A 112,247-nucleotide genomic window follows, 5' to 3' on the forward strand; every position below is an offset into this window, starting at 1 on the left:
CCTTCAGAACTCGCATCTGTTCCCTGGCGTCGTTCGCCGCCAACTCCTTGGTGGAGGCCGTCAGGCTCGAGTCCAGCGCGGCGAAAAGCGCGATGGAGGCCAGGCAGAGCGCCGCCGCCACCGCGGCGGTGGCCGTCAGCGTCGTGCGTAGACGTACTCCCATGTCAGCCCTCCAGCCGGTAGCCCACGCCCCGCACGGTCTTCAGCGTCGTCCGTCCGAACGGTTTGTCGATCTTGCGGCGCAGCGCGCTGATGTAGACCTCGACGACGTTCGAATCGCCGTCGTACGCGAAGTCCCAGGCCTGGGCGAGCAGTTCGGCCTTGGTCACCACCTCGCCCGCGTGCCGCGTCAGGCAGTGCAGGATCGCGAACTCCTTGGGTGTCAACGCGATCTGTACGTTCCCCGCGACTGCACTTCAGCCCCGCGGGATCGACCCGGAGATCCCCGGCGGTCAGCACCGTCGGCCGCTCCCGCACCTTGCGCCGGGCCAGTGCCCTGAGTCGCGCCAGCAGTACGACGTACGAAAACGGCTTGGTCAGATAATCGTCCGCGCCGGTGTCCAGCGCCTCCGCCTCGTCGTACTCGCCGTCCTTCGCGGTCAGCATGAGGATCGGCGTCCAGTTCCCGGCCTCGCGCAGCTTCGCGCAGACCCCATAGCCGTGCAGCAACGGCAGCATCACATCCAGCACGATCACGTCGTACGAATGCTCGGTCGCCATCCACAGGCCCTCGCACCCGTCGTGGGCGAGATCGACCGCGAAGCCCTCTTTGGTCAGGCCGTCTTTGAGCAGCTCGGTCAGCCTGCGTTCGTCTTCCACCAGAAGTAGGCGCACGTCGACAGGGTGGAGGTGCGTACCTAAGGCGAACATGAAGATCATCGTTTTCCTCTTCAGGATCGCTTCAGGTGTAGGGGCCCAAACTGCTGAGCGTTCCGTCACCGATCACGGGCAGCCCGCACGGGCAGCCGATCTAGGGAGTGTCCAGAGCATGAAGAAGAGGAGCAGGATCCTCACGGCGGTCGTCATGACGGTGGGCCTCGGCGTCGGCGTCGGCGGCGCCACGGCCGCGTCGGCGACCTCCACCGGCGCCCCGAAGCCGGTGTTCGGCTGCGCCGTGAAGGGCGGGCCGGCGGCCATGGGGGAGGGCAAGACCACCGTCAGGGTCGACCAGGACGGCAAGGTCTTCGTGGACGGCGAGGAGGTCCCGAAGAGCAAGCTGCGCGCCCTCTGCAAGCTGCCTCCGCTGCCCGGCAAGGGCGTCGTCTGCATCATGAAGAAGGCCGACAAGGGCGGCAAGTTCAGGGGGGAGAAGTTCAGGGGGGAGACGTTCAGAACGGACACGTTCAGGGACGGCAAGGTCTTCGTGGACGGCAAGGAGGCCCCGAAGGGCAAGCTGCGTATCCTCTGCAAGGAGCCCCCGCTGCCCGGCAAGGGCGCCGACTGCATCGTGCACGTCAAGGGCGACGAGAGCGGCGAGTTCGGCACGAGCGCCGAGAAGAGCTACGTCGACGGCAAGCGGGCGCACGCCAAGTGCCCCCCGCCCGGGAAGCCCGGTGAGGGCATGGACGACGTGCACGCCGGGGACGACGACGCCCCGGTGACCGTCACGCCGAACTGACACACGACTCGCCGCAGGCGCTGACCACTCCATGCGAACGTCCCGCCGGCCACCTCGCCGACGGGACGTCTCCGCCGGTCAGCCGCGTGCGAGCAGCCGCCTGTACCGCACTGGGCTACATCGAAGGCCTACGCGTGAACCCGGTGATCGTTTCCAGTCACAGCACTAGCGGCCGGGGACGGTGGCGGGGTGGCCCGCGTCGAGGCGCTCACGCTGGGGGACGACGGTGTACCTGGGGTCCCTGGCCGAGACGCGGCCCGCCTCCAGCACGCCGAACCGGGTGCACAGGGCCCCGGCGGTGATCGCGAGCCCGGACAGCGCGGTCAGGGTCCGGCTGCGCCCGGCGACCGTGGCGAGCAGGCCGCCGCCGAGGGTGAGCGCGCGTGAGGCCCGCATGAGCCTGCCCGCCCTGCCCGTCCGGTACGGCTCGCCGAGCAGGCCCAGACGACGCTCCATCAACTCGCCGGCCACGACCTCGGTCACAGCGCCGGCGACCGCCGCGGCGCGGGCGGGCCCCGCCTGCGCCCTGGGGGTGGTCAGCATCAGGGCCGCGCCCGCGGAGGCGAGCGCACTCCCCGAGAACAGGAACGGAAGCTCCCGCATCCCCTCGTGCCACGACGGCACGGCGGTGTCGGCGAGGAGGACGGCCGTGTACGTCGCCATCGCCAGGCCGCTCAGGCCGCTCGCCACCGACGCGGCGTCGCCCACCGGGGTCAGCAGGCCGGTCACCGCCGATCCGGCCGCGACGCCGGTGAGCCCGCTGTGGGCGGCCAGCGTCCAGGAGCCGACGCTCATCGGCGAGGTGAGCTTGAAGACCCGCAGCATGTTCAGGAAGCGCGCGGGCCTGCCCAGTTCGGCGACGAGGAAGACCGTGCCGGCGCTCGCCGCGGTGAAGGCGGTGGCCCGGGCGGCCAGCCCGAGCCGGTCGTGCCCGGCCAGGCGGGCGGCCGCCGCCATCGCGCCCGCCGCACCGGACAGTCCGCCCAGATACAGGTACGTCGGCATGTGGGGTTCGTGCCAGATGGGCTGCTTGACGACCGGCTGGCCGTAGTACGACCGGAACGGCGCCTCCGGCACCACCTCGCCCTGGCCTTTCGGCATCAGATCCTCCCCACCGAGACGATCACGGCTTTCTCCCGGCGAAGCACACCGCCACGCCGGCGGCGAGGGCGAGTGCGGCGCCGCTGGCCCAGCGCCACATCGCGGGCAGGTCGCGGGTGGTCACCACCGGGTCCGGCGGCAGGCCGTACGTCTCCGGCTCGTCCAGCAGGAGGAAGAACGCGCCCGTGCCGCCGACGCCGTCGTCCGGGCTCTCGCCGTACAGCCGGGCGTCGGTTACGCCCTCGGCGTGCAGCCGTTCGACGCGTTCCTGGGCCCGCTCCCGCAGTTCGTCGAGCGGCCCGAACTGGATGGACTTGGTCGGGCACGCCTTGGCGCAGGCCGGTTCCATGCCGCCGCGCAGCCGGTCGTAGCAGAGCGTGCACTTCCAGGCCCGGCCGTCGTCCTCCCGGCGGTCGATCACCCCGTATGGGCAGGCGGGCACGCAGTAGCCGCAGCCGTTGCACACGTCGGACTGGACGACGACGGTGTCGAACTCGGTGCGGAACAACGCGCCGGTGGGGCAGACGTCGAGGCAGGCGGCGTGGGTGCAGTGCTTGCACACGTCCGACATCATCAGCCAGCGGCCGTCCTGCTCGACGAACGCGACGTGCCGCCAGGTGCTCGCGCCGAGCGAACCGGTGTTGTCGTAGGAGGTGGCGCGGAACACGAACCCGTCGTCGGGCACGTCGTTCCACTCCTTGCAGGCCACCTCGCACGCCTTACAGCCGATGCAGACGGTCGTGTCCGTGAAAAAGCCCATCCGCTCAGCCATGGCGGTACCTCTCGACCAGGTCGAGCAGCGCCTGGCCGCGCGGGCGCCGTCCCGGCAGGACGTCGCAGGTGCCGGCCTTGCTCTCCTGGATGTAGACGTTCGGGTCGAGCACGACCGACGCCAGGTCGTTGACGACGTCCCCGGTGATCACGCCGCCTCCGCCGTAGCCCCAGTGGTAGGGCATGATCACCTGGTGGACGGTCCTGCGGTTGATCCGCAGCGGCCGTACCCGTCCGGTCACCAGCACGCGCAGCTCGATCGCGGTGCGGGCGGTGACGATCGTCGCCCAGCCGCCGTTCTCCAGGCCGAGCTCCTCGGCCATCTCCCGGGACACCTCGCAGAACGCCTCGGGCTGGAGCTCGGCCAGGTACGGCAGGGGCCGGCTCATCGCGCCGGTTGTGTGGTGCTCGGTCAACCGGCTGGTGGTGAAGACGTACGGGAACCGGGGCGACAGCGCCGGGTTGTACGGGTTCTCCGGCCGATCGATGGTCCGGCGGGCCGGGTTGGACTGCTGCCCGTACAACGTGTTGCGCACCGCCGACTCGTGCGGCTCGTAGTGGGTGGGCAGGGGACCGTCCGACAGGCCCGACGGCACGTACAGCCAGCCCTTGCCGTCGGACTGCATGATGAACGGATCGGTGCCGGCCAGCGCGTGCTGCGCCTTGGCCCCCTCCGGCGGCACGTAGCCGGGCGCCTTGTCCTCCTCGAAGTCCGGCACGTCGGGGCCGACCCACCGGCCCTGCCCGGCGTCCCAGTAGACGTACTTCTTCCGCTCGCTCCACGGGCGGCCCTCGGGGTCGGCCGAGGCCCGGTTGTAGAGGATGCGCCGGTTGGCCGGCCACGCCCAGCCCCATTCGAGCGCGACGGGACCCTGCTCGGTGTGCGGCTTGCGCCGGGCCGCCTGGTTGACCCCGTCGGCGTACACCCCGCAGTAGATCCAGCAGCCGCAGCTCGTCGAGCCGTCCGGCTTCAGCTCGCGCAGCGACGCCAGCGGACGGCCGTCGGCGTCCGCGCCGTTGATCTCCCGCAGCACGGCCTCGGCGGACGGGTCGCGCTGCTCGCCGATCTCGGGATAGTCCCAGGTCAGCTCCGTCACCGGCCGGTCGATGTCGTCGTCGCCGAGCAGCCGCCTGATCCGCTTGCCGAGGTGGTGGTAGAACCACAGGTCGCTGCGGCAGTCCTCCGGCGGGTCGAGCGCCTTCTCCCGCCACTGCAGCAGCCGCTGGGTGTTGGTGAACGTGCCTTCCTTCTCCACGTGGGTCGCGGCCGGCATGAAGAAGACCTCGGTGCCGATCTCCTCCGTCCGCAGCTCCCCGGTCTCGATCTCGGGCGCGTCCTTCCAGAACGTCGCGGTCTCGACCGTCACGAGGTCGCGGACCACCAGCCAGTCGAGGTTGGCCAGGCCGAGCCGCTGCGCCTTGCCGTTGGCGGACCCGACCGCGGGGTTCTCCCCCACGACGAAGTAGCCCTTGACCTTCCCGTCGATCTGGCCCATGACCGTCGAGTAGTGGCCGTGGTCGCCGGTGAGCCGCGGCAGGTAGTCGAAGCGGTAGTCGTTCTCCTCGGTCGCCGCGTCGCCCCACCACGCCTTGAGCAGGCTGACGACGTACGCCCGCCGGTTGCCCCACCAGCCGGTGTCGGAGCCCTCCCGTTCCAGGTAGTCGTCGAGGCCGTCGTGGCGGTGGGCGTGCGGCATCGCGATGTATCCCGGCAGCAGGTTGAACAGCGTCGGGATGTCCGTCGAGCCCTGGATGCTGGCGTGGCCGCGCAGCGCCATGATCCCGCCGCCCGGACGGCCCATGTTGCCGAGCAGCAACTGCAGGATCGAGGCGGCCCTGATGTACTGCACGCCCACCGAGTGCTGCGTCCAGCCCACGGAGTAGACCCAGGCGGTGGTCCGCTCGCGGCCCGAGTTGGCGGTGACCGCCTCGGCCAGCTCGCGGAACCGCTCCGGCGGGATGCCGCACAGCTCCTCGACCATCTCCGGCGTGTAGCGGGAGTAGTGCCTCTTCAGGATCTGGTACACGCAGCGCGGGTCGGTCAGCGTCGGGTCGGACGGCGGCGTCGCGCTCGATCCCGCGCCGCGCGCGCCGTAGGAGTCGGACCCCGCCGCCTCGGCGTGGTGCAGGCCGCCCTCGGTGAGCTCCTCCTCCTCCTCGGGCCTGTCGCCCTCGTACGCCCAGGTGGACGGGTCGTACCTGCCGGTCTCCTCGTCATAACCGGAGAACAGGCCGTCGAGGTCCTCGGTGTCGCGGAACTCCCGGTTCACCAGGGTCGCCGCGTTCGTGTACGCGAGGACGTACTCGCGGAAGTCGAGCCCGTTCGACAGCACATAGTTGATCAGCGCCCCGAGCAGCACGATGTCGCTTCCGGCGCGGATCGGCAGATACCGGTCCACCGACGCGCTGGTCCGGCTGAACCGAGGGTCGATGTGGAAGACCTTCGTGCCGCGCTGACGCGCCTCCATCACCCACTGGAACCCCACCGGATGGCATTCGGCCATGTTGGAGCCCTGGATGACGATGCAGTCGGCGTTCGCGAGGTCCTGCTGGGACTGGGTCGCGCCGCCACGCCCGAAGCTGGTCCCCAGACCGGGGACGGTGGAGGAGTGTCAAATGCGCGCCTGGTTCTCCACCTGGATCGCGCCGAGGGCGGTGTACAGCTTCTTCATCAGGTAGTTCTCTTCGTTGTCGAGCGTCGCCCCGCCCAGGCTGGCGATGCCCAGAGTCCTCCTGACCTCTTCCCCCTCGTGCGTCTGCTGCCAGGTCTCGCGCCGGGTCCGCACGACCCGGTCGGCGATCATGTCCATCGCGGTCTCGAGGTCGAGCGGCTCCCACTCGGTGCCGTACGGCCTGCGGTAGAGGACCTTCGTCTGACGGCCGGGGTGGGTGACGAGCTGCTTGCTGGCCGACCCCTTCGGGCACAGCCGCCCGCGCGAGATCGGCGAGGCCGGGTCGCCCTCGATCTGGGTGACCTTCCCGTCCTTCACGTAGACGAGCTGGCCGCAGCCCACGGCGCAGTAGGGGCAGACGGAGCGCGCCACCGTGTCGGCGTCCTCCACCCTGGGGCGAAGGGCCTCCGTACGCGGCGAGCGCGCCGCCCGCCCCCTGCCGTCCTCTCCCTTGAGCTGCCGGATCACCGGCCATCGGGAGAGCCATCCAGCACCCATGACGCCTCTACTGCCCCAGTTGCTCCAGGTTCAATCACGAAGAACTCCCAAAGGTTCCGGGGTGATCGGGTGTAGAGCGCGTACGGAGGGCATTAGGCCCTGATCCGGCGCACTCCGGGGGCGAGTCGTGCCTACGGGAAGACCGCACGGGAAGACCTCCACGCAGAGGACGGCGATGAGCGACCAACCGCCCGAGTGGGCGAGAAACATCGAGAAAGTGGCCGTCGAGGCGGCGCGGGAGTTCGGCGCCGCCGTCGAGCGGGCCGGCCGGGCTCTCGGCCGGGCGGTCGATCAGGCGGGGCGGACCGCCAGGGCGCAGGCGGCGATGGCGGCGGCCTACCAGGCCGACCTGGAAGCCCTGGAGAAGGTGCTGCGCGCCCTGCCTCCCGAGCAGGTCAGGGAGATCTCCGCGGCGGCGGCCGTGGTGGCGGCCACCGCCGACCAGGTCCTGGCCCAGACGCCGAAAGATCCCGACTGAGGATCGCCCGCCGGTGTCGCGGCGAAGCGGAGGGGCGAGGGAGGGCGTCGGGTCCCGGCGTGCGAGGTCAGGAGCGGGCGTCCGGGGAGAGTCGTTCGGTGAGCCATCCCGTCACGATGGCCTTCACCTGCGCGTCGACCGGCTCCCGCGCCTCACGGCGGTAGGCGCGCAGCGACGGCGGACCGGGCTGCCTGCGCAGGATGTGATCGAGGTCGGGGATCACGTGGGTCTCCACCGGTCCCGGGACCGAATCGGCGACCCGGGCCAGGTCGGCGGGGTCCACCTGGAGGTCCTTCTCCCCGGTGACGGCCAGGACCGGAGCGTGGATCCCGCCGAGGTCGGCGACGGGGTCGTGATCGAGGAACTCCCGGGTCCAGCGCGCGTTGATCCGCACCCCGCCGATCCGGGCGACGTCCGTGGTCGTACGGCGGATCCGCTCGTGGTTCTTCAGCACCTTCGTGACCAGATCGGTGCGGGTCAGCCGCAGCAGCCACCGGACGGCCGCCGGCATCGAGGGCGCCAGGCGCTCCGCCTGCCACCGCAGTGTCTCCGCACCCGGCTTCGCGGACGGGGACAGCAACACCACCGCCGCCACGACCGGCCGGGCGCCGGGCCCGTCGCCCGACCCGGCCCCGGATCCGCTGCCGGGCTCGCGGGGCGGCTCGACGGTCGCGGCCAGGTTCGCCGCGATCAGGGCGCCCTCGCTGTGCCCGGTCACCGCGACCCGGGAAGGATCGATCTCAGGGCGCGAGCGCAGCGCGGCGAGCGCCGCGGCGGCGTCGGTCATGCCCTCCAGGAAACCGGTCGCGAGGAACTCGCCCGTGCTGGCGCCGACTCCCCGCTTGTCGTAGCGGTACGTCGCGATCCCGGCGGCGGCCAGCGCCTCGGCCAGTTCGCGGGTCACCTTCAGCGGAAGCCGCCGGTGGTCGGAGTCGCGGTCGACCGGCCCGGAGCCCGGCAGGAGCAGGGCGGCCGGGAAGGGGCCGTCCCCCTCGGGCAGCGTCAGCGTGCCCGCGAACCGGTGGCCCGCCGAGTCGAAGGTGAGATCGATGTCGTGCATGTCCTGACCGCGTCTTTCCGTGTCTCGGGTGCGGCTCTCGGAGGTCCTCACGCTTCGGACGGCGTGGGGGCCAGCGCGGCGACCACGGCCCGGGGGTCGTCCACGCCGAGCAGCAGCGAGTCGTACCTCTGCCCCTCCAGGTGGATGCGCACCGCCGCCTGACCGCCGCGCACGTCCACGAACTCCCTGGTGCCGGACCGGTGCCAGGTGCCGAGCTTACGCGCGCCCGGGATGGCGAGACCCGTGCGCAGTCCGCGGGGGGCCCGCAGCGGGCTGCCCTCGACGACCTCGACGGACCGGACCGCCGAGCGGGGCACGCGGAGGTCGCCGCGCAACGCGCCGGCCTTCTCCGCGGCGCTCAGGCGGACGGCTACGGCGTCGGCGGTGATGGTCACGGTGCTCATGGGGCGGCTCCTTCGTCGCTTCTGTCGGGTACGAGTCCATTGTTATCAACTATGAGAATGATGTCAATCGTGAGAACATAGGGCCATGGCCACAGCGGAACTGCTCCTCCACCCCGTCCGGCTGCGCATCGTCCAGGCCCTTCTGGGCGACCGGACCCTGACGACGGGAGAGCTGCGATCGGAACTGCCCGATGTGCCCACGGCCACGCTGTATCGGCAGGTCGCGGCGCTCGTGGAGGGCGAGATCATCGAGATCGTGGCGGAGCGCAAGGTCAGGGGCACGTTCGAGCGGTCCTACCGGCTGCGTGCGGCGAACGCGATCGTGACCGCGGAGGACGCGGCCGGGCTCGGTGCGGACGACCACCGGCAGGCGTTCATGACGTTCGTCGCGTCGCTGCTCGCCGACTTCGACCGGTATCTCGACCACGGCGACATCGATCTCGGCCGGGACGGGGTGGGCTACCGGCAGACGGCGATGTATCTGAGCGACGAGGAGTTCCGGGAGTTCCTCGGGGAACTGGCCGCGGTCCTGCGTCCCCGGCTGGCCAACCGGCCCGCCCCCGGGCGCGTCCGCAGGCTCCTCTCCACCGTCGTCATGCCCGCCCGGCCCCCCGCGTGATCGCGTACATGCGCATTCCCTGTCACATCGATGGAAGAAGGCCTGGTCAGAGGGATGATGATGGTGGTGTCGAATTCGCCCGCGTCCGCGCGACGTGTAGGTGAAGCAGGGCGGACCGGCGATCGGCCCGCACAGTGAACGTCGCACAGTGAACGCAAGGAGACACCACGATGCGGTTCCTCATGACCACCAAGGGCACCTCCCCCGCTCCCGACGAGGCGATGCTGGCCGAGATGGGCGCCTTCATCGAGGAGATGACCAGGTCCGGCGTGCTGCTGGCCACGGGCGGGCTCGAGCCGGGCGGCGTACGGATGACCTCCCGAGGGGGCGAGGTAACCGTGACCGACGGGCCGTTCGCCGAGTCGAAGGAGGCCATCGTCAGCTTCGCGCTGGTCGAGGCCCGGTCCCGTGAGGAGGCGATCGAGCTGGCCCGCCGCTTCTGGAAGATCGTCGGTGACGGCGAGGGCGCCGTCCAGCAGGTGTTCGGCCCGGAGGACGCGCCCCGCTGACGCCGGGCCCGGGTTGCGCGGTGAGCGGCGCGGATGCTCTGATCGATCGGGTGACGTCCCGCGACGCCCCCCTGCGCGACCAAGGCGCTCTGATCGACGCGGTGTGGAAGCTCGAGTCCGCGAGGATCGTCGCCGGTCTCGTACGGATGGTCGGCGACGTCGGCCTGGCCGAGGAACTGGCGCAGGAGGCGGTCCTCGCCGCGCTGGAACAGTGGCCGGAGTCGGGCGCCCCGGACAACCCGGGCGCCTGGCTCATGGCCGTGGCGAAGCGACGTGCCGTCGACCACCTGCGCGGGGAGGACCGGCACGACCGCGGGCAGGAGCGGCTCGCCCACGATCTCGCCACCCGTCCCGACGGCGATGCCCGTGAGATGGACGACGTGCTGGGCGCGGTCGACGGAGAGGTGGGCGACGACGTCCTCCGGCTGATGTTCGTCTCCTGCCATCCTGTGCTGCCGGCCGAGTCGCGGGTGGCGCTCACCCTGCGGCTCGTCGGCGGCCTGCGCACCGACGAGATCGCCCGCGCCTTCCTCGTCACCGAGGCCGCCGTGGCCCAGCGGATCGTCCGGGCCAAACGCGCGCTCGCCGACGCGGGGGTGCCCTTCGAGGTGCCGTCGGGGCCGGATCGGACGGCCCGGCTGGCGTCGGTGCTGGAGGTCGTCTACCTCGTGTTCAACGAGGGATACTCGGCCACGGCCGGCGACGACCTGACGCGGCCGTCCCTCTGCCTGGAGGCCCTGCGTCTCGGCCGCCTCCTTGCCGGGCTCGTGCCCGGCGAGGCCGAGGCGCACGGCCTGGTCGCGTTGATGGAACTCCAGCAGTCACGCTCGGCCGCGCGCACCGGGCCGTCCGGAGAACCCGTCGTGCTGCACGAGCAGAACCGGGGACGCTGGGACCGGCTGCTCATCCGGCGCGGCTTCGCCGCGTTGCTGCGGGCGCGGCAGGCCGGCGGACCGCTCGGCCCGTACGTGCTGCAGGCGGCCATCGCGGCCTGCCACGCGGGAGCGGCCACGCCGGAGGAGACGGACTGGCCGCGGATCGCCGCCCTCTACGACGCGCTGGTCCAGGTGCTGCCCACACCGGTCGTCCAGCTCAACCGCGCGGTCGCGCTGGCCATGGCGCACGGGCCGGGCGCCGGTCTCGCGCTGGCCGACACGCTGACCGGCGAACCGGCCCTGGCGAGATACCACCTCCTGCCCGCCGTACGCGGCGACCTGCTGGCCCGGCTCGGCCGGCGCGACGAGGCCCGCGCGGAGTTCGAGCGCGCGGCGTCCCTCACCCGCAACGCCCCGGAACGCGAGGTTCTGCTCCGCCGCGCCGCGAACTGCGCCGGGGACGCTGAGGACGCCGCAGCCGGCGTGCTCGGCGAGGGTGTCGTGCGCAGCGGAGGCGCCGGGGAGGCCGGAGCCGGCGCCGGCGTGCTCGGCGGAGGTGTCGGAGGCGTCGTGCTCGGTGCGGCCGTGCGGGCCTTCCTCGCCCGCCCCGGCCTGACGGCCGGCACCCTGCGGTCGTACGACCAGACGCTCTCACGGCTGTGCCTGCGCCTCGGCGCGGACCTTCCGCTGGCGGACGTGACCCCCCAGCGGGTGGCCGCGGTCTTCACGGCGGAGTGGGGCACTGCGGCGGGCGCGACCTGGAACCGGCACCGAGCCGCGCTGCGGTCGTTCGCGGCCTGGGCCGTCGGGCAGGGACGGACGTCCGCTGACCTGGCCGCTGACCTGGCCGCTGATCTGGCCGCCGCGCTCGACCGGCGGCCCGAGCCCCGGGGGCGCGTCCGTCCCATCGCCCGGTCGCACCTGGAGGACCTGTGGGCGCGGCCGGACGTCGCACCGCGCGAGCGCGCCCTGTGGATGCTGCTCTACGAGAGCGCGACCCCGGCGGATTGGGCGCTCTCGCTCGACGTGCAGGACCTCGACCTGCGCGGCATGAGCGCCGTGGTGCGCGGCAGGCGGCATCGGATCCGCTGGGAGGCGGGAACGGCCGCGCTGCTGCCCCTGCTGGTGCGGGACCGCCGCCGCGGCCCGCTCTTCCTCACCGACCGGCAGCCGGGCCCGGGCCGCGTACCGGCGGCGGCCGACCTGTGCCCGCACACCGGCCGGAGCCGCCTGTCGTACGAGCGGGCGGAGCACCTGTTCAAGCGGGCCACCGGAGATCTCGACCCCGAGGGCGAGGGGTACACGCTGCACCGCCTGCGGCACTCGCGCCTGGCCCACCTCGCGGAGGACGGCTGGACGGCGCCGATGCTGATGTCCCTGTCCGGTCACGCCGGCGCGCGCACCCTGCGCGAGTTCGTCCGGGCCGGGCAGCCGGCGGACGGCGGGAGGTCGTGAGCCCCCCGCCGCGTCCCGCTCGGCCGGTGATCAGGGGTAGCTGACCACGTTGACCGGCACGGTGGCCGTGCCCTGGGCCGCGCCGCCCGTGTTATTGATCACGTGGGCGATCGTCCCGACGCCGCCCAGCGACACGGTGAGCAGGTCGTGGAACTTCACGGTGGACCGGGTCGGGGCCTCGAAGCCGCGCTCGGCCACGACCGAGGGATCGGTGCTGAAGTTGCAGTAGCTGCCCATGCCCCAGGCCTCGTGGGTGGTCACCGAGTCGGCCACCTTGTAGGCGGCGTAGCCACGGGTCGAACCGTTCATCCAGGACGCCTGGTTCGGCGGGTCGTACGGCAGTTCGTTCTGGAAGAAGATGGTCCGGCCGCCCTGGCCGTTCCAGATCACCTCGTACTTCTTGTAGTGCTCGACGAACAGGCCGTACGCCGTGACGTTGTCTCCGTTGACGATCAACCCGGTGTCGGCCGGGTTGGTGTTCCAGCCCACGCCCGCGCCGTGGTCGGCCCGCCACGCCCAGATGTGGTCGATGATCGTGTTGTCGCTGTTCACGACGAGGCTGGTCGTGGCCGAGCCGGGGCCCGCGCCGCCGATGCGGAAGAACACGTCCTGAATCGAGATGGGGTTGCCCGCGTGACTCGCCGTGGCGCCGTCGGGCCCGACCCGCAGCAGCACCGGCGAGTTGACCGTGCCGGCGTCGAACAGCAGCCCGGCGAGCTTCACGCCGTCGACGTCCGCGACGTTCATCGCGACGACGCCGCCGTCCGGGATCAGGGTCGCGTAGCCGAGCCCGAGCACCACCGTGTCCGGCCGGGTCACGTTGAGCATCTGGCTGAGGTGGTAGACGCCGGGCGTGAACAGCAGGTTGAGGCCCTGGGCCAGCGCCTGGTTGAGCGTGGCCGCGCCGTCGGACGGCTTGGCGACGTAGAACTGCGTGAGCGGGATCGACGTGCCGGGGGTCGCGCCGTTCGCCCAGCTCGCGCCGCTGGAGTTGGTGCGCAGGGACGGGACGAACACCCGGTAGGCGCCGCCCTGGTCGACGTACAGGTAGGGCTTCTCGCGCGTGACGGGGCTCTGCGCCAGGGTGGTGTACGGCGGGTTCGGGAAGCTCTGCGCGGGAGCGCCGACGACGCCGGAGAACACCATGTTCCAGACCCCGTTGGTCCAGCCGCCGATGCTGCTGTCACGGGTGAACCACTGCTGCTGGGAGTACGGCCCGACCGTCCCGTCGATCTTGCTGTCGGCGATGTAGCCGCCGCTGGCCCAGCCGTACCCGTTGGGCGCGAGGTTCAGCCCGCCGCGGACGTGGATCCGCCGGAACGGCGCGGCCTGGGCCACCGCCCAGCGGTCGGTGCCGTTCACCGGCACGACGGCGAGGTTCTCGGCCGAGCGCCAGAAGTTCTGGGTGGCGTTGCCGTTGAACCAGCCCGCGTCGACGGTGATGTCCCCGTTGATCGTGACGTTGTCGGGCGACTGGCCGAGACCGGAGATGGAGGTGTAGAAGCCGATCTGGGCGTTGAGGCCGCTGTAGGTGCCGGGCTTGAACAGCAAGGCGTACCGCTGGCTGCCGAACTGGTTCGACTCCTGCTGCCTGAAGATCGTGTCGAGCGTGCTCTGGATGCTCGCGGCGGACATCGACGGGTCGAAGACCCGCACGTTCGGCCCGAGGTCACCGCCCCCGGGAAGGGTGCCGCCGTCGGTGACGACGTTGACCCCGAACTCCCAGAGCGAGTAGCCGTACTGGGTGGCGCGGGTGAGGCCGTACATCCGCACGTAGCGGCCGGTGGCCGCGAGGTCGAGCGTCTGCGTGCCGGCCGCGCCGGTCACGGTCGCGGTGGCGTCCGTCCAGGTCGAGCCGTCGGCCGAGACCTGGATCTTGAACGTCTGGGCGCGGGCGGTCTCCCAGTTCAGGGCCACCCGGCAGATCTGCCGGGAGTCGCCGAGGTCGACCTGGATCCACTGGGGGTCGCTGAACGCGCTCGACCAGCGGGTGCCCGTGGCGCCGTCGAAGGCGGCCGAGGCCGGCGTGCCCGCGTTCTCCGTCGAGGAGGCCGAGGACGGCCGGCCCTGGGCCGCGTTCGCCGTGCCGCACACGGCCGCCGCGGCGCCGTAGGAGGCGGGGAGGACACCGGTCACCGCGGCGAACGTGGACAGCGCGGCGAGACCGGCGGTGACGAGACCGGCGCGCCGGCGCCGGATGCGCGGCCGAAGGCGGGAGGAGGAGGGAGGCATGCGGTCTCCTTGGGGAGCCCCCCGGCGGGGGACCTGGGGGATGGAGAGGTTCGGCGGCCTGAGCGTCCGTCCGCGCGCGGCTTATGTCAAGACTTATTTCACAGCTAGAAATATCCGCCGTTGCTCCATCAGCGGTCACTCTCCACAGGGAGTCAGCCCGCGGCGGTGATCCTGGCCACCTGGGGCGCGTTGAGGAACTCCTCCAGCACGAGCGTGGCGGCGCCCAGCGCGACGGCGTCAGGGCCGAGACGGCCCAGGACGATCGACGTCGCGGCGTACGGCTCGGCCAGCGAGTTGGCGGCCGTGGCGCGGCGGATGCCGGGCAGCAGGCGCTCGCCGAGGCGGGCGCCGACCCAGCCGCCGATCACGATCTTCTCGGGGTTGATCAGGTTGACCAGGTTGGCCAGGCCCACGCCGAGATAGGAGACGGTCTCCTGGATGACCGGGGACTCCGAGGCGAGCAGGCGGTCGAGGTCCTCCTCCCAGTCGCCCTGGGAGGCGACACCCGCCCGGTCGAGGATCGCCTCGATCCCGACGTACGCCTCAAGGCACCCGCGCCCGCCGCAGCGGCAGGGCCGGCCGTCGGCCACGATCTTGGTGTGGCCCCACTCCCCCGCGCTGCTGCTCACCCCTCTGAAGGTGGTGCCGTCGGCCACGATCGTCGCGCCCACGCCCACCCCGAGCAGCACGATCACCGCTTCGGAGGCCCCCCGGCCGGAGCCGAACCACAGCTCGGCCTGGCCCAGCGTCTTGGCGCCGTTGTCCACGTACAGCGGGAGCGAGGTGCCGCGGCGCAGCAGCGCACCGAGGGGTACGCCGTCCCAGCCGAAGGTCTTGGCGTGGATGACCCCGTCGGGACCCGGCTCCACGATGCCGGGGACGCCCACGCCGATTCCGAGCACCTGCTCGGGGGAGACGCCCGCGTCGGAGAGCACGACCTCGACCCCCGACAGGATGTGCCGGGCGACCAGTTCGGGGTCGTGCCGGGCCGGCCGCAGCACGTAGTCGACCTTGGCCCGCTCGGTCATCTCCAGGTCGAACAGCCCGACCCTGACGTGCGTCTCGGCCATGTCGACGCCCACGGCGAAGCCGTACTCGGGGTTGACCCGCAGCAGGACCCGGGGACGGCCGCCGTCGGACTCCACCTGTCCCGCCTCGACCACGATGTTCTCGGCCAGGAGGCCGGCGGTCATCGTGCTGACCGTCGCGGCGCTCAGACCCGTGCGCGCGGTGAGGTCGTTGCGGCTGGTCGGCCCGGAGAAGTAGAGCGTGTGCAGCAGCACGGCCCGGTTGCCTCTGCGGATGTCCCGCACCGTCCTGCGCTCGGGCCTCGCCATGACCGACCTCCCCGTCGTCAGGGGTCATCTTAGTTCAGGAGCGAAAACAAGCGGCCGCGCCCTCTTACGCCCTTCACTGTCGCAGCCGCCGGTTGCCCCGCCGTTACGACGGCGTGTCGCCAATCGCCTTCCTTCACGGCCTGAACGAAGAAGACCGAAACGGCTCCCGGCGGCCCGCCGGGAGCCGCCGTGGAACCGTCCGGAGCCCGTTGCCGAGCCTGGGGGCCGGGTCAGTCGAACTGCGGCTTGGTGGTGCGGCTGCGCTTCAGCTCGTAGAAGTACGGGAACCGCGCCATGTCGTAGGCGCCGTCGAAGACGCGCACGGCCTCCTCGCCGCGCGGGATGCGGGTCATCACCGGGCCGAAGAACGCCACGCCGTCGATGTGGATCGTGGGCGTGCCCACCTCGTCGCCGACCGGGTCCATGCCCTCGTGGTGGCTGCGCCGCAGGGCCTCGTCGTACTCGTCGGAGCCGGCGGCCTCGGCCAGCTCGGCGGGAAGCCCGAGCTCGGCGAGCGCCTCCTTGACGACGAGCTCGTAGTCGTCGTTGCCCTGGTTGTGGATGCGGGTGCCCAACGCGGTGTAGAGGTCGCGCAGCACGCCCTCGCCGTGCCGCTCGGCGGCGGCGATGCACACCCGCACCGGGCCCCACCCGCGGCCGAGCAGCTCGCGGTAGGTCTCGGGCAGCTCGTCCCTGCCCTCGTTCAGCACGGAGAGGCTCATCACCCGGAACCGCAGGTCGATGTCCCGGTGCTTCTCGACCTCGAGGATCCACCGTGACGTGATCCACGCGAAGGGGCAGATGGGGTCGAAGTAGAAATCCACCTTGGGACGGCTGTCGGTGCCTGCCTGGCCGGTTGCACTCATGGACGGACTCCCCTGAAGAGGTTGACGGAGGATCGGGGGGCTTCGCGAGCGTATCCACAGGTGGGACGGACACGGACACGCGCCCCGACCCCTGAAACCTCCGGGCGTCCGCCCTCATTCCCGGCAGGCATTGCCGAGATCCGGCGGATCCGGCGCGGACGTCCGGGGGGCCGCCGGGAAATGTCGGCCGGGGTCTCTAAGGTGTCCTCATGGCTCACGACAGCGTGGCGACCAACCGCAAGGCGGCGGCGCTGCGGGCGCTCCACGTGCCCGGCGACCCCGTCGTACTGCCCAACGCCTGGGACGCCGCGTCGGCGCGGGCCGTCGTGGCGGCCGGGTTCCCCGCCGTCGCCACCGGCAGCGCGGCGGTCGCCGCGGCCCTGGGCTACGAGGACGGGCAGGACACCCCGGTCGACGAGATGCTCGCCGCCGTGGCCCGCATCACCCGGGTCGTGTCCGTCCCCGTCACCGCCGACGTCGAGCGCGGTTACGGCCTCGATCCGGCGCCGCTGGTCCGGCGGCTGGCCGCGGCGGGCGCCGTGGGCTGCAACCTGGAGGACTCCGACCCCGCGACCGGGTCCCTGATCGGCGCGGCCGAGCAGGCCCGGTTCCTGGCCGCCGTACGCGCGGCGGCGGCCGAGGCCGGTGTCGACCTGGTGATCAACGCTCGGGTCGACACCTTCCTCCACGGTTCCGGGTCGCCGGAGGAGAGGCTGGCCGAGGCGATCGACCGCGGCCGCCGCTACCTGGAGGCCGGCGCCGACTGCGTCTACCCGATCCTCGCGGGCGACCCCGAGGTGATCCGCGCGCTGGTGCGGGAGATCGGGGGGCCCGTCAACGTGCTCTTCCGGCCGGGCATGCCCGCCATCCGTGATCTCGCGGCCCTCGGCGTGGCCCGGATCAGCTTCGGGTCGGGCGTCCACAGCGCGGCCCAGGAGTTCGCGGCCCGCATGCTCGGCGCGATCGCGCGGGGCGACGACCCCTTCCCGTCCGGCTGATCTCACCCGGCGGTCCCGCTCACCCGGTGTACGACCAGCCCGACCAGCGGTCGATCTCGACGAGGATCGCGGGCCCGGCCGGAGGACGTTCGCGATACTGGGCATACTTCGCGGCGAGCCACGCCGCCGCCTGGTCGCGTTCGGGTCCGTCCTCGACGACGCGAGCCCGCCCGTCGGCCCGCACCCACCACAGCCGCTCCCAGTCCTCCTCGTAGTGGTCGGCGAGCAGGCAGACGCGGGGCTCGTCACGGATGTCGCGCAGGCGCCGCAGGTCCGTGGTGCTCTTCGGCTTGTGGTCCACGGCCGTCACCACCAGGTCCCGGGAACCGGTCGCCCCGGGGTCGTGCCCGCCGTCGTATGCCAACGTCACCGGGACGAGGCGCGGCGCCCCCTCCGCCCCGGCGGTCGCGAGGCGGGCCACCCTTGCCGCCGCGAACAACTCGCGGGCCCGGCTCTCGGGCATCCTCACCCGTCCAGGCTACGGCGTCGCTCCGCCGGCGCGGTTGATCGTCTCCAGGAGGCGGCTTATGGTGTGCGCCATGGAGGCATCTGAGTTACTCGAGCGGGCCCGCTCGCGCGCAACCGACCCCGAAGATCCCCTGGAAGTGCTGTCCGCCGCGATCGTGCTGTGCGGCGAACCGGGCGGCGAGGCCGACGCCCTGCTCGACCTCGCCGTACGCCGTGCCCGGGAGGCCGGCGCGTCCTGGACCGCCATCGGCGAGCGGCTGGGCTACGTCCGCCGGTCCGCGCGCAGGCGCTTCACCCCCGCCTTCGCCCACCGGCACCTGGTCAACCGCCGCAAGAAGCGCGAGGCCGCCTGCTCCTTCTGCCGGAGGCCGCCGGGGCCACGGGTCCACATGGTGCACGGCGAGGGCGGGCGCATCTGCGACAAGTGCGTGGCGCTGGCGGGCGACATCGTCGCCGGGCTGGCTCGCCGCCGCTGACGACGCCGCCCGGCGACCCCGCCTTACGCGCCGGTGCACGTACGCGTGACCACGCGAGCGCGGCCCGGCGGCCCCACCGCCGGGCTGTTCCGTCAGGTGACGGTGAGCCGCCGGGCGTAGCGCTCGTCCCGCCACCGTTCCTCGCCGAGCACCTCGGCCAGCGCGGTCGCGGCGTCGTACACGTCCACGTGGCGCAGGTACAGCGGCGCGAAGCCGAAGCGGACGAAGTCGGGCTCGCGGTAGTCGCCGATCACACCCCGGTCAGCGAGCGCCCGCACCACCGGATAGCCGTGGGGATGGCGGTAGCTGACCTGGCTGCCCCGCCGCTCCGGGTCGCGGGGAGTGGCCAGGGCGAGCCCGAGCCCCGGGGCGACCAGATCGTCGAGCAGGTCGATGAACAGCGAGGTGAGGGCCAGGCTCTTGGCCCTCACCTCCGACAGGTCCACCCGCTCCCAGATGTCGAGCGACGCGTTCAGCGCGGCGTACGAGAGGATCGGCGGGCTGCCGGTGGCGAATCTGCGCACGCCGGGGGCGGGACGGTAGTGTGATTCGAAGTCGAACGGCGCGGCGTGGCCGTGCCAGCCCGACAGCGGGTTGCGGACATCGTCCTGGTGGCGCGGCGCGACGTACAGGTAGGCGGGCGCGCCCGGACCGCCGTTGAGGTACTTGTAGGTGCAGCCGACCGCGAAGTCCGCCTCGCCCACCCGCACCGGCATCGCCCCGGCGCTGTGGCACAGGTCCCAGACCATCAGCGCGCCGGCCGCCTGGACCTGTTCCGTCACCGCCGCCATGTCCCGGGCCGCGCCGGTCCGGTAGTCGACCTGCGAGAGCAGCACGAGCGCGACGCCGTCGTCGAGGGCGTCCGCGAGCGACCGGCCCCGCTCCCCGATGTCACGGATCTCGTACGAGCCGAGCGCCCGGGCGGCGCCCTCCACGACGTACCGGTCGGTGGGGAAGTTGTCGAGATCGGAGACGATCACGCGGCGCTCCGGGCGCAGCGGCAGGGCGGCCGTGACCACCTTGAAGATGTTCACCGAGGTGGAGTCGCCCGCCAGCACCTCGCCGGGACCCGCGCCGATCAGGGGCGCGATCCGGTCGCCGGTGCTCTGCGGCATGTCCCACCAGCCGGCCGTGTTCCAGCTGGCCCCGAGATGCCTGCCCCACTCGGTCTCGACGGTGCGGGCCACCCGCTCCGGCGTGTGCCGGGGCAGCGCGCCGAGCGAGTTGCCCAGCAGGTAGACGACCCCGGGAGGAAGCGAGAACTCCTCCCGGAAACCTCTCAGCGGGTCCTTGGCGTCGAGATCCTGGCATTCGGCACGACTGACACCCATCGGCATCTCCTCCTTCTCCGCATTATGTCCCGAAATATCCGATCTTGTAGAGCATGTGATGACACAGCGTGGACAGCGGAGCCATACCGGAGAGGACCGTTCCACCGAATGCGGACGGCTATAAACCCCATAGATCACCACAGCGGCACTATCAGCGCAAAGTAAGCACAAGACGCACCCAAGACTCTGTGCGATCGTGGACAAGACGGGGCAAGTTCTCTGGAGACGCCAATCCCCCGTTGGTGACAGAGGGTGATCAAACGTGACGGAATCCCCGGTGCATCATGAGTCCCCGATCTATCGACGCATCGCCGGCAGGCTGCGCGATCAGATCCTGTCCGGCGCGCTCGGTGATGGGGACCGGCTACCGGGCGAAAACGCGCTCATGAACGAGTACGGCATCGCACGGGCCACGGCGCGGCAGGCGCTGGCCGTACTGATCAACGAAGGACTCGCCGTGCCGAAACGAGGATCGGGCGTATACGTGCGCCTGTTCCGTCCGATCCGCCGCCATGGGTCCCGGCGGCTCTCGCGCGAGCAGTGGGCCCAGGGCCTGGCCATCTGGGACTCCGACACCCGTGGCCGTTCGTACACGGTGGACGAGTTGCGGATCGTGCGCGAGACCGCGAGCGAGCAGGTCGCCCGCGTGCTCGGCGTCGAAGAGGTGTGGGTGCGCCGCCGCCGTTACTCGGTGGACGGCCGGCCGGTGCAGCTCGCGGCGTCCTGTTTTCCCGCCGATCTCGTGGAGGGCACGGCGGTCGTCCTGCCCGACACCGGGCCCGGAGGGGTGTACGCCCGCCTGGGTGACCTCGGCCACGCCCCGGTCCACTTCAGTGAGGAGGTGCGGGCGCGGATGCCGCTGCCCGGGGAGACCGAACTGCTGAACCTCCCGGCCGGCACGCCGGTCATCTCCGTCACCCGCGTCGCCTTCGCGGAAGGAGGGGTGGCGGTGGAGGTCAACGAGATGACGCTCGACGCGGCGTCTTATGTACTCCAGTACGACTTCGACGCATAGGTCAAGCGGACAAGTCCGCAGATAGGTTGACCTGTCCATCCCGATCATTGATTTCTCTAGAGAAGTCCCGCACCTTGAAGAAAGAGACGTCAAGAACACCGGGCCTACGGCGAGGGAAGGTGGACGGGTGTCCTTTGACCGACGCCTTGCCGAGATCGCTCGGGAGTTCCCGGAGTGGACGATCTGGCGGAGTGACGCCGGCCGGTGGTGGGCCACCCGGCACCGGCCGCTCACTTCGGCCCAGCGGGCGGCCGGATGCGCGATGACCGTCGACGCCGACGAACCCGACGGGCTGCGCGAGCAGTTGCGGGAGCAGGAGGAGTGCGACGCCGCCGCCGATCCATGAGCGCGGAAGCCCCCGACCCGATCGGGGGCGGGGGCTTCCGCTACCAAAGATCAGCGCGCGTTCCGCGGCTCACTTGCCGGCGACCGGCTCCTCGTCGGGGGTGGTGCGGCGGACCCGGCCGAGGTCGACGTCGGTGTCCTCCGGCGACGCCGCGAGGTCGTGTCCCAGCTCCGCGTGACCGGTTTCGGCGTGCCCGTGGTCGGCGTGGTCCTGCTGCTCGGCGCGTCCGGCGTCCACGACCAGGACGGCCTCCTCCTCGTCGCCCTCGGCCGCGTGGATCCCGGCCCCGGACGCGGCGGGCGGCTCCGCACCGGCCGGCGCGGCGATCTCCCGGGGCTGCGACGTGAGGTCGCCCGAGCCGAGAGCCTGGGCCTGCGGCCCGGGCGGCAGCACGGTGGCCTCGTCCACCAGCGGGCCGGCCATCGACTCGCGGTGCATCAGGTCGCCGAGCACCGAGCCGATCTCGTTGAGCCGGCGGACGACCTCCGTGTGGGTGTCGGTCAGGTAGGCCACCCGGCGGCCGGTGTGCTCGTCCAGCGCGTTCACCCGCTGCTGCGCCGCCGCCAGCATGGCCTCGGCCTGCCCGCGCGCCTCGACCAGCAGCCGCTCCGACTCCGTCCGGGCGGCCGTGAGCTGGGCCTCCGACTCGGCGCGGGCGGAGCGCAGGGTCTCCTCGGCCTCGGCGCGGGCCGTGGTCAGCGTCTCGTCGGCGTCCGCGCCCGCCTGCGCCAGCAGCCGCTCCGACGTGGCGGTGGCGTCGGCGACCCGGCGCTCGGCCTCGTCCTGGGCGGCGGACCTGATCGCGTCGGCCTGCTCACGCGCGGACGTCACCAGCCGCTCGGCCTCCGCCGCCGCGCCGTCCCGCAGCCTCCTGGCCTCCGCCTCGGAGGCCTCCTTGTTGGCCGCCGCCTCCTCCTGCGCCAGCTTGAGGATCTGGCTCAGCCGCTCGCCCAGCTCGTCGGGGTTCTGCGGCGACTCGGTCATCTTGCGCCGCGCCTCGGCCAGTTCGAGGCGGCTCTGCTCGGCCTGGTCGATCGTACGCGCGAGCCGTTCCTCCAGGTCCCGGATCTGGTTGCGGGTTCGGACCATGTAGTCGTGGACCTGCCTGCGGCTGTATCCACGCATCACGACTTCGAACGAGTCGTCGCTCATCAGGTCGGGGAAGTTGTCGGTCTGGTTCGTCATAAGAAGCCCTGGGGTCGGAGACAACGACGGTAACGCACGCCAGGACACGACTTTCCTGCTATCCGCCGCACATCGCAACCTGAACGCGGCAGCCGGACGGGGAAAAGCGCGGAGCGCCCCGTCGAGCCCGCCGGAGAGCCCATGCGATCATCGTGGCATGCCGTACATAGCCGAGCTGGACGACGACGCGACGCCGATCATCCATCCCGAGGCGTGGGTGGCCCCGGGGGCGGTGGTCGTCGGGAGGGTGCGGCTCGGACGCGGCGCGAACGTCTGGTACGGCTCGGTGCTGCGCGGCGACGACGAGCGGATCGACGTCGGTGACGAGGTCAACGTCCAGGACCTGTGCTGCCTGCACGCCGATCCCGGCGAGCCGGTGATCCTGGACGACCGGGTGAGCCTCGGCCATCGGGCGATGGTGCACGGCGCGCACGTGGAGGCGGGCGCGCTGGTGGGCATCGGCGCGGTCGTGCTCGGCGGAGCGGTCGTCGGGGCCGGGTCCCTCGTCGCGGCGGGGACCGTGGTGCCGCCCGGACGGCGGTTCCCGGCCGGCGTGCTGGTCGCGGGCGTGCCGGGGCGGGTGGTCCGCGAGCTCACCGACGACGACCGCGCCTCCTTCGCGCGGACGCCGGACAACTACCTCGCCAAGGCCCGCCGTCACGCCGCGGCCTCGGTTCGGTCCCGATGAGCGTGCCGGCCAGCGCCAGGTGGTCCGAGAGCTCGGGGTCGGTCCTGACGACCTCGGCGCCGCCCGGGCGGTAGTCGGCCTCGCTGGCGAAGATGTAGTCGATCTTCCGGCCGCCGCGGGTCGTGGGGTCGCCGCCCCGGCGTACGGACCCGCAGGCCGGGGCGTCCGCCTCGGTGTAGCCGCCGGCGCCCAGGCCCATGCCGTACACGCCGGTGAGCTGGGGGTCGCCGGGCTCGCGGTTGAAGTCACCGGTGAGGATCACCGGGGCGCCGCCGGCGTACCCCGCCACCAGCCCGGTGACCTGCCGCGGCGTCTCGGTGCCCGAGATGTGGGTCACGCAGCAGACCGAACGGCGCGGGCCGACGTCACCCCTGGCGCACAGCAGGCCGCGTGGGTGGACCGTCTCGCCGGGGGTGGCCGGAGCGTGGTCGGCGCGCAGCAGCCGCCGCAGCGGCGGGCCCTGCGTGCCGTTCTTCAGCGCCAGCGCCACGCCGAAGGTCCTGCCGTCGGGCGGGGCCGTGTGCGGGGTGAGGTCGCGCCAGAGCGTCCGGCACCGGTCCTCGCGGCCCGGCCCGCCGCCCCTGGCGTAGCCGTACCAGACGAGGTGGTATCCGGGCAGCTCACGACGCAGGAGACCGACCTGGGCGTAGCACATCTCGGTGAAGGAGGCGACGTCCACGTCTCGCGAACGGATCAGTGCGGAGACCTGTCCGGCCCAGGTCCGGCGGTGCCGCGGCGTCAGGTCGCGTACGCAGGTGCCGGCCCGGTTGCCGGCCGCGCAGACGTTGTAGGTGAGGACGTTCACCCGGTAGGTGTCGGCGGGCGCCGGAAGACCGGCCACCACAACCCCGGCAAGCGCCACTCCTGCCACAAACGCCCCCATACGGGAGGAAGCTACTTAGCGCCGATCAACCCGTCCACGCACCTGTGGTGAAATTTCCGACATTGATTGCCATGACTGGCGCGGCGACCGCCAGGTAGGCCATCATCACCCACGGCTTCCTGCTCCCTGCGACGCCCACCGTGACGTAGAGCGGCCACCACAGCAGCGAGGCGCGCCCGATCGACATGTAGAACGACGACATGGCGAGCAGCGCCACCGCCTGTGGCGCCAGATAGGCGACGTCGGCCCAGTTCCGCCGGACCAGCATCCAGAGGATCAGGACGACCAGCACGAGCCCGGCGATGATGTCCTCGCGGTACGCCGTGGTGAGGATGGGCTCGTCGATCGACCTGTTCCAGGTGTTGATGAACGCGGTCCAGGGCGCCTCGGGGTAACGCCCCCAGTACTGCGCCTCCGCCGCCTTCCAGGCCATCAGGTCGCCGGTGCGGTGCCACAGATAGAGCATGTACGCCAGCACCGGCAGGCCCGGGACGACCATCCAGGGAGCAGTCCGCCACCCGGTCGAGCGCAGGCCGTTCGCGGAGAAGAGGAACATCACCGCGAGGCCCGCGGCCAGGAAGAGACCGGAGATGCGCACCGACGCGGCGAAGGCGGCGCACAGGGCCGCCGACTCCCACCTGCCGTTGCGGGCCAGCAGCCAGGCCGGGACGGCCAGCGCGAGGAAGGGCGCCTCGGAGTATCCGGCCAGCAGGAACGTGGCGAACGGGCTGAGGAAGAAGGCCAGCACCACCCAGGTGCCGCTGCCCTCGCGGTACGACTCGCCCAGCCGGTGCAGGGCCACCGCGACGACGGCGCTCGCGACGAACGACACCAGCACGATCGCCAGGTCCCAGTTCGGGATGACCAGGTGCAGCGACCGCAGGAACATCGGCAGGCCGGGGAAGAACGCCACCAGCTTCGGCGCGTCCGGCATGCCCGGCGTGCCGTCGTAGCCGTACTGCGCGATGGCGATGAAGTTCTCGGCGTCCCAGGGCGTGAGCCGGTCGAGCATCGGCGCCTCGGTGCGTCCCGGGGCCGCGAGGACCATGTAGATGTAGGTCCCGATGTGCCAGAAGAACCAGATCAGCAGAGCCGTGGCGTCACCGGGGCGGCCCGGCCACCGCCATCCGCGGCTCTCCCGCTCCGAGCGCGGTCCCTCCGTCTGCTCACCGGTCGCGGTGCCATCCGGAACGTCCACGGGCGTCCCCTTCGCCGATTCCTCGACAACGCCCTGTTCCCGGTCGGCCCCGGCCTGCTGGATCTCAGTCACGAGCACCTATGCAATACGTCATGGACAGTCCCTGCCAAGGTAAGCATGCCGGGTTTTGTCGGCAGACGGTCAAAAAAGTCGTCGGACCCGGTCCGACCGGCCGCGGCCGGTGAAACTTTCACCGGCGGGCCCTCCGGCCACCTGCCACCGGCACGCGCCCTTACCGGCGATTTACCATGACTGGGTGTACTGGGACGGGTTCACGGCGATGGAGCAGGACGTGCGCGCCGTCGTCGGCGATCCCCGCTGGACGCTTCTTCCCCCGCTCACGCGGGCGCACACGCTCGCCCAGCGCGCGCTGCTGACCCCGGACGGATCCCGGTGGCTCTTCGGCGCGCATGCCCGCTGGTACCGGCTCGACCGGGTGGACGGCCGCTGGCACCTCTCGGCTCCCCCGCTGCACCCCGCGATCCGGTCCGACGCCCGGCCGCACCCGCCGGGCGTGGCAATCCCGCCCGCCCTGGTCCCGGCCGGGCCCGACTTCGCCTACGACCGCGGGTCCACCCAGGCGTTCGTCGGCCCGGACGTGCCGCACGAGATCACCGAACGGCTCCGGGCGCTGCTGCTCGCCCACCGGGGGCTGCGCCGGGAGGACTTCCCGCTGAGCGGCGCCTACCGGGAGATCTTCGCCCGCGACGTCGCGAGCACGGTGGCCGCCGTGTGGGGCACGATCATGTGGTGCGCGTACGCCCCGGCGTTCGACGGCAACGAGGTCATGCTCTCGATGTTCGGCGAGTTCCTGGCCCGCCCGCTGCCGGGGGACGACTGGGTGCGCTGGCTGCCCCTGGGCTCGCTCGACGCGCTCGTGGCCCTCTACGCGGAGCGGATGCGCTCCGGCGCGCAGCAGGCGGGCCTGCGACTGGCCGGGCTGATGGCCGAGACCGCCACCGTGCTGCGCGCCGACGCCCGGTTCCGCCCGCGCGCCGAGGCGCTGATCGCGATGGCCGAGCCACTGCTCGCCAGCCCCTGGCTGGACCACCACGCCCTCCCCGGCGGCGCCGTACGGCAGGCCTGGCTGGCACGCTGCCCGCCGCACCTCGTCTCCGCGACGCTCCCCGAGTGGGCGCCCGGCGAGCACTTCCGGCACACGTTGTACGACCTGGTCGAGGCGCTCGCCTACACCGCCTCGCGCGGGATGGACCCGCGGGCCGTGGCGGCCGCGCTGCTCGCCGCGGACGTCGCGGGCGTCTGCGGCGTCTCGGAGCCCGCCTGGGCCCCCGGGGCCTCCGGCACCGCGCGGGTGGTCACCGCCCTGTATCCGTGGATGGACGACGAACAGCGGCAGGCTCTCTATCTCGCGCTCGCCGATCCCGCCCACCCGCTGCGGGGGTGCTGGCCGGCGGGCGGAGTGCTGCCGGCCGCGCTGCTGCCGCCCGACCGGACGACGGCCGCCGCCCTGCTCGGGTCCGCGTACGCGGCGGGGCTGGCGTGGTGCGCGCTGACCGCCACGCCCGCGCCGCCCGAGGGCTTCGCGGTGCCCGCCGCCGTGGTCCAGTGCCTGATCCACCAGCGGGACGACCCGCGCCCGCAGGAGCCGCGGGCGGAGCACAGGGCTGACCTGGAGGAGTCCGGGGCCTGGCTGTTCGAAACGTCAAATTCGGATATTTCATCCTTACCTCCGCTTTAGCAATCCCTTCCCTCCATCACCGTCCTTTTCATCGAATCGTGATCTCGGAATCGGGGAAATGGTCACCGAGGGACACGAGGTACGGGTCGGGAATGGTCACGATGGGCCATGTCGCGGTGGAGTACCCGGACGTAACCTCGTGATGGGTGTGGGCTGCGGAAGGAAGGACGACGCGGTGGGGCACGACGATCTGGACTCCCGGGTCCACGACCGTGTCGCGTTGGACGAGATCGCGCTCTACGCCGAGGTACTGGAGGCCGTGAACATCACGGAGAACCGGCTGACCTTGGAAGAGCTCGACAACGCGCTCGGCTTGCGGACTTCGGCGAGCCACTGAAGAACTGAGAGCATGGTCCGTCCCGGGCGTCCTGATGCGCCCGGGGCGGCTTGCTCCGTCGACCCGTGCCGGCCCGCCGAGGAGCGGTTGATCCCGCCGGGTCCGTTCAGGACCGCACGAGGCGGGCGATGGCGGCCGAGGCCTCCCTGATCTTCTCGTCGGCCTCCGGACCGCCGCTCTTGACGGCGTCGGCCACACAGTGGCCGATGTGATCCTCCAGCAGGCCGAGGGCCACCGCCTGAAGGGCGCGGGTGGCCGCCGAGACCTGGGTGAGGATGTCGATGCAGTAGGCCTCTTCGTCCACCATCCGCTGCAGCCCCCGGATCTGTCCCTCGATCCGGCGCAGGCGGGTGAGGTAGGCCTGTTTGTCCCCGCTGTACCCGTGCATCCTTCAACGATACCCGGCGCGGGTATGAACCGGTGTGCTCCGCCGCGAGCGCCCAGAGCTGCACGATCGCCTGTCCGGGGCATCGTTTGTCATGTGCAATCATTGACGGACGGGTTCCGGCGGCTCCCGGATCCGCCAGGACGGGACGAGGCGAGGCGAACAGAGGCGAGCGCGAGTGGAACTGGGACGGTACGGAGAGCCCGAGACCTTCTCGATGCTCACCGTCCTCCAGGACCACGTCGTCGTCATCCACATGTACGGCGAGCTCGATCTGATCGCGGCTCCCGCCCTGCGCGCCTGCCTCGCCGAGGCGGTCGGGCTGCGCAACCCGCCCCGCATCGTGGTCGACGCGGAGGCCCTCACCTTCTGCGACTCCACCGGGCTGAGCGTCCTCATGGGGGCGCTGCCCGCCGTCCGGTCGGTCGGCGGGGACCTGGCGCTCAGCAACGCGCACGGACGCTTCGCGCGGATGCTCAGGATCACCGGCCTCGACTCGGAACTCCCGGTCCACGACTCCGTCGCCTCCGCCGCCGCCTTCCTCGCCGGCCCCGAAGCCTAGTTCGGACCCCGTGCCCGTCAGTCGCGGGAGCGGAGGCCGTACATGAGGTCCTCCCAGCGGGCGGCGACGCCGGACGCGGCGTGGCCCGAGGCGCTCTCCAGCGCGCCCGCCGCGAGGGCCATCCGGCGGCGCTCGTCGTCGACGAGGGTGAGCAGCGCGCCGGCGAGCGACTCGACGTCGTCCTCCCCCTCGGCGACCAGCACGCTGTCGAGCCCGGGGCGGAGGAACTCGGCCGGGCCGCGCGGCCCGGCGTAGCCGACGACCGGCACCCCGCAGCTCAGCGCCTCGATCACGGCCATGCCCTGGGCCTCCTGCCGGGACGGCGCCACCACGACCGACGCCTTGGCGAACTCTCCGGGCAGGTCGGGGGTCGCGCCCATGAAGTACACGTGGTTGTGCAGGGCGAGATCGCGGACGAGGGCACGCAGCCGCCGCTCCTCCGGACCTCCGCCGTACAGCCGCAGCCGCCAGTCGGGCCGTTTGTCCGCGACGATCGCGAAGGCGCGCACCAACTGGTCGTACGACTTGCCGGGCACGAGCCTGCCGCCCGCGCTGACGATCCGGTTGTCCATGCGCGACCGCGGCCAGGGCCCCTGCGGGAGGGCGTCCGGGATGACGTGAACCGACAGGTCGTCGTCGAGCAGGCGCGCCCACTCGTCCCGGCGGCCGGGGGTGGTGGTGACCACCGCGTCCAGACGGGGATAGAAGCGGCGGATCGGACCGGGAACCGAGGGCCTGTTCCACTCCCGGGCGATGCGGACGACTCCGCGCGGCGCGTGCCTGGCGGCCTGCACGCCCAGCGACGGCCGGGTGGTGACAAGGACGTCGGCGCGCAGCCCGCGCAGCGTCCGCCACAGCGCCACCTCGGTGCGCACCTGGCCCCGCGGCAGCAGGTGGTGAACGCCGGGCCGGGCGTCCACGAGCCAGCGCAGCGCCACCCGGCGGTCCACCGGGAAGAACGGCGTCTCCCTGGTGCGCCGGATGCTCACCACCTCCACCTCGTGCCGTGCGGCCAGCCCTCCCGCGAGGTTCAGGACGGCCCGCACGTCGCCGCGCATGCCGTACGCCGACGGGAGCACGAAGGCGACTCTCACACCCCCACCTCCAGGAGCAGGTCGTCGCCGGAGGTGAAGCTGGGCCTGACCGGCACGCCGTCCACGAGGGCGCGCGGATAGTGGACGCGGCGGCGCTTGCCCTCGACGTCGTCCAGGCGGGCGCTCAGCGGCAGCACGCGCTCCAGGCCGTCCACCTCCAGGTACGGCTGCCATGTGCCCTGCGAGCCGGGCGTGGCGGCCAGCACGTCGCACAGCGAGAGCGCGGCGTGGAAGCGGACGCCCTGGACGGTGGCGGAGGACCGCAGGGTCGCGGCCGGGTCGCCGTGCCGCAGCGTGAGCGTGGCCCGCCGTTGCTGGTCGTCGTCGTCGAAGCCCGTGTAGGCCAGCAGGCCCGTCACCTCGAACCGCCCCTCGCGGAACCACACCGCCCGGATGTCCGCGGCCGGCTCCGCCTGGTCTATCTTCAGCGCCAGATATCCGTTACGCGTGCGATAGGCGCGGTACGCGAGGGTGCGCCGCCCGAGCGCGTACGCGTCGAGGCGGTCGAGCGAGAAACCGGGATCGACGCTCTGGATCCGGGTGCGGGGCCCGTCCTGTTCGAGGTAGGCGTCCCAGCGGCCCGGTTCGAGATCCAGTGGCGCGAGCGAGATCGCGACGCTGGCGTCCCTCGTCTTCCTGCCAGAGGCACCCAGCGTGACGTGCCGTTCCTCGCCGGTGCCCCGCTGCCGCAGGACGAGCCGGGTGCCGTCCACGAGCGGCTGTTCTATGGCCAGCCGCAGGGAGAGGACGTCGGCCAGGGTGACCTCCGCGTCGCTGACGACAACACCCACTGTGCCGCCCCCTCCCCGTCGATTGAGCCAACGTTGAGGTTACCGTGATTCTCCTGTTATGTGGAGAAAGCGTTTGCCGGCTCTTCACTGAAACATGTATGAATCACTCGTTCTGACGGAGAAAATCCACAAAATGTGCGGTCCGTCAGCAAAGAATTCGTTAACCCTGCTTGACGGATTTGATGAGGAGCTGGGCGACGTCGACGACCTCGATCGACTCCTTGGCCTGACCGGCGTTCTTCTTCTCGTTGATCGCGTCGCCGAGCATGACGAGGCAGAACGGGCATGCGGTGGAGACGGTGTCGGGATCGGTGGTCAGCGCCTCGTCCACCCGTTCGGTGTTGATTCGCTTGCCGATGCGCTCTTCCATCCACATACGCGCGCCCCCGGCGCCGCAGCAGAAACCACGTTCCCCGCAGCGGTGCATCTCCTGGGTCGTGACCCCCGGCACCTTGGCCATGATGTCGCGCGGCTGGGCGTACACCTTGTTGTGCCGGCCGAGGAAACACGGGTCGTGGTAAGTGATCTTCTCCTCGATCGGGGTGATCGGCGTGAGCCGGCCCTCCTCGACCAGGCGCGCCAGCAACTGCGTGTGGTGCACCACCTCGTAGTGCCCGCCGAGCTGCGGGTATTCGTTGGCCAGCGTGTTGAAGCAGTGCGGGCAGGTCGCGACGATCTTCTTGACGCCGGCCTCGTTCAGCGTCTCGACGTTCTGCTGCGCCAGCATGCTGAACAGGAACTCCATGCCCAGGCGCCGCGCGGGGTCTCCCGAGCACGCCTCCATCGGCCCGAGCACGCCGAACTTCACACCCGCGATGTGCAGCAGCTCCGCGACGGCCTTGGTGGTCTTCTTCGCCCGGTCCTCCAGGGCCCCGGCGCAGCCGACCCAGAACAGGTACTCCACGTCCTCGGGCATCTTCTCGTCGACGAGGGTGACCTCGAAGTCGAGCTCCTCGATCCAGTCGGCGCGCTTCATCTCGGACATGCCCCACGGGTTGCCCTTGTTCTCCAGGTTCTTGAGCATCACCCCCGCCTCGGACGGGAACGACGACTCGATCATCACCTGGTAGCGGCGCATGTCGAGGATGTGGTCGATGTGCTCGATGTCCACCGGGCACTGCTCGACGCAGGCGCCGCAGTTCGTGCAGGACCACAGCACGTCGGGATGGATGACCCCGTCCTCGCCGACCAGCGGCTTGTCGAGCAGGGCCAGCACGTCCTGCGACAGGCTCTCCTTCTCCTTCTCCCCCGCCAGCAGGTAGGGCGCGACCGCGAAGGCGTGGTCACGCTGGTCGAGGATGAGCATCTTGGGCGACAGCGGCTTGCCGGTGTTCCACGCCGGGCACTGGGACTGGCAGCGCCCGCACTCGGTGCAGGTGTAGAAGTCCAGGAACCCCTTCCAGGACGTGTCGGCGATCTTCCCGCGGCCGAACACGTCCGTCTCGGGGTCGGCCTCCTCGAAGTCCAGCACCTTGCCGTCGCTGCGCATCGGCTGGGCCGGGCCGAGGCCGTCCGGGCGGCGGGAGAACAGCACGTTCAACGGCGCGGTGAAGATGTGCAGGTGCTTGGAGTTCACCACGATGACGAGGAACACCAGCATGACGCCGATGTGCAGCAGCAGGCCCGTGGCCTCCAGCCCCTCGCTGTCGGGCAGGATCTTCGCCACCGCCTGTGAGGCGAAGGCCCCCGACCGGTAGGGGAAGTTGCCGGTGTTGACGGCCGCCCCCCGGAACAGGAACATCGTCCAGATCACATTGAAGATCATGAACAGGATGAGCCAGGCGCCGCCCAGATGCGACCCGGAGAACCGGGAGCCGCGGCCCAGCTTCTTCGGCGAGTTCTTCACGCGGATGACCGCGAAGGCGATCAGCCCGATCAGCGCGGCGACCGCGATGAAGTCCTGCAGGAAGCCCAGCACGGGCCAGGTCCCGATCAACGGGATGTGGAAGTCCGGCGTGCCGGTGACCGCGCCCTGGACGAGCGCGCCGTACGCCTCCAGATAGACCGAGGCGAGGATGAAGAACGCCCACATCACGAAGAAGTGCGCGGTGCCCGACGGCGTCCACTTGAGCAGCTTGCGCTGGCCGAACACCTCCACAAGCTGCGCTCTGACCTCCGCGCCGGCGTGCTGCCGGGCGTACTCGATCCGCTCCGGGGCCGGCTGACCACTGGTCGCGAGCCGGTAGAGGAACAGCACACGCCGGCCCGCCAGCGCGACCGCGGCGGCGGTCGCGACGAGGCCGGCTATCGCTATCGCTACCCAGAGCACGAGCCCTCCCGCTTTCAACGTCGGCTGCCACCATAAGCACGCGGCGCCTTCACCGGGACGGCCGGGGCCGGCCCTGTGGAAAACCCGCTTCCCGCATGGTACCGACGAGTAACATATGCCTGTCACGCCATCGGTGTGGCGCGCGTCACAGCGTTCCCGCGGCACCAGACTAGAACGAAGCTCTACCCGAACGCATGCGGGGCCCCACCTGACCTGCCGGCACCGGTGACGCCCGTCCTGGTGCTCATCCGTCCAGGTAACGCTGCACCACCGGGGCCAGCAGCGCGACGAGTTCCTCGATGTCCGCCGACGCCATCGGCTCCATCCCGAGGATGTACCTGATCATCACCACGCCGAACATCTGGGCGAAGGCGGCCTCGGCCCGCAGCGGCGGGACGCCGAGCGCCTCGGCCACCCGGCCCAGGATCGCGGTGCCGAAGAACTCCCGGATCATGCCGACGGCCTGCTCGTTCACCATCGCCGTCCGCATCACCCCGAGCACCCGCTCCCGCGCCGCGGGGTCCGCCGTCATCGTGAGGATGAAGCGGACGATCCGCTCCCCGATCTCCTCGCGCGGCCCCGCGAGAAGCATGGGGACGACCGTCGAGGGGTCCGCGGGGAGCTCCATGGCCGCGACGAACATGCCCTCCTTGTTGTCGAAATAGTGGTGGAGGAGGGCGGGGTCGACGCCGGCCTCGCGGGCGATGCCCCGGATCGTGGCCTTGTCGAACCCCTTCTCCGCGAAGACCCTGCGCGCCGCGGCCAGGATCTCCCCACGTGTGTCCGCCGAGCCGGGACGCCGGCCCGGCCGCCGCGGCCGCCGGCCGCCTCCCGACACCTCCGGGACCTCGGTGGTCACGGTCAGCCCCTGCGTCCCACCGCGAGGTACACGCGCATGGGCACGGTGAGCCTGCCGCCGGGGAACACGCGGCCGAGTTCGGCGCGCTCCCGGGCGATCAGGTCCGCCACCACGTCGCCGTCCATGCTGGCCATGTAGGAGTGCGTACGCAGGTCGGTGAGGAAGTCCTCCAGCAGCACCGACCTGGTCCAGGTGACCCAGGTCTCGGCCACGTCGAGGCCGGCGCCCGCACCGTCGAGACCGTCGCCGAGACCGCCGTCGAGACCGCCGTCGAGACCGCCGCGCGACATGGCCGCGGCGAGGGGCGGCATGCTCCACCCGGGCAGCACCGGCCCGATGTACCCGGGGCAGGACTCGGCGAGCCGCACCTGGTTGGCCGCCAGCCAGTCGGCCTTGCCGGGGTCCACGCTGTTCCACCATCCCGCGACCGCGCCGCCCGCCCTGGTCACCCGTACGGCCTCGGCGACCGACAGCGCGGGGTCGAGCCAGTGCCACGACTGGGCGTAGGTCACGAGGTCGGCGACACCCGCGCGAAAGGGCAGGTCGTCACCGTTCGCCAGGATCGCCGGGCAGGTCGTGCGGGCCCGGAGACGGGCCAGCATCCGCTCCCCCCGGTCGACGGCGACGACCCGGGCGCCGCGGTCGAGCAGCCCCCGGGTCGAGATGCCGGTGCCCGCCCCCACGTCGATCACCGTCGCGCCGTCGAGCCGGATGCCCGACAGTTCCTCCAGAGCGAGGTAGAGGGCCTCCGGATAGTGCGGCCTGGCCGCGTCGTACTCCTCCGAGACGCGGTCGAACACCCGGTGGCTGCCGGTCAGCCGTTCGTTCATGAGGCCGTCGTTCATGAGGCGGTCGAGGAGGCGGCGAAGTGGTGCCTGGCGAACGCGAGCGCCTCGGTGAGGTCCTCGATCCGCTCGGTGCGGCTGGCCGCCCTGCGCGTGTTGATCTCCAGGACGATCAGCCCGCGATATCCGCTCCCGGCCAGGCGCTCCAGCATCGGGGCGCACGGCTGCGTCCCCCGGCCCGGGACCAGGTGCTCGTCCTTGTTGGTGGTGCCCAGTCCGTCGGCCAGATGCAGGTGGGCCAGCCGGTCGCCGAGCTTGGTGGCCATCTCCATCGCGTCCGTGCCGGACACCGCCGTGTGGGACAGGTCGAGCGTCACGTCGGGGAAGTCGTAGTCGACCGGGTTCCAGTCCGGCGCGTACGGCACGACCTCGTTGCCCCTCGCCCGCAGCGGGAACATGTTCTCCACCGCGAAGACGACGTCGGTCTCGTCGCGCATCCTCGCCAGGCCCTTCTCGAACTCCTTGGCGTAGTCGCGCTGCCAGCGGAAGGGCGGGTGGACGACGACCGTCCGCGCGCCCAGCCGTTCGGCCGCCTCGCGGGCCCTGCGCAGCTTCGCCCAGGGGTCGCGCCCCCACACCCGCTGGGTCACCAGCAGACAGGGCGCATGTATGGCCAGGACCGGGATCTGGTAGTGGTCGCGCAGCCGCTGGAGGACCTCGACGTCCTGACTGACCGGGTCCTGTCCCACCATGATCTCTACGCCGTCGTACCCGAGCCTGGCGGCCAGTTCGAAGGCGTCCGGGGTACGTTCCGGGTACACCGACGCGGTCGACAACGCCACCTCGCCGCTGGGCACGCGGATGTCACTCATGAGGCCAGCCTCCCCTGGCGGCCCCCGGGCACGATCCAGTCCCGTGGCCGTGGCCGTCCGTTCGCTCCCTGCGCCCGTTCACGGATCCAGCCTAAGCCGCACCCGCGCCGCGCGCCGCTTCGCCACAATCAACTACCCAAGGTCGCGAACTAATGTGGGGCGCATGGCACGGATCGTGAGCGGGGCCGTACCCAGCCCGAACATCTGGAACACCCCCCAGGTCTACGAGCTGGAGAACCGCGCCGTCGGGCCGGCGGGCGCCGTCGAGGCCGCGATGCGGGCCGTACGGCCGTGGGACGGCGCGACGGTGCTCGACATCGGCTGCGGCACGGGCTTCCACCTGCCGTCGCTCGCCGCGTCCGCGGCGAGGGTGCTGGGCGTGGAGCCGCACGGCGGCCTCGCCGCCAGGGCGGCCGCCCGCTGCGCGTCGCTGCCCAACGTCGCGGTGCGCACCGGCACCGCGCAGGCGCTGCCGGTGCCCGACTCGTCGGCGGACGTCGCGATGGCGCGCTGGGCGTACTTCTTCGGCCCGGGGTGCGAGCCCGGGCTGCGCGAGCTGGGACGGGTGCTGCGCCGGGGCGGCGTGGCGTTCGTCGTGGACGTGGACGCCTCCCGCGATGCCTTCGGCCGCTGGTTCCGCCGTTCGCTCCCGTCGTACTCCCCCGAGGCCGTGGAGCGCTTCTGGTCGCGGCAGGGCTGGCGGCGCGAGCCGCTGGACCTGCGCATGACCTTCGAGTCGCGGGCCGATCTGGAGGCGGTCCTGCGCATCGAGTTCACCCCCGAGGTGGCCGAGGCCGCGCTGCGGGAGAGCGAGGGCCTGGAGATCGCCTACCCGAACGTCCTCAGGTGGCGGGAATTCTGAGCTCCGCCCTTGACCTTGTCACCGGCGTCAACCTTTACCGTCGTGCCCGGAGGCGGGCGGGCCGAGGAGGAGACCGATGCGGATCGGCGAGCTGGCCCGGCGCGCGGGTGTGAGCACCCGGGCGCTGCGCTACTACGAGCAGCAGGGCCTCATCCGGTCGCGCCGCTCGGCGAACGGCTATCGGGAGTACGACGAGTCGGACGTCCGGCTCGTCACCGAGATCCGCGCCCTGATGGCGGTCGGCTTCACCCTGGAGGACGCCCGGCCGTTCGTGGACTGCCTCAGGTCGGGGCATCCGTCGGGAGGCTCCTGCCCGGAGTCGGTCGCGGTGTACCGGCGCAAGCTGGCCGAGATCGACGACCGGATCCGGGACCTGCTGGCCCGCCGCGCCGAGGTGGCCGCCCAGCTCACCGACGCCTGCCCCGGCTGCCTGGTGACACGACGAGGAGAATCATGATCACGTTGACCGCGGAGAACTTCGACGAGCAGGTGCTGCGCAGCGGCACACCGGTACTGGTGGACTTCTGGACCGACTGGTGCCCGCCCTGCAAGATGATCGCCCCGATCCTGGAGGAGATCGACGCCGAGCTCGGCGACCGGCTCACGGTGGCCAAGCTCAACGCCGACGACCACCCCGAGATCGCGCGGCGGTACAACGTCCTCGGCTTTCCCACCCTGAACCTCTACCGGGACGGCGAGGTCGTGCAGCAGATCGTAGGTGCCAAGCCCAAGCGCCTGCTGCTCGCCGACCTCGCGGACCATCTGTAGCCCCGAGGGCGGCTTATATAAGCGTTGACTTTTATAAGCCACCCTCGGCATAGTGGGCCCGTGCACGCATTCGACGCGCTGGGGGATCCGGTGCGGCGCCGGATCCTGGAGCTGCTCAGCGATGGGGAGCAGACGTCGGGCGCCGTCACCGCCGCCGTCCGCGCCGAGTTCGGGATCTCGCAGCCCGCGGTCTCCCAGCATCTGCGGGTGCTCCGCGAGTCGGGGCTGACGTCCGTACGGGCGGAGGGCACGCGGCGGCTGTACGCCGTCGAGACGGCGCCGCTGCGGGAGATCGACGCGTGGCTCGACCGGTTCCGCGGCTTCTGGCAGCAGCGGCTCGACGCGCTCGACACGGAACTGGCGCGGGGGAAACGGGAGCGGCGGCTCCGGCAGGAGCCCGGCGGCGCCGATGGCCGGCACATGTCCCAGCACGAGGCCCACGACGTAGAGGAAGAGCGGCAATGAGCGACTTCATCGACGAGATCAACGAGGTTCACCGCGCGGTCGGCACGCGCGACCTGGCGGAGGGCGAGGCCCGTACGGTGCTGCTGCGGCGCACCTACGACGCCGCGGTGGAGGACGTGTGGGACGCCTGCACCGACCCCGAGCGGATCGGCCGCTGGTTCCTTCCGGTGACCGGCGAGCTGAAGCTCGGCGGTCACTACCAGCTCCAGGGCAACGCGGGCGGGGAGATCCTGCGGTGCGAGCCGCCGCGGCTGCTGCGGGTGAGCTGGCTGTTCGGCGAGAACCCCGGCTTCAGCGAGGTCGAGGTGCGGCTCACCCCGGAGGGCGGCGAGCGCACCGTGTTCGAGCTGGAGCACGTCGCCGTGGTGCCGGCGGAGTTCTGGGACCGGTTCGGCCCGGGGGCCACCGGAGTGGGCTGGGACCTGGCGCTGCTCGGGCTCGGGCTGCACCTGCGGGGCAACATGATCGACGACCCCTCGGCGTGGGAGCAGTCGGACGAGGCGCGCGCGCTCATGACGCACAGCAGCACGGCGTGGGGCGAGGCGTACCTGGCCTCCGGCGCGCCGGAGGACGTGGTGAACGCCGCGGTCGCCGGCACCACCGCCTTCTACGTACCGGAGAAGCCGGAGGGCTGAGTCGTGTCCTCCGGGCCGGCTTCGGGGGCGTCTCCGGATCGGCTTCGGGCGGCTTCGGGGGCGGACTGTCGGCGGCGACCGGTAGCCTCCCGCACGTGAGCAGGGCAGCGAAACCGGCGTACCGGTGCGGCGAGTGCGGCTGGACCACGGTCAAGTGGGTCGGCAGATGCGGGGAGTGCCAGGCGTGGGGCACGGTCGAGGAGGCCGGGGCCCGGCAGGGCGTCCACGTGGTCAAGCCGGGTGCGGTCACCGCGCCGGCGGTGCCCATCGGCCAGGTCAAGGCCGAGGTGGTGAGCGCGCGGACGACGGGCGTGCCCGAACTCGACCGCGTGCTCGGCGGCGGCATGGTCCCCGGTGCGGTCGTGCTTCTCGCCGGGGAGCCCGGCATCGGCAAGTCGACGCTGCTCCTGGAGGCCGCCGCCCGCACCGCGCAGGGCGAGACCGTCCTCTACGTGACCGGCGAGGAGTCCGCGGCCCAGGTGCGCATGCGCGCCGACCGCATCGGCGCGATCGAGGACCGGCTCTATCTCGCGGCCGAGACCGACCTGTCCGCGCTGGTGGCCCACGTGGACAAGGTGCGGCCCGGCCTGCTGATCGTCGACTCGGTGCAGACGATCGGCTCGGCCGACGTCTCGGGCGTGCCCGGCGGCGTGACCCAGGTCAGGGAGGTCGCGGGCAACCTGGTCCGCCTCGCCAAGGAGCGGGCCATGACGACCGTGCTCGTCGGCCATGTCACCAAGGACGGCACGATCGCCGGCCCCCGCGTGCTGGAACACCTGGTGGACGTCGTCCTTCACTTCGAGGGCGACCGCAACTCGCGGCTGCGGCTGGTGCGCGCGGTGAAGAACCGCTTCGGCCCGATCGACGAGGTCGGCTGCTTCGACCTGAACGAGCGCGGGATCACCGGGATCTCCGACCCGAGCGGGCTGTTCGTCTCGCGCCATCCCGAGCCGGTGCCGGGCACCTGCGTCACCGTCACCATCGAGGGCACCCGGCCGCTTCCGGCGGAGCTTCAGGCCCTGGTCGGCCCCACCGAGGCCCCGCAGCCCCGCCGCACCTCCTCGGGCCTCGACTCCTACCGCGTGGCGATGGTGCTCGCCGTCATCGAGCGGCGGCTGCGCGCGAAGATCGGCAAGTGTGACGTCTTCACGGCGACCGTGGGCGGGATCCGGCTGACCGACCCGGCCGTCGACCTCGCGCTGATGCTGTCGGTCGTGAGCGCGGCCGGCGACCAGGCGCTGCCCTCGGGGCTCGTCGTGCTCGGCGAGGTCGGCCTCGCCGGTGAGCTGCGGCCCGTACGGGACGTGCGGCGGCGGCTGGCCGAGGCGGCGCGGCTGGGTTTCACCCGGGCCCTGGTGCCGTCCGGCTCGCTGGAGGAGGAATCCCCCCGGCTGGACAACGCGGCGAGCCGCGGCCGCCTCGTGGCGCTGCGCTCGCCGGTCGGCCGCACCACCTCCTTCGCGCCGGGCTTCGAGGTGACGGAGGTCGAGAACGTCTGGGACGCCCTCAACCACATGAGCTGAGCCGGGACAGGGCGCGGTGGGACAGGGCGCGGTGGGGTGCGCTGTGCCACAGGTGAGCATGACGTCACGCGGGTAAACTGAGGCCTTCATCGAGCCCCCGAGGGGGCTTCGACCGGCCGGCCGCGGAGCGTATCGCGGACCTCGCGCGGCGAGGACCGGTAGACAGACGATCCCACGGAGACGATCGGGCGAGCCCACCGAGGTGCATGTGCTGGACAACGACAAGGCGGCCGACGAGCGCAGACGGGCCGTGCTCGCCACGCTCGCCCCGGGGACGGCGCTGCGCGACGGCCTGGAGCGCATCCTGCGCGGTCACACCGGCGGCCTGATCGTGCTCGGCTACGACCGCACCGTCGAGGACATCTGCACGGGCGGGTTCACCCTCGACGTCGAGTTCTCCGCGACCCGCCTCCGCGAGCTGGCCAAGATGGACGGCGCGATCGTGCTCGACGTGGCCCAGCTCAGGATCGTGCGGGCGGCCGTGCATCTCGTGCCGGACCCCGCGATCCCCACCAACGAGTCCGGCACCCGGCACCGTACGGCCCAGCGGGTGGCCAGGCAGACGTCGCTCCCGGTCATCGCGATCAGCAAGTCCATGCGGATCATCGCGCTCTACCTCGACGGCATCCGCTACGTGCTGGAGGAGTCGGCCGCGATCCTGTCCAAGGCCAACCAGGCCCTCGCCACGCTCGAACGCTACAAGATGCGGCTCGACGAGGTCTCCGGCGCGTTGTCGGCCCTGGAGATCGAGGATCTGGTCACGGTCCGCGACGTGGCGGTCGTGGTGCAGCGCCTGGAGATGGTCCGCCGCATCGCCCGGGAGATCGAGGGGTACGTCGTCGAGCTCGGCACCGACGGGCGGCTGCTGTCCCTCCAGCTCGACGAGCTGTTCGCCGGGGTGGAGACCGACCACCGGCAGATCATCCGCGACTACGTCCCCGGCTCGCTCGGCGCGCGCCCGTACGGCGACGGCGACGCGATACGCGAGCTCGACGAGCTGTCCTCCGGCGACCTGCTCGACCTGGCGAAGGTCGCCCAGATCCTGGGCCACCACGGCACCGAGGCCCTCGACACACCGGTCAGTCCCCGCGGCTTCCGCCTGCTGACCCGGGTCCCCCGGCTGCCCGGCGCGATCGTCGACCGGCTCGTCGACCACTTCGGCGGCCTGCAGAAGCTGCTGGCGGCCACCACCGACGACCTCCAGGCCGTCGGCGGCGTGGGCGAGACCCGGGCCCGCAGCGTCCGCGAGGGCCTGTCCCGCCTCGCCGAGTCGTCCATCCTGGAGCGCTATCTCTGACCCGCGTCCCGGCGGAGTCAACGCAGGTGGAAGACGACCTTCGGGCTCTTGAGCCGGCCCGCGTGCGCGGTCGCGACGTACGTCCCGGGATCGGCGGACGACCGCTTGCCGGCGCAGGTGGTGCCCGAGCGGTGGCGGTCCCACCGGACCGTGCGGACGAAGGGGATCCCCCGCTCCAGCGCCTGCCGGTCCACGCCGTCGCCCGCCACGCAGTCGGCGGTCGACCACACCCGCTCTCCGCCCGACAGCACCCGCATCTCCAGGGTGCGCGGCCCCACGTCCACCGTGCACTCGACCCTGCCCGTGCTCACGACCGTCAGCAGGAAGGTCGGCGCGGTGTCCTTGCCGTACACGTCCTGCCCGCTCTGCAGGGCGAGCACGAGGTCCTTCTCGTCGCAGGGGTCGCCGGGACGGCGCGGCCTGCCGGGCGTGGGCGAGGCCGAGCCCGATGCGGACGGGGACGGTTGCCCCGGGATCGCGGCCGAGCCGGCCGTCTTCGCGGGCAGGCCCGCGGGGAGCGAGACCACCAGCCGGTCTGAGGGCGTCGTCCTGACGACGGCGGCGGTGTCGTCCGATCGTCCCGAGGCGCTGCTGCACGCCCATGCCACGACCGCCACCACGACGAGCATCCCCGTGAGCACCGACACCCGGCGGCGCCAGTAGACGTCCGCCCCCTCGACGCCCACGTCACCACGGAAAGTGTCCGGATCCATACGGACAGTATGGGGAGACGTGGCGCGGCAGGGGAAACAACGCGCCGTGTCATGCGCTTTCCCAGGTCATCGGCCTGCCGGTCCTTTCCGGACTTGGACGGCGATGCGCGGCATCGGCCCGGCGGAGAACGCTGCCCGGCCACGCGCGGCAGGGCCGGTCGGTAGGGTCGGGGCTGTGTCAGCCTCCCTGCGTGAACCCATCCTCGACTGGTACGCCGAGCACAACCGCGACCTGCCCTGGCGGCGCCCCGAGGCGACGCCGTGGGGCATCCTGGTGAGCGAGATCATGCTCCAGCAGACGCCCGTCGCCCGGGTGCTGCCCGTGTGGACCGAGTGGATGGAGCGCTGGCCCACTCCGGAGGCGCTCGCGAAGGAGTCCCCCGGCGAGGCCGTGCGGCACTGGGGACGGCTCGGCTACCCGCGCAGGGCGCTCAACCTCCACGCCTGCGCGCGCGCCATCACGACGGACCACGGAGGACGGGTGCCGTCCACGTACGACGAGCTCCTGGCCCTGCCCGGGATCGGCGACTACACGGCCGCCGCCGTGGCCAGTTTCGCGTACGGCGGCAGCCACGCCGTGCTGGACACCAACGTGCGGCGGGTGCTGGCCCGGGCCGTCCGGGGCGAGGAGTACCCGCCGAAGGCCCCCACAGCGGCCGAGCGGCGCCTGGCGGAGTCCCTGGTGCCCCCGGTCGGCGCACCGCGCTGGGCCGTCGCCGTGATGGAACTGGGCGCGCTGGTCTGCACGGCGCGGGCGCCGCGGTGCGAGCGTTGCCCGGTCACCTCCCGGTGCGCCTGGCGGCTGGCCGGCCGCCCCGCCCACGACGGCCCGGCGCGTCAGGGCCAGACGTACGCGGGCACCGACCGGCAGTGCCGGGGACGCCTGCTGGCCGTGCTCAGGGAGGCGCACGGCCCGGTGCCGAAGCAGGCGCTGGACGCCGTCTGGGCCGACCACGTGCAGCGGGAGCGCGCCCTGGACGGCCTTCTCGACGACGGCCTGGCGGAGACGCTGCCCGACGGCACCTACCAGTTGCCCTCCTGACCGGCCGGTCGCCCTCCTGACCGGGTCCTCAGGCGGCGAGCTTCAGGCCGAGGGCGGTGAGGTTGCGGCGGGTCCAGTCGAGCTCGTCGGCGAGCTTCGCGACGAGGGCGGCGGGGCCCTTCGCCTTGGGGGTGGTCCCGTGGTGGGCCTCCACCTCCACGTGCGCGGTGCCGTTCACCGCGCCCGACAGGATCGCGGTGAGCGTGTCGGCGATCACCGGCTGCGTGCTCGGAATCTCCTGGCCGTGGTCGTGCACGTGGCTCAGCTTGACCACGGGCGCACCCGCGAGGGCGAGCCCGCGCAGCGCCGCGTCCGGCTCCTCCGCGCCGCACGACAGGTGGCAGGCGTCCAGGCAGACGCCGAGGTGCTCGGAGTCGATGTCGCACACGCGCGCCAGCGCCTGCTCCGTGGTCTCCAGCACGCAACCGGGCCAGGGCTCGAATCCCACCCGGATCGTCTTGCCGGTGACGCTGTAGAGGCCGCGAAGCTCCCGCGACAGCCGTTCGAGGCGGCGGGAGGCGATGGAGTGCAGGTCGGCGGGCCAGTCGCGGCGCCAGCCGATGGGAATCGTCGAGATCCCACCCGACTGCACGTCGTCGGGCAGCAGGAACGCGAGGATCTTCGCCAGCGACATCGTGTAGCGGTAGCGCTCCGGCTTGGCCCAGTCGGGCCCCGGCACGTCCTGGTTGCGCCCGCCGGTGCCGTTCAGGCTGACGCACTCCAGGCCGCGCTCCTCCAGCGAGCGGCGCAGCCGCACGAGTTCGATGCGGTCGGCGACCAGGTGGTCGGCCACGGCGGGGGCGAGCCACAGGCCGATGCCCAGCCGCTCGACGCCCAGTCTCCTGCGCACGGGCACGGCGTATCGCGTGAGGTGGGCGATCAGGTTCTCCAGGTCCTCCGCGGGATGTACGCCCGCGTTGTAGGCCAGGTGAACCAGCGTCCCGTCGTCGTGCAACAGGCGCATCAGTGCCTCCAAGGCTTGTGCACTTCCGGACCGCCATTTCACCCACGAGGGGTGTCCCGACCGCATGGGACGCCGGTCCTCCTATCACCGGGATCCACCCGGCCGGACCGAGCCTCCCCCGTACGCCCGGCCCGCCGCGTCCCTCCCGCAGCGGATCTCAGGTACGTCGCGGGAATGACACGAGCGGCCCGTCATGCGCCTCCGGCATGCCGGTGGTGCAGTCTGACTCTACAAAGTGTAGTACTACGTTCGGTGGTGTGATACCGGTTCTCGTCCACTATGTTGCGCGCGTGTTACCTGGATCGCCGGAGCCCCGGCGGCCGTGGTGCTCCGGAACACCGAAGGGGCGCCCCTCGCGGAGCGCCCCTTTAGGTGGAACAGGTTGTTCGGGCTGTGCCGGCTGTCGCAGGACGGTCAGCGCTGGACCGTCTCCGCGATCGAGGCCGCCGAGTCCGGCACGGACGGGCTCTTGGCCTCGCCCGTGAAGGTGAACTTGGCGTTGTCGCCCTCGCCCTCGATGTCGATCTTGACGACCTGGCCCGGCCGCAGCTCGCCGTAGAGGATCTTCTCCGACAGGGTGTCCTCCAGCTCGCGCTGGATCGTCCGGCGCAGCGGACGGGCGCCCATCACCGGGTCGTACCCCCGGTCGGCCAGCAGCTGCTTGGCGGCCGCCGTCAGCTCCAGGCCCATGTCGCGGTCCTTGAGGCGCTCGGCCACCTGGGCGAGCATCAGGTCCACGATCTGGATGATCTCCTTGGGCGTCAGCTGGTGGAAGACCACGATGTCGTCGACGCGGTTGAGGAACTCCGGCCGGAAGTGCTGCTTGAGCTCCTCCTGCACCTTCGCCTTCATCCGGTCGTAGTTCGACTCGGTGTCGTCCGACCGGGCGAACCCGACCCCGATGCCCTTGGAGATGTCCCGGGTGCCGAGGTTGGTCGTCATGATGATGACGGTGTTCTTGAAGTCCACCACCCGGCCCTGGGCGTCGGTCAGGCGACCGTCCTCCAGGATCTGCAGCAGCGAGTTGAAGATGTCCGGGTGGGCCTTCTCGATCTCGTCGAACAGGACGACCGAGAACGGCTTGCGCCGCACCTTCTCGGTCAGCTGGCCGCCCTCCTCGTACCCGACGTAGCCGGGCGGGGAGCCGAACAGCCGCGAGACGGTGTGCTTCTCCATGAACTCGGACATGTCCAGCATGATCAGCGCGTCTTCGTCCCCGAACAGGAACTCCGCCAGCGCCTTGGACAGCTCGGTCTTACCGACTCCGGAGGGGCCGGCGAAGATGAACGAGCCACCCGGACGGCGCGGGTCCTTCAGACCGGCGCGGGTGCGGCGGATCGACCGCGACAGGCCCTTGATGGCGTCGTCCTGGCCGATGATCCGCTTGTGCAGCTCGTCCTCCATGCGGAGCAGCCGCTGCGACTCCTCCTCGGTGAGCTTGAAGACCGGGATACCGGTGGCGGTGGCCAGGACCTCGGCGATGAGCTCCTCGGTGACCTCGGCCACGACGTCCATGTCGCCGGCCTTCCACTCCTTCTCCCGGCGCTCGCGCTTGAGCTGGAGCTGCTTCTCCTGGTCGCGCAGCGCGGCGGCCTTCTCGAAGTCCTGCGCGTCGATCGCGGACTCCTTCTCACGCCGGACGTTCGCGATCTTCTCGTCGTACTCGCGCAGGTCCGGCGGCGCGGTCATCCGGCGGATCCGCATCCGCGAGCCCGCCTCGTCGATCAGGTCGATCGCCTTGTCCGGCAGGAACCGGTCGCTGATGTAGCGGTCGGCCAGCGTCGCCGCGGCCACCAGCGCGCTGTCGGTGATCGACACACGATGGTGCGCCTCGTAACGGTCCCGCAGGCCCTTGAGGATCTCGATCGTGTGCGACAGGCTCGGCTCGGCCACCTGGATCGGCTGGAACCGCCGCTCCAGCGCGGCGTCCTTCTCCAGGTGCTTGCGGTACTCGTCCAGCGTCGTGGCGCCGATGGTCTGCAGCTCACCGCGGGCCAGCATCGGCTTGAGGATGCTGGCGGCGTCGATGGCGCCCTCGGCGGCGCCCGCGCCGACGAGCGTGTGCAGCTCGTCGATGAACAGGATGATGTCGCCGCGGGTGCGGATCTCCTTGAGGACCTTCTTCAGGCGTTCCTCGAAGTCGCCGCGGTAGCGCGACCCGGCCACCAGCGCGCCCAGATCGAGGGTGTAGAGCTGCTTGTCCTTCAGCGTCTCGGGCACCTCACCCTTGACGATCTTCTGGGACAGGCCCTCCACCACCGCGGTCTTGCCCACACCGGGCTCGCCGACCAGCACCGGGTTGTTCTTGGTCCTCCTGGAGAGGACCTGCATGACGCGCTCGATCTCCTTGTCCCGGCCGATCACCGGGTCGAGCTTGCCCTCCCGCGCGGCCTGGGTCAGGTTCCGCCCGAACTGGTCCAGCACCAGCGACGTCGACGGCGCCGACTCCTGCGGCCCGCCCGCCGCCGCCGGCTCCTTGCCCTGGTAACCGTGCAGCAACTGGATGACCTGCTGCCGCACCCGGTTCAAGTCAGCGCCCAGCTTCACCAGCACCTGCGCCGCGACACCCTCACCCTCCCGGATCAAGCCCAGCAGGATGTGCTCGGTGCCGATGTAGTTGTGCCCAAGCTGCAACGCCTCACGAAGCGACAGCTCGAGCACCTTCTTGGCACGCGGAGTGAAGGGAATGTGCCCCGACGGCGCCGACTGCCCCTGGCCGATGATCTCCTCGACCTGCTGGCGCACCCCCTCGAGGCTGATCCCCAGGCTCTCCAGAGCCTTGGCCGCCACACCTTCGCCTTCATGGATCAAGCCAAGAAGAATGTGCTCGGTACCAATGTAGTTGTGGTTGAGCATCCGGGCCTCTTCCTGGGCCAGGACCACAACCCGCCGCGCACGGTCGGTGAACCTCTCGAACATGTCGTCGCTCCTCACAGAGCGGTCAGGCGAATCCGGGAGATCCGGCACGCCGTCCCGCACGGTAGCCCCGACCCAGCGACCCGGTCCTCGGCGGAAGGGTTCCCCAAGCGCAGGGCGTTCACGCTCTATCCAACCCCCTGCCGGGGGTGACATGTTCCCGATACGCCGCAAGCGAACGAGGTTTTAGGGAGCGCAAACACAATCGCGCGGTTATGCGATCGTCAGGTCCTCCGACGAACCGGATAACCGCGCGATCGAAGATGCGGTTACGGACCATCCCGCGGATCACGCCACACCGAGGACCGGCCTGGCGGGATGCATCACAATGCGACGGAGGAGCCCAAAGCAGAGCAGAGGGCCACTCCGGTCCCGCGCGAACTCCGCGCTTCACCCGCGGCATTCGCCCTCGGCGCCTGGCGAGGCGCCACCCGGCCGACCGCGACGGGTGAAGGTCCGGCAGGTGCGACCCGGATCGCACCCGACCCCGCCTAGTGCGCGTCCTCGTACGCCTGGACGATCGAGGCGGCGATACGGCCGCGCTCGCTCACGGGGTGTCCGTGCGACTTGGCCCACGCGCGGATCTCCGCGCTCTTCTCGCGGGTCATGGCTCGCTGACCCCCGCCGCCCGCACCGCGACGGCGACCGCGGGCCTGCCCGCTGTCCGCGCGCCGCGCGCTGCCGACGAAAGGCGACAGCGCGTCGCGAAGCCGCTTCGCGTTGCCGTCGCTCAGGTCAATCTCATATGACGTGCCGTCAATCGCGAAGGTGACCGTCTCATTGGCCTCGCCGCCATCGAGATCGTCGATGAGAATCACCTGCGTGTCCTTGGCCATCCGGCAATCCTTTCGCAGCCCATAGTTTGATTCGTCAGCCAAACATATACCCGGTTTCCCCCGGCTGACAATTCAAGATTGCGGATTCTCAGGAACTCCTGAGTCCGGTGACTTCTCGCGTGGCTCCCGAGCCGGGCGGAGACCCGCCGCGTCGGAACGTACCAACTTTACGATGCCGTAGACGACCGCGCCGGCGACGACCACGGAAGGTATCAAGGCGGACAATACCTCTGACATTCTGCCTCGCTCGTGCCGGGGTGTCATTAGGTGCACCCGAGGAAATTCCGAGGACGCGCCGAGGTCCCGGGCCCTCTTGCCGGGCCGGTCGCCCTCATACGACCATAGCGCCGGGAGGGTCAGGCGCGCCTTCCGGGGTGCCCCGGGGGTGGCAGCCTAATCCTCGTCTCTCCAGCGGCCTTACCGGATGCTCCACGAAATCGTACCCAAATGTCGGGCCGGACGGTCACCGGAAGCCGTCCGGCCCGATGTTTCGGCCGCTCGCGGCCACTACTCAGGGTTGGACGGCAAGGGCTCCCACTCGGCCGGACGCTTGACTCATAGCGGCGAAGCCCCAGGTCAGAGCGTTGCCGACCAGCGCCACGAAGGCGCGGCGACAAGGCTGAACCGGCAATCCGCCACTCTGTCAGCCACTCTGTCCGCCTCTCCTTCCGGCTCTCCATCCGACTCTCACACAACTCTCACACAATAGGTCCGTCCCGGCACGCCGCACCGTTGATGAGCGTCACTGAAACGAGGGGACGCCGCGTCCCCCGGCACTCGGATCTTCATGACCACCGTGACCCTTCTGGTACGACCGGCGCACCCTTGACGGGATATACGCGCGTCTAAAACAGATCCTCGGTGCCGGGAAGGCTCGCAAAAAGAGAGGACCGCACCGCATCCTGACAAGATCCACTGCCCGGGCGGCCCGAAGATCGATTTAACCGGCCGCGCCACAAACGCATGGCCACCCCCGCCGGCCGGGCGCGCCTAAGGTTTCGCGCGGCCAAACGGCCCGCCGTTTCGGGCGTCGGCACCGGGGCTCGCGGGGGACGGGCGGGCGGAGGAGCCCATAAGGCCCGGTGCGCCGCCTTCGGGCCCATAAGAGCGTCGAGCGGGTTCCATAAGCCGCTCCGGCCGGATATGGCCCGGAGCGGGGTGACGGCGGTGGACCGGAAGGATTGACGCGGCGGTGTCGCGGTCATTGCCATCTCTCGGGCGGGTCCGCCGGTCCGCCAAGCATGGCATGTCCGGGTGGTCCCGTTACCGAATTTTCCGGAGCAGGCGCCGTCGACGCCCGGAACCGTCACGCCATACGAAAAACGGGGCCGATGGTCCACGCCATCGGCCCCGTCCGCGGTCATTACTTGACCTTGACCACCACGGTGTTGGCGACCTTGTCGTGCAAAGCCTGCTGCAGCGGCTTGTCCCACAGCAGCCAGAGCACGTTGAGAAGGGCGGCCAGGTTCGCGAGGTACTTGATGAAGGGAATCCACGACAGGAACTGGAAGGCGAAGAGCACTCCGGCGCGCTTCATCGCCGCGTCCTGGGGCAGCCCCGCCGCGGTCAGCGTTCCGCCGACCGGGACGACCTTGATGCCCATCGCCATCTTGCCGAGGGTCTGCCCGCGTGAGCGCAGCATGAAGAACTCGTAGACGGCCATCACGACGCCCCCCAGCACGGCGACGAGCAGCGCGGCCAGGAAGGCCCCGCTCTCCAGGGTCGTGACGCCGGTCGTCGGGTCGATGCTGGCGGCGGTGAACACCAGGCCCCCGATGACGGCGCTGAGGATCATGTAGGGGATCCCGACGACGACACCGTCGATCAGCCGGGCGACGAGGCGCTGCCACCACTCCGCCAGCGGGGCCGGCGCGCCGGGCGGGATCGCCCCCTGCGGCGCGTACGACTGCCCGTAGGCGGGCTGGCCGTACCCCGGCGTGGCCTGCCCGCCGCCGTAGCCGGGCTGGCCGTACTGCTGCTGGCCGTACTGCTGCTGACCATAGCCCTGCTGCGGAGCCTGCTGGCCGTACCCCTGCTGCTCGTAGCCCTGCTGGCCGTACGCCTGCGAGCCGGATGCCTGGGGGCCGGTCTGCTGGCCGTACTGCTGGTAACCCCCCTGCGACTGCTGGCCGTAGCCGCCCGTCGGCTGGCCCTGCTGCTCGCCGTAACCCTGCTGCTGGCCGTACCCGCCCTGGGAGGACTGGCCGTACTGCTGCTGGCCGTAGCCCTGCTGCGGAGCCTGCTGACCGTACTGCTGGCCGTAGCCCTGCTGCGACGCCTGCTGCGGGGCCTGCTGGCCGTACTGCTGGCCATAGCCCTGCGGGCCCGTCTCCTGGCCATAACCCTGCTGGCCGTACCCGCCCTGCGAAGACTGGCCGTACTGCTGCTGCTGACCATAGCCCTGCTGCGGAGCCTGCTGGCCGTACCCCTGCGGGCCGGTGTCCTGGCCGTAGCCCTGCTGGCCGTACCCGCCCTGCGAGGACTGGCCGTACTGCTGCTGACCATAGCCCTGCTGCGGGGTCTGCTGACCGTACTGCTGGCCATAGCCCTGCGGGCCGGTGTCCTGGCCATAACCCTGCTGGCCGTACCCGCCCTGCGAAGGCTGGCCGTACTGCTGCTGACCGTATCCGCCCTGGCCCGAGTCCTGGCCGGGGGTCTGGCCGGGAGCCTGCTGCGGGCCCGTCTGCTGTGCCCGATAGCCGACGACCGTGGCCTCGGGGTCGTAGTCCTGGGAAGGTCTGTCCGGGTTGTACCCGTGGTTCGAAGGCGGCGGTGGCGACCCGTCCGACTCGTCCTGGGGGTACGGCGGCTGTCCGGTGCTCACCGTGTCACCTCGTTTCGAAGACGCATGCGCCGCATCTCAGTAGCACACGCTGATACCGCCAAAAGTAGCGACACGCGTATCAACAGTCACCTTTGCAGCGACTGACCATGACCGTCAAGATCAGCCACCAATGTCGGCATTATGACTCAATGGCGATCGAGATGCAGCAGCATTCGCGTGTTGCCCAGTGTGTTCGGCTTGACGTGCTCCAGGTCGAGGAACTCGGCGACGCCTTCGTCGTACGACGCGAGGAGTTCCGCGTACACCTCGGGGGACACGGGGGTGCCCTGAATCTCGGTGAAACCATGGCGCGCGAAGAACTCCACGGCGAACGTGAGGCAGAAGACCCTGCGTACGCCGAGGCCGCGCGCGGCGTCGATGAGCGAGGCGACGATCCGGTAGCCGACGCCTCCACCGCGCACCGCCGGATCCACCGCGACGGTCCTGATCTCGGCCAGGTCCTCCCAGAGCACGTGCAGCGCGCCGCAGCCGACGACCTCTCCGCCGATCTCCGCGACCCAGAACTCCTGGACGTCCTCGTACAGCGTGACCGTGCTCTTCTTCAGCAGGCGCGGCCCGACGCCCGAGTACGCGTCGACGAGGCGGCGGATCGCCCTGACGTCCGGGGTCCTGGCCCGGCGCACCATAACGCCCCTGGCGCCGGATCCGCTCGGTGTCTGTGCGGCGACCTGCTCCATGAACGGCCAGCCTAGTGCCCCTCCCGCCGTCCCCCTCGCCCGTCGCGCGCGGATCGGCGAAGGCGGCTCCGATTTACGGTCAACCCCAAACAGTCCGTCCGACATCGCGCCTGACGTTCTGTAGCCACCGGAATACGGATCGACGCCGGATCGGACCCCGTGACGCACGTCTGGCCGCGCATCGATTTTCTCTGCTTCCGACCAGCACCTCATACGTCACCAAAGCACCACAAACCCAGGTAGACCAGCCGGTATCACTGATCAACCCGTGACCCTAGCGTGATCATTTGGTTGTCAAACGTAGACGGGTTTGCGAGTTCTGGTTGAGCAACAACTCAGGGTGCACTATCGTCCAGCGACGATGCCGATCGTCGTGAGCGATCTCGACGATCGGGCGCCGAATCCTCGAAGCGCCGGTGCCCGAACCCTGTCGGGGGCCGGGTGCGGAGAGGAGCCGGGGACCCAATCCATGGGATCAGGATCGGTTCAGGTTCAGATCGTCCAGGGGTGAATCCGCAAGGTAGGGCTGCTCCGGCCCGAACCCGTCAGCTAACCCGGCAGGCGCTCGGCAGTGCCCAGCCGCACGACCCGTCACGACGACGCCGGCCGGTGCGGGGGCACCTATGGGAGAGGAGCTCGGTTGCGCATGCGTGGAGGACGGCAGGCGGGCAGGCACGCCCGTCGCCGACGGCCCGGATCCGGCCCGGCCGGTCCGGGTGCCATCCGGCGGTTCACCTTCGTCGGAGTCGCGCTCGCCGCGGTCACATTCGGCGCTCCGGTGGTCCGCGCGACCGCCGACCCGAAGCCGAGCCTCAAGGAGCTCGCCGCGGAGGTGGAGGACCTCTACAGCGAAATCGAGACACTCACCGAGCAGTACAACGGCGAGCGGGTGCGTCTGAAGGCGGCCGAGCGGTCCGCCGATCTCGCCAAGAAGAACCTCGCCAAGAGCGAGGCCGAATTGGAGACCCGCCGGCAGAGGGCGAGCGCCCTCGCCCAGCACTCCTACATGACCAACGGGCTCGGCAACGCCCTGGTGCTCGTGAAGTCCACGGACCCGCGGCAGTATCTCGACCAGGCCTCCACGACGTACGCGCTGGAGTTACAGCAGAGCCAGGAGGTCGCGGAGGTCAGCAAGGCGATGGACGCCGCCGCGCGGGCCAAGTCCAGCGCCGCCGCCCGCCAGAGCGAGGTCAGGAAGCTGCTGGACGGCCTCGACTCGCGGCGCGACAAGATCACGAAGCTGATCAAGAAGACCGAGAGCAGCCTCTACCGGCAGGTCTCGCGAGAGGTCGGCACGGAGACGCGCAGGAAGATGTCGTTCCCCATCGTGGGGGGCGGCAAGGCCGCCCAGGCGGCGCGCTGGGCCCTCGCGCAGCAGCTCAAGCCGTACGTCTGGGGCGCGGAAGGGCCGCGCTCGTTCGACTGCTCCGGCCTGGTGATGGCCGCCTACCAGTCCGTCGGCATCAGCCTGCCCCACTACACGGGCGACCAGTGGACGGCCGGCACGCACATCTCCCGCGACCAGCTCCGCCCCGGCGACCTCGTGTTCTTCTACTCCGACCTGCACCACGTCGGCCTCTACATCGGCGGCGGCTACATGGTCCACGCGCCGCGCACCGGTGACGTCATCCACATCGCGAAGATCGCCGGACGGCCGTTCGCGGGCGGCGTGCGCGTCGCCGACTGATCACACGCATGATCGGCGTGCACGACCACCGTTCACCGGCCGCGCCCGCGCGCGCGGCCGGACGAGTTCGGGACGTGCTCAGATGAGACGGCGGCGGGCGGCCCAGGCGACGGCCTCGATGGCGGTCGCCACGCCGATCCGGTCGCAGATGCAGCGCAGCCGCCGCCGCACCGTACGGCCGCTGACGTCGAGGCTGCGGCCCACCCGGTCGGCGGTGACGCCCTTCGCGAGCTCGGCGAGCAGCAGTAGGTCCTCCTCGGTGAGACCGGCACGCTCAAGGTCCGAGGCGAGATCCTCACCCCGGTAGACGACCTCCGGATAACCCATCGTCCGCCCTCCCCACGACGATGATTCGTCGGCCCACCCTCCAGGGACGGTAAACGCCTTTGCTGAAGGCCGTCAAGGTGCGGCGGCGGGCCGCCGGTCATAGGCCTCCCTTGCGGCCTCCACGTCCTCCATGTGGATCTCCGCCCAATTCTTGATCGCTTCCAGTAGCGGCATCAGGTTCTCGCCCAGGGGAGTGAGCCGGTAGTCGACACGTACCGGCACCGACGGGGTGACCGTACGCGAGACCAGTCCGTCGCGTTCCATCGTCCGCAACGTCTGCGTGAGCATCTTCTGACTCACCCCGGCGATCGTCCTCGCCAGTTCGCTGTAGCGGAGGGACCCGCGGGCGAGCGCGGTCAGCACGAGACTCACCCACTTGTCACTGAGCGCGTCGAGCAACTGCCGGGACGGGCAGGTCGCCACGTACGCGTCGTACCGCCGCCGCGCCTCCTCCCGCCGCTGGGCCGCCGTCCGGGTGGGCATGATCTTCCCTCCGCCTCCGTTACGCACTTCCGGGTGCCTACTTACCGCAAGAGAGTAACTCTCCATAGCCTCCTGTCGTAACGGAGAGGAGGACACATGAGAGCACTGGTGGGGCGGGACGGGGTCGTACGGATGGCCGAGGTGCCCGAGCCCGAGCCGGGGCCGGGACAGGTGCGGATCCGGGTGGAGGCGGCGGCCGTCAACCCGATCGACCTCTTCACGGTCTCCGGCGCCCTTCCCGATCACGGACTCACGCCCCGGCTCGACACGTACGCCATGGGCTGGGACGTGGCAGGGGTGGTCGACCGGGTGGGACCGGGGGTGACGGCGGCCGGCCCGGGTGATCGGGTCATCGGCCTGTCGGACCGGCTGACGGACCCGATCAAGGCCCAGGCCGAACTGGTCGTGCTGGACGAGCACGCCGTCGCGGCCGCGCCCGCGGGGATGCCCGCGATCGAGGCGGCGACGCTGCCGCTCAACACACTGACCGCCGTGCAGGCGCTCGACCTCGCCGGGCTCGCCGAAGGCGAGAGCCTGCTCGTGACGGGGGCGGCCGGGGGCCTCGGCGGTTATCTGGTGGAGCTGGCGGCCCTGCGGGGCATCAGGGTCGTCGCCGTCGCCGCGCCCGGAGACGAGGCGCTGGTCCGCGGCTTCGGCGCGGAGTGGTTCGTCGCGCGGGGCGCCGATCTGGCCGGCGCCGTACGGGCCGTCGTCCCGGGCGGCGTGGACGGAGTGGTGGACGCGGCCGTCGTCGGCCTGCCCGCGCTGGACGCGGTGCGGGGCGGTGGCGTGTTCGTCGCCGTCGGCGCGGGGCAGGCCCCGCTCCCGCTGCGCGGAATCCGCGCCTCCACGGTGTTCGTCCGGGCCGACGCGGCGCAGCTCAGGGACGTCGTCAAGCTGGCCGAGGCGGGCCGGCTCACGACACGGGTCGCCGGTGTCTACCGGCTGGACCGGGCGGCCGAGGCCCACGAGCGGCTCGTCCGGGGCGGCGTGCGCGGACGCCTGGTGCTGACCCCCTGACCCGCCCGGCACCAGATCGGGGTGAGGCGACGGGGGCGAGTGGCCGGGCCGGACGGGGATGCCGTCCGGCCCGGCCGCCCACCTCCGGAACACGTCCGGAACGGCGTTGAGCACAGCGAGCGAGCGCGCCCGGCCAGGCGGGAGGTCAGGCGGCGCGGCCCGCGTCGAGCAGCTCGCGGATCCGGTCGCGGCCCACCGCCAGCAGCAACGTGGGCAGGCGCGGGCCGGTGTCGCGGCCGACGATCAACCGGTAGAGCAGGGCGAAGAACGCGCGCTGGGCGGCCTTCAGCTCCGGCGTGGCCGCCTTGGCGTCCATCTCCAGCCCGGCCAGCACCTTCGGCACGCCGTAGACGAGCGTGGTCAGGCCGTCGAGCGACCAGTGGTCGTCGAGACCGTCGAGCAGCAGGCGCAGCGACTCCCGCTCCGCCTCGCCGAGCGTGTCGAGAAGCTCCTTGTCGGGCGTCTCGCGCACCTGCGTGCGCTCCTCCGCGGGCAGGTAGGTGTTCACCCAGTGCCGGGCGCGGTCGAGCCGCGGCCGCAGCTCGTCCAGCCCGCCGATCTCCGGGTCGAAGGCGCGCAGGATGCGCAGCGTCTGCTCCTCGTGGCCGGTCGCGATGTCGACCACCGAGGCGAGCGTCCGGTACGGCAGCCGGCGCGGCGTGTCGGGCAGCGTCGCGGACGCGGTGCTCGACGCCCGGCGGTAGGCCGACTGGTCGGCCGGCAGCGCCGTCCCCTCCGTGACCTTCCTGGTCAGCGTGTCCCACTCGTCGTACATCCGCTGGATCTCCTGGTCGAAGGAGATCTTGAACGACTGGTTGGGACGGCGGCGGGCGTACAGCCAGCGCAGCAGCGCGGGCTCCATGATCGACAGAGCGTCGGCCGGGGTCGGCACGCCGCCCTTGGAGCTGCTCATCTTGGCCATACCGCTGATGCCGACGAAGGCGTACATCGGCCCGATCGGCTGCTGCCCGCCGAACACCTCGCGGATGATCTGGCCGCCGACGACGAACGACGAGCCCGGCGAGCTGTGGTCGACGCCCGACGGCTCGAAGACCACGCCCTCGTACGCCCAGCGCATCGGCCAGTCGACCTTCCACACCAGCTTGCCGCGGGTGTGCTCGGACAGCAGGACGGTCTCGCCGTGCCCGCAGACGCAGGTGTACGACAACGCGGTGGTCTCGTCGTCGTACGAGGTGACCGTGGTCAGGTCGCGGTCGCAGAACGAGCAGTACGGCTTGTAGGGGTAGTAGCCCCCCGCGCCGGAGCCGTCGTCCTCGCTCGCGGCCCCCGAGCCCTCCAGGGCGGCGGCCTCGTCGGCGTCGAGGACCTCCTTGGCCTTGGCCTTCTTGGTGCGGTACTGGTCGAGGATCGCGTCGATCCGCCGCCGCTCCCGCATGGCGAGCAGCACCTGCTCCCGGTAGGCCCCCGAGGTGTACATCTCGGTCTGGCTGATGCCGTGGAACTCCACGCCCATCTCCGCCAGCGCGGCGATCATCGGCGCCTTGAAGTGCTCGGCCCAGTTCGGGTACTCGCTGCCGGGCGGAGCCGGGACGGTGGTCAGCGGCTTGCCGATGTGCTCGTTCCAGGCGGGGTCGACGCCCGCGGGGACCTTGCGGAAGCGGTCGAAGTCGTCCCACGAGATGATGTGCACGCACTCGTGCCCGCGCCGCCTGATCTCGTCGGCCACCAGGTGCGGGGTCATGACCTCGCGCAGGTTGCCCAGGTGGATCGGGCCGGACGGGCTGAGGCCGGACGCGCAGACGACGGGTTTGCCCGGTGCGCGCCGTTCGGCCTCGGCGATGACCTCATCGGCGAAACGCGCCACCCAGTCGGCGTCCATCACGTCAGTCCTCTCGAAACGGGATCCTGCCTTCTATGGTCCCGTACCCGAGGGAGTCGTCAGGACGTGTTGCGGACGTAGACCAGCCGCAGGCCGATGAGCGTGAGCCAGGGCTCGTGCACGTCGATCGTGCGGGCCTCGCCGATGACGAGCGGCGCGCCGGTGCCCGTGGCGACCACGGTAACGTCGTCGGGGTCGGCGGCCAGCTCGGCGGTCATGCGGTCCACGATCCCGTCGACCAGCCCGGCGAAGCCGTAGAGGATGCCCGACTGGAGCGCCTCCACGGTGTTCTTGGCGATCACCGACCTCGGCCGGACCAGCTCGACCTTGTGGAGCTGCGCCCCGGCCGTGGCCAGCGCGTCCACCGAGATCTCCAGGCCGGGGGCGGTCACCGCGCCGACGTACTCGCCCCGGGCCGAGACCGCGTCGAAGGAGGTCGCCGTGCCGAAGTCGACGATCACGCAGGGCCCGCCGTACAGGGTGGTGGCGGCGAGCGCGTTCACGATGCGGTCGCTGCCGACCTCCTTGGGGTTGTCCATCCGGACCGGCACGCCGGTGCGGACGCCCGGCTCGACGACCACCGCCGTGACGTCGCCGTAGTAGCGCCGGGACATCTCCCGCATCTCGTTGAGCACCGACGGGACCGTGGAGCAGATCGCGATGCCGCTGATGTCGGCGTCCTTGAGCAACGGCGACTGCCCGAGCAGCCCCTGCAGCACCACCGCGATCTCGTCCGCCGTGCGGCGGGAGTCGGTCGCGATCCGCCAGTGCTCGATGACCTCTTCACCCTCGAACAGGCCCAGCACCGTATGGGTGTTGCTGACGTCGATGGTGAGCAGCATCCCCCGATTATGCCTCACGAAGATCTAGACCCAGGTCGAGTGCCGGGGCCGAGTGGGTGAGCGCGCCGACCGCCAGGTAGTCGACCCCGGTCTCGGCGACCGCGCGGGCCGCGTCCAGGGTCAGCCCGCCGCTCGACTCCAGCCTCGCCCGGCCGGCCACCAGGCGTACGGCCTCGGCGAGCTGGTCCACCGTGAAGTTGTCGAGCAGGATCTCGTCGGCTCCCTCGGCGAGGACCGGCTCGATCTGGTCGATCCGGTCCACCTCGACCTCGATGGGCAGGCCGGGGAAGGCCTGCCGTACGGCGCGGAAGGCCTCCGCGACGCCTCCGGCGGCCACGACGTGGTTGTCCTTGATGAGCGCGGCGTCGTGCAGGCCCATCCGGTGGTTCACGCCGCCGCCCGCCCGCACGGCGTACTTCTCCAGGACGCGCAGGCCCGGCAGGGTCTTGCGGCTGTCGCGCACGCGGGCGCCGGTGCCCTCGACGGCGTCCACCCAGCGCCGGGTCTGGGTGGCGACGCCGGACAGGTGGGTGAGGAAGTTGAGCGCGGTGCGCTCCAGCGTGAGCAGGTCGCGGGTGGCGCCGCGCACGGTCATCACCACGTCGCCGGGGCGCACGCGGTCGCCGTCCGCGGCGTGCCGCTCGACCTCGGTGCCCCCGGCGGCCTGGCGGAAGACGGCCTCGGCGACGGCCAGGCCGGCGACGACGCCCTCCTTCCGCGCCACCACGTCGGCGACCGCGCGCTGGTCCGCCGGGATCGTGGCGACCGAGGTGACGTCCTGTCCCCCGGCCAGGTCCTCGTCCAGGGCGGCGCGGACGAGGCCGAGCACGGCGTCCGGGTCGAGGCCGTTCTCGTCCAGTTCGGTCCGCAGGGCCTCGTGGGGCGTGTACGTCAAGGTCAGTCCCTCCGCCGTCAGGGCGATGTCGATGTGCGCCCGCCAGCGGGCGTCGTCGCGGTCGGGGTGGTCCTCCCGCCAGTGCGAGCCGCGCGTCTCCTCGCGTACGGTCGCCGCGGCGACCAGCGCGGACGCGACCGTGAGGAGGTTGGTCGCCTCCCACGACTCCGTGCAGGGCTCGACCGCGACCGGGGTCCAGCGGGCGTCCGAGAGCGCGCGGGCGACCTCCGCGAGGCTGCGGTCGCCGCGCAGCACCCCGGCGCCGCGGCTCATGTGGCTCTGGATCCGGGCGCGGGTACGCGGGTCCACCAGCCCCTCCGGCCGGTCGTCCCGTCCGGCGGCCTCGCGCGGCGTCAGGTCGTGCGCGGCCAGGTCGGCGGCGATGCGCTCGCCGTAGACGAGCCCTTCGAGCAGGGAGTTGGAGGCCAGCCGGTTGGCGCCGTGGACGCCCGTGCAGGCCACCTCGCCGCAGGCGTACAGGCCGGGCACGCTGGTCCTGCCGTACAGGTCGGTGCGCACGCCGCCGCTCGCGTAGTGGGCGGCGGGGGCGACGGGGATGGGCTCGGTGACGGGGTCGATGCCGTGCTCGCGGCAGACGGCGAGGATCGTGGGGAACCTGGAGCGCCACTTCTCCTCGCCGAAGTGGGTGGCGTCGAGGTAGACGTGGTCGGCGCGGGTCCGCGCCATCTGGCGCATGATCGCTTTGGCGACCACGTCGCGGGGCGCGAGGTCGGCCAGCTCGTGCACACCCCGCATGAAGCGCTCGCCGCTCGCGTCGATCAGCACGGCGCCCTCGCCGCGCACGGCCTCGGAGACGAGGGGCTGCTGACCGGTCGAGCCCTCCCCGAGCCACAGGACCGTGGGGTGGAACTGCACGAACTCGATGTCCCTGACCACCGCGCCGGCCCGCAGGGCCAGCGCGACGCCGTCCCCGGTGGACACGACCGGGTTGGTGGTGGCCGCGTAGACCTGTCCCATGCCGCCGCTGGCGAGCACCACGGCCCCGGCCCGTACGGCGCCCACGCCGTCGCGGGCGCCCTCCCCCATCACGTGGAGCGTGACCCCGCAGGCGTGACCCTCGGCGTCGAGGAGCAGGTCGAGGGCGAGGGCGTGCTCGATGACCTCGATGCGGGGCTCGGCGAGCACCGCCTCGGCCAGCGCCCGCTGCACCTCGGCGCCGGTCGCGTCGCCGCCCGCGTGGACGATGCGGTTGCGCCGGTGGCCGCCTTCGCGGGTGAGCTGGAGCCCGCCGTCGACGTCCCGGTCGAACTCGGCGCCGTGGCTCATCAGCCGCTTGAGCGCGTCGGGGCCCTCGGTGACCAGGACGCGTACGGCCTCCTCGTCGCAGAGGCCGACCCCCGCGAGGAGCGTGTCCCTGAGGTGCTCGTCGGGCGTGTCCTCGGGGTCGAGGACGGCGGCGATCCCGCCCTGGGCCCAGCGGGTGGACCCGGCCGACAGGACGTCCTTGGTGACCACGAGCACCCGCGCCCGCGGGTCGAGCTCGACGTGGCGCAGTGCCACGGTGAGGCCGGCGATGCCGGAACCGATCACGACCGCGTCGGCCTCGACGGTCCAGCCGGGTGCGGGGGCGGTGAGTCTGCGTGCGAGCGCCACCATGAGGGGATCCCCTTTCGTCATAATGACGATAACGCCCCTCGCCGAGTGGTGCCGCCCCGCCCCCTCCTAGAAGGGGGGCGCCGCGGGGCCGGTGCAGAGCTGGGCGGCCAGAGTGGCGTACGCCCATTCCTCCCACCTGTCCCGCGACCAGCCGCGGTCCTGCACGAAGAGCAGGTACAGCTGCGGGCTGAGCAGGCAGAACAGCAGGTCCGCGGCCATCGCGACGGAGACGTCCGGGCGGGCGTCGGGCTTGCCGGCCAGCGCCTGGGCCACGGCGTGCAGCACGGTGTAGCGCGGGTCGGGGCCGTCGGGCCACTGCGCGGCGATCTGCGGGTCGGCGGCCCCGGCGGACGCGATCATCGGCATGATCGGGGCGACCCGGCCGAGGATCTCGCCGGTGCCGCGCACGTGCGCGCGGAGCTGGCCGGCGGCGGTGGGCTCGGCGCAGGCGGCGCGGAACCACTCACGGTCCATGACGGCCACCGGCTCGGTGTCCCCGGCGATGGACGTGTCGACGACGTCCTTGAACAGCGTGCGCTTGTTGCCGAAGACGAAGTAGACCGTCTGAACGGCCACACCCGCCCGGTCGGCGACCTCCTGCAGGCTCGTCGCCCCGTAGCCCTGCGCGACGAACAGCTCCCGCGCCGCCTCGATGACCTTCTCCCGCGTACGGCGTGAGCGCTCGGCCCGTTTGTCCGGCCGCTTGACGGTGTCCATTGCGCGAGTATATCTCTAGAGTTCATCACTAGAGTTCAACTCTAAGAACGGGGAGCGAGAGCCGATGGACAAGCCGAACACCCTCCGGGACGCGGGCGGGGCCGAGGCCGGACGGGATCAGGAGGAGGCGGTGCGCCGAGCGCTGGAGGAGTACTACCGCGCCGGGAAACCGCCGTGGGACACCGGCGTCACACCGCCCGAGCTGGTCGCCCTTGTCGAGGGGCACGGGGAGGGACACGATGCGCTGCCGCCCGGCCGCGCCCTGGAGCTCGGCTGCGGCACCGGGACCAACGCGATCTATCTGGCCCGGCACGGCTGGGAGGTCGTGGCCGTCGACCTGGTCGGCCGCGCGATCGAGCTGGCCCGGGAGAGGACGGAGGCGGCGGGAGTGGACGTACGGCTGCTGCACGGAGACGCCACCAGGCTCGACGAGCTGGACGCGCCCGGCCCCTTCGAGCTGTTCTTCGACCTGAGCTGTTACTGCGGCATCCCGCCGCACCGCCGCGACGCCTACGTCGCCGGACTCACCCGCCGCGCCGCCCCCGGCGCACGGCTGCTGATGTTCGGGTACGGCCCCGGGGCGTTCGACGACACGTTCTCCGGCGTCACCGCCGACGAGCTCCGTGCCCGGTTCGGCGGCTGGGAGCTGGTCGACACCACACCCGGCACGAACCCGGTGCCCACCTTCTGGTTCACCCTGCGCGCGCCTACAGGGTGAGCACCATGTTGTCGATCAGGCGGGTGGTGCCCACCTTGGCGGCGACGGCCAGGACCGCCTCGCCGCGGTGGTCGCCGCCCACCGGCGCGAACGTCGCGGGATCGGCCAGGATCAGGTAGTCGAGCAGCAGCGGCGGGTCGAACCGGCCCGCCTCCTCCAGCACGGCCCTGGCCGCGTCGAGGACCCCGGCCGGCCCGGTCCGGGCCCGCGCCGCACCGGCACTCAGCGCCCGCGACAGCGCGAGGGCCGTACGGCGGTCGTCCTCGGAGAGGTACCGGTTGCGGCTCGACAGCGCCAGCCCGTCGGGCTCCCGCACGGTCGGGGCGGCCACGATCGACACCGGGACGTCGAGGTCGGCCGTCATCCGCCGGATCAGCGCGAGCTGCTGGGCGTCCTTCTGCCCGAAGACCGCGACGTCCGGCCGCACGAGGTTGAACAGCTTGAGCACCACGGTCAGCACGCCGTCGAAGTGGCCCGGGCGGAAGGCGCCCTCGGCCGTCCCGCCCATGCCGCCCGCCGAGACCTCCACCTGCCGGTCGGGCAGGTACATGTCCTCGGCCGAGGGCGCGAAGACCACGCCCGCGCCCTCCTCCTCGCACACCCGGAGGTCGGCGTCGAACGTGCGGGGATAGCGGGAGAAGTCCTCGTGGGGACCGAACTGCAGGGGGTTGACGAACACGCTCACCACCACGTGGTCGGCGTGCTCACGCGCCAGCCGGACCAGCGACCGGTGGCCCTCGTGGAGCGCCCCCATCGTGGGGACCAGGGCGATCCTTCCCGGCCCGAGAGAGTCCCTCGCCTTGACGAGGGCGGCCCGGTCGGCGGCCACGGTCACGTCCATATGTTCCCTCCCAGGGCGTCCAGCAGGCGTTCGGCCGCCTCCGGCTTGAGCAGCCCCGCCGCCAGCGCCCGGTCGGCGGTGAGCCGCGCCAGGGCCACGTACGCGTCCGCGGCCTCGGGGGCGGCCAGGATGAGCGCGTCCACGTGTTTGCGCACCGTGCCCGCGTCGCCGCGGACGACCGGCCCGGTGAGCCCGCCGATGCCGAGACGCAGCACGTTGTCGAGGGCCGCGCCGAGCAGCGGCCCGAGCATGCGGCCGGGATGCTCGACACCGATCTTCGCGAGCAGCTCCTGCGACTCGGCGATGAGCGTCACCATGTGGTTGGCCGCGCCGGCGATCGCGGCGTGGTAGAGCGGCCGGTCCTGGTCGGCGATCCACACCGGCTCGCCGCCCATCTCGATGACCAGCGCCTCGGCCACCGGCCGCAGCATGTCCGGCGCGGTGACGCCGAACGAGCAGCCGTTGAGCTTGGTCAGGTCGTCGCTCCGGCCCGTGAAGGTCATCACCGGATGCAGCGCGAGCGGCAGCGCCCCCGCCTCGGCGGCGGGGTCGAGCACGCCGAGGCCGTACGCGCCGCTGGCGTGCACGAGCAGCTTGCCGCGCAGGTCGGCGCCGGTGGCCGCGAGGCCGGAGACCAGGCCGGGCAGCACGTCGTCCGGCACGGTCAGCAGCACGAGCTCGGACCTGGCGATGACCTCCTCCGGCCTGCTGAGCGCCTGGCCGAGACGGTCGGCGGCGCGGCGGCGCGACGCGTCGGACACGCCGCTGGCCGCCACCACACGATGACCCGCGAGCATGAGCGCGGCCCCGAGCACGGAGCCGACCCGTCCCGCGCCGAGCACTCCCACGGCGAGCCGCGCCGGGCGGTCACTTGTGTCCATGACGCCTCCCCTCGGTTCAGCGTAGCGGCGGCGCTCCCGCCGGCCCGGTGCCAGGTCGTGCCTCACGGATCAGGCCATGCCGAGCATGACCACGACGGGCCCGACGGTCGGAGTTTGTCCCGTTTCTAACGGGCCTATGTTGAGCTACAGGTACGAATGTGACTGATTTTCGCCACGGCCCGTGCGTGTCGGTAGCGTGATGCGGTGTGGAGGTGACCTGGCGGGAGGCCGTCGAGCGCGCGCTCTACGGCGCGGAGGGCTTCTACCTGCGGGAGCGCCCGGACCGCCATTTCCGCACCTCGGTCCATGCCTCACCGGTCTTCGCCGAGGCGGTGCTGCGCCTGCTGGAACGGGTCGACGCGGCCCTCGGGCGCCCCGGCGTGGTCGACTTCGTGGACGTGGGCAGCGGCGACGGCCTGCTGGCCGCCCGCGTCGTGGCCGCCGCACCGCCGGACCTCGCGGCGCGGCTGCGGGCCGTCGCGGTGGACCTGTCCCCCCGGCCCCGCGGCCTCGATCCCCGGGTCGCCTGGGAGCCGGAGGTCCCGTACGGGGTCACCGGGCTCGTGGTCGCCAACGAATGGCTGGACAACGTGCCCCTCGACGTCGCCGAGGCGACCCCCGTGGGCCCCCGGCTGGTGCTCGTCGACCCGGCGACCGGAGCGGAGCGGCCCGGTCCCGTCCCTGATCCGGAGGACCTGGCCTGGCTGGACCGCTGGTGGCCGCTGGGCCCGGTCGGGGACCGCGCCGAGATCGGCCGCCCCCGCGACGAGGCGTGGGCCGGGGTGATCGCGCGGCTGGCCCGCGGCACGGCGGTCGCCGTGGACTACGCCCATCTCGCCGGGCGGCGCCCCGCCCTCGGCACGCTGGCCGGCTACCGCGACGGCTCGCCGGTGCCCGCCGTGCCGGACGGGTCGTGCGACGTCACGGCCCACGTCGCGCTGGACGCCTGCGCGGCGGCCGGCGAGCGGGCGGGCGCGGCGGCGACCACGCTCACGACGCAGCGGGAGGCCCTGCGCGACCTGGGGGTCACCGGCGCCCGGCCGCCGCTCGCGCTCGCGTCCGCCGACCCCGCCGGTTACGTACGCGCGCTCGGCCGGGCCTCACAGGAGGCCGAGCTCATCGACCCCGCCGGTCTCGGCAGCTTCGGCTGGCTCAGCCAGTCCCGGTGTGGATGAGGAGACATCATGATCGCGAGAATCTGGCGCGCGAGCGCGACCCCGCAGGGCGCCGACGGCTACGAGCGGCACTTCACCGGGGCGGTCCTGCCCTCCCTGCGCGGCGTGGCCGGGCACCGCGGCGCCTACCTGCTGCGGCGCGACACCGACGGCCGGGTGGAGATCGAGGTCATGACCCTGTGGGACTCGATGGACGCGATCCGCCGCTTCGCCGGGGAGGACCCCGCGACGGCCGTCGTCGAGCCCGCGGCCCAGGCCGTCCTGCTCGGCTACGACACCACGGTCACCCACCACACGGTCAGCGTGTCAGACGGCGACCTTCAGTGACTCCAGGCCGCGCATGATGTAGCTGGGCTTCCAGGTCGGCTCCTCGGCGAGCTCCAGGCGGGGGGCGAGGCGCAGCAGCGCGCCGAACGACTCCGCCATCTCGACCCGCGCGAGCGGCGCGCCCAGGCAGAAGTGGATGCCCGCACCGAACGAGATGTGCGGGTTCTCCACCCGGCCGACGTCGAGACGGTCGGGGTCGTCGAAGACCTCGGGGTCCCGGTTGGCGGAGCCGAACAGCAGCGCGATCTCCGCACCCCGGGGGATCGTCACCCCGCCGGCCTCGACGTCCTCCAGCACCCACCGCTCGAACATCTGCGCCGGGGTGTCGTAACGCAGCAGCTCCTCGACCGCCGCCGGCATCAGGCCGGGATCGGCGCGCAGCCGCTCCAGCTCGCCGGGGTTGCGGAACAGCGCCCACCACCCGCTGCCGGTGGCGTTGACCGTGGCCTCGTGCCCGGCGTTGAGCAGCAGCACGCAGGTGCCGATCAGCTCGTCCTCGGTGAGCCGGTCCCCGTCGTCCACCACCTGGGCCAGCGCGGAGATCATGTCGTCGCCCGGACGCTCCCTGCGCGCCCTGGCCAGCCCGCGCAGGTACTCGGCGAACTCCGTCGCGGCGCGTACGGCCGTGTGCTGGACCTCCGGCGACGGGTTCAGCTCGTACATCCCGCAGATGTCGGCCGACCAGGGGCGCAGGAGGTGGCGGTCGGCCTCCGGCACGCCCAGCATCTCGGCGATCACGGTGACGGGCAGCGGCTCGGCCACCTCGGCCAGCAGGTCGCCGCCGCCGCGCTCGACCAGCCCCTCGGTCAGCTCCGTCGCGATCCTCCGTACGCGCGGGCGCAGCGACTCGACCATCCGGGGCGTGAACGCCTTGGACACCAGGCGGCGCAGCCGGGTGTGGACCGGCGGCTCCACGTCGAGCATCCCGGCCCGGATCACCCGCCAGAAGGGCTCCTGGAAGTCCGGCTCGGGCTCCCGGCCGAACTCCTCGTGCGTGGCCGTGTGCAGGTAGGACCGGCCCAGGCGGCGGTCGCGCAGCAGCGTGTTGACGTCGGCGTGCCGGGCGACCAGCCACTGTCCGGTCGGCTCGAAGAAGCTGACCGGATCGTTGTCCCGCAGGTCGCGGTAGGCGTCGTACGGGTGAGCCACGAATTCCGGATTCCAGGGATCAAACCTCACATTGGACACCATAACGGTAAAGCGCCTCTCACCAGGGGACTTGCCGGATCGCCGGTTCTCCGGGTTATAGTGCGCTCAGGTCATGAGTGCCAGCGTCAAGCCCCGGCTTGCTGGCCGGCAACCCTCGCGCTCGCGGCGGGGTGCCCCGGGTGAGGACCGGGCCCGGCACGCGGTGTGCCGGGCAAGCGCGGGCTCCGCCGTACGACGCCATGGCAGGGGTCCCCGACCCGAGGAGGCCTGGCGTTGTCCGCTCTCACCTTCGTCCCGCAGCAGCCCGCCAACCCCGTGTCCGAGCCGGTGCGCGTACCGGTGGTCGTGGGCGCCGACCTGGAGGTCCCGGTCCGGGGCGGCCGGCTCGTGCCGTACGCGAACCTCGACTACGCGGCGAGCGCGCCCTGTCTTGAGCCGGTGAACGCCGCCGTCGCGGCGGCGCTGCCGGCCTACTCCAGCGTGCACCGGGGCGCGGGCTACGCCTCGCAGCTCACGACCCAGCGGTACGAGCAGGCCAGGCACACCGTGCGGGCCTTCGTGGGCGCCCGCCCCGGCGACGCCCTCGTCTTCGTGCGCAACACCACCGACGCGATGAACCTGCTGGCCCGCAGCCTCCCCGAGGGCACCACGGTCGTCGTGTTCGGCACCGAGCACCACGCCTCGCTGCTGCCCTGGACCGACGTCGTACGGCTCGCGCCGCCCGCCTTCCCCGGCGAGGCCGTCCGGGCCGCCGACGAGGCCCTCGCGGCGATCGAGGGCCCGGCCCTGCTCGTCGTGACCGCCGCGTCCAACGTCACCGGAGAGCTGTGGCCGATCGCCGGGCTCGCGCACATCGCGCACCGGCACGGCGCGCGGATCGCCGTGGACGCCGCCCAGCTCGTCCCCCACCGCGGGCTCAACCTCGCCGCGCTCGACCTCGACTACGTCGCCTTCTCCGGGCACAAGCTCTACGCGCCGTTCGGCGCGGGCGTGCTCGTCGGCCGGCCCGACTGGCTCGCCACCGCCGACCCGTACCTGCGCGGCGGCGGAGCCGTACGAGCCGTGGGCGAGACCACCGAGTGGAGCGACGACCCCGAGGCGCGGCACGAGGCGGGGACGCCCAACGTGCTCGGCGCGGTCGCGCTCGCCGCCGCCTGCGACGCCCTCGCCGCGACCGGCTGGACCCCGCTGGTGCGGGAGGAGGAGCGGCTGCTCGCCCGCCTGCGCGCCGGGCTCGCCGCGATCCCCGGCGTACGCGAACTGTCGTTGTGGGGCCCGGACCACCCGCGGGTCGGGATCGTGTCGTTCGTCGTGGAGGGCCGCCCGGCCCGGGAGGTCGCCGAGATCCTGTCGGCCGAGCACGGCATCGGCGTCAGGGACGGCAAGTTCTGCGCCCACCCGTTCGTCCGCCACCTCCTCGGCGGCGCCGAGGACGAGGGCTGCGCGGACGGCACGGTGAGCGCCGTACGCGCCTCGATCGGCATCGGCACGACCGAGGAGCACGTCGACCGCCTCATCACCGCCCTCCGCGACATCGCCCCCGCCTGACCCCGACCGCCGTCACGCAGGGAGACAGCGGGACCGCTCAGGCGGCATCCAGCGACTTCTCGCTGACAGGCAGTCGCAGCGTCCGGTCACCGAAATCGACGACCAGGTCGAGGCGGGCCCCGAGCGCCTCCACATAGCGGGCGATCACGTCGAGGGAGGTGACCTCCCCATGCTCGATCTGCGAGACGCGGGCAACGCTCAGACCCATCGCCGCCGCGACGTCCTTCTGGCCGAGCCCGAGTTGCCTGCGCGCTTCGGCGAGCTGGCGACCGCGGGTCTCAGCGAGGAGTTTCCTCGCACCCTCCTCGATCACCGAAGGGGAGACGCCGGCCTCGTGCAGTTCCCGCTCGAGGTCGGCCCATTCCCCCGGTGTCCTCTTCGGCATGTTCACTCCTCTTCCTCGCTGACGTAGTCGAGGTAAAGCTGTATGGCCAGAGGGATGTTCTCCTTATACCACCCGTTCCAGTTGCCGGCTTTGTCGCCGCCCAGCAGCAACAGCGCGGCCCGAGTGGGGTCGAAGGCGAAAATGATTCTGATCTCTGATCGCCCGCGTGACCCTGGACGCAGTTCCTTCAAATGGTGCAGAGAGCTTCCTCTGAGCCGGTCGACGAGGGGCCTGCCCAATGCCGGCCCCTCCTCCCGCAGGGCGGCTACAGCCTGAGCCACCTGGGTCGCCGAGCCGAGATCCTCCTTGAGGAGTGTCCTGAACCAGGCGGCGTACTCATCCGTGACCTTCACGGTCCACACCGAAGAGACCTCCCCGAATTCAAGGCTAGCCTTAACTCGAACGCCAGGCTAGCTGTCGCCGGGTCGCGGCTCTTTGGGTTTGGGCAACTCCACTGTGTGATCGGACCAAGCGAGCGGCCAGCCGGGGCGGGCGGGACCGGACGATCGGAGGATCCGGGGTGGCCGGGCTTGCCGTGGCTTTCGCCGGTGGGTGGCGGGCGTGAAAGCATGGACGGTATGACCGAGCAGGACGGCCCGCGTGTCGAGCGAGTGGTGGGCATCGGGGCCGGGGCGGACGCGGTGCGGCCGGGAGGGCTCGCGACGGAGGACCTGATCCTCGACATCGGGCCGCAGCATCCGTCCACGCACGGGGTCCTGCGGCTGCGGCTCGTCCTCGACGGTGAACGGATCGTGGCCGCCGAGCCGATCGTCGGCTACATGCACCGCGGTGCGGAGAAGCTGTTCGAGGTGCGCGACTACCGGCAGATCATCGTGCTGGCCAACCGGCACGACTGGCTGTCGGCGTTCGCCAACGAGCTGGGCGTCGTGCTCGCGGTCGAGCGCATGATCGGCATGCAGCCCCCGCCGCGGGCGGTGTGGGCGAGGACCCTGCTGGCCGAGCTCAACCGCGTGCTCAACCACCTGATGTTCCTCGGCGGCCATCCGCTGGAGCTGGGCGCGGCCGGCCCGGTCTTCCCCGCCTTCCGGGAGCGGGAGACGCTGCAGTACGTCATGGAGGAGATCTCCGGCGGCCGCATGCACTACATGTTCAACCGGGTGGGCGGGCTGAAGGAGGAGCTGCCCGAGGGCTGGCTCGGCCGCGTGACCACCGCCGTGGCGGCCGTCCGGCGGCGGCTGCCCGACATCGAGGAGCTGGTCACGGGCAACGAGATCTTCGTGGCGCGCACCCGCGGCGTCGGCGTGCTCGACCGTGAGACGATCATGCAGTACGGCGTGAGCGGCCCGGCCGCGCGGGCGTCGGGGGTGGACTTCGACCTGCGGCGCGACGAGCCCTACCTCGCGTACGGCGAGCTGCCCGTGAAGGTCGTGACCCGCTCGGCGGGAGACTGCCAGGCGAGGTTCCAGGTGCTGCTCGACCAGGTCAAGGTGTCGCTCGACCTGGCGGACGCCTGCGTGGAGCGGCTGCGCCACCTGCCGCCCGGCCCGATCAACCAGCGCCTGCCGAAGGTGCTCAAGGTGCCGGAGGGCCACACGTACGCCTGGACGGAGAACCCGCTCGGCCTCAACGGCTACTACCTGGTGTCACGCGGCGAGAAGACCCCCTGGCGGCTCAAGCTGCGCAGCGCCTCCTACAACAACGTCCAGGTGCTCCGCGAGATGCTGCCCGGTCACTCGGTCGCCGACCTGATCGCGGTCCTCGGGTCGATGTTCTTCGTGGTCGGCGACATCGACAAGTAGGCCGGCGGGCAGCCTGGAAGCAGGGGTCAGCTCTCCCCGTTGGGCTTGCCGGGCACCCGGCAGCAGTGTTCGAGGAAGAGCGCGGCGCAGATCAGGATCACGCACGCCACGAACGACCCGCCGCCGACGATCGCGTCCTGGCGGGGTTTGTCCAGGTCGAGCAGGTCCAGCACACGCAGGACGAAACCGGCGAAGACCCCGGCGAACGCCGCGCCCGCGTACGCGGTGGCCTGGGCCAGCGCCGCCAGTCGAGCGACGGCGAGCGGCTCGACGGGCTTGGTGTCCGGGCGGCGCAGGATCCTCGCCCGGGTCAGCCAGCCCGTGTACGCCTCACCGAGCGCGAGCAGCAGCACGGTGGGCACCGCGGTCCACGGCAGTGTGGGCACCACGGAGTAGGACTGCCGCAGCAGGCCCCAGGTGATCACGGCGAACACGACCACGAGACCGACGAGCACGCCGGGATTGCTGGGCTTCACGCGGGGTCTCTCCTCGTCAGGCCGGGGGTTCGAGCACGAGGTCGGTGCGCAGCCGCACCCCGCTCTGGTCCAGGTCGGCCAGCAGGGCCGCGACCGACCCGCGCCCGGGCAGCACCGCCGAGGGGTCCGCCTGGGCCCACGGCACCAGGACGAACGCCCGCTCGTGCGCGCGGGGATGCGGGAGGGTGAGCTCTGGGTCGTCCGACATCAGCGTGCCGACCGCGATCAGGTCCACGTCGAGGGTCCGGGGGCCCCACCGCTCCGCGCGCTCACGGCCGAAGGCGTTCTCGACGCTGTGCGCCCGGTCGAGCAGGGCGCGGGGGTCGAGCATGCTCTCGGCGACGACCACCGCGTTCAGGTACGCGCCCTGGGTGGGTCCGCCGACCGGTTCGGTCTCGTAGACCGGCGACGCCGCCACGAACGTGAGCCCGGGGGCGTCGAACAACGCGTCGACGGCGCCCTGGAGGTTCTCGATTCGGCGGCCGAGGTTGCTGCCGAGTGCGATCACGACCCTCATGCGCGCCCCCTTCTGATCGTCACCACCACGTCGTCGAACGGCAGCGGGATGGGCGCGGCCGGTTTGTGCACGCTGACCTCCGCCTCCTCGACCATGTCGTGGGCCAGGCAGGCCGCCGCCAGCCGCTCGGCGAGGGTCTCGATGAGGTTGACCGGCTCGCCCTCCGCGATCCGGACGAGTTCCAGTGCCAGCGCGCCGTAGTCGACCGTCAGGGTGAGGTCGTCGGCCGCCGCCGCCGGGGCGGTGTCGAGACGCAGGCAGACGTCGATCACGAACTCCTGGCCGAGCTCGCGCTCGGCCGGCAGGCACCCGTGCCTGCCGCGCGCCCGCAACCCCGTCAACCGCACCGCGTCGCGGCTCACTGCTCCTGGTCCTCCTCCTCGTCCTCGTCGTCGCTCTGCAGGACCGGAGATCCGTGGTAGAGCCACAACCGCCACCCCCCGGAGGTCCGCACATAGGTGCTGGAGGCGACGACCCGGCCGGCGGCGAAACCCGGTTCGTCGCTGTCGGCGGCGGTGAGGATGTTCTCCGCGCAGGTGACGACCGCGACGTCACCGAGCACGGTGGTCTGCACGTCGGTCAGCACGAACTGGATGTACGTCGTGTTGGCCATGATGAGCGCCCACGAGCGCAGCACCTCCGACCGCCCGCTCAGCATGGGCCAGCCGGGGTGGACGCACAGCGCCGGACGTCCCGGGACGTCCTCGATCCATATCTCCGACATCCTGTCGAGGTCGCCCGCCTCGATGGCGTTGTAGAACGCCTGGTTGAGCTCCTCGATGTCCTTCATGGGCGTCCCTGTCGGCATATCCTCACCGGCTCTCGTCGGCATGTCGCGCGGCTGAGTGTCGTGCGGCTACTGCGTCCCGTCCGCCTGCCGCGTGTCGTACGCCTGCTGCCCTCCAGACGGCGGCGACGCGCACCGCGTCGGCGTTCGGCCGCACCCGGTGGACCCGGACGCACCACGCCCCGGCCTGCGCCGCGAGCGCGGTGACCGCGACGGTGGCGTCGTCGCTGCCGTCGAAGGGGCGTGGCTCGCCGTCCGGCCCGGCCAGCAGCCGGCCGAGGAACCGCTTGCGCGACGCCCCGACCAGCAGGGGATGGCCGAGCCGGTTCAGCTCGGCGAGGCCGGCCAGCACGGCCCAGTTGTGCTCGGCGTTCTTGGAGAAACCGAGGCCGGGGTCGAGCACGATCTGCTCCTCCCGCACCCCCTCGGCCAGCACGGAGTCGACCCGCTTGCGCAGTTCCTCCGCCACCTCGGTCAGCACGTCGCCGTAGACGGCCCTGTTGTCCATGTCGCGGCTGTGCCCGCGCCAGTGCATCACGACATACGGCACGCCGGTCGCGGCCACCACACGCGGCATCGCCGGGTCGGCCAGGCCGCCGCTCACGTCGTTGACCAGTCTGGCCCCGGCCGCGACGGCCGCCTCGGCGACCTCCGCCCGCATGGTGTCGACGCTGACCGTGACGCCCTCCTGGGTGAGGGCGCGGATCACCGGCTCGACGCGGCGCAGTTCCTCCTCCAGCGAGACCCGGGCCGCGCCCGGGCGGGTGGACTCGCCGCCCACGTCCACGATGTCCGCGCCCTCGGCCACCAGGTCGAGGCCATGCCGGATCGCGACGTCGGGATCGAACCACTGCCCGCCGTCGGAGAAGGAGTCGGGGGTCACGTTGACCACACCCATGACCAGACAGCGCTCGGCCTCCGGCATGCCGGGCACGCTCGACGTGGTCATGGGGTCCAGCCTAGTGCCCGGTTCGGCAGGGCTCGTCCGGCAGGAGCGCACCCGCCCACTCAACCACGCAGGATCAGCGACATGGCCTCGGCCCGCGTCGCCTCGCTGGTGCGGAAGTCGCCCCGGACGGCCGAGGTGATCGTCTTGGCGCCGGGCTTGCGCACGCCGCGCATGGTCATGCACATGTGCTCCGCCTCGATCACCACGATCACGCCGCGCGGCTCCAGCACCTGCATCAGGCCGTCGGCGATCTGCGAGGTCATCCGCTCCTGCACCTGCGGCCTGCGGGCGTAGACGTCCACCAGCCTGGCGAGCTTCGACAGGCCGGTGATGCGCCCCTTCTCGTTCGGCGTGTACCCGATGTGCGCCACGCCGTGGAACGGCAGCAGATGGTGCTCGCAGGTGGACATCACCTCGATGTCCTTGACGAGCACCATCTCGTCGTGGTCCGCGTCGAACATCGTGGTCAGCGCGTCCTCGGGACGCTGCCCCAGACCCGCGAACTGCTCGGCGTACGCCCGCGCCACCCGGGCGGGGGTGTCGCGGAGCCCGTCGCGATCGGGGTTCTCCCCGATCGCGATCAGGATCTCGCGTACGGCCTTCTCGATCCGGCCGTGGTCGAATCCGGAAGGCGGTTCCGCCGCGTGCGGATCGGCCACGGTCAGGCCTCGTCCCGCTGCGCCGGCTGGTCGTTCACCCACGGGGCCGAGCCGGAGCCCCCGGCGGGGAGCGCCGAGCCGTTGCCGTTGGCCCGCTCCTTCGGCGTGATGACCGGAGGACGGTCCGACGGCAGGCGCTTGCCGTACCCGGCGTAGGAGGGCCGCTTCTCCTTGGTCACCACGGGCGAGAAGATCTCGAGGACCTGCTCCCGGGAGAGCGTCTCCTTCTCCATGAGCTCCAGCACCAGGTTGTCGAGCACGTCACGGTACTGGACGAGGATCTCCCACGCCTGGTCGTGCCCGCTCTCGATGAGGCGGCGGACCTCCTCGTCGATCGCCGAGGCGATCTGCTCGGAGTAGTCGCGCTCGTGGCCCATCTCACGGCCGAGGAAGACCTCGCCGTTGCCGCTGCCGAACTTGCGGGCGCCGAGCCGCTCGCTCATGCCGTACTCGGTGACCATGCGTCGGGCGATCGAGGTCGCCTTCTCGATGTCGTTGGACGCGCCGGTGGTGGGCTCGTGGAAGACGAGCTCCTCCGCGGTGCGGCCGCCGAGCAGCATGGCGAGCTGGTCCATCATCTCGGACCGGGTCGCGAGGAACTTGTCCTCCATCGGCAGCGTCATCGTGTAACCGAGGGCGCGGCCGCGCGACAGGATCGTGATCTTGTGGACCGGGTCGGAGTTGGGCAGCGCGTGGGCCACCAGGGCGTGCCCGCCCTCGTGGTAGGCGATGATCTTCTTCTCCTGGTCCGACATGACCCGCGACTTGCGCTCCGGACCGGCCATCACGCGGTCGATCGACTCTTCGAGGGTCGACATCGTGATGAGCTTCTGGTCCTGCCGGGCGGTCAGCAGAGCCGCCTCGTTGATCACGTTGGCGAGGTCGGCGCCGGTGAAGCCGGGGGTCCGGCGGGCGATCACGTCGAGGTCGACGTCCTGCGCGAACGGCTTGCCGCGGCCGTGGACGCGCAGGATGCCCTTGCGGCCCTCCAGGTCGGGCCGGTCGATGACGACCTGGCGGTCGAAGCGGCCGGGACGCAGCAGGGCGGGGTCGAGGATGTCCGGCCGGTTGGTCGCGGCGATGAGGATCACGCCGCCCTTGACGTCGAAGCCGTCCATCTCGACGAGAAGCTGGTTGAGCGTCTGCTCACGCTCGTCGTGGCCGCCGCCGAGGCCCGCGCCGCGGTGCCGGCCGACGGCGTCGATCTCGTCGATGAAGATGATCGCGGGGGCGTTCGCCTTGGCCTGCTCGAACAGGTCACGGACGCGGGAGGCGCCCACGCCGACGAACATCTCGACGAAGTCGGAACCGGAGATCGAGTAGAAGGGCACGCCCGCCTCGCCGGCCACGGCCCGGGCGAGCAGGGTCTTGCCGGTGCCGGGCGGGCCGTACAGCAGGACGCCCTTGGGGATCTTGGCGCCGATGGCCTGGAACTTGGCCGGGGCCTGCAGGAACTCCTTGATCTCCTGGAGCTCCTCGATGGCCTCGTCGGCGCCCGCCACGTCGGCGAAGGTGGTCTTGGGGGTGTCCTTGGTGATCAGCTTCGCCCGCGACTTGCCGAAGTTCATGACCCGGGAGCCGCCGCCCTGCATCTGGTTCATGATGAACAGGAAGATCAGGACGATGACGATGATCGGCAGGAAGCTGGCGAGGAGGCTGAGGAGGAAGTTCTCCTTCGGCACCTCGACGGTCCAGCCCTCGGACGGCTTGGACGTGTCGAGCGCCTGGGTGAGCTGGACACCCTGCCCTTCGACCCAGGGCGCCTGGATGCGGGTGACGCTCTTGTTCTGCACCGTGATCGGCTGCTTCAGCGTCAACTCGACCCGCTGGTCCTTGTCGACCACGGTCGCGCTCTTGACATTGCCCTGCTGGATCTGCTGGACGACCGTCGAGGTGTCGGCGGTGGTGTAGTTGCCGTCCCCGCCGAACATCGTGGTGACGAGCAGGAGAAGCAATACGATGCCCAGGATCCACAGGAGTGGGCCACGTGTAAATCGCTTGAGATCCATCCGTTGCGGAACCCCGGCGGGCCCGTCCCTTCCTGACCAAGGCCTGCCCCGGGCGGACCCGGGGTCGCGGCATCCGTTACCGCTCCTTCTGGCTACCGAGGGACGCCGAACGGCTCCCCACGGATATCCGAAGGTACACCCGGCCGCCGCGTCGGGTAACTGCCCGAGCGGCTCCGGCTTTGCCTTTCCAACGTACGTCAGCCAACCCCGTGTTCCCCGACCTGGCGCCCAATAACGCACGATCGGCGGGGCACTTCGCTAAGGGCTTACTCCCCTCCGTACACATGCGGCGCAAGAGTCCCGATGAACGGCAGGTTGCGATAGCGCTCGGCGTAATCGAGCCCGAACCCGATGACGAACTCGTTGGGGATGTCGAAACCGACGTATCGGACGTCCATCTCGACCTTCACCGCGTCCGGCTTCCGGAGCAACGTGCAGATCTCCACGGACGCCGGGCTGCGCGACCTCAGGTTGTTCAACAGCCACGAAAGGGTGAGGCCCGAGTCGATGATGTCCTCGACCACGAGCACGTGCCGGCCGGCGATGTCGGTGTCGAGGTCCTTCAGCACCCGCACGACGCCCGACGACTTGGTCCCCGCGCCGTACGACGACACGGCCATCCAGTCCATCTGAACGGGCACGTGCAGCGCGCGGGCGAGGTCGGCCATGACCATCACCGCGCCCTTCAGCACACCGACGATCAGCAGTTCCGTGCCGGCGTAGTCGGCGTCGATGCGGCCGGCCAGCTCCTTTATCTTCGCCTGCAGCTCCTGCTCCGAGATGAGGACGCGGGAGAGGTCCTTGCCCATGTCTGCTGCATCCACCTGGGGTTTTCCTTACGCGAGCGAGACGTTGTCCACAGCGAAGACAAGGGTGCCACAGCGCCTGACCACAACCACCCCCCCGGGTAGGTCCACCCCCTTCTGCCCGTGCCAGCCGGTCACCAGCCGGTCGACCGCCTCGATGTGCACCGCCGCGAGCGCGGAGGCGTGCGCCCCCGCCTCGACGGCGGCGCGCCTGATCACCCGCCGCCGCACCGCCGCCGGCACGTCCGCGAGATCGGGCACCCGCAGCTCCCCCGCCGGACCCCGCGACCGCGCGTGGACCTCCGCGGCCCACCCGTCCAGGGCGTCCGCGTCGTCCCGGCACAGCCGCGCCGTACGGGCGAGCGCCTCCGCGATCCCGGGTCCCAGCGCGTCCTCCAGCACCGGCAGGACGTCATGCCGCACCCGGACCCTGCGGTAGACGCGGTCGTCGTTGTGCGGGTCGTCCCACGGCCGCAGGCCGAGGGCGGCGCAGGCCTGCCGGGTGCGCTCCCGGCCGAGCCACAGCAGCGGCCGCCGGTAGATCCCGGAGACCTCCGCCATGCCGGACAGGGACCGGGAGCCGCTGCCCCGGGCCAGCCGCAGCAGCACGGTCTCCGCCTGGTCGTCGAGGGTGTGGCCGAGCAGGACCGCGGCGGCGCCCAGCCGGTCGGCCGCGGCCGACAGCGCGGCGTAACGCGCGTCCCGCGCGGCCGCCTCTGGGCCGCCGGCCGTCCCCACCGTGACGGTCAGCGCCTCGGCCGGGCCGAGGCCGAGCGCCGGCGCGAGCCGTACGACGTCGCGGGCCCGCCCGGCCGAGCCCTCCTGCAGGCGGTGGTCGACCGTCAGCAGCCCGGCGCGCAGGCCGAGGCGCGGGGCCGCGAACCCGGTGGCCGCGGCCAGCGCCAGCGAGTCGGCGCCGCCGCTGCAGGCCACCAGGACCAGCGGCCCCGGCCCCGCGTCCGGTTGCGCGCGCGCGGCGAGGTCCGCGAGCGACAGCCGTACGGCACGGCGGACGTCGGCGACGGCGGGATGCGGGCCCATGCGCCCATTCTCGCGGTGTCCCGCGCGAGCGCGGGTCAGGAGGAGGTGGCGAGGACCCGGGACATCCAGGCGTGGGGGTCGGCGATCTCGTCGCGGTCGGGCAGCGTCTCCGGCGAGGTCCAGACCTTGTTGAACCCGTCCATCCCGGCCTCGTCCACCACCGTGCGGACGAAGCGGGAGCCCTCGGCGTACTGCTTCATCTTCAGCTCGATGCCGAGCAGCCGGCGGACCAGCTGGTCGACGCGGGAGCCGCCCTCGCGGCGGCGCTGGAACTTGGCGCGGATCTCGGCGACCGACGGCACCACGCTGGGCCCGACCGCGTCCATCACGTAGTCGCCGTGCCCCTCGACCAGCGTCATCACGGCCGTGACCCGGTCGAGCACGGCCTTCTGCTCGGGCGTCTGGATGGCCTCGATGAGATTGCCCTCGCCGCCCTTGAAGGCGTCCGCCACCGCGTCGGAGGCGGCGCGCAGGCGCTCCAGCAGCGTCGCGAGGTCCATCTCGGAGGCGAGGAGGAACTCGGTCATCTGGCCGCGCACGTACTCCCGCAGCCAGGGCACGCCGGTGAACTGCACCCGGTGGGTCTCCTCGTGCAGGCACACCCAGAGGCGGAAGTCGCGCGGGTCGACGCCGAGCTCGCGCTCGGCGTGCACGATGTTCGGCGCGACCAGCGTCAGCCGGCCGGTCGGCGCGACGCCGGACGGGTCCGGCGGGAGGAACAGCTCGTACTGCCCGAGCACCCGGGAGGCGAGGAAGGCCAGCACCGCGCCCACCTCAAGACCCGTGATGCGCGAGCCGACGGCGCCGACGATCGCCGGCACGTTGGACATCTTCTGCGTCAGCGGCTCCAGCACGACCCGGAAACCGTCGACGTTGGCGCGGATCCAGCCGGGGCGGTCCACCACCGTCGCCGCCTCCGGCGGGGCCGAGTCGATGCGGGTGAACTCCCGCACGTGCCCCTCGGCGTCCCGCGACAGCCGCCGGAGTTCGAGGACGGCCTGCCTGGCCTCCTCGCGGCTCACCTGCGGGCCCGGTCGCACGAGGCGCACTCCGGTCGTGACGGCCAGATCCCAGTCGATCACCTGCATACTCACCACCGTACGTTCTCCGCCTGCCCGCCGCGCGGGCAGCCGAGCGGGATCCGACACCTCAGCTCTGGGAGACGATCGTGGCCATCTTGTCGAGCGCCGCTATGGCCTGCGTCGGGTCGGCCACCTGATCGGCCATGAACGCGAAGGTCAGCAGCCGGCCCTCGGATGTGTACGCGATCCCCGCCAGGGTGTTCACGCCGTTCAAAGTGCCCGTCTTCGCGCGGACCAATCCGGCGCCGGCCGCCGAGCCGGACCTGCCGTACCGGTTGTGCAGGGTCCCGGTGAAGCCGGCGACCGGCAGCCCGCTGATCAGCGAGTGCAGGCCGGGGTGCGCCGGGGACGCCGCCAGCGCCAGGATCCGGGCGAGGCCGCCGGGCGTGATCCGGTTCCTGGTGGAAAGGCCGCTGCCGTCGTGGACCTCCACGCCCTCGGCCACGCCGAGACGGGTGAGCACGCGGCGGACCGTCGCGGCCACGCCCTCGAACGTGTGCGGCTGGCCCTCCTTCACGGCGGCCTGGCGGGCGAGCGCCTCGGCGAGGTCGTTGTCGCTGTGCGTGAGCATCCGCTCCACCAGCGCGTAGACCGGCCCCGACTCCACCCGGGCCAGCTCCTGGGCGGCGGCCGGGGCCCGGCCCGGGCCGACGTCCCTGCCCACCTTGACGCCGTTCTTCCTGAGCAGCGCGGCGAACGCGCCGGCGGCGGTTCGCGCCGGGTCGGGCACCCGCGCGCCGTTCGCCGCCCGGCCCTCGTCGATCATGAGCGCGGACACCGGTGCGACGCTGCCCTCGGGGATGTACGTCGGCTTCCAGCCCGGCGCCGTACGCGGCCCGCCGAACAGGGACGCGTCGTACGACAGGTCGGCCGAGGTCACGCCGGCCGCCTTCAACGCCTTGGCCGTACGGGAGGCGAGCTGGTCGAGCGACGCCGGCCTCGGGTAGGCGTCCTTCCGCTCCGCGGCGCTCGTCCCCGGGCCGGCCAGGGTGGGGTCGCCCCCGCCGACCAGGACGATCGAGCCCGGGGCGGTCCCCTTGACCACCCGGGTCGCCAGGCGGGCGTCGGGGCCCACCGAGGCCAGCACGGTCACCGCGGTGACGACCTTCGTGGTGGAGGCGGGGGTGATGGGAGTGCCCGAGCGGCCGTCGAACACGGTGGCGCCGGTCGTCACGTCGAGGACGATGCCGGCCACGCTGCCGCCCAGGGCGGGGTCACCCATCGCAGCGGCGAGCCGGGTGGTCAAAGTACCCTTGGCGGGGAGAGCCCCATCCCCCACCGCGGCCAGAACCGGACCCGCGGTCACCAGGGGGATCGGGTTCGGCTTCGGGGACGCGACCGGAGCCGGGGTCCTGTCGGCGTCATGGGCGATCAGATAGCTGCCCGCGAGGACGACGAAGATCTGCAGCAGGGCGAGGGTGGACACCACCACCCAGCGCTCACGTCGCACCACGTCACCCTCACTTCGCGCCGACCTTGAACACGCTTACGAGACATTAACGCCAGCCCGGGAGACCGGGGACTCATGCGGAGGAACGAGTGGAGTTCGACGTTGTCGTTGAGATTCCCAAGGGACAACGGAACAAGTACGAGGTGGACCACAAGACCGGCCGCATTCGCCTGGACCGCATGCTCTTCACGTCGACCCAGTACCCCGCTGACTACGGGTTCATCGAGGACACGCTGGGCGAGGACGGAGACCCGCTCGACGCGCTGGTGCTGCTCCAGGAGCCGACCTTCCCCGGCTGCCTCATCAAGTGCCGGGCGGTCGGGATGTTCCGGATGACCGACGAGAAGGGCGGCGACGACAAGGTGCTGTGCGTCCCGGCCACCGATCCGCGGATGGAGCACATCCGCGACATCCACCACGTCGCCGAGTTCGACCGGCTGGAGATCCAGCACTTCTTCGAGGTCTACAAGGACCTCGAACCCGGCAAGTCGGTCGAGGGCGCCAACTGGGTCGGACGCACCGAGGCCGAGGCCGAGATCGTCGCCAGCATCAAGCGGTACGAGGAGATCGACCACCAGGGCGAGGACCACTGAGCCGGTGCCGCGGGGGGCGCTAGGCGGGCCGGGTGGCGCCGACGAGATCATGGCGCCAGATGGGTGAGATGCGGACCACGTCCCCCGTCTGGGGGGCGTGGACCATCAGGCCGCGCCCGATGTAGAGGCCCACGTGGTGGATGGTGCCGGGGCTGCGGCTCAGCCTGCCGTAGAACAGCAGGTCGCCGCTGCGCAGTTCCCTGAGCGGGACGTGCCGTCCCGAGGTCCACTGGGTGCCGGTCCAGTGGTCGAGTGAGACCCCCGCCCGCTGCCAGGCCCGCATGGTCAGTCCCGAGCAGTCGAACCCCGACGGGCCGGCCGCGGCCCACACGTACGGTTTGCCGATCTGTTTGAGCGCCCATTGGGCGGCCTCCCCGCCCCGGCCGGACGGCAGCCGGGCCGCCCAGCCCGGGATCGCCATGCCGCTCCGCGCGGGGGGAGCCTGGCGCCGGGATCTCTGCCTGGCCGCGCTCCTCGCCTGTCTCAGCTCGTCGACGCGGGCGCGGGCGGCGTCCAGGCGTTCGGAGATCTCCTCTTTCTCCCGCTCGATCAGCCGGGTCTGTTCGAGCTGGTCCGCGACGGCCCGCTGCGCCGCGTCCCTCGCCTGCCGGACCTGGTCGGCGGTGCGGGACTGCTCGGCGTACGCGCGGGCCGCCTGTTCTCGGAGGATCTCGTAGATCTTCCGCGCGTCGTCCATCTCCGCGAGCGTCGCGTTCTGTTCGTCGCCGAGTTGCGTCAGGACGCTGGCTCTTCGCAGGAACCCGTCCGCGTCGTCCCAGCCGCCGAGCACGGCCGCGGCGGACGGCGCCAGCCGCAGCCGGCCGTACCCCTGGGCCACCCGGGTCATCACCACGCTCCGCAACCGGTCGAACTCGCCGGCCGCCTCGCCGACCCGCCGCTCCGACTGCTCGTAGGCGGCGCGCGCCTGCTCCAGGCGTACGAGCTCTCCGTTGTAGGCCTCGACCAGCCGCTCGGCGTCGGCGTCCAGCGCGTCCCGGCGGGCCTGGGCGGTGGCGAGATCGGCCGACGCTCTGCCCAGCTCCCGCGCCCGCTCCTGCACCTGCTGCCGCGCCCTGGCGACGTCCTTCGACGACGGCTTCGGATCGGCTCCCGCCGGGGCCCCCAATGTGAGGACCAGACTTGACCCGAGCCCGGCGACCAGCCCCGATGCCCTGAGGAGTGGCATTCCTTCCCCTTCCCTGCTCCACTCCCCTCAGTTCCCAGTGACTACTCTCCGTACACATCTAAGGTACGCCCAGTAATTGGCCTATGTGATAGGTCGTCCTTTTTGCCGGAGGAAGAGGGGGCCGGGTGCGGGCTCGGAAGCCGGCGGGCAGTCCCCTCCTCCAGGCCGGCGGCCCGGCGTGCGCGGATAGTGGAAACGTCCTTCGTGATGATGCTGGTGCTCACGGTGGGGCGGGCGGCGTCCCGGCCAGTGCGCCGGCGGCGGCCCGCCCCTCGGTGGGCCGCCCGTGGGCGGATCGGTGGGGTCGTCGCCGGAGCCGCCGGGGTCGTCCGAGCCGCCCGGGCCGCCGGAACCCGGACCACCGGAACCCGGACCGCCCGAGCCGGGGTCGTCGCCGGACCCGGGGTCCGGCGGCGTGGCCGTCTCGCCGGGCGGCGACGGCGCGGAGCCGGAGGGCCTGGTCGTGGGTGGGGTCCTGGGCGGGGTCGTGGGCGGCGCCGCCGGGCTGCGCGTCGGCTCGTGGTGACGCGGAGGCCGGACGGTGGCCGGAGGCACGGGAGCGGGCAGGGGCGCCGGCCGGGGCAGGACGACCGGATCGGCCCGCCGTACGGAGCCACCGGGCTCGGCCGTGTCCCCCGAGTCCGAAGGCTCGGGTGAGCGGCCGTCCCCGCCGTCCGAAGATCCAGGGGAGGCCGTGTCCCCGGCGTCCCCGGCCGGGCCGGAACCGGTCGCGGCCGGGGCCTCGGCCGCCGGGGGCCGGTGGCCGACGAACGAGTCGGCGGCCCGCTCACGCAGGTCACCGGCGAACTGGGCGAACACGAGCGCGATCGTCGCCACCGCCGCCACCGCCGCCACCGCGCCGGCCAAGGCCTGGGCGAGCCGCCCCTCGCGCCGCGCCCCCGCCCTGGGGAAGCCCGCCGCGCTCAGCCCGCCGACGCGTTTGGCGACGTACCGCCGGTAGGGCACGAGCTCGGGATCGATGAAGCTGCTGAGCACCCGCACCCGCAGCGTCTCGGGCAGGGCGACCCGGGGCAGCAGGGAGAACACCTTGGCCGGGGAGACCTGCCGGACGCGGTGCCGCGCGCAGGTCTCGCAACGGGCGATGTGACGGGTGAGCTGTCCGCGCGTCTGCGGGGTGAGCTCACCGGAGAGGCCCTGGAGGATCGCCGCCGCCCGCGCACAGTCGTGCGAGGCTCGCCGGGCGAGGATCTCGGCCGTCACCGTCTCACGCAGACGTTCGGTGGCGGCGTCGAGGAGGGCCCGGGCGTACCGGTCGCCGGTCCCGAGCACGGCGGCCAGGTCGCCGGTGTCCATGTCGTGCCGGGCGACCAGTTCGAGCACCTCGCGGTCCTCCGCGGACAGCGCGGCCACGGCGCCGCCGGCGGCCAGGCGCAGGTCGGTGTCGCCCTCGCCGTCCCCGGCGCGGGGGAAGGGCGCGGTCGGCACAGGGGTGGTCCCCGGCTCCTGGCCGCCCTCCTCCCCGGGGGTGCGGCGGCGCACGCACTCACCCCTGGCCAGGGCGTACAACCAGGGGCGCAGCATGCCCGGATCGGCGAGCGACCCGACGAGGGCCTCCGCGGCGATCAGCGTGTCGCGCAGGGCGACCTGGGCGGCGTCGGGCCCGGCCAGCAGCACCCTGCAGTATCGGTAGAGCCCTTCGGCGTAGGTGTCGTAGAGAGCGGACAGCGCCCCCGGATCCCGGGCACGCAACGCCTCCACCAGGACGCCATCATTCATATACGGAGAGTAAATGCTTGGTAACTACCCGCTCCACCCATTCGGCCGAAGTCGTTTCCTCCGTCCATCCGTCTGACGGACGAACATCCTTCTCATCACCATTTGTGCTCATCGGCCCGCGCAGCGGCGCCGGCGGGAGACGATGCGTGGGTGAACGGGCGCAGATCGTGGTGGCCGATCCTGTTTGCTGTGGCAGTGGTCGCCGCACTCGCCGCCGCGATGATCATGGTAGGGCGTGTCCTCGACCCCGACGACAAGGTCAACCGGGCCGATCTCGTGTCCCTCGTCGTGGCCGCGCTGGCACTCACGGCGCCGGTGGTCCTGTGGGCCAGACGTAAGGCCACTCCCGCGCCACCCGCGGGTGAGGAGACCATCACCGCCGCGAAGACGACCTTGACCAACCTGGTCGCCGAGCAGTGGCGCACCGAGGCGACGATCCAATCGCTGGGCGATCCCGAACCGATCCCCGTCTCCTGGCACCTGACCGACGACCCGGGCCTGATGGACCACCCCCGCCTGATCGGCCACCAGCCGCTGACCTTCACCGCCACCGCCGACCGGATCCCGCGGCTCGCCGAGAACTTCCGGGCGTTACGCCGCCGCAGGCTGGTCATCACCGGCGGCCCGGGCAGCGGCAAGACCACACTGGCGGTGCAGCTGCTGCTGCAGCTGGCCGACGATCGCCGCCCCGAAGAACCGGTCCCGGTCCTGTCCACCATCGCGGGCTGGGACACCACCGCGCACCCGCGGCTGCACGACTGGCTGGCCGCCCGGCTGGTCCAGGACTACCCGGCCCTGACCGCCTTCGGGCCCGACGCGGCCAGGACGCTGGTCGACCGCGGCCATATCCTGCCCATCCTGGACGGCCTGGACGAACTGCCCGGCGACGCCCGCGCCGCGGCGATCACCGCGCTCAACGGCTCCCTCGCCGACCGCGACCAGTTCGTCCTCACCAGCCGGACCGGCGAACTGGCCGCCGCCCTGGAGCAGGCCGGGGACGTGCTGACCGCCGCCGCGGTCATCGCCCCCAGTCCCCTCACCCCGCAGGCCGCCGCCGGCTACGTGCGCACCTGCCTGCCGCCACGCCCCCGCCACGACTGGGCACCCATCCTGGAGGCGCTGGAGAACGCCGACCGGCCGGGCCTGGCCGAGGTGGCCTCCACCACGCTCGGGCTGTGGCTGATCCGCACCGTCTACATCACCCCCGCCACCGACCCCGCCCCGCTGGTCGGCCCCCTCGCCGACGACCCCGGCAGGCTGCGCGCTCACCTGCTCGACCATCTGATCCCGGCCGTCATCCGCGCCCGGCCCCCCACCCGCAACCCCGCCGAGCACTTCCGCCCCCGCCACGCCTGGGACCCCGGCCAGGCCCGCCACTACCTGGCCTACCTCGCCCGCCAACTGACCGCGCACGGCACCCGCGACCTCGCCTGGTGGCACCTGGCCGACCTCACCACCACCCCCGCCCAGCAACGACGTACCGCCGGCGTGGTCGGGCTCGTGGCGGGGCTCATGGCCGGGTTCGCGGGCGTGCTCATCGGCGCGCGCTCGTTCGGGCTCGTGATCGGGTTCATAGCCGGGCTCGTGACCTGGCTTTCTGTCCAGCAGTGGTTCACCGAGACACCTGGCCATGCCGATCTGCGACTCCCTGGACGAACGTCGAGCCTCATCAGACACGTCAGGAGAAAGTTCGTGGTTGAGCTCGTGTACGGGCTCCTGGTCGGGATCTTTGGCGTGCTCATCGGCTGGCTCGTGGTCGAGTTCCTGGGCGTGCTCGTGCTCGGGGTCGTGTTCGGGCTCTTCGGGGTGCTCGTGTTCGGGCTCCTCGACTGGGCGGAACAACCCACGTCGACAAGCATGGCGATCACGCCCCAGTCGATGTGGAACGCCGACAGAACCCTCACCCTTCTACGAACGACAACGTTCGGGCTCGTGAGCGGGCTTGGGGTCGGATTCGGGCTCGGGCTTCTCGGGAGCGCGTTCGGGAGCGCGTTCGGGAGCGGGCTCACGATCGGGCTCATGGGCGGGCTCGTGGAGGGAAAACATCATGCGTGGTTGGGCGCCGGAATCATCATCCGACGTCTGGCCCGGGCGGGACATGTCCCCCGCAGGCTGATGGCGTTCCTCGACGACGCCCACCGCCTGGGGCTGCTGCGCACGGTCGGGCCTGTCTACCAGTTCCGCCACGCCGACCTGCACGACCATCTCGCCGCCCTGCACACCGAAGCGCCCGAATCCGGGCGATAGGAGGGGTCAGGCCGGTTCGCGTACGGTCATGCCGGCGGCGGCGCATCCCCGGGTGAGCGCGTCGAGGCCGAACGCGTCGACGGGGCCGAGGGCGCCGGTGCCGCGCACGCCCTCCGCGAGCGCCGTGGTCGCGGCCCAGGCGAGCATGCCGGCCGTGAACTCGTACGGGTCCCCGCCCGACAGATGGACGGCCGACAGGCGGCGCCCCCGCGCGTCGTAGGCCTCCGCGACGATCCTGGACGACACACCCGCCGCCGGGGCGGGCGTCCCGGTGCCCGTACGGAGCACCCGGTCGGCCAGCGCCTCGGTGACCCGCCTGGCGCCGGGCAGGGCGGCGATCACCGGGGTCGCCCGGGCCAGCACGCCCGCGGCCTTGGTCAGCCCGCCCAGCCAGCCGAGGTAGACGTTGACCTCCCGCAGTCCCGCGTGCACTGGCGGCAGCGTGAAGTGCTCGGTGGCGCCGATGGACAGGCCGTGCCGCGGCCGGCCGTCCACCAGGAAGCGCCGGGTGCGGCCGTGCTCGGGGACGATGCGGCCCTCGCGGAAGCCATACATCGGCTCCAGGAGCATCCCCAGCATCGAGGCGCGGGTCCCGGCGCTCGCGCGGCGCGCCATGTCGCCGCCCACGAAGTAGCCGACGTCGACGCGGACGGCGTCCGCGCCGGCCTTCCGGAGGGCCAGGGCCGCGGCGAGGTTGCCGGGCACGTAGTCGTAGCCGAAGGCGGTGATCAGGGCCGCGCCCCGGGCCGCCGCGGCGGGGCCGTACCGCTGGAAGATCCGCTTGATGAACGTGGGCTCGCCCGTGCTGTCGAGGTAGACGGCACCCGCCTCGGTCGCGGCGGCCACCGCGGCCTCACCCCAGCGGGCGAACGGCCCGACGGTCGAGATCAGCACGTCGCCCGGCGCCACGAGGGCCCGTACGGACTCCGGGCGGCCGACGTCGGCCACCGCGATCGGCACGTCACCGCCCAGTGAGCCGGCGAGCGAGCCGGCGAGGGCGGTCAGCCGCGCCTGGTCCCGGCCCGCCAGCAGCGGCCGGGCCCCGCGCCGGGCGAGCGCCTCGGCGGTCAGTCCGCCGGTGAAACCGGTGGCTCCGAAGAGCACGATCCTGGCCATTCCGCTACGGTAACCCGCCCCTCCTGCCGCTATCGGCGGTGGGCCGCTCACTGGCGCCGATCGTTGTACGGCGGATAGCCGCGGTCCTTGGTGAACGGCGCGGTGGTCGGCGGGATCGTGTGCAGCGGAACCGCCCCGGCCCGCGCCAGATCCTCGTACGCCCGGGCGGTGGAGCCCCAGGTCGTGGCGTACACATCGGTCGCGCCGACGGCCCCGCGGACGCCGTCGACCGTGATGACGAACCTCCGCTTCGTGCCCGGCCGCACGTCGTCCACGTACGACGTGCGGCCGGCGACCAGCCGGCCCGCGTCGTCGCGCAGCAGGGCCGTCACGGCGAGGGCGCCCGCGGTCCTGCGGAACGGGTCGAGCACGTAGCCGGTGACGAGGTAGGAGCCGTCCGGCTGCTTCTCGGTGAGCACGTCGGAGATCGGGAACCTGAGGAACGCCGACGGAGGCCGCGACGCCGCCCGCCACGAGGCGGGCCGGTAGTCGATCTTCACGCGGACCGGCTGCCCGCCGGCCGTCACCTGGCCGCCGAACGCCAGCGGGCGGCCCGGAGGCGCCGCGTCCAGCGGCTGCTCTAGGTGGACGACCTCCTTGCCCGCCGCGTCGACGGCCGTGACCACCGCGACGGCGTTCTCCCCGAAGTGCCCGCGGTTGGGGTTGCTCAGCACCCCCGCCCAGGTCACCGCGTACCCGGCCCCGGAGCGTACGACGGAGGACACCTGCTCCTTGAGGGCCAGCGGCAGCGGGCCCTCCTGCTTGTGCTTGCTCGCGCACGACGCCGTCGCCAGTACGGCGAGGGCGAGGGCGGCGGTTATGCGGCAACGTCGCGTCACTCAGCCGTCATAACCGCTGAAAGGGACGTCCCCTCCCGGACACGCGCGCCCCCGCCGGTATCTTTACCGGCCGCTCAACGCGAGCGGACCACCCGCGTCTCGTCCCACACCGGCTCGGGGGACTCGTACACCCGCCCGTCGGAGCCGAAGACCAGGTAGCGGTCGAAGTCGGCGGCGAACCAGCGGTCGTGGGTGACCGCGAGCACGGTGCCGTCGAAGGCGTCCAGGCCCTGCTGCAGGGCCTCGGCGCTGGCCAGGTCGAGGTTGTCGGTGGGCTCGTCGAGCAGCAGCAGCGTGGCGCCCGACAGTTCGAGCAGCAGGATCTGCAGCCGCGCCTGCTGGCCGCCCGAGAGCGTCTCGAACCTCTGCTCGGCGATCCGCCCGGCCAGCTCGTAGCGGGCCAGCGCCTTCATCGCCTCGTTCTTCAGCCGGGCGTGCTCGGTCATGACGATCTCGCAGGGCGTACGGCCGAGCAGTTCGGGGCGGGCGTGGGTCTGCGCGAAGTGGCCGGGCACGACCCGCGCGCCGAGTCTGACCACCCCGGCGTGGCGGACCTCCTCGCCCGCCAGCAGCCGCAGGAAGTGGGACTTGCCCGAGCCGTTCGAGCCGAGCACGGCCACCCGCTCGCCGTACCAGACCTCCAGGTCGAACGGCTTCATCAGGCCGGTCAGCTCCAGGCCCTCGGAGATCACCGCCCGTTTGCCCGTACGGCCGCCGCGCAGGCGCATGCTGATGAGCTGGTCCTTGGGCGCGAGCTCCGGCGGCCCGGCCTCCTCGAACCGGCGCAGCCGGGTCTGCGCCGCGTGGTAGGCGGAGGCCATGCCGTCGTTGTAGGTGGCCTTCTGCTTGAGCATGACCACCAGGCGCCTGAGCTTGGCGTGCTCCTCGTCCCAGCGCCGGCGCAGCTCGTCGAGCCGCTCGCTCCGCTCCCTGCGGGCCTGCGCGTACGTCCCGAAGCCGCCGCCGTGGATCCAGACGTTGCCCGACTCGACCGTGACGATCCGGTCGGCGGCGTTGGCGAGAAGCTGGCGGTCGTGGGAGACAAGCAGCACGGTCTTGGGCGTCTCGCGCAGCGCCGTCTCCAGCCACACCTTGCCCGGCACGTCGAGGTAGTTGTCGGGCTCGTCGAGCAGCAGCACCTGGTCGGGGCCGCGCAGCAGCGCCTCCAGGACCAGCCGTTTCTGCTCGCCGCCGGACAGCGTGCCCACCTCGCGGTACTTCACCCGGTCGTACGGCGCGCCGAGCGCGGCCATCGCGCAGGCGTCCCACAGGACCTCGATGTCGTAGCCCCCGGCGTCGCCGTAGTCGGTGATCGCCTGGGCGTACCGCAACTGGGTCTTCTCGTCGTCCCGCTCCATCATGACGAGCTCGGCGGCGTGCAGCCGCTCCGCCGCCGTCCTGACGCGTTCCGGCGCGACGCTCAGCAGCAGGTCCTGGACCGTGCTGCCGTCCCGGATGTTGCCGACGAACTGCCGCATCACCCCGAGGCCGCCCGAATGGGCGACCGTGCCCTCGACCGGCTGGAGGTCCCCCGCGATCATCCGGAGCAGGGTGGTCTTGCCCGCGCCGTTCGGACCCACGAGGGCGGCCTTGACGCCCTCCCCGACCCGGAACGAGACGTCGTTCAGGAGCATCCTCCCGTCCGGGAGGACATGGGTCAGATGCCCGATCTCAACATGTCCCACCGTGGATCTCCTGCCGGGATGTGCTCGCGCGCTTCCCGCGCAGGCTACCTATCCTTTTACACCCGCGGCATCCCGTTTTCCGCCTCCCAGCCGAGACCTCGCTGGGGGTTCGGCTCGGGCCGTACGGGAAGCACGGGACGGAGGGAGGCGGGCGACGGCGCGGAGGCCTCGCTCCGGTCGGGGCGCATTCTTTTCCTCGACCGCGAAACGTCTTGACTCGACGGCGCATCACTCGGAAATAGCCTGACATTTCACGGGATTGCCACGTCGAAGGGGCGGATATGTCACCGCGCACCGATCCCATCCTCGACTGCCCGATCGACCAGGTCCCGGACAGCCGGGAGTTCGTCGAGGCCGCCATGCGCTGGCATTTCAGCCCCGAGACCGGCTCGCCGTTCTGGCTGGAACGGGCGAGGACGCTCGGCTTCGACCCGCGCGCGGACGTGCACTCCTTCGAGGACCTGCGGCGCTTCCCCAACGTGACCAACGAACTGCGCGAGGTCCGGGTGGAGGACCTCATCCCGAGGGGGTACGGCCCGGACGCGGCGGTGGCCGGCGTGTTCGAGAGCGGCGGCACCACCGGTCCGCCCAAGCGGGTGGTGGTCCTCCGCGACTGGCTGGACCGGCTGATGCACCGGCTCGAACAGGACCTGGAGGCGAAGGGCTACCCCGAGAACGGCAACTGGCTGTCGTTCGGCCCGACCGGGCCGCACATCTTCGGAGAGCTGGTTCGCCGGCAGGCCGAGCGGCGCGGCGGCATCCGGCTCACCGTCGACATGGACCCGCGCTGGGTGAAGAGGAGCATCGCCGAGGGCCGCGCCGAGGAGGCGGAACGCTACGCCGAGCATCTGATCGACCAGAGCGCCCACCTCCTCCGGACCCAGGACGTGCGGGTCATGGTGACCACCCCTCCGCTGTTGACCCGGCTGGCCCGCAGGGACGCGCTCGTCGGCCTGGTCAACGAGAAGGTCTCCGTGATCGGCTGGAGCGGCGCGCACATGGACCCCGACACCCACTACCTGCTCCGTGCGGAGGTCTTCCCGGGCGTGCGGCTGTACGGCATGTACGGCAGCACGATGATCCTGGGCGGGCTGCCCGAGCGCGTCGTGCCGCCGGAGCAGGACGTGGTCGTCTTCGACGGCCTCTCACCGTACATCGCCTTCCAGGTGGTCGACCCGCGGACCGGGGAGAGCGTGCGGATCGGCGACCGCGGCCAGGTCGTGATGCACCACGTGAGCAAGAGCTTCCTGCTGCCCAACAACCTGGAGCGCGACCTGGCCACCCGCGTGGCCGCGCCGCCGGGACAGACGGGCGACTCCGTGGCCGACGTCGGGCCGCTCCCCACGTTCGAGGACGAGCCGGTCATCGAGGGGGTGTACTGATGGACGAGCCCATCCAGCTCGACGCCCTCGGCGCGGGCGGGCCGTACCGCAGCCGCAGCCGGCTGCCCATCCGCGAGCTGGGCGGGCGGCCGGTCGCCGAGCTGAGCCTGGTGCCGCGGCTCTACGTGCAGCGGACGATGGCGGCCCTGCACCGGGCGCGCACCATGCCGGCCGACGAGCGTGTGTCGGCCCTCACCCGCGCGGGACGGCTGTTCGAGACGGGCGTCGTCGGCGGCCTCGGCGCCGAGGAGTACCGGCACATCGTCAGCCGCGTGTCGGGGATGCCGATCACCGTGGTCCGCTCGGCGGCGTCCGGCATCGCGCACCGGGCGGGCGAGGCGTACCGCACGACCCGGTACGCCCGGCCCGAGGGCGCGGTGGACGACTGGCGTGACCCGCTCACCCGCAGTGGGCAGGCGGTCTGGACCCGGCGCGGGGACGTCTTCGCGGTGCACGCGGCGGGCAACCATCCGGGTGTGCACACGCTGTGGCTGGAGGCCCTGGCGATGGGCTACCGGGTCGCGGTGCGCCCCTCCCGGCGCGAGCCGTTCACCCCGCACCGCCTGATCACCGCGCTGCGCGAGTCGGGATTCGGCGAGGACCAGGTGGCGCTCCTGCCGACCGACTACAGCGTGGCCGACGACGTCATCAGGGACGCGGACCTCGCGATGGTGTACGGCGGCGAGGAGGTCGTGAGCAAGTACGGCGACGACGTGCGGGTGCTGCCGCAGGGCCCGGGGCGGTCGAAGATCCTGCTCACCGAGGACGACTGGGAGCGCCATCTCGGCACGATCGTCGAGTCGGTCAGCGCGTTCGGCGGGACGGCCTGCGTGAACACCACCGCCGTCTTCGTCCGGGGCGATCCCGCGCCCGTCGCCGCGGCCGTCGCGGAGCGGCTGGCCGCGATCCCGAGCCTGCCGCCGGAGGACGACGCCGCGGTGCTGCCCGTCCAGCCGGTCGCGGACGCGCGGGCGGTCGAGAAGTACCTGCTCGACCACGTGGACGGCGCGACGCCGCTGCTCGGCGGGGACGGGATCGTGCACGACCTCGGCGACGGCAGCGGGGTGCTGCGGCCGGCGGTCTTCCTGGTGGACCGGCCCGACGCGCCGCAGACGGGCATCGAGCTGTCGTTCCCGTGCGTGTGGTTCGCGCCCTGGAGCCCGGCCGACGGCGTCGGGCCGCTCAGGAACACGCTGGTGCTGACCGCCGTGACGCGGGACGACGACCTGGTCGACCGCCTGGTGGACGACCCGTCGATCAGGAACGTCTATCTGGGCGACGCCCCCACGTTCTGGATGCCGCAGTGGGTCCCGCACGACGCCTATCTCGGCGAGTTCCTCATGCGCACGAAGGGCGTCATCCGCGCTTAAAAATGTGGAAACCGCCCAGTAGATTCTTGGGCATGCACGGCAGATCCCGCTGGCTGCGCCGCCTCCTGTGGACGCTCGCCGTCGTCGTGACGCTCGGCCTGGCCGCCGTCGGCGGCGCCGGCTGGTACTACTCGGGCTTCGTGATCGACCCGGTGCACGAGGCCGGCTATCCGCTGGAGGTCACGGCCGTCCGCGGGGACGAGGTCACGATCAAGGGCGGCACCGACACGGCGTCCCCCGGCACGTACGGCCTGACCTGGGCGGACGGCAACGCGCTGCTGGGACCGGCGACCGCGGCCGGGGCCGGCGCGGTGACCAGGAAGGTCACCCGGGTCGTCCGCGGCGAACTGCGCCCAGGAGTGCGCGCCTACCTCGACCGATGGCTGTGGGGGCACGCGACCCCGGCCGCCACGGGCGTGCCGTACACGGACGTGACGATCCCCTCGCCGCTCGGCGGTTTCCCCGGCTGGCGCACCGAGGGCGTCTCGCGGACCTGGGTGATCGCGGTGCACGGACGGAACGGCGGCCCCGGGGAGGCGCTGCGTGTGCTGCCGGTTTTCCACAGCCTGGGGATGCCGGTGCTGGGCATCACCTACCGCAACGACGAGGGCGCCCCGGCGAGCCCGGACGGCAAGCTCCACCTCGGCGCCACCGAGTGGCGCGACGTGGCCGCGGCGATCGCCTACGCCCGGCGGCAGGGCGCGACCGGCATCGTGCTGTACGGCTGGTCGATGGGCGGCGGCATCGTGCCCATGACCGTGCGGAAGCTGCCCGGCGAGCCGATCAAGGCGATGATCCTCGACAGCCCGGTCGTCGACTGGCGGGCGCCCATCGCCCTCGGGGCCGAGCAGATGGGCGTCCCGGGCTTCCTCGTGCCGGTGGGCGAATGGGTGGTCGAACGGCGTACCGGCCTGTCGTTCGATGACCTGGACCACCTGCGCCACGCCCGCGAGTTCAAGGTCCCGGCCCTGGTCTTCGTGGACGACGACGACGCGACCGTGCCGCCCGGTCCCGCGCTGCGCTTCGCCGAGGCCCGGCCCGACATCGTCAGGCTCGTACGGACCGCCGGGGGCGGGCACACCGGATCGTGGAACGCCGACTCCGCCCGTTACGAGCGGGAACTCAAGGAGTTCGTCACGTCCCTGTGACGGCGGGGATCACGACGGTCATCGAGGTCTTGACCAGGGTGAAGCCCAGCCGCTCGTAGACGCGCCTGGCCGGGTTGCCCTCGGTCACGGCCAGGCCCAGCCGGTCCCATCCCGTGGCGCACGCCCTCTCGCGGACCGCTGCCAGCATCCGGGCGCCGAGGCCGGACGGCGTACGGCCGGGGTGCCGGAAGACCTCGGTCACCCAGGCCAGGTCGCCGAAGCGGTTGACCAGGACGCCTCCGGCCACCGTGCCGCCCTCGTCCACGGCCAGGACGCTGCAGGGCAGGAGCTCGCCGAGCATCTCCCCCGTCAGCAGCGGGACGAGCTCCTCGCGCAGCGCCGTGGCCTTGTCCTTGCTCCGGTGGTCCACATGGCCCGGAGGATAGGCCGCCCATATGGCCGGGAGCAGGTCCTCCGGCGCGCGGTCGCAGGAGACGAACCGGTAGCCCTCGGGAGCGGCGGAGTCGGCGGGTGGCGCCGTACGCAGGTCGCAGGTCATCTGGTGGGCGTGCCGCATCAGGCGGGCGCCGTGCGCGAGCAGTTCCCGGCCGAGATCGGGCGGCCCCGCCACGGCCCACCCGGGCAGCTTCTCCAGGATCGCGCTCACCGGGTCCGGGCCCAGCACCTCCACCTGGTCGGCGCACGGCAGGCCGTACCTCTCGCCCTCGGTGTAGCTGATCGCCGGGGAACCGCCGGGCCCGGCCAGAGTCACTCGTCGCACGAAGCAGAGGTTCGCGCGGCATCCCCTGGCAGGCAACCCTTTTTTCCCGGAGCACGCCCTCTTGCTCCGGGTCCTCCCGGAGAACGTCCGGGAAAAAGATGGCGCGGCCGGGAACAACGGGCCCGGGCACGTGGTTTGATGAAGCGTGGCCGGTGTGCAGGTGTCCCCGGGCCTCACCTAATTTGCCTTCGCGGACTACCGTTCGGCTGGAGCCGCGTTGTGCCTTTCGCCGAGAGGCGACCCGGCACCGGCACCACACGTGCGGGACCCCGGCAGGAGATCCTCCTGCCGGGGTCCTGGCGTGTTCGGGGAGCACCGGCGTGTTCCGGAAGTACCCGGGCATGTTCCGCGAGCACAGCGTGTTCCGGAAGCACGAGCGTGTTCCGGAAGCACCCGGCCCATGGGGCATCCCTTCCCCCTGCCGACCGCGTGGAATTGTCGGTGACGGATGTCACGATGCGTTCATGCCCGTACCGGATCGCGAGTCGATCTCCTCCTACTGGGACGCGGCGGCGGACACGTTCGACGACGAAGCCGACCACGGGCTTCGTGACCTCGGGATCCGCGCCGCCTGGGCGGGGCGGCTGCGCTCCTGGATGCCGCGGCCCCCGTCCGACGTCCTCGATCTGGGCTGCGGCACCGGCTCGCTGACACTGCTGCTGGCGGAGCAGGGACACCGGCCCGTCGGGCTGGACCTCTCACCGAGGATGGCCGAGACGGCCCGCCGCAAGCTCGCCTCGGCGGGCTTCGCGGTGACCGTCCTCGTCGGGGACGCGAGCGACCCTCCCGCCGCCGGCGCCTCCTTCGACGTGGTCCTGGCCCGGCACCTGGTGTGGACCCTGCCCGCGCCGGAACGCGCGCTGCGCACCTGGATGAGCCTGCTGCGCCCGCACGGCCGGCTGGTCCTGATCGAGGGCAACTGGCGGTCCTCCGACGACGGCCCGCCGTACGTCGCCGGAGCCCACGCGCTGCCGTGGCTCGGCGGAGTGAGCGCCGGACCGCTCCTGGACGTCCTCCGGCCGTACGCCGCGAGTGTGCGGGTGGAGCCGCTGACCGATCCCGTGCTGTGGGGCAAAACGATCCACGACGAGCGCTACGCCGTCATCGCCCGCCGCTGACAGGAAAGCGGGGAAAACTCGCAACACCGGAAACGTAATAGTGCCGGAAACGGCTGATCGCATCGGCGTGGACAGGGCAGGGCAAAACGCGGACCGGTCATCCCGCCGTTCAATGGCACGGATGCTCATCAGGTCATACGGAATTACGCCGTGAACGGCCCGGGAGGGGTCAATTCGCCTGGACGGGCTCCGGCGGGGGTGCCAAGGATTGAGATGCACCCGATCGCTGATCGGAGAGGAGTATCTCTATGCACGGCACTCGATTCTCATTACTGCTGGGTCCGGCAGTCCTTACCGCTGTATCGCTCTGGCCGGCCATCGCCTCGGCCTCCACCGTCCACCCGTCCGGCGCCCTGGCGGCCGCCGCGCTGAGCGCGCCGCGGGCCGAGGAGCCGGGCTACCTCGGCGAGGAATCAGAGGAGGCGGCGGAGCAGAGCGTACGCGCGTACGAAGAGAGCGGGTTCGGGCGGGAGAGCGAAAGCGCCCTGGAAAGCGGTTCGAGCGGTTCGAGCGAGGAGTCGGAAGAGGCCGAGGAGTCCGGGCAGTCCGAGGAGGCCGGGGAGTCGGCGAGCAACCTCGCCCTCCACTCCCGGTCCTCGCTGGGGGCGTCCTCACTGCGTGAGTCGTCCCTCAGGAGTCCGTCGCTCAGGAGTTCCTCGCTGCGCGAGGTCTCCTACAGCCGTCCGCTCAGCTACAGCCGGACGATCACCTATCAGCGGCCGGTCACCCAGATGCGTATGGTGACCGAGAGCCGCCCGGTCACCTACACGCGTCAGGTCACCTTCCAGCGGCCGGTGTCCGAGACGCACATGGTCACCCGGATGCGCCCGGTCACGGAAACGCGCCAGGTCAGCTTCCAGCGGCCGATCCAGCAGACGCGGTTCGTCACGGAGAGCCGCCCGGTCACGCAGTACGTGTCCTACCAGCGGCCTATCCAGCAGACGCGGTACGTCACCGAGAGCCGCCCGGTCACCCGGTACGTCAGCTACCAGCGGCCGGTGGTCCACTACGTCACCGAGCAGAAGGCGGTGACCGAGCAGCAGACCTACCAGCGGCCGATCAAGGAGACGCGGTACGTCACCGAGAGCCGCCCGGTGACCAGGCAGGTCAGCTTCCAGCGGCCGATCACCGAGACACGGTTCGTCACCGAGAGCCGTCCGGTCAGCTACACCCGGATGGTGCCGGAGACGCACCCGGTGACCAGCACGCACATGGTCAGCGAGAGCCGTCCGGTCAGCTACACGCGCATGGAGACCTTCCAGCGCCCGATCGCGGAGACGCACTACGTCACCGAGAGCCGGCAGATCGCCTACCAGCCGTCGCTCGGCTCCAGCTCGTCCAGCTCGTCCAGCGAGGAGTGCGAGTAGTGAGGTGAGAGTTGAACCCGGCGCGTCACCGGCCGGGTCGACGAAGGGCACGGGCCATGCCGCCCGTGCCCTTCCACACGTCCGTACGGGCTCAGGCCTCGCTGGCGTGGGCCGCCAGGATGCGCCAGCCGTACTCGTCGGTGTGCACCCACGTGCGCGTGTAGCGCAACCGGCCGCCGAACGGCACGCCCGCGAACTCGCCCTCCAGCGTGCCGAGGAAGCAGGTCACCCCGGTCGTCCCCGAGACGAGGACGGTGAGGTCCTCTTGGACGACCTTCTTCATGACCTGGGTGCGCGAGCGGTGGTTGTGCAGGTCCAGCTCCTTGGCCTCCGGGTACAGCCTCCCGTCGGGAGGCCCGGTGAAGACGAGCCGCTCGTCGAGCAGCCGGTCGAGTTCCTCAACGTCACCGTTGAGCTGGGCGTTCTGCAGCCGCCGCTCGGCCTCGTACAGCTCGTCCAGAGGAGTGCCTGCCATGTCGGTCCTCTCCGTCGTGGCGCGTCTTCGACGGCACAACGGTAGTCCCGGAGGCTTCCGGTTTCAGCGGATTACTTCCCGGTGTCCGGCTTGCTCCCGGGTGTGCAGTAGGGGCAGAACGGCTCGCGCTGCACGCAGACCTTTACCGCGTCGCTGTCGTTGGCCGGGTCGAGGTCGAGCTCCTTGCCGCCGACAGTGGCGGTGTTGATCGTCTCCCCGACCGCGGTGGCCTTCGCGCGGACGACCAGCGTGGCCGTCGCGCCGCTGACAAGCGTTCCCACGGTCCACGTTCCACCGGCGTACGTGCCGGTCGACCGCGTGGACGACAGGAAGGCGAGGTTGGCCGGCAGGACGTCCTTGACGGCGACGCCGGTGGCGTCGTTGGGCCCGGCGTTGGCGACCGTGACGCGGTAGATGACGGTCTCGCCCACGGTGACCTCGGTCTTGTCCGCGGACTTGACCACGCTCAGGTCGACGGCCGGGTTGACCTCGGTGACGGCGTCACCGCTGATGGAGGTGAGCGGCTCGGGCTCGGGGCCGAGCCGGTTCTCGTAGGCCACCGCGCCGCTGTTGACGACCTGCCTGCCCGCGACCGACCGGCCGACCTTGACCCGGAACTCCACGGTGGTGCCGTCCGGCAGCGTGGTGTCGTTGGCCAGCCGGCCCCCTGCCGTGCCCGTGGCGCCGTCTCCCAACCTGAACGAGACAGCACCGGTGGCGGCGTCGAACTCGGCCCGGTCGTCGCCGGCCTGGTCGGTCATGGCGCCGCTGCCCGGGCCGCCCACGACGCGGAGCGAGCCGGGGACGTAGGTGGTTCCGGCCGGGACCTTGACGGTGAGCCGGACGTTCTGCGCGACGTCGCCGCCCTTGTTGACGGCGGTCAGCCGGTAGGTGATCTCGGCGCCGACGTCCACCGGCCCCTGCGGGCTCGCGGACTTGGTGACGACGACGCACGGCGGGGTGCCGAAGAAGACGTCATCGAGGAAGTTGCCGACCGACGCGTTGCCTCCGGCGGCGGAAATGGAACGGAAGGCGAACCTGGTGGTCGTCTGCCCGGGGGGCACGGTGTAGCTGCCGTGGTAGGTGCCCCACTTCCCGGTGCCGTCGGACATGGTCCCCTGCTGGGCGGGGCCCGAGGGAGCGCCGATGTCCAGCGCCATCTGGTCGGTGCCGAGACGCCCGCGGTGGGACAGCCGCCAGTACAGCTTCTGGCCCGGGGTCGTCGGACGGTCCTGGTAGAGGGTCGAGACCTGGTTGGCGTTCAGCTCCGCGAACTGCGCGCCCTCGACCGCCGGAACGTTCATCCGGGGGCTCCAGATCTCGATCATGTGATCGGTGGCGGTCGTCCGCCAGCCCGGCACCGCGTTCGGGTTGTTCTGCGAGGCGTCGGAGAACGGAGCCCACGTCCCGGCGACGACGGGCTTCTCGAACCCGCCGTTGACCAGCGCCACCTGCTCGGGACACGACGCGGGGTTCGGCGCCGCGGCCCGCTGCGCCGCCGTGGCCCCGGCCTCGGCACGGGCGGCCGCGGCGTCGGCCGGGACCGCTCCGGACAGCGTCAGGGGGACCACAGCCGCCACCAGGGCGGCGACGGGGTAACACATCCTGTGGATGTGCCTCATCATGGGGATCCTCTCGTCGGCGGTAACTCACCAGGCCGTACGACCGGCGCTGGCACCGAGCGAGAGACTCACCCGGAGAGCGCGGGTGAGGTGGGCTGACACGTGCGGCCGTGCCAACAGTTGGCCGGATCTTGTTCTCTCCCGACTCTGTGCAGGCGAGATCTGGATCTTCCGGGTAATGATCAGGCGAAGCGTGCAGACGGTGGAGGTGGAGGTGGCTCAGCGGGCGGCGCGCACGGTCTCACGCGCCGCGCGGGCGAGCTTCTCGTCGTACGGCCGGCCCAGCTCACGCGCGAGCTCGATGGTCCGGCCGAGCAGCGCCAGCGCCTCGTCACAGCGGCCCGCCGCGCGGCACGTCTCGGCGTAGGCGTGCAGGACATCGATCTCCAGCTGTACCTCGGCCAGCGGTTCCAGCAGCTCGAAGGCCCGCCGGTGGTGTTCGAGCGCCTTCTCGGGTGAACCCGTGATCCGCAGCGCGACACCGAGACAGTTGTGGCACCACGCCTGGTTGTGCAGAAGATCGTGCTGCTCGGACAGCCGCAACGCGTCATGCAGCGTTCGCAGCGACTCCGCCGGGTCGTCCGGTGCCAGCGCGAGACCGAGGGTGACCAGCCCGGTGATCCGTGCGGGCCCTTCCGCCAGGGCGAGGGATGCCTGGGCGAGTTCGACGGCTTCGCCGCGCCGCCCGAGGTGAAGTGTCACCCATCCGTCGAAGGCCAGCGCCTGGGACTGCCCCGCGTGGCGCCCTATTCTCTCGAACAGCTCGCGTGCCCGCCGGAAGTGCGCCTGTGCCGCGTCGAGGTCGCCGAGATCCCGGCGCACCATGCCGATACGCAGCGCCAGGGCGGCCGCGATGTCGTCGTCCGGCCCCGACCGCTCGGCCAGTTCGTAGGCGGAGAGCGCCTCGGTGAGGCGTCCGGCGGTGGCACGGACGTAGCCGAGGTCCGCGAGCAGCGAAGCCCGCTGCCGGTCGCGGCCGAGACGCGCCGCGGCCGTCGCGGCGGCTTCGAGCATGCGTGCCTGGTCATCGGTTCCGCGGTGCCGGAAGAACCAGACCCGCATGGCCTGCGGCAGCTCGGCCACCACCTCGTCCATGCCGAGGCGTACGGCGGCGTCGAAGCAGGCCACCAGGTTGACGTACTCGAGGTCGAACCAGGCCATGGCCCTCGCGGGATCTCCCGACGAGGGTTCCTTGCGGTCCGGCGAGGGCAGGGCTCGATCGTTGGCGACGGCCTGCGCCAGACAGTGCGCCAGGACCCGGCGCAGGCCGGCTTCGGCCCGCGGCTCCTCGTCGGCGGCGATGTCCGCCGCGTACTGCCGGATCAGATCGTGCATCCGGTAGCGTCCGGGCGAGGGCTCGTGGACCAGGTGGGCGTCGACCAACTCCTCCAGCGCGGCGCCGGCCCGGTCGGGCGGCATGTCGGTGAGCGCGCCCGCCACCGCCGCGTCGAAGTCGGCGCCCGGCAGCACGCCCAGCAGCCGGAACATGCGGCGCTGGACCGCGTCGAGCTGCTGCAGCGACATTCCGAACGCGGAGTCGAAGCGGCCGGGAGTGGCGCGCAGCCGCTCGGCCAGCACGGCCACCGTCCAGCCCGGGCGGTGGCGAAGCCGCGCGCCCGCCATCCGCAGCGCCAGCGGGAGCCCGCCGCACTGCCGCAGCACCTGGTCGACCGCTTCCTCTTCGGTGAGCGATAGCCCGGCCGCCCGGCCGAACAGGTGCACCGCGTCGTCGTCGGTCAGCGGCTCCAGGGAAACCGGCGGCACTCCGTCCAGGCTGACCAGCCGGTGTCGGCTGGTGACCAGGACCGCGGACTTCCCCGCGCCGGGGAGCAGCGGACGCACCTGCTCCGCGTCGACCGCGTTGTCGAGCACGACGAGAATCCGCCTGCGGGACAGCTCCGACCGCCAGAGCGCCGCGCGATCGGCGGTGCCGGCCGGGGGGTGCGTGACGTCCAGCGCGCCCAGCAGCCGGCCCAGCGCGGCGTGCGGCTCCAGCGGTTCCTGACCCGGGGTGAAGCCCTGGAGGTCGAGATAGAGCCCGCCGTCCGGATACGCGGGGACGAGCCGATGGGCCACGTGCACGGCCAGGCTGGTCTTGCCCACGCCCGCCATGCCGTCGATCGCGGCCGCGCCAGTGGTGCGCAGCAGCTCTTCGACCAGCGCGGACTCCGCTTCTCTGCCGGTGAAGTCGAACAGGTCGGCCGGCAGGTCGTTGCGGCGTCGGGCGGGCGCCGCGCCTGCTTCGGCCGCCTCGGCCCACAGCGCGCGCAGTGGCCGGGGATCGCGTCCCACGGCCCGGCACAGCGCCACGACGGCCTCCCATGGCGGCACGAGCCGGCCGGTCAGATACCGCGACAACGACGAGCTGCTCAGATTCGTCTGGCGGGCAAGGGCGCGCAGGCTGAGCCCGCTCAGCTCCTTGATCCGGGAGAGCTGAGCCACCAGTCGCTCCTGGGGGCCGGACACGTGCAACACCGTACCCGTCCCGGCCCACGCAGACGGATCGGCGATGCGTTCGCGCAGCTCAACCGGGTTCTGCCTGTCCCACGGTGTCCCACGGACCAGGCGGCCCCCGGCACGCCGATGGTCGGATAGCACCTGTCGGAAACACCCACGACAAAGGAGAAGCGATGTCGACCGAGCGCATGCCGAACCCGGCGGCTTTGATCCCCGAGGCGATGGAGGCCCTGATGGCGGTCAACAAGGCCATCGCGGGTGCCGGAGCGGACGGCAAGCTGCTGGCGCTGAGCCACCTGCGGGCCAGCCAGATCAACGGCTGCGCTCCGTGTGTGGCCGGGGGCGTCCACCAGGCCCAGCGGCACGGGGCGACCGCAGACCAGGTGCACGCCGTCGCCGCGTGGCGGGAGACTCCGTGGTTCAGCGACGAGGAGCGCGCCGCGCTGGCCCTGACCGAGGCCGTGACCCGGCTCGCCGACCAGGCAGACCCGGTGCCGGACCAGGTGTGGGACATGGCCGCCAAGCACTTCGACCAGAAGGAGCTGGCCGCACTGCTGCTCAACATCGCGATCGCCAACGCCTTCAACCGGCTCAACGTGCCGACCCGCCGGCAGGCGGGCACGTGGTGACACCGTTCACGATCAGCACCACCCCAAGCCGTACGTCGCGGAAAGAGGAAGTCGTCATGTCGAACACCAGGAAGACCACCACCGCCGAGGGCCAGAAGCACGACGGTTTCACCGTGGAAGAGCGCGACGCGATGAAGCAGCGCGCCAAGGAGCTGAAGACGAGCGCTCGGCGGGGCGCCAAGGCCGACACGGAGAGCGAGGTGCTCGCGAAGATCGCCGAGATGGCGGAGCCCGACCGGGCGATCGCCGAGCGGTTGCACGCCCTGATCAAGGCCGGCGCGCCCGACCTCACGGCGAAGCTGTGGTACGGGATGCCCGCGTACGCCCGCGACGGCAAGATGATCTGCTTCTTCCAGCCCGCGGCGAAGTTCAAGGCCCGTTACGCGACACTCGGCTTCAGCGACGAGGCGGCCCTCGACGAAGGCACCATGTGGCCGGCCTCGTACGCCCTCACCGAGATCACCGCCGACGTCGAGGCGAGGATCGGCGCGCTCCTGAGGCAGGCGCTGAGCTGAGGATCGGGCGCCGGTCTAGTCGGGAACCGGGCCCAGCCCGAGAACGGCGCGCAGAGCGTTCTCCAGGTCGGTGGCGCGGTCGAAACCGCCGGCATGGCCAGTGAGGAAGGCGAAGGTGTAGCCGGCGGCTCCGGCATAGTTGCCGCCCAGGCCGCCCATCCCGTAGTCGTCACCCTCGACGCCGAAGCCCAGCCCCCAGCTCGCCTGTGCCCCGAAAACCGCGTCCATCCCCGAGCACTGGGCGGTGGTGGCCTCGGCGAGCAGGTCGGCTGACAGCAGCCGCGGCAACGCGGAGTAGAACCCGGCGGCCGCGCGGGCGGTGCCGTGGCCGTTGACAGCGGGGATCTCGGCGGCCCGCCAAGTGGCGGAGTTGACCACAGCCGGGTCCTGGGCACCGAGCGGATTGCCGATCGCCCGGTGGTAGAGGCCGGGTTTGCCGTCCAGCGCGGCGGCCCGGAAGGCTGGGGTCAAGCCGGTCAGCTCGATCGCCCGTTCCTGTTCGGCGGGGCCGAGGCCGATGTGAAAGTCCAGCTCGTGTGGGCCGCAGACCTCCTCGGCGAGAAAGCGGCCGAGCGTCCGCCCGTCGGTGCGCCGGACCAGTTCACCGACCAGGTGCCCGTAGAACAACGCCGACTCGCCGTGCGCGGTCCCCGGCTCCCACGACGGCTCCTGCGCGGCGAGAAGCGCGCACAGCCGGTCCCAGTCGTAGAAGGTCTCGGTGGGCACCGGCTGGTCCAGTGCCACCACGCCGGCCTGGTGCGACAGGACATGTCGTACGGTCGCCGGCGCCGTGAACTCGGGCCAGTAGCGCTGCATCGGGGCGTCCAACTCCAGCACGCCCCGATCCACGAGGAGCAACGCACAGACCGCCGCGAACGGTTTGGTCACGGAGTACGGCATGACGATGCTGTCGCGTGACCAGCCGGGTCCTCCCCACAGGTCGACGATCCATCGGCCGTCCAGCTGGGCGGCGACCGCTGCCCCCGCTCCTCCGGCCTGCCGCTTCAGCACATCGGCGAAAACGTCCCATACCTGTTCGAAACCCGGTTCCACCGTTCCGCTGATCACGGCCACTCACCCTAGGAACAAAGGTCAGCCGGAGGCAATCGGGATTCGGTCACGACAGATCGGCGATGCCACGTCCCCCACGCGGATGCACACGCGAAGGCCCTCGGGGGCGGCCATCGGCCGAGGACGACGTCTCCCAGAAGGAGGATGTCCCGACCGCGGAGGATCACCCCAGAGGGGGACATTGAATCAAGGACCGCTTTGACGACCGGGAAGGGGGACCACTTCTACCGTTCGATCCATGATTTTCAACACGAACTCATTCCGCCGCACGGCAGCCGGGGTTGGTCTTGTCCTCGCCGCCCTCGCATTCCCCGCCGCGGCACAGGCGGCCACGACGCAGACCTCCGCCGCGACGGCCGGCAACACGCCCCAGCTGTACGGCATCTACTCGACGTCGGACGCATGCCTGCGTGCGGCTGCCGAATACACCGCTGCCGGGAAGTCCGCTGTCTGCCGTCCGAGCAGCATCTATGCGAGGCCGCCCCTCTGGATGCTGTACGTCTCGTAGACCGCATCGAGGTAGAGGTAACCGATGTAACGGTTGCCGCCGAGCTGCCGTATGAAACGCACAAGGCCCTCCCGGAACTCCCGGGAGGGCCTTTGTGGTGGAGCCGCCAAAGGGAATCGAACCCTTGACCCCTTCATTACGAGGAAATTTGAACGCTCATTCCGATCAGATGGCGGCGCTTCCGACACGGTGTGGATCATGTCCGTCGCGATCTCGCGTTTTGGTCTGGTTCGGGCAGAGGGGTTCGGGGAGCGGGCGGGCGGTGAATGTTTCATCTCGGGATCGATGATCTTCAGGTGGCGTCCCATGTGAGGCAGAGGCACCACCCGCGGCCGAGCCCCACGTCAAGGCGCGGTCACCCGCGTGAGGCGCCCCCGTCGCCGGACCTGGCGTGCCGCCCGCCATCGGACGGCTTCGGTGAGCGGGCAATCCGATATGCCACATTCGTCGGCTGTCGTGACAATATTTCTGACAGCATTGTCAGACTCGGTGGTGACCGCGCACCGCGGTCCCGCCAGCGCCGCGCCAGACCCCTTCCCTGGCAACCCCCCTCGAACGACCCCGGTAAGGACTGATACGAATGTTCGCCTTAACCACCCGTGGTCGGCCGTGGCCGCGCGCTCTGGCCGCCTTCGTGGCCGCGCTCGCCTCGGTGGCCGCCATGATCGTGGCGAGCTCGACGCCCGCGTCGGCGGCCACCTCGACCGTGGTCGGCGTGGCGTCCGGCCGCTGCCTGACCGTGGCCGGCAACTCCACGACGCCAGGCGCCCGCGTCACCATCTACGACTGCAACGGGCAGGCGAGCCAGACGTGGACCTCCACCACGGCCGGAGAGCTCCGGGTGTACAGCTCCCCCAGGTGCCTGGACGTGGTCGGTCAGGACACCACGCCGCCGGCCACGCTGCAGATCTCCACCTGCACCGGGGCGGCCAGCCAGAAGTGGCGGATCAACTCCGACGGCAGCATCGTCGGCGTGCAGTCCGGCATGTGCCTGGACGTGAGCGGAGCCCGGACCGCCAACAACACCCCGGTGCAGTTGTGGACGTGTAACGGGCAGAGCAACCAGAAGTGGACGACGTCCACCGGAAGCGCCGACACCCAGCCTCCGACGGTGCCGGGCAACCCGCGGGTGAGCGGCCTGGTGTGCGACTCGGTCACGTTCGCGTGGAGCGCCTCCACCGACAACGTCGGAGTGGCGTTCTACGACGTCTACCACGACGGCCAGCTGATGAAGTCGGTGAGCGGGACCACCCTGTCCACCACCCTCACCGTGGTCCCCGGTTCGACGTGGGGTCTGTACGTCAACGCGCGCGACGCGGCGGGCAACGTCTCCCAGGCGAGCGCGACGGTCACGATCACGCCACCGCAGTGCCAGTCCGACACTCAAGCGCCCACCGCCCCGAGCCAGCTCACCGGCTCCGCGTCCGGCACCACGGTGACGTTGCAATGGACCGCGGCCACCGACAACGTCGGGGTCCGCGCCTACCTCGTCTACCGCGGCGGTGCGCTGGTGGGCACGGTCACCGGCAACCCGCCGGCCACCACCTTCATCGACAGCGGGCTGTCGGCGAACACGAGCTACCAGTACTACGTGGTGGCCCGCGACGCGCAGTCCAACGTCTCGTCGCGCAGCAACACCGCGACCGTGACCACCGGCGGGGGGTGCGCCGACTCGGTGTGCGGGGTGACGCAGATCGCGACCGAGACCGACCTCCCGTGGGGTCTGCTCACGCTGCCCGACGGCACGATCCTCTACAGCCGCAGGGACGTCCACGACATCATCCACCTCGACCCGGCCACCGGGGCGAAGACCAACATCGGCACGGTGCCGAACGTCGACGACACCGACGGCGAGGGCGGCCTCATGGGGCTGGCCATCGCCCCCACCTTCGCCAGCGACCACTGGCTGTACATGATGCACACGACGTCGACCGACAACCGGATCGTCCGAATCAAGCTGGAGAACGACCAGCTCACCCTCAGTTCTGAGCAGATCCTGCTCACCGGGATCCTGCGCAACAAGTACCACAACGGCGGCCGCCTGCGGTTCGGCCCGGACGGCAAGCTGTACGCCAGCACCGGCGACGCCCAGAACGGCGACAACGCGCAGAACCTGAACGGCCTCAACGGCAAGGTCCTGCGGCTCAACCCGGACGGCACCGTGCCGTCGGACAACCCGTTCGGCACCTACGTGTGGAGCTACGGGCACCGCAACCCGCAGGGGCTGGCGTTCGACTCGCAGGGCCGGCTGTGGGAGCAGGAGTTCGGCAACTCCATCATGGACGAGACCAACCTGATCACCAAGGGCGGCAACTACGGCTGGCCGGCGTGTGAGGGGACGACGGGCACCTGCGGCACCGCCGGGTACATCGCGCCCAAGCGCACCTACCCCGTGGCGGAGGGCTCCTGCTCCGGCATCGCCATCGTGAACGACGTGATCTACATCGCCTGCGAGCGCGGCACCCGGCTGTACCGCGTGCCGATCAGCGGGAGCAGCCTGCCCAGCGCGCAGGTGTTCTTCAACGGCACCTACGGCCGGCTGCGCACTGTGGAGCCCGCTCCCGACGGCGGCCTGTGGCTGACCACCAGCACCCAGGGCGACAAGGACGGCATCCCGAACAACGGAAACGAGAAGATCTTCCACGTCACGCTCGGCTCCTAGCGCCTAGCCGGCACGACGGCGCGGCCGGTGGTCTTCGCGAACACGCGGACCACCGGCCGTCCGGGCGCGGCCTGGTCCGCCGCGGCGGCCGGTGCCGAAGAGATCTCCCGCCTGGTCGGCCACAAGCGTAGTCACGCAGTTAGTCACGCAGAAGCCCTCTGGATCTCTCCAGAGGGCTTCTGAGGTGGAGCCGCCTAAGGGAATCGAACCCTTGACCCCTTCATTACGAGTGAAGTGCTCTGGCCGACTGAGCTAAGGCGGCAGGCCGCGTACGGCTTCGCACAGTCTACAGGGTCGGCCGGGCTCTCGTGCACCGGTCACCGTCCGGTGTGCCGTGCCCGCACGGGCTGCCGCCGTACGCGGGAGACGGGCCGGCTCGGACGGCGGGCGGGGAAGATCGGCGAGACCGGGTAAATTCTCCCTCGCGGCCTCGGGAGCGTCTCTTTACCGGGAGACGGGACAAGCCCGGCGCAGGTGTCACAGGAGGAGCGCTCCGTCTCTCCCGGCCAGGTCATCCGGCCGGAGGGCGCCGCATGACATTCTCCGGAACCGCTCGCGTCCGGTGGCCGCTCCCGCCGGCAGGCGGCATGCTGGTCCTCGTCACGCAGACGACGGCAGGGGAACGACGAGCATGCGACTGGCCGGCCAGACCGCGAAGGTCACACACAGGACGAAGCGGCGAAGCGATGGCCCGGGCCGGCGCCTGGCGGCCGCGGCGGTGATCGCGCTGCTGCCCATCAGTGCTTGCTCCGCCCGCACCCCGGCCCCGTCGTCCCAGCAGCCCGGTGTGACGAAGGCGCTCCCGGCGATGCGGACGCCCGCGTCGGAGCTACGCCCCTTCTACGAGCAGCGGCCCGACTGGAGGGACTGCGGCGACGGCTTCCAGTGCGCCAGGATCCAGGTCCCTCTCGACTACACCAAGCCTTCCGGCGAGCGCATCGAGCTCAGCGCGATCCGCCTCCCGGCCTCCGGCACGCGGGCCGGCTCGCTGCTCATCAACCCCGGCGGGCCGGGCGGATCGGGCATCCAGTACGCGCGGGCCGCCAAGTCCGTGGTCAGCGAGCGGGTACGCGAGCAGTACGACGTCGTCGGCTTCGATCCGCGCGGCGTCGGCGAGTCGACTCCCGTCCACTGCATGACCGGCGCCCAGCTCGACAAGTACGTCGGCATGGACTCCAGCCCGGACAGCCCGGCGGAGGTCACCGAGCTGGACGATGCGTCCAAGCAGTTCGCGGAGCGGTGCGAAGCCCAGTCGGCCCGCCTGCTGCCGCACGTGGGCACGGCCGACGCGGCCAGGGACATGGACGTCCTGCGCGGCGTCCTGGGCGACGCCGGGCTCACCTACCTGGGCAAGTCGTACGGCACCTACCTCGGCGCGATGTACGCCGAGCTGTTCCCCAAGAACGTGCGGGCGCTGGTGCTCGACGGCGCGGTGGACCCGGCCATGTCGGCCATCAAGTCCAACGAGGTGCAGGCCAAGGGCTTCGAGGTGGCGCTGAGGGCGTTCGCCGAAGACTGCTTCCTCGACGGCGCCTGCCCCTTCACGAGCCGTACGGTCGACGGCGCGATGAAGGAGATCAGCGACCTGCTGGCGAGGGCCGACCGGCAGCCGCTGAAGAACGATCTCGGCGACGGCCGGGTCGTCAACGAGGCGTGGACGGTGCTCGGCATCGCCACCCCGCTCTACGAGCGCACCGCGTGGCCCCAGCTGCGGCAGGCCCTGGGCCAGGCCATGACCCACGGCAACGGCACGTCCCTGCTGCGGATGGCCGACCTGCTGGTCGACCGCCGGTCCGACGGGACGTACTCGAACCAGACCGAGGCGAACATGGCCGTCAACTGCGTGGACCACCGCTATCCCACGTCGCTCGACGCGTACGGCAAGGCCGCCGACGCGGCCGGGAAGACGGCCCCGCACTTCGGGCCGTTCGTGATGTGGGGTTCGCTGCCCTGCGCGTACTGGCCGGCGAAGTCGGCCGAGGCCGACAAGCCGATCAAGGGCGCGGGCGCGCCGCCCATCCTCGTGGTCGGCACGCTGCGCGACCCCGCCACGCCGTACGAGTGGGCGCAGGGGCTCGCGAAGGAGCTGACCTCGGGCGTGTTGCTGGGCTACGACGGCGACGGCCACACGGCCTACCGCAGCGGCTCGACCTGCGTGGACACCGCGGTCGACGAGTACCTGCTCACGCTGCGCGCGCCCAAGAACGGCACGGTCTGCCCGAAGGCGACCTGACAAGCGGTTACGAGCGGGCCGGTACGCGACGCGTGCCGGCCCGTTCGACGACCGTCGCCCCGGTCTCGGACTCCAGCGCCGGGGCGTACCCCGCGGCGCGCAACCGGGCGAGGGTCTCCTCCTCGCCGGCGGCGCTGATCAGCACGGTGGGCGCGATCTTGCGCAGCCCCAGCGCGCGCAGCGCCTGCGCACGGGCGAGTTCCTCGATCAGCGCCTCGTCGTCCGCGCGGAGGCAGCACCCGGACCGCACCACCCGGATCCGGCCGTGCACCCGGGCCGTGTCCTTGACCAGGTATTCGAGGGTCTGCGGCAGCGGCCCCTCCGCGGCCTCGGAGAGCCGCGCGAGCAGGTCGTCGGCCTCGTAGCCCTGGTCGAACGCGCGGCGCACGGTCGCCGCGCTCAGCCGCCAGACCACCGCGTGCCCTTCCGACTCGCGCTCCGCGACGCCGTCCAGCAGTTCGGCGAGGGACGGGTCGGGCATCCCGGGCACCACCGCCGTCAGGTCGGCCTGGAACCGGGCGGTGGCCTGGGCGGGCGGCAGCATGGCCGACAGGGCCGTGGTCAGCGCGGCCTCCGGCGACCGCCATGCCTCACCGCTGACCAGCAGGTCCCGTACGGCGTGCCCGACGGCCGTGAGGGCGCCACCGGCGGTCACGCCGAGCAGCCCGGCCTCGCGCAGGATGGCGCCCGCCTGCTCGGCGCCGAGACGCGCGGCCGAGACGTGATGGGGACGATGCCAGGCGGCGCGGAGCATCAGGTAGGGGAGGCCGTCCGGCGGAAGGCCCTTCCCTGGAGGCACCGCGGCGAGGGCTTCGAGCAGGGCGTACCTGAGGCTGACCGCGTGCGGGTCCGAGGGCTCGGTGAGGGCGACGGGCGTCCCGGCCTCCGCGGGCCAGTGGGTGTAGGTCGCGGGCAGGGTCGCCCAGGTTCCGATGATCCTGGCCAGCCGCTCGACGGGCGACCGCTTGAGCCAGGTGTCGTACTCGGTGGTGGGCAGCAGGTTCACCACCGGTTCGGGCAGCCTGCCGCGGTGGCCCTTCGGGCGCGGCACCGGCTCGGCGTACAGGCCGAGCAGCTCCGCCTGCGTGGCCAGGTCGATCCAGAACCTCGCGAGGTCCTCGCCCACGCCGGCGGCCTTGGCGATGCGCCTGGTGTCCCGCACCGCCAGACCGCCGGCCTTGCGCAGGGTGGGCGGCTGATCGACGCACGCCGCGAGCAGACGTTCGATCTGGGAGAGCGCGGAGGTGGCGGCCGCCTGCGCGGTCCCCTCCGCCCCGTCCGCACCGGGGAGGTCGTCCGGGGGCGGCGGCGGATCGGGGGTGAACGGCACGCGCGGCCCGCCGAGGACCGCCGTGGCCACCTCGAACGGCACCTCCGCCACGTCGGGCGGCCCCGCCGGGAGCAGCAGGCCGTGCGCCACCAGCCAGTCGGTGGCCGGGTCGCCGGAACCCCCGGGGCGGACGACGTACCTGACGTTGTGCTGGTAGCCGTACCCGCTGTGGACCTGGTAGGCGTGGGTGCGCAGCCGTGATCCGTGCCCGACGAGGCGGAGCAGCCAGTCCCGTACGTACGCGGGGGCGCCCGCGACCAGGGCCCGCACCCGCTCGGGGTCGCCCAGCAGGCCGAGCACGTTCCGTTCCGCGACCTCCCGTACGCGGGCGTTCGGGAACCCCAGGACTTCGGCGATCGCGTGGACCTCCGGGGGGTTGAAGTGCGCGGCGAGAAGCTCGGCGGCGGGACGCCCGAGCCCCGTCTCGCCGGCGAGGTCCATGTGGACGGCGCCGGGCACGATCACCTGGTCGCCGTGCGGCGGGAGCACCAGCGCCATGCCCGCCAACTCGTCCAGTACGGCGTCGGCGGCCGTACGGCGGTCGAGGCCGGGTCCGGCCAGCAGGTCGAGCACGTCGGCGCGGGGCACGGCGCGGGAGGCCGGATCGTCCCCCTCCAGGTGATAACCCAGCGGCCCGTGCCGCTGCGCCGCCAGCCAGGCGACGGCCGCGAGCGCCTGCCGCTGGGGCAGGGTGCAGAACCTGACGAGCGGCACCACCGCCTGCCGCCGGAGCAGCAGCCGGGCCAGGTCCTGCGGCGAGATGTCCTCGTCGACGACGAAGCCCACCCGGGCGAGCAGCAGCCGCCGCTCGTCGGGCGACCTGGTTCTCAACCACGTGGTCAGAAGCCGGGGCGTGCTCACCACGGCACCCTACCCGCGGTCCACCGGCCGCCGGCCCTTCACCCGGAGGTCCTCAGCCCGCGTGCTCCGCGGCCCAGGCGCAGATGGCGGCCAGCGGTTCGCGCAGCGTACGGCCGAGATCGGTCAGCGCGTACTCGACGTGCTGGGGCGCGGAGTCCTTGACCACCCGGCGTTCGACCATGCCGTCCGCCTCCATGCCGCGCAACGTCTCGGTCAGCACCTTCTGGGTGATGCCCGGCAGCCGGCGGCGCAACTGGCCGGGCCGCTGGGGCCCGGCCAGCAACGCGTAGATCACCAGCACCCGCCACTTCGCCGCGAACCGCTCCAGCGCCTGCCGCGTCGCGCAGCTCTCCTGCAGTACGTCCGGAATCACCGGGTCCATCTCGTCTCCCTGCCCTGTGGGATGGGTACCTGGAAGTGCCTTCTGGCGCCGTGGTTCAGGCACGCCTAGCCTCACGCTCACCGCGAGATCACACACTAGGACGGGGACGCGGGCATGAGCGATATCACGAATCATCCATATACGGCGGACGGGCAGGGCCTGCCCGGCGCGCCGATCACCTCTGTACGGACCGAGCGGGTCACGTTCTCGGCGGGCGGTGTCGATCTCGTCGGGGATCTCCGGCTGCCGGATCTGCCGGGGCCCGCCCCGGCCGTCGCACTCACCGGGCCCTTCACGGGAGTGAAGGAGCAGGTCACCGGGCTGTACGCGGAGCGTCTCGCACGGGCGGGGCTGGTCACCCTGGCCTTCGACCACCGGGGGTTCGGCGAGAGCGGCGGGCGGCGGGGCCATGAGGACGGCGAGGGCAAGCTCGCCGACCTCCGCGCCGCGGTGAGCCTGCTCGGCGGCCGGCCCGAGGTCGCCCCGGGCCGGGTAGGGCTCGTCGGCGTGTGCCTCGGCGGCGGGTACGCGGTGCGGGCCGCCGCCTCCGATCCCCGGGTGCGCGCCGTCGCCGGGATCGCCGGCGCGTACAACAGCCCGGTCTGGTTCGCCGAGCGCATGGGCGTCGACGCCTACAGGGGCGCGCTCGGCGGCTTCCTCGACCGGTACGACGAACTCCTGCCCGCGGTGGCGCCCGGCGACGGCGAGGCCGCCATGCCCGGCGCCGAGCCGTACGCCTACTACGGCACCTCCCGCTCGGCGTCACCGCACTGGGTGAACGAGGTGACCCGGGGGTCGCTCCACTCGCTGATGACCCTCGACGCGCTCGGGGCCGCGCCCCTTCTCGCCGCCACGCCGCTGCTCGTCGTGCACGGCCGGGCCGACGCCTACTGCGCGCCGGAACTGGCGGCGGAGCTCGTCGACCGGAGCCCGGGCAAGAAGGAGGTGATCTGGCTGGACTGCCGGGAGCACATCGATCTCTACGACGTGGAGCCCTACGTCACCCGGGCCGCCGACGCGACGGCCGCCTTCCTGCACGACCACCTCTGACCGGGTTTCATTCGGCGTCGCCGGCGGTGGCCGTCCGCGCCTCCCCGTACGTCGCGTCGTGGGCCTTACGGGGGGCGCACACGCTGGCCCGGGAGCAGGAGCAGCGGCGGCCGCCGTCGTTGAGGCGGACCACGACCGAGTCGGAGGGCACGTTGTGCCCGACCACCGTGCCGGGACCCTCGGGGGTGTCCACGGCGAGACCGGCGCGCGGCGCCGAGGCCCGGAACTCCTGGTAGAGCGGGTGCTCGTACTTCAGGCAGCACATCAGCCGGCCACAGGCGCCGGCGATCCTGAGCGGGTTGACCGGCAGGTCCTGGTCCTTGGCCATGCGGACGGAGACCGGCTCGAAGTCCTTGAGGAACGTGGCGCAGCACAGGTCACGGCCGCAGGGGCCGATGCCGCCCTGGATCCTGGCCTCGTCGCGCGGGCCGATCTGCCGCAACTCGACCCGCGCCCGCAGGTTGCGGGCGAGGTCGCGCACGAGCGCGCGGAAGTCCACCCGGTGCGGGGCGGAGAAGTACACGGTGTAGACGTTGTCGACGTCCAGGTAGTCGACGCCGATCACCTTCATCGGCAGCTCGTGCCGTTTGATCAGCCGCTTGGAGACGCTGCGGGCCTCCGCCCTGCGACGGCGGTTGACCTCGTCCCGGGCCAGGTGCTCCTCACCCGCGACGCCCTGGCACACGGGCAGGCCCTCGACGTCCTCGCTCACGTACTGCGGCGCCCACACGCACTCGGCGACCTCCGGACCGGAGTCCGTCGGCACCAGGACCTTGTCGCCCACCTTCGGCGAGTGCGCACCGGGATCGAGGTAGTAGAGCCGTCCGTAGCGCGTGAAGCTCACGGCCATCATCATGCCCAAAGAGCCGGCCCTCCTCGGTTCTGTACGGCGATCGCACGCCGAGCGCCCGGAACCACCATACGTCCCGTCCGGGACTGGCAATCATCCCCTGTGGACGACTCCGGGCGAGCGGAGGGCGAGAGTCATGGCCTCGACCGCGATCTGCGGGTGGACGTTGGCCGCGAGCCGCTCCCGGCACTTCATGATCGCGTCCGTACGGCGGAGCGTGTCCTCGGGCGAGGACGCCCGCGCGACGGCCTCCACTTCGTGCCTGCGGTCCTCGTTGGCCAGTTCCACCGAGGCGCCGAACTGCACGGCCAGCACGTCGCGGTAGAACGCCATCAGTTCGAGCAGCGCGAGGTCGAGCGAGTCGCGCTTGATGCGGGTCGCCCGTGACTTCTGCATGGTCTCGAGTTCCTTGAGCGCCCCGGCGCCACCCCGCACCAGGCCCTTGTTGAGCCCCTTGCCGGTGGACCCCTCGCCGTAGACCCGGCGCAACTCGGCGGTCTCGACCTCGTTCAGCGCGGTCGTGGCCGCGTCGGCGTCCTCGGTGGAGGTCTTCACCAGGCGCTCGGCGGCGGTGACGCACTCCGCCACGCCCGTCAGCGAGCGGGGGATCGACAGCACCTCGGCGCGGCGGCGCCGCGTCTCCTCGTCCAGGGCGAGGCGGCGGGCCCGGCCGACGTCCCCCTGCGCCGCCCGCGCGGCGTCGAGCGCCACGTCGTGGGGCACCCCGTCACGGGTCGCCAGCACGTTCGCCACGGCCTCGGTGGGGGGCGTACCGAGCGTCACGACCCGGCAACGCGACCGGATCGTGATGATCATGTCGTCCGCG

104 protein-coding genes, 2 tRNA genes, 3 pseudogenes and 2 riboswitches (2 of these 111 running past the window's edge) are annotated in these 112,247 nt (G+C 71.7%); of the genes and pseudogenes, 42 read left to right on the forward strand and 67 right to left on the reverse strand.

Going from position 1 to position 112,247, the window contains the following annotated elements:
* The 3 genes and pseudogenes from HHX40_RS23575 to HHX40_RS37065 all read right to left on the reverse strand — a co-directional run.
* Positions 1 to 163 carry the 5' portion of a sensor histidine kinase gene (locus HHX40_RS23575; protein WP_182882364.1) on the reverse strand. The gene continues 1,175 nt to the left of window position 1, outside the view, so the window shows 163 of its 1,338 coding nt (coding positions 1–163); its start codon is at positions 161 to 163; its stop codon lies off the left edge, out of view.
* Between the two features lies 1 nt (position 164).
* A complete protein-coding gene (locus tag HHX40_RS37060) occupies positions 165 to 386 on the reverse strand; it encodes a winged helix-turn-helix domain-containing protein (RefSeq protein ID WP_259403903.1) in 222 nt (73 codons plus the stop codon).
* A 172-nt stretch (positions 387 to 558) separates the two neighbouring features.
* Positions 559 to 879: pseudogene (locus tag HHX40_RS37065) on the reverse strand (response regulator); the annotation flags it as partial.
* A gap of 109 nt (positions 880 to 988) precedes the next feature.
* On the opposite strand from HHX40_RS37065, the gene HHX40_RS23585 reads away from it, so the two are divergent.
* Positions 989 to 1,618, forward strand: a complete 630-nt coding sequence (locus HHX40_RS23585; RefSeq protein WP_182882365.1) for a hypothetical protein — start codon at positions 989 to 991, stop codon at positions 1,616 to 1,618.
* Positions 1,619 to 1,783: 165 nt separating this feature from the next.
* Here the strand turns inward: HHX40_RS23585 and nrfD are convergent, their stop codons facing one another.
* From nrfD to fdh, 3 genes are read right to left on the reverse strand one after another with little or no spacing between them, the layout of a single operon-like run.
* Entirely contained in the window at positions 1,784 to 2,719 is a 936-nt protein-coding gene (gene nrfD, locus HHX40_RS23590) for an NrfD/PsrC family molybdoenzyme membrane anchor subunit (protein WP_182882366.1), read from the reverse strand.
* 22 nt (positions 2,720 to 2,741) lie between these two features.
* Positions 2,742 to 3,491, reverse strand: coding sequence for a 4Fe-4S dicluster domain-containing protein (locus tag HHX40_RS23595; protein ID WP_182882367.1), 750 nt, complete (start codon positions 3,489 to 3,491; stop codon positions 2,742 to 2,744).
* A complete protein-coding gene (gene fdh / locus HHX40_RS23600; protein ID WP_182882368.1) occupies positions 3,484 to 6,660 on the reverse strand; it encodes a formate dehydrogenase in 3,177 nt (1,058 codons plus the stop codon). The genes HHX40_RS23595 and fdh overlap by 8 nt, the downstream gene beginning before the upstream one ends.
* Positions 6,661 to 6,835: 175 nt before the next feature.
* Here fdh and HHX40_RS23605 point away from each other — a divergent pair, with 175 nt between their 5' ends.
* Positions 6,836 to 7,138, forward strand: a complete 303-nt coding sequence (locus HHX40_RS23605) for a hypothetical protein (protein ID WP_111701192.1) — start codon at positions 6,836 to 6,838, stop codon at positions 7,136 to 7,138.
* 67 nt (positions 7,139 to 7,205) lie between these two features.
* On the opposite strand, the gene HHX40_RS23610 is transcribed toward HHX40_RS23605, so the two are convergent.
* Both HHX40_RS23610 and HHX40_RS23615 read right to left on the reverse strand, forming a co-directional pair.
* Positions 7,206 to 8,198, reverse strand: coding sequence for an alpha/beta hydrolase family protein (locus HHX40_RS23610; RefSeq protein WP_182882369.1), 993 nt, complete (start codon positions 8,196 to 8,198; stop codon positions 7,206 to 7,208).
* Positions 8,199 to 8,245: 47 nt separating this feature from the next.
* Positions 8,246 to 8,602, reverse strand: a complete 357-nt coding sequence (locus tag HHX40_RS23615; RefSeq protein WP_182882370.1) for a hypothetical protein — start codon at positions 8,600 to 8,602, stop codon at positions 8,246 to 8,248.
* Between the two features lie 85 nt (positions 8,603 to 8,687).
* On the opposite strand from HHX40_RS23615, the gene HHX40_RS23620 reads away from it, so the two are divergent.
* The 4 genes and pseudogenes from HHX40_RS23620 to HHX40_RS38300 all read left to right on the forward strand — a co-directional run.
* Positions 8,688 to 9,221 (forward strand): helix-turn-helix domain-containing protein, encoded by a 534-nt coding sequence (locus HHX40_RS23620; protein WP_182882371.1) that lies wholly within the window; start codon positions 8,688 to 8,690, stop codon positions 9,219 to 9,221.
* 170 nt (positions 9,222 to 9,391) lie between these two features.
* On the forward strand, positions 9,392 to 9,730 hold the full coding sequence (locus HHX40_RS23625) for a YciI family protein (RefSeq protein ID WP_111701188.1): 339 nt from the start codon (positions 9,392 to 9,394) through the stop codon (positions 9,728 to 9,730).
* A 146-nt stretch (positions 9,731 to 9,876) separates the two neighbouring features.
* Positions 9,877 to 11,058 (forward strand): annotated as a pseudogene (locus HHX40_RS38295) (RNA polymerase sigma factor); the annotation flags it as partial.
* A 168-nt stretch (positions 11,059 to 11,226) separates the two neighbouring features.
* Positions 11,227 to 12,060: pseudogene (locus HHX40_RS38300) on the forward strand (tyrosine-type recombinase/integrase); the annotation flags it as partial.
* Between the two features lie 30 nt (positions 12,061 to 12,090).
* Here HHX40_RS38300 and HHX40_RS23635 read toward each other — a convergent pair.
* The 3 genes from HHX40_RS23635 to HHX40_RS23645 form a co-directional block, all read right to left on the reverse strand.
* A complete protein-coding gene (locus tag HHX40_RS23635) occupies positions 12,091 to 14,292 on the reverse strand; it encodes a discoidin domain-containing protein (RefSeq protein WP_182882372.1) in 2,202 nt (733 codons plus the stop codon).
* Positions 14,293 to 14,444: 152 nt separating this feature from the next.
* Positions 14,445 to 15,629 carry an ROK family protein gene (locus HHX40_RS23640; RefSeq protein ID WP_138461521.1) on the reverse strand — a complete coding sequence of 395 codons (1,185 nt, stop codon included), beginning with the start codon at positions 15,627 to 15,629 and terminating at the stop codon, positions 14,445 to 14,447.
* Between the two features lie 230 nt (positions 15,630 to 15,859).
* A complete protein-coding gene (locus tag HHX40_RS23645) occupies positions 15,860 to 16,495 on the reverse strand; it encodes a disulfide bond formation protein DsbA (protein ID WP_111701184.1) in 636 nt (211 codons plus the stop codon).
* A 209-nt stretch (positions 16,496 to 16,704) separates the two neighbouring features.
* Between HHX40_RS23645 and HHX40_RS23650 the strand changes: the two genes are divergently transcribed.
* Positions 16,705 to 17,493 (forward strand): isocitrate lyase/PEP mutase family protein, encoded by a 789-nt coding sequence (locus HHX40_RS23650; protein WP_182882373.1) that lies wholly within the window; start codon positions 16,705 to 16,707, stop codon positions 17,491 to 17,493.
* A gap of 19 nt (positions 17,494 to 17,512) precedes the next feature.
* Here the strand turns inward: HHX40_RS23650 and HHX40_RS23655 are convergent, their stop codons facing one another.
* Positions 17,513 to 17,956: a TIGR03668 family PPOX class F420-dependent oxidoreductase gene (locus tag HHX40_RS23655; protein WP_182882567.1), complete on the reverse strand. Its 444-nt coding sequence runs from the start codon at positions 17,954 to 17,956 to the stop codon at positions 17,513 to 17,515.
* A 76-nt stretch (positions 17,957 to 18,032) separates the two neighbouring features.
* Between HHX40_RS23655 and HHX40_RS23660 the strand changes: the two genes are divergently transcribed.
* Positions 18,033 to 18,437 carry a ClpX C4-type zinc finger protein gene (locus tag HHX40_RS23660; RefSeq protein WP_165900714.1) on the forward strand — a complete coding sequence of 135 codons (405 nt, stop codon included), beginning with the start codon at positions 18,033 to 18,035 and terminating at the stop codon, positions 18,435 to 18,437.
* 92 nt (positions 18,438 to 18,529) lie between these two features.
* Here the strand turns inward: HHX40_RS23660 and kynU are convergent, their stop codons facing one another.
* Positions 18,530 to 19,774 carry a kynureninase gene (gene kynU, locus HHX40_RS23665; protein ID WP_111701180.1) on the reverse strand — a complete coding sequence of 415 codons (1,245 nt, stop codon included), beginning with the start codon at positions 19,772 to 19,774 and terminating at the stop codon, positions 18,530 to 18,532.
* A 271-nt stretch (positions 19,775 to 20,045) separates the two neighbouring features.
* On the opposite strand from kynU, the gene HHX40_RS23670 reads away from it, so the two are divergent.
* Positions 20,046 to 20,783, forward strand: coding sequence for a GntR family transcriptional regulator (locus HHX40_RS23670; protein WP_310738245.1), 738 nt, complete (start codon positions 20,046 to 20,048; stop codon positions 20,781 to 20,783).
* A 127-nt stretch (positions 20,784 to 20,910) separates the two neighbouring features.
* A complete protein-coding gene (locus HHX40_RS23675) occupies positions 20,911 to 21,129 on the forward strand; it encodes a hypothetical protein (RefSeq protein ID WP_111701178.1) in 219 nt (72 codons plus the stop codon).
* A 69-nt stretch (positions 21,130 to 21,198) separates the two neighbouring features.
* Here the strand turns inward: HHX40_RS23675 and HHX40_RS23680 are convergent, their stop codons facing one another.
* Entirely contained in the window at positions 21,199 to 22,314 is a 1,116-nt protein-coding gene (locus tag HHX40_RS23680) for a hypothetical protein (RefSeq protein ID WP_182882374.1), read from the reverse strand.
* A 157-nt stretch (positions 22,315 to 22,471) separates the two neighbouring features.
* On the opposite strand from HHX40_RS23680, the gene HHX40_RS23685 reads away from it, so the two are divergent.
* Positions 22,472 to 23,002, forward strand: coding sequence for a gamma carbonic anhydrase family protein (locus HHX40_RS23685; protein ID WP_182882375.1), 531 nt, complete (start codon positions 22,472 to 22,474; stop codon positions 23,000 to 23,002).
* Here the strand turns inward: HHX40_RS23685 and HHX40_RS23690 are convergent.
* Together HHX40_RS23690 and HHX40_RS23695 are read right to left on the reverse strand one after the other, a co-directional pair.
* The gene (locus HHX40_RS23690) at positions 22,908 to 23,885 is read right to left on the reverse strand and encodes an endonuclease/exonuclease/phosphatase family protein (RefSeq protein ID WP_182882376.1); all 978 of its coding nucleotides are present in this window, start codon (positions 23,883 to 23,885) and stop codon (positions 22,908 to 22,910) included. The two genes, HHX40_RS23685 and HHX40_RS23690, sit on opposite strands and share 95 nt — an antisense overlap.
* Positions 23,886 to 23,910: 25 nt before the next feature.
* Complete coding sequence (locus tag HHX40_RS23695; RefSeq protein WP_182882377.1) at positions 23,911 to 25,083, reverse strand: mannosyltransferase family protein; 1,173 nt, start codon at positions 25,081 to 25,083, stop codon at positions 23,911 to 23,913.
* A gap of 256 nt (positions 25,084 to 25,339) precedes the next feature.
* Here HHX40_RS23695 and HHX40_RS23700 point away from each other — a divergent pair, with 256 nt between their 5' ends.
* Both HHX40_RS23700 and HHX40_RS23705 read left to right on the forward strand, forming a co-directional pair.
* Positions 25,340 to 26,782: a hypothetical protein gene (locus HHX40_RS23700; RefSeq protein ID WP_182882378.1), complete on the forward strand. Its 1,443-nt coding sequence runs from the start codon at positions 25,340 to 25,342 to the stop codon at positions 26,780 to 26,782.
* Positions 26,783 to 26,957: 175 nt separating this feature from the next.
* Positions 26,958 to 27,119 carry a hypothetical protein gene (locus tag HHX40_RS23705; protein WP_165900712.1) on the forward strand — a complete coding sequence of 54 codons (162 nt, stop codon included), beginning with the start codon at positions 26,958 to 26,960 and terminating at the stop codon, positions 27,117 to 27,119.
* Positions 27,120 to 27,225: 106 nt separating this feature from the next.
* On the opposite strand, the gene HHX40_RS23710 is transcribed toward HHX40_RS23705, so the two are convergent.
* Positions 27,226 to 27,507, reverse strand: coding sequence for a metal-sensitive transcriptional regulator (locus HHX40_RS23710; protein ID WP_111701172.1), 282 nt, complete (start codon positions 27,505 to 27,507; stop codon positions 27,226 to 27,228).
* A 175-nt stretch (positions 27,508 to 27,682) separates the two neighbouring features.
* Between HHX40_RS23710 and HHX40_RS23715 the strand changes: the two genes are divergently transcribed.
* Positions 27,683 to 28,066, forward strand: coding sequence for an anti-sigma factor antagonist (locus HHX40_RS23715; RefSeq protein ID WP_182882379.1), 384 nt, complete (start codon positions 27,683 to 27,685; stop codon positions 28,064 to 28,066).
* Between the two features lie 17 nt (positions 28,067 to 28,083).
* Here the strand turns inward: HHX40_RS23715 and HHX40_RS23720 are convergent, their stop codons facing one another.
* The 6 genes from HHX40_RS23720 to HHX40_RS23745 form a co-directional block, all read right to left on the reverse strand.
* Positions 28,084 to 29,160, reverse strand: coding sequence for a glycosyltransferase (locus tag HHX40_RS23720; protein ID WP_182875122.1), 1,077 nt, complete (start codon positions 29,158 to 29,160; stop codon positions 28,084 to 28,086).
* Positions 29,157 to 29,951, reverse strand: coding sequence for a hypothetical protein (locus HHX40_RS23725; RefSeq protein WP_111701169.1), 795 nt, complete (start codon positions 29,949 to 29,951; stop codon positions 29,157 to 29,159). Before HHX40_RS23725 ends, HHX40_RS23720 begins: the two co-directional genes overlap by 4 nt.
* Positions 29,952 to 30,111: 160 nt before the next feature.
* Positions 30,112 to 32,220 carry a (Fe-S)-binding protein gene (locus tag HHX40_RS23730; protein WP_182882380.1) on the reverse strand — a complete coding sequence of 703 codons (2,109 nt, stop codon included), beginning with the start codon at positions 32,218 to 32,220 and terminating at the stop codon, positions 30,112 to 30,114.
* 244 nt (positions 32,221 to 32,464) lie between these two features.
* On the reverse strand, positions 32,465 to 33,079 hold the full coding sequence (locus HHX40_RS23735; RefSeq protein WP_310738246.1) for a TetR family transcriptional regulator: 615 nt from the start codon (positions 33,077 to 33,079) through the stop codon (positions 32,465 to 32,467).
* 2 nt (positions 33,080 to 33,081) lie between these two features.
* Positions 33,082 to 33,909 (reverse strand): class I SAM-dependent methyltransferase, encoded by an 828-nt coding sequence (locus HHX40_RS23740; RefSeq protein ID WP_182882381.1) that lies wholly within the window; start codon positions 33,907 to 33,909, stop codon positions 33,082 to 33,084.
* Positions 33,910 to 33,920: 11 nt separating this feature from the next.
* Positions 33,921 to 34,736, reverse strand: coding sequence for a sugar phosphate isomerase/epimerase family protein (locus HHX40_RS23745; protein WP_111701166.1), 816 nt, complete (start codon positions 34,734 to 34,736; stop codon positions 33,921 to 33,923).
* Between the two features lie 163 nt (positions 34,737 to 34,899).
* On the opposite strand from HHX40_RS23745, the gene HHX40_RS23750 reads away from it, so the two are divergent.
* The 7 genes from HHX40_RS23750 (at position 34,900) to disA (ending at position 40,286) form a co-directional block, all read left to right on the forward strand.
* A complete protein-coding gene (locus tag HHX40_RS23750; RefSeq protein ID WP_182882382.1) occupies positions 34,900 to 35,598 on the forward strand; it encodes a class I SAM-dependent methyltransferase in 699 nt (232 codons plus the stop codon).
* Positions 35,599 to 35,674: 76 nt separating this feature from the next.
* A complete protein-coding gene (locus tag HHX40_RS23755) occupies positions 35,675 to 36,055 on the forward strand; it encodes a MerR family transcriptional regulator (RefSeq protein WP_111701164.1) in 381 nt (126 codons plus the stop codon).
* Positions 36,052 to 36,366, forward strand: coding sequence for a thioredoxin (gene trxA, locus HHX40_RS23760; protein WP_182882383.1), 315 nt, complete (start codon positions 36,052 to 36,054; stop codon positions 36,364 to 36,366). Before HHX40_RS23755 ends, trxA begins: the two co-directional genes overlap by 4 nt.
* A gap of 60 nt (positions 36,367 to 36,426) precedes the next feature.
* The gene (locus HHX40_RS23765) at positions 36,427 to 36,831 is read left to right on the forward strand and encodes an ArsR/SmtB family transcription factor (RefSeq protein WP_182882384.1); all 405 of its coding nucleotides are present in this window, start codon (positions 36,427 to 36,429) and stop codon (positions 36,829 to 36,831) included.
* On the forward strand, positions 36,828 to 37,466 hold the full coding sequence (locus tag HHX40_RS23770) for an SRPBCC family protein (RefSeq protein ID WP_182875128.1): 639 nt from the start codon (positions 36,828 to 36,830) through the stop codon (positions 37,464 to 37,466). The genes HHX40_RS23765 and HHX40_RS23770 overlap by 4 nt, the downstream gene beginning before the upstream one ends.
* A 95-nt stretch (positions 37,467 to 37,561) precedes the next feature.
* Entirely contained in the window at positions 37,562 to 38,989 is a 1,428-nt protein-coding gene (gene radA, locus HHX40_RS23775; protein ID WP_111701160.1) for a DNA repair protein RadA, read from the forward strand.
* 208 nt (positions 38,990 to 39,197) lie between these two features.
* The gene (gene disA / locus HHX40_RS23780) at positions 39,198 to 40,286 is read left to right on the forward strand and encodes a DNA integrity scanning diadenylate cyclase DisA (RefSeq protein ID WP_182875130.1); all 1,089 of its coding nucleotides are present in this window, start codon (positions 39,198 to 39,200) and stop codon (positions 40,284 to 40,286) included.
* A 17-nt stretch (positions 40,287 to 40,303) separates the two neighbouring features.
* On the opposite strand, the gene HHX40_RS23785 is transcribed toward disA, so the two are convergent.
* A complete protein-coding gene (locus HHX40_RS23785) occupies positions 40,304 to 40,999 on the reverse strand; it encodes a hypothetical protein (protein WP_182875131.1) in 696 nt (231 codons plus the stop codon).
* 175 nt (positions 41,000 to 41,174) lie between these two features.
* On the opposite strand from HHX40_RS23785, the gene HHX40_RS23790 reads away from it, so the two are divergent.
* The gene (locus HHX40_RS23790; RefSeq protein WP_310738247.1) at positions 41,175 to 42,041 is read left to right on the forward strand and encodes an A/G-specific adenine glycosylase; all 867 of its coding nucleotides are present in this window, start codon (positions 41,175 to 41,177) and stop codon (positions 42,039 to 42,041) included.
* A 28-nt stretch (positions 42,042 to 42,069) separates the two neighbouring features.
* On the opposite strand, the gene HHX40_RS23795 is transcribed toward HHX40_RS23790, so the two are convergent.
* From HHX40_RS23795 to HHX40_RS23815, 5 genes are all read right to left on the reverse strand, one after another.
* On the reverse strand, positions 42,070 to 43,005 hold the full coding sequence (locus tag HHX40_RS23795; protein ID WP_111701156.1) for a TIM barrel protein: 936 nt from the start codon (positions 43,003 to 43,005) through the stop codon (positions 42,070 to 42,072).
* A 414-nt stretch (positions 43,006 to 43,419) separates the two neighbouring features.
* A complete protein-coding gene (locus HHX40_RS23800) occupies positions 43,420 to 45,924 on the reverse strand; it encodes an ATP-dependent Clp protease ATP-binding subunit (RefSeq protein WP_182882386.1) in 2,505 nt (834 codons plus the stop codon).
* A 488-nt stretch (positions 45,925 to 46,412) separates the two neighbouring features.
* Positions 46,413 to 46,757, reverse strand: coding sequence for a histone-like nucleoid-structuring protein Lsr2 (locus tag HHX40_RS23805; RefSeq protein ID WP_182882387.1), 345 nt, complete (start codon positions 46,755 to 46,757; stop codon positions 46,413 to 46,415).
* 1,363 nt (positions 46,758 to 48,120) lie between these two features.
* Complete coding sequence (locus HHX40_RS37855) at positions 48,121 to 49,581, reverse strand: RDD family protein (protein ID WP_182882388.1); 1,461 nt, start codon at positions 49,579 to 49,581, stop codon at positions 48,121 to 48,123.
* Positions 49,582 to 49,727: 146 nt separating this feature from the next.
* Positions 49,728 to 50,279: an amino-acid N-acetyltransferase gene (locus HHX40_RS23815; RefSeq protein WP_182877843.1), complete on the reverse strand. Its 552-nt coding sequence runs from the start codon at positions 50,277 to 50,279 to the stop codon at positions 49,728 to 49,730.
* 425 nt (positions 50,280 to 50,704) lie between these two features.
* Positions 50,705 to 50,858, forward strand: a riboswitch (cyclic di-AMP (ydaO/yuaA leader).
* Positions 50,859 to 50,925: 67 nt separating this feature from the next.
* Here HHX40_RS23815 and HHX40_RS23820 point away from each other — a divergent pair.
* Positions 50,926 to 51,966: an NlpC/P60 family protein gene (locus tag HHX40_RS23820; protein WP_182882389.1), complete on the forward strand. Its 1,041-nt coding sequence runs from the start codon at positions 50,926 to 50,928 to the stop codon at positions 51,964 to 51,966.
* A gap of 78 nt (positions 51,967 to 52,044) precedes the next feature.
* Here the strand turns inward: HHX40_RS23820 and HHX40_RS23825 are convergent, their stop codons facing one another.
* Complete coding sequence (locus HHX40_RS23825) at positions 52,045 to 52,293, reverse strand: LuxR C-terminal-related transcriptional regulator (protein ID WP_111701819.1); 249 nt, start codon at positions 52,291 to 52,293, stop codon at positions 52,045 to 52,047.
* 72 nt (positions 52,294 to 52,365) lie between these two features.
* On the reverse strand, positions 52,366 to 52,776 hold the full coding sequence (locus HHX40_RS23830; RefSeq protein WP_182882390.1) for a winged helix-turn-helix transcriptional regulator: 411 nt from the start codon (positions 52,774 to 52,776) through the stop codon (positions 52,366 to 52,368).
* 96 nt (positions 52,777 to 52,872) lie between these two features.
* Between HHX40_RS23830 and HHX40_RS23835 the strand changes: the two genes are divergently transcribed.
* Positions 52,873 to 53,796, forward strand: a complete 924-nt coding sequence (locus tag HHX40_RS23835; protein ID WP_182882391.1) for an NADP-dependent oxidoreductase — start codon at positions 52,873 to 52,875, stop codon at positions 53,794 to 53,796.
* Between the two features lie 145 nt (positions 53,797 to 53,941).
* On the opposite strand, the gene lysS is transcribed toward HHX40_RS23835, so the two are convergent.
* From lysS to HHX40_RS23855, 4 genes are all read right to left on the reverse strand, one after another.
* Positions 53,942 to 55,636, reverse strand: a complete 1,695-nt coding sequence (lysS, locus tag HHX40_RS23840) for a lysine--tRNA ligase (RefSeq protein ID WP_182882392.1) — start codon at positions 55,634 to 55,636, stop codon at positions 53,942 to 53,944.
* 59 nt (positions 55,637 to 55,695) lie between these two features.
* Positions 55,696 to 56,478, reverse strand: a complete 783-nt coding sequence (locus tag HHX40_RS23845; protein ID WP_182882393.1) for a type III pantothenate kinase — start codon at positions 56,476 to 56,478, stop codon at positions 55,696 to 55,698.
* A gap of 7 nt (positions 56,479 to 56,485) precedes the next feature.
* Complete coding sequence (locus HHX40_RS23850) at positions 56,486 to 58,990, reverse strand: L-aspartate oxidase (RefSeq protein ID WP_182882394.1); 2,505 nt, start codon at positions 58,988 to 58,990, stop codon at positions 56,486 to 56,488.
* Between the two features lie 66 nt (positions 58,991 to 59,056).
* Positions 59,057 to 59,707: a TetR/AcrR family transcriptional regulator gene (locus HHX40_RS23855; protein ID WP_182882395.1), complete on the reverse strand. Its 651-nt coding sequence runs from the start codon at positions 59,705 to 59,707 to the stop codon at positions 59,057 to 59,059.
* Between the two features lie 64 nt (positions 59,708 to 59,771).
* Between HHX40_RS23855 and HHX40_RS23860 the strand changes: the two genes are divergently transcribed.
* Positions 59,772 to 60,425 (forward strand): class I SAM-dependent methyltransferase, encoded by a 654-nt coding sequence (locus HHX40_RS23860; RefSeq protein WP_182882396.1) that lies wholly within the window; start codon positions 59,772 to 59,774, stop codon positions 60,423 to 60,425.
* On the opposite strand, the gene panC is transcribed toward HHX40_RS23860, so the two are convergent.
* Positions 60,415 to 61,266, reverse strand: coding sequence for a pantoate--beta-alanine ligase (gene panC, locus HHX40_RS23865; RefSeq protein ID WP_182882397.1), 852 nt, complete (start codon positions 61,264 to 61,266; stop codon positions 60,415 to 60,417). The genes HHX40_RS23860 and panC overlap by 11 nt on opposite strands.
* On the reverse strand, positions 61,257 to 62,147 hold the full coding sequence (locus HHX40_RS23870; RefSeq protein WP_111701837.1) for a Rossmann-like and DUF2520 domain-containing protein: 891 nt from the start codon (positions 62,145 to 62,147) through the stop codon (positions 61,257 to 61,259). Before HHX40_RS23870 ends, panC begins: the two co-directional genes overlap by 10 nt.
* 206 nt (positions 62,148 to 62,353) lie before the next feature.
* On the opposite strand from HHX40_RS23870, the gene HHX40_RS23875 reads away from it, so the two are divergent.
* Both HHX40_RS23875 and HHX40_RS23880 read left to right on the forward strand, forming a co-directional pair.
* The gene (locus HHX40_RS23875) at positions 62,354 to 63,322 is read left to right on the forward strand and encodes an SAM-dependent methyltransferase (protein ID WP_182882398.1); all 969 of its coding nucleotides are present in this window, start codon (positions 62,354 to 62,356) and stop codon (positions 63,320 to 63,322) included.
* Positions 63,323 to 63,331: 9 nt separating this feature from the next.
* A complete protein-coding gene (locus tag HHX40_RS23880; RefSeq protein WP_182882399.1) occupies positions 63,332 to 63,649 on the forward strand; it encodes an antibiotic biosynthesis monooxygenase family protein in 318 nt (105 codons plus the stop codon).
* Here the strand turns inward: HHX40_RS23880 and HHX40_RS23885 are convergent.
* Positions 63,629 to 64,828, reverse strand: a complete 1,200-nt coding sequence (locus HHX40_RS23885; RefSeq protein WP_310738248.1) for a cytochrome P450 — start codon at positions 64,826 to 64,828, stop codon at positions 63,629 to 63,631. The two genes, HHX40_RS23880 and HHX40_RS23885, sit on opposite strands and share 21 nt — an antisense overlap.
* 78 nt (positions 64,829 to 64,906) lie before the next feature.
* Positions 64,907 to 65,022: riboswitch (SAM riboswitch) on the forward strand.
* A gap of 49 nt (positions 65,023 to 65,071) precedes the next feature.
* On the opposite strand from HHX40_RS23885, the gene HHX40_RS23890 reads away from it, so the two are divergent.
* Positions 65,072 to 66,346, forward strand: a complete 1,275-nt coding sequence (locus HHX40_RS23890; protein WP_220499493.1) for an aminotransferase class V-fold PLP-dependent enzyme — start codon at positions 65,072 to 65,074, stop codon at positions 66,344 to 66,346.
* Between the two features lie 37 nt (positions 66,347 to 66,383).
* On the opposite strand, the gene HHX40_RS23895 is transcribed toward HHX40_RS23890, so the two are convergent.
* The gene (locus HHX40_RS23895; protein WP_182882401.1) at positions 66,384 to 66,731 is read right to left on the reverse strand and encodes a helix-turn-helix domain-containing protein; all 348 of its coding nucleotides are present in this window, start codon (positions 66,729 to 66,731) and stop codon (positions 66,384 to 66,386) included.
* 2 nt (positions 66,732 to 66,733) lie between these two features.
* Positions 66,734 to 67,084: a type II toxin-antitoxin system RelE/ParE family toxin gene (locus HHX40_RS23900; RefSeq protein ID WP_310738249.1), complete on the reverse strand. Its 351-nt coding sequence runs from the start codon at positions 67,082 to 67,084 to the stop codon at positions 66,734 to 66,736.
* Positions 67,085 to 67,309: 225 nt separating this feature from the next.
* Between HHX40_RS23900 and HHX40_RS23905 the strand changes: the two genes are divergently transcribed.
* Positions 67,310 to 68,491 carry an NADH-quinone oxidoreductase subunit D gene (locus HHX40_RS23905; RefSeq protein WP_111701845.1) on the forward strand — a complete coding sequence of 394 codons (1,182 nt, stop codon included), beginning with the start codon at positions 67,310 to 67,312 and terminating at the stop codon, positions 68,489 to 68,491.
* A gap of 26 nt (positions 68,492 to 68,517) precedes the next feature.
* Here the strand turns inward: HHX40_RS23905 and HHX40_RS23910 are convergent, their stop codons facing one another.
* The 11 genes from HHX40_RS23910 to dacB form a co-directional block, all read right to left on the reverse strand.
* A complete protein-coding gene (locus HHX40_RS23910; RefSeq protein ID WP_111701847.1) occupies positions 68,518 to 68,967 on the reverse strand; it encodes a DUF3180 domain-containing protein in 450 nt (149 codons plus the stop codon).
* 16 nt (positions 68,968 to 68,983) lie between these two features.
* On the reverse strand, positions 68,984 to 69,484 hold the full coding sequence (gene folK, locus HHX40_RS23915; protein ID WP_111701849.1) for a 2-amino-4-hydroxy-6-hydroxymethyldihydropteridine diphosphokinase: 501 nt from the start codon (positions 69,482 to 69,484) through the stop codon (positions 68,984 to 68,986).
* Positions 69,481 to 69,846, reverse strand: a complete 366-nt coding sequence (gene folB, locus HHX40_RS23920; protein WP_111701851.1) for a dihydroneopterin aldolase — start codon at positions 69,844 to 69,846, stop codon at positions 69,481 to 69,483. Before folB ends, folK begins: the two co-directional genes overlap by 4 nt.
* Positions 69,843 to 70,274, reverse strand: a complete 432-nt coding sequence (locus tag HHX40_RS23925) for a nuclear transport factor 2 family protein (protein ID WP_111701853.1) — start codon at positions 70,272 to 70,274, stop codon at positions 69,843 to 69,845. Before HHX40_RS23925 ends, folB begins: the two co-directional genes overlap by 4 nt.
* Positions 70,275 to 70,296: 22 nt before the next feature.
* Entirely contained in the window at positions 70,297 to 71,220 is a 924-nt protein-coding gene (gene folP, locus HHX40_RS23930) for a dihydropteroate synthase (RefSeq protein ID WP_259403085.1), read from the reverse strand.
* Between the two features lie 59 nt (positions 71,221 to 71,279).
* Positions 71,280 to 71,879: a GTP cyclohydrolase I FolE gene (gene folE, locus HHX40_RS23935; RefSeq protein ID WP_310738250.1), complete on the reverse strand. Its 600-nt coding sequence runs from the start codon at positions 71,877 to 71,879 to the stop codon at positions 71,280 to 71,282.
* A 2-nt stretch (positions 71,880 to 71,881) separates the two neighbouring features.
* Positions 71,882 to 73,888, reverse strand: coding sequence for an ATP-dependent zinc metalloprotease FtsH (gene ftsH, locus HHX40_RS23940; protein WP_111701856.1), 2,007 nt, complete (start codon positions 73,886 to 73,888; stop codon positions 71,882 to 71,884).
* Between the two features lie 266 nt (positions 73,889 to 74,154).
* Positions 74,155 to 74,712, reverse strand: coding sequence for a hypoxanthine phosphoribosyltransferase (gene hpt / locus HHX40_RS23945; RefSeq protein WP_244302458.1), 558 nt, complete (start codon positions 74,710 to 74,712; stop codon positions 74,155 to 74,157).
* 12 nt (positions 74,713 to 74,724) lie between these two features.
* Positions 74,725 to 75,735 (reverse strand): tRNA lysidine(34) synthetase TilS, encoded by a 1,011-nt coding sequence (tilS, locus tag HHX40_RS23950; protein ID WP_182882403.1) that lies wholly within the window; start codon positions 75,733 to 75,735, stop codon positions 74,725 to 74,727.
* A 35-nt stretch (positions 75,736 to 75,770) separates the two neighbouring features.
* A complete protein-coding gene (locus HHX40_RS23955; protein WP_182877855.1) occupies positions 75,771 to 76,823 on the reverse strand; it encodes a zinc-dependent metalloprotease in 1,053 nt (350 codons plus the stop codon).
* A gap of 61 nt (positions 76,824 to 76,884) precedes the next feature.
* Complete coding sequence (dacB, locus tag HHX40_RS23960; protein WP_307801480.1) at positions 76,885 to 78,270, reverse strand: D-alanyl-D-alanine carboxypeptidase/D-alanyl-D-alanine-endopeptidase; 1,386 nt, start codon at positions 78,268 to 78,270, stop codon at positions 76,885 to 76,887.
* Between the two features lie 86 nt (positions 78,271 to 78,356).
* On the opposite strand from dacB, the gene HHX40_RS23965 reads away from it, so the two are divergent.
* Positions 78,357 to 78,860 carry an inorganic diphosphatase gene (locus tag HHX40_RS23965; protein WP_111697804.1) on the forward strand — a complete coding sequence of 168 codons (504 nt, stop codon included), beginning with the start codon at positions 78,357 to 78,359 and terminating at the stop codon, positions 78,858 to 78,860.
* 19 nt (positions 78,861 to 78,879) lie between these two features.
* Here HHX40_RS23965 and HHX40_RS23970 read toward each other — a convergent pair whose 3' ends face one another.
* Together HHX40_RS23970 and HHX40_RS23975 are read right to left on the reverse strand one after the other, a co-directional pair.
* Positions 78,880 to 80,046 (reverse strand): NlpC/P60 family protein, encoded by a 1,167-nt coding sequence (locus HHX40_RS23970; RefSeq protein WP_182882404.1) that lies wholly within the window; start codon positions 80,044 to 80,046, stop codon positions 78,880 to 78,882.
* Positions 80,047 to 80,127: 81 nt separating this feature from the next.
* Positions 80,128 to 81,783, reverse strand: a complete 1,656-nt coding sequence (locus HHX40_RS23975; RefSeq protein WP_182882405.1) for a hypothetical protein — start codon at positions 81,781 to 81,783, stop codon at positions 80,128 to 80,130.
* Between the two features lie 189 nt (positions 81,784 to 81,972).
* Between HHX40_RS23975 and HHX40_RS23980 the strand changes: the two genes are divergently transcribed.
* A complete protein-coding gene (locus tag HHX40_RS23980; RefSeq protein ID WP_182882406.1) occupies positions 81,973 to 84,030 on the forward strand; it encodes an NACHT domain-containing protein in 2,058 nt (685 codons plus the stop codon).
* A 6-nt stretch (positions 84,031 to 84,036) separates the two neighbouring features.
* Here HHX40_RS23980 and HHX40_RS23985 read toward each other — a convergent pair whose 3' ends face one another.
* The 3 genes from HHX40_RS23985 to HHX40_RS23995 form a co-directional block, all read right to left on the reverse strand.
* Positions 84,037 to 85,146 (reverse strand): saccharopine dehydrogenase, encoded by a 1,110-nt coding sequence (locus HHX40_RS23985; RefSeq protein WP_182882407.1) that lies wholly within the window; start codon positions 85,144 to 85,146, stop codon positions 84,037 to 84,039.
* Positions 85,147 to 85,193: 47 nt separating this feature from the next.
* The gene (locus HHX40_RS23990) at positions 85,194 to 85,985 is read right to left on the reverse strand and encodes a hypothetical protein (RefSeq protein WP_182882408.1); all 792 of its coding nucleotides are present in this window, start codon (positions 85,983 to 85,985) and stop codon (positions 85,194 to 85,196) included.
* A gap of 74 nt (positions 85,986 to 86,059) precedes the next feature.
* Positions 86,060 to 87,670, reverse strand: a complete 1,611-nt coding sequence (locus HHX40_RS23995; protein ID WP_182882409.1) for an ABC-F family ATP-binding cassette domain-containing protein — start codon at positions 87,668 to 87,670, stop codon at positions 86,060 to 86,062.
* A 281-nt stretch (positions 87,671 to 87,951) separates the two neighbouring features.
* Here HHX40_RS23995 and HHX40_RS24000 point away from each other — a divergent pair, with 281 nt between their 5' ends.
* The 3 genes from HHX40_RS24000 to HHX40_RS24010 are packed head-to-tail and all read left to right on the forward strand — an operon-like array spanning position 87,952 to position 91,570.
* Positions 87,952 to 89,052: a phenazine antibiotic biosynthesis protein gene (locus tag HHX40_RS24000; protein WP_182882410.1), complete on the forward strand. Its 1,101-nt coding sequence runs from the start codon at positions 87,952 to 87,954 to the stop codon at positions 89,050 to 89,052.
* Positions 89,052 to 90,422, forward strand: coding sequence for an aldehyde dehydrogenase family protein (locus HHX40_RS24005; protein ID WP_182882411.1), 1,371 nt, complete (start codon positions 89,052 to 89,054; stop codon positions 90,420 to 90,422). Before HHX40_RS24000 ends, HHX40_RS24005 begins: the two co-directional genes overlap by 1 nt.
* Before the next feature lie 32 nt (positions 90,423 to 90,454).
* Positions 90,455 to 91,570, forward strand: coding sequence for an alpha/beta hydrolase family protein (locus tag HHX40_RS24010; RefSeq protein WP_182882412.1), 1,116 nt, complete (start codon positions 90,455 to 90,457; stop codon positions 91,568 to 91,570).
* On the opposite strand, the gene HHX40_RS37860 is transcribed toward HHX40_RS24010, so the two are convergent.
* The gene (locus tag HHX40_RS37860) at positions 91,557 to 92,291 is read right to left on the reverse strand and encodes a GNAT family N-acetyltransferase (protein ID WP_182882413.1); all 735 of its coding nucleotides are present in this window, start codon (positions 92,289 to 92,291) and stop codon (positions 91,557 to 91,559) included. The genes HHX40_RS24010 and HHX40_RS37860 overlap by 14 nt on opposite strands.
* Positions 92,292 to 92,755: 464 nt before the next feature.
* Between HHX40_RS37860 and HHX40_RS24020 the strand changes: the two genes are divergently transcribed.
* Positions 92,756 to 93,409 (forward strand): class I SAM-dependent methyltransferase, encoded by a 654-nt coding sequence (locus HHX40_RS24020; protein WP_182882414.1) that lies wholly within the window; start codon positions 92,756 to 92,758, stop codon positions 93,407 to 93,409.
* A gap of 248 nt (positions 93,410 to 93,657) precedes the next feature.
* Positions 93,658 to 94,776: a hypothetical protein gene (locus tag HHX40_RS24025; protein ID WP_182882415.1), complete on the forward strand. Its 1,119-nt coding sequence runs from the start codon at positions 93,658 to 93,660 to the stop codon at positions 94,774 to 94,776.
* Positions 94,777 to 94,867: 91 nt separating this feature from the next.
* Here HHX40_RS24025 and HHX40_RS24030 read toward each other — a convergent pair whose 3' ends face one another.
* From HHX40_RS24030 to HHX40_RS24040, 3 genes are all read right to left on the reverse strand, one after another.
* Complete coding sequence (locus tag HHX40_RS24030; RefSeq protein WP_182882416.1) at positions 94,868 to 95,251, reverse strand: nuclear transport factor 2 family protein; 384 nt, start codon at positions 95,249 to 95,251, stop codon at positions 94,868 to 94,870.
* Positions 95,252 to 95,322: 71 nt separating this feature from the next.
* Entirely contained in the window at positions 95,323 to 96,876 is a 1,554-nt protein-coding gene (locus tag HHX40_RS24035; protein ID WP_220499494.1) for a DUF11 domain-containing protein, read from the reverse strand.
* Between the two features lie 216 nt (positions 96,877 to 97,092).
* On the reverse strand, positions 97,093 to 99,339 hold the full coding sequence (locus HHX40_RS24040; protein ID WP_220499495.1) for an ATP-binding protein: 2,247 nt from the start codon (positions 99,337 to 99,339) through the stop codon (positions 97,093 to 97,095).
* Between the two features lie 164 nt (positions 99,340 to 99,503).
* Here HHX40_RS24040 and HHX40_RS24045 point away from each other — a divergent pair, with 164 nt between their 5' ends.
* Both HHX40_RS24045 and HHX40_RS24050 read left to right on the forward strand, forming a co-directional pair.
* Complete coding sequence (locus HHX40_RS24045) at positions 99,504 to 99,959, forward strand: carboxymuconolactone decarboxylase family protein (protein ID WP_182882418.1); 456 nt, start codon at positions 99,504 to 99,506, stop codon at positions 99,957 to 99,959.
* A gap of 56 nt (positions 99,960 to 100,015) precedes the next feature.
* Positions 100,016 to 100,474 carry an iron chaperone gene (locus HHX40_RS24050; protein WP_182882419.1) on the forward strand — a complete coding sequence of 153 codons (459 nt, stop codon included), beginning with the start codon at positions 100,016 to 100,018 and terminating at the stop codon, positions 100,472 to 100,474.
* Positions 100,475 to 100,489: 15 nt separating this feature from the next.
* Here the strand turns inward: HHX40_RS24050 and HHX40_RS24055 are convergent, their stop codons facing one another.
* On the reverse strand, positions 100,490 to 101,542 hold the full coding sequence (locus tag HHX40_RS24055) for a serine hydrolase domain-containing protein (protein WP_220499496.1): 1,053 nt from the start codon (positions 101,540 to 101,542) through the stop codon (positions 100,490 to 100,492).
* 241 nt (positions 101,543 to 101,783) lie between these two features.
* On the opposite strand from HHX40_RS24055, the gene HHX40_RS24060 reads away from it, so the two are divergent.
* The gene (locus HHX40_RS24060; protein WP_182882421.1) at positions 101,784 to 102,053 is read left to right on the forward strand and encodes a hypothetical protein; all 270 of its coding nucleotides are present in this window, start codon (positions 101,784 to 101,786) and stop codon (positions 102,051 to 102,053) included.
* Between the two features lie 98 nt (positions 102,054 to 102,151).
* On the opposite strand, the gene HHX40_RS24065 is transcribed toward HHX40_RS24060, so the two are convergent.
* Positions 102,152 to 102,230 (reverse strand) — tRNA-Leu (locus tag HHX40_RS24065).
* A 403-nt stretch (positions 102,231 to 102,633) separates the two neighbouring features.
* On the opposite strand from HHX40_RS24065, the gene HHX40_RS24070 reads away from it, so the two are divergent.
* Positions 102,634 to 104,715, forward strand: a complete 2,082-nt coding sequence (locus HHX40_RS24070; protein WP_182882422.1) for a PQQ-dependent sugar dehydrogenase — start codon at positions 102,634 to 102,636, stop codon at positions 104,713 to 104,715.
* A gap of 185 nt (positions 104,716 to 104,900) precedes the next feature.
* Here HHX40_RS24070 and HHX40_RS24075 read toward each other — a convergent pair.
* Positions 104,901 to 104,977, reverse strand: a tRNA-Thr gene (locus HHX40_RS24075).
* A gap of 369 nt (positions 104,978 to 105,346) precedes the next feature.
* Between HHX40_RS24075 and HHX40_RS24080 the strand changes: the two genes are divergently transcribed.
* Positions 105,347 to 106,948 (forward strand): alpha/beta hydrolase, encoded by a 1,602-nt coding sequence (locus HHX40_RS24080; RefSeq protein WP_182882423.1) that lies wholly within the window; start codon positions 105,347 to 105,349, stop codon positions 106,946 to 106,948.
* Positions 106,949 to 106,955: 7 nt separating this feature from the next.
* On the opposite strand, the gene HHX40_RS37865 is transcribed toward HHX40_RS24080, so the two are convergent.
* Together HHX40_RS37865 and HHX40_RS24090 are read right to left on the reverse strand one after the other, a co-directional pair.
* Positions 106,956 to 109,139: a helicase-associated domain-containing protein gene (locus HHX40_RS37865; protein ID WP_182882424.1), complete on the reverse strand. Its 2,184-nt coding sequence runs from the start codon at positions 109,137 to 109,139 to the stop codon at positions 106,956 to 106,958.
* 52 nt (positions 109,140 to 109,191) lie between these two features.
* On the reverse strand, positions 109,192 to 109,521 hold the full coding sequence (locus HHX40_RS24090; RefSeq protein WP_182882425.1) for a winged helix-turn-helix transcriptional regulator: 330 nt from the start codon (positions 109,519 to 109,521) through the stop codon (positions 109,192 to 109,194).
* Positions 109,522 to 109,635: 114 nt separating this feature from the next.
* Here HHX40_RS24090 and HHX40_RS24095 point away from each other — a divergent pair, with 114 nt between their 5' ends.
* Complete coding sequence (locus tag HHX40_RS24095; protein WP_182882426.1) at positions 109,636 to 110,571, forward strand: alpha/beta hydrolase; 936 nt, start codon at positions 109,636 to 109,638, stop codon at positions 110,569 to 110,571.
* Between the two features lie 7 nt (positions 110,572 to 110,578).
* Here the strand turns inward: HHX40_RS24095 and HHX40_RS24100 are convergent, their stop codons facing one another.
* Together HHX40_RS24100 and HHX40_RS24105 are read right to left on the reverse strand one after the other, a co-directional pair.
* Positions 110,579 to 111,427 carry a PSP1 domain-containing protein gene (locus HHX40_RS24100; protein WP_111697829.1) on the reverse strand — a complete coding sequence of 283 codons (849 nt, stop codon included), beginning with the start codon at positions 111,425 to 111,427 and terminating at the stop codon, positions 110,579 to 110,581.
* Between the two features lie 87 nt (positions 111,428 to 111,514).
* Positions 111,515 to 112,247, reverse strand: the 3' portion of a protein-coding gene (locus HHX40_RS24105) for a DNA polymerase III subunit delta' (RefSeq protein ID WP_182882427.1). The gene runs 461 nt beyond the window's last position; only the last 733 of its 1,194 coding nucleotides appear in the window; its start codon lies off the right edge, out of view; the stop codon is at positions 111,515 to 111,517.

The sequence above is a fragment of the Microbispora sp. H10949 genome (assembly GCF_014161435.1).
GTDB classification, from domain to species: domain Bacteria; phylum Actinomycetota; class Actinomycetes; order Streptosporangiales; family Streptosporangiaceae; genus Microbispora; species Microbispora triticiradicis.

Excerpts from the sequence above, each read along its gene's own strand:
- HHX40_RS23585 (WP_182882365.1), top strand. The coding sequence starts at position 989 with ATGAAGAAGAGGAGCAGGATCCTCACGGCGGTCGTCATGACGGTGGGC.
- nrfD (WP_182882366.1), bottom strand. The coding sequence starts at position 2,719 with ATGCCGAAAGGCCAGGGCGAGGTGGTGCCGGAGGCGCCGTTCCGGTCG.
- HHX40_RS23595 (WP_182882367.1), bottom strand. The coding sequence starts at position 3,491 with ATGGCTGAGCGGATGGGCTTTTTCACGGACACGACCGTCTGCATCGGC.
- HHX40_RS23605 (WP_111701192.1), top strand. The coding sequence starts at position 6,836 with ATGAGCGACCAACCGCCCGAGTGGGCGAGAAACATCGAGAAAGTGGCC.
- HHX40_RS23610 (WP_182882369.1), bottom strand. The coding sequence starts at position 8,198 with ATGCACGACATCGATCTCACCTTCGACTCGGCGGGCCACCGGTTCGCG.
- HHX40_RS23615 (WP_182882370.1), bottom strand. The coding sequence starts at position 8,602 with ATGAGCACCGTGACCATCACCGCCGACGCCGTAGCCGTCCGCCTGAGC.
- HHX40_RS23620 (WP_182882371.1), top strand. The coding sequence starts at position 8,688 with ATGGCCACAGCGGAACTGCTCCTCCACCCCGTCCGGCTGCGCATCGTC.
- HHX40_RS23625 (WP_111701188.1), top strand. The coding sequence starts at position 9,392 with ATGCGGTTCCTCATGACCACCAAGGGCACCTCCCCCGCTCCCGACGAG.
- HHX40_RS23635 (WP_182882372.1), bottom strand. The coding sequence starts at position 14,292 with ATGCCTCCCTCCTCCTCCCGCCTTCGGCCGCGCATCCGGCGCCGGCGC.
- HHX40_RS23640 (WP_138461521.1), bottom strand. The coding sequence starts at position 15,629 with ATGGCGAGGCCCGAGCGCAGGACGGTGCGGGACATCCGCAGAGGCAAC.
- HHX40_RS23645 (WP_111701184.1), bottom strand. The coding sequence starts at position 16,495 with ATGAGTGCAACCGGCCAGGCAGGCACCGACAGCCGTCCCAAGGTGGAT.
- HHX40_RS23650 (WP_182882373.1), top strand. The coding sequence starts at position 16,705 with ATGGCTCACGACAGCGTGGCGACCAACCGCAAGGCGGCGGCGCTGCGG.
- HHX40_RS23655 (WP_182882567.1), bottom strand. The coding sequence starts at position 17,956 with ATGCCCGAGAGCCGGGCCCGCGAGTTGTTCGCGGCGGCAAGGGTGGCC.
- HHX40_RS23660 (WP_165900714.1), top strand. The coding sequence starts at position 18,033 with ATGGAGGCATCTGAGTTACTCGAGCGGGCCCGCTCGCGCGCAACCGAC.
- kynU (WP_111701180.1), bottom strand. The coding sequence starts at position 19,774 with ATGCCGATGGGTGTCAGTCGTGCCGAATGCCAGGATCTCGACGCCAAG.
- HHX40_RS23680 (WP_182882374.1), bottom strand. The coding sequence starts at position 22,314 with ATGACGAACCAGACCGACAACTTCCCCGACCTGATGAGCGACGACTCG.
- HHX40_RS23685 (WP_182882375.1), top strand. The coding sequence starts at position 22,472 with ATGCCGTACATAGCCGAGCTGGACGACGACGCGACGCCGATCATCCAT.
- HHX40_RS23690 (WP_182882376.1), bottom strand. The coding sequence starts at position 23,885 with ATGGGGGCGTTTGTGGCAGGAGTGGCGCTTGCCGGGGTTGTGGTGGCC.
- HHX40_RS23710 (WP_111701172.1), bottom strand. The coding sequence starts at position 27,507 with ATGCACGGGTACAGCGGGGACAAACAGGCCTACCTCACCCGCCTGCGC.
- HHX40_RS23740 (WP_182882381.1), bottom strand. The coding sequence starts at position 33,909 with ATGAACGAACGGCTGACCGGCAGCCACCGGGTGTTCGACCGCGTCTCG.
- HHX40_RS23745 (WP_111701166.1), bottom strand. The coding sequence starts at position 34,736 with ATGAGTGACATCCGCGTGCCCAGCGGCGAGGTGGCGTTGTCGACCGCG.
- HHX40_RS23750 (WP_182882382.1), top strand. The coding sequence starts at position 34,900 with ATGGCACGGATCGTGAGCGGGGCCGTACCCAGCCCGAACATCTGGAAC.
- HHX40_RS23755 (WP_111701164.1), top strand. The coding sequence starts at position 35,675 with ATGCGGATCGGCGAGCTGGCCCGGCGCGCGGGTGTGAGCACCCGGGCG.
- trxA (WP_182882383.1), top strand. The coding sequence starts at position 36,052 with ATGATCACGTTGACCGCGGAGAACTTCGACGAGCAGGTGCTGCGCAGC.
- HHX40_RS23770 (WP_182875128.1), top strand. The coding sequence starts at position 36,828 with ATGAGCGACTTCATCGACGAGATCAACGAGGTTCACCGCGCGGTCGGC.
- HHX40_RS23785 (WP_182875131.1), bottom strand. The coding sequence starts at position 40,999 with ATGGATCCGGACACTTTCCGTGGTGACGTGGGCGTCGAGGGGGCGGAC.
- HHX40_RS23795 (WP_111701156.1), bottom strand. The coding sequence starts at position 43,005 with ATGCGCCTGTTGCACGACGACGGGACGCTGGTTCACCTGGCCTACAAC.
- HHX40_RS23800 (WP_182882386.1), bottom strand. The coding sequence starts at position 45,924 with ATGTTCGAGAGGTTCACCGACCGTGCGCGGCGGGTTGTGGTCCTGGCC.
- HHX40_RS23805 (WP_182882387.1), bottom strand. The coding sequence starts at position 46,757 with ATGGCCAAGGACACGCAGGTGATTCTCATCGACGATCTCGATGGCGGC.
- HHX40_RS23815 (WP_182877843.1), bottom strand. The coding sequence starts at position 50,279 with ATGGAGCAGGTCGCCGCACAGACACCGAGCGGATCCGGCGCCAGGGGC.
- HHX40_RS23820 (WP_182882389.1), top strand. The coding sequence starts at position 50,926 with ATGCGTGGAGGACGGCAGGCGGGCAGGCACGCCCGTCGCCGACGGCCC.
- HHX40_RS23825 (WP_111701819.1), bottom strand. The coding sequence starts at position 52,293 with ATGGGTTATCCGGAGGTCGTCTACCGGGGTGAGGATCTCGCCTCGGAC.
- HHX40_RS23830 (WP_182882390.1), bottom strand. The coding sequence starts at position 52,776 with ATGCCCACCCGGACGGCGGCCCAGCGGCGGGAGGAGGCGCGGCGGCGG.
- HHX40_RS23835 (WP_182882391.1), top strand. The coding sequence starts at position 52,873 with ATGAGAGCACTGGTGGGGCGGGACGGGGTCGTACGGATGGCCGAGGTG.
- lysS (WP_182882392.1), bottom strand. The coding sequence starts at position 55,636 with ATGGACGCCGACTGGGTGGCGCGTTTCGCCGATGAGGTCATCGCCGAG.
- HHX40_RS23845 (WP_182882393.1), bottom strand. The coding sequence starts at position 56,478 with ATGCTGCTCACCATCGACGTCAGCAACACCCATACGGTGCTGGGCCTG.
- HHX40_RS23850 (WP_182882394.1), bottom strand. The coding sequence starts at position 58,990 with ATGGTGGCGCTCGCACGCAGACTCACCGCCCCCGCACCCGGCTGGACC.
- HHX40_RS23855 (WP_182882395.1), bottom strand. The coding sequence starts at position 59,707 with ATGGACACCGTCAAGCGGCCGGACAAACGGGCCGAGCGCTCACGCCGT.
- HHX40_RS23860 (WP_182882396.1), top strand. The coding sequence starts at position 59,772 with ATGGACAAGCCGAACACCCTCCGGGACGCGGGCGGGGCCGAGGCCGGA.
- panC (WP_182882397.1), bottom strand. The coding sequence starts at position 61,266 with ATGGACGTGACCGTGGCCGCCGACCGGGCCGCCCTCGTCAAGGCGAGG.
- HHX40_RS23870 (WP_111701837.1), bottom strand. The coding sequence starts at position 62,147 with ATGGACACAAGTGACCGCCCGGCGCGGCTCGCCGTGGGAGTGCTCGGC.
- HHX40_RS23880 (WP_182882399.1), top strand. The coding sequence starts at position 63,332 with ATGATCGCGAGAATCTGGCGCGCGAGCGCGACCCCGCAGGGCGCCGAC.
- HHX40_RS23895 (WP_182882401.1), bottom strand. The coding sequence starts at position 66,731 with ATGCCGAAGAGGACACCGGGGGAATGGGCCGACCTCGAGCGGGAACTG.
- HHX40_RS23905 (WP_111701845.1), top strand. The coding sequence starts at position 67,310 with ATGACCGAGCAGGACGGCCCGCGTGTCGAGCGAGTGGTGGGCATCGGG.
- folK (WP_111701849.1), bottom strand. The coding sequence starts at position 69,484 with ATGAGGGTCGTGATCGCACTCGGCAGCAACCTCGGCCGCCGAATCGAG.
- HHX40_RS23925 (WP_111701853.1), bottom strand. The coding sequence starts at position 70,274 with ATGAAGGACATCGAGGAGCTCAACCAGGCGTTCTACAACGCCATCGAG.
- folP (WP_259403085.1), bottom strand. The coding sequence starts at position 71,220 with ATGACCACGTCGAGCGTGCCCGGCATGCCGGAGGCCGAGCGCTGTCTG.
- ftsH (WP_111701856.1), bottom strand. The coding sequence starts at position 73,888 with ATGGATCTCAAGCGATTTACACGTGGCCCACTCCTGTGGATCCTGGGC.
- tilS (WP_182882403.1), bottom strand. The coding sequence starts at position 75,735 with ATGGGCCCGCATCCCGCCGTCGCCGACGTCCGCCGTGCCGTACGGCTG.
- HHX40_RS23955 (WP_182877855.1), bottom strand. The coding sequence starts at position 76,823 with ATGCAGGTGATCGACTGGGATCTGGCCGTCACGACCGGAGTGCGCCTC.
- HHX40_RS23970 (WP_182882404.1), bottom strand. The coding sequence starts at position 80,046 with ATGCCACTCCTCAGGGCATCGGGGCTGGTCGCCGGGCTCGGGTCAAGT.
- HHX40_RS23975 (WP_182882405.1), bottom strand. The coding sequence starts at position 81,783 with ATGAATGATGGCGTCCTGGTGGAGGCGTTGCGTGCCCGGGATCCGGGG.
- HHX40_RS23985 (WP_182882407.1), bottom strand. The coding sequence starts at position 85,146 with ATGGCCAGGATCGTGCTCTTCGGAGCCACCGGTTTCACCGGCGGACTG.
- HHX40_RS24000 (WP_182882410.1), top strand. The coding sequence starts at position 87,952 with ATGTCACCGCGCACCGATCCCATCCTCGACTGCCCGATCGACCAGGTC.
- HHX40_RS24005 (WP_182882411.1), top strand. The coding sequence starts at position 89,052 with ATGGACGAGCCCATCCAGCTCGACGCCCTCGGCGCGGGCGGGCCGTAC.
- HHX40_RS24010 (WP_182882412.1), top strand. The coding sequence starts at position 90,455 with ATGCACGGCAGATCCCGCTGGCTGCGCCGCCTCCTGTGGACGCTCGCC.
- HHX40_RS24020 (WP_182882414.1), top strand. The coding sequence starts at position 92,756 with ATGCCCGTACCGGATCGCGAGTCGATCTCCTCCTACTGGGACGCGGCG.
- HHX40_RS24025 (WP_182882415.1), top strand. The coding sequence starts at position 93,658 with ATGCACGGCACTCGATTCTCATTACTGCTGGGTCCGGCAGTCCTTACC.
- HHX40_RS24030 (WP_182882416.1), bottom strand. The coding sequence starts at position 95,251 with ATGGCAGGCACTCCTCTGGACGAGCTGTACGAGGCCGAGCGGCGGCTG.
- HHX40_RS24035 (WP_220499494.1), bottom strand. The coding sequence starts at position 96,876 with ATGATGAGGCACATCCACAGGATGTGTTACCCCGTCGCCGCCCTGGTG.
- HHX40_RS24045 (WP_182882418.1), top strand. The coding sequence starts at position 99,504 with ATGTCGACCGAGCGCATGCCGAACCCGGCGGCTTTGATCCCCGAGGCG.
- HHX40_RS24050 (WP_182882419.1), top strand. The coding sequence starts at position 100,016 with ATGTCGAACACCAGGAAGACCACCACCGCCGAGGGCCAGAAGCACGAC.
- HHX40_RS24060 (WP_182882421.1), top strand. The coding sequence starts at position 101,784 with ATGATTTTCAACACGAACTCATTCCGCCGCACGGCAGCCGGGGTTGGT.
- HHX40_RS24070 (WP_182882422.1), top strand. The coding sequence starts at position 102,634 with ATGTTCGCCTTAACCACCCGTGGTCGGCCGTGGCCGCGCGCTCTGGCC.
- HHX40_RS24080 (WP_182882423.1), top strand. The coding sequence starts at position 105,347 with ATGCGACTGGCCGGCCAGACCGCGAAGGTCACACACAGGACGAAGCGG.
- HHX40_RS24090 (WP_182882425.1), bottom strand. The coding sequence starts at position 109,521 with ATGGACCCGGTGATTCCGGACGTACTGCAGGAGAGCTGCGCGACGCGG.
- HHX40_RS24095 (WP_182882426.1), top strand. The coding sequence starts at position 109,636 with ATGAGCGATATCACGAATCATCCATATACGGCGGACGGGCAGGGCCTG.
- HHX40_RS24100 (WP_111697829.1), bottom strand. The coding sequence starts at position 111,427 with ATGATGATGGCCGTGAGCTTCACGCGCTACGGACGGCTCTACTACCTC.